83 protein-coding genes, 1 pseudogene and 1 riboswitch (1 of these 85 only partly in view) are annotated in these 101636 nt (G+C 31.2%); of the genes and pseudogenes, 61 read left to right on the forward strand and 23 right to left on the reverse strand.

All coding sequences use genetic code 11. The features are described 5' to 3' along the window. Positions 1-138, reverse strand: partial view of an Ig-like domain-containing protein gene (locus CLMAG_RS20550; protein WP_161487010.1) — the 5' portion only. Its footprint begins 1074 nt before the window's first position; the window shows 138 of its 1212 coding nt (coding positions 1-138); it begins with the start codon at positions 136-138; its stop codon lies off the left edge, out of view. A gap of 461 nt (positions 139-599) precedes the next feature. Between CLMAG_RS20550 and CLMAG_RS20555 the strand changes: the two genes are divergently transcribed. Further along, positions 600-1523: a DMT family transporter gene (locus CLMAG_RS20555; protein ID WP_066626843.1), complete on the forward strand. Its 924-nt coding sequence runs from the start codon at positions 600-602 to the stop codon at positions 1521-1523. Between the two features lie 272 nt (positions 1524-1795). Here the strand turns inward: CLMAG_RS20555 and CLMAG_RS20560 are convergent, their stop codons facing one another. Beyond that, complete coding sequence (locus CLMAG_RS20560) at positions 1796-2758, reverse strand: hypothetical protein (RefSeq protein ID WP_066626845.1); 963 nt, start codon at positions 2756-2758, stop codon at positions 1796-1798. Positions 2759-3255: 497 nt separating this feature from the next. Here CLMAG_RS20560 and CLMAG_RS20565 point away from each other — a divergent pair, with 497 nt between their 5' ends. The 6 genes from CLMAG_RS20565 (at position 3256) to CLMAG_RS20590 (ending at position 11731) form a co-directional block, all read left to right on the forward strand. Next, positions 3256-4230, forward strand: a complete 975-nt coding sequence (locus tag CLMAG_RS20565; RefSeq protein WP_066626848.1) for a sugar ABC transporter substrate-binding protein — start codon at positions 3256-3258, stop codon at positions 4228-4230. 113 nt (positions 4231-4343) lie between these two features. Further along, positions 4344-5813: a sugar ABC transporter ATP-binding protein gene (locus CLMAG_RS20570; RefSeq protein ID WP_066627061.1), complete on the forward strand. Its 1470-nt coding sequence runs from the start codon at positions 4344-4346 to the stop codon at positions 5811-5813. Position 5814: 1 nt separating this feature from the next. Further along, complete coding sequence (locus tag CLMAG_RS20575) at positions 5815-6816, forward strand: ABC transporter permease (protein WP_066626850.1); 1002 nt, start codon at positions 5815-5817, stop codon at positions 6814-6816. 29 nt (positions 6817-6845) lie between these two features. After that, positions 6846-7388, forward strand: coding sequence for a D-lyxose/D-mannose family sugar isomerase (locus tag CLMAG_RS20580; RefSeq protein WP_066626852.1), 543 nt, complete (start codon positions 6846-6848; stop codon positions 7386-7388). A 297-nt stretch (positions 7389-7685) separates the two neighbouring features. Next, positions 7686-9704: a methyl-accepting chemotaxis protein gene (locus tag CLMAG_RS20585; RefSeq protein ID WP_066626853.1), complete on the forward strand. Its 2019-nt coding sequence runs from the start codon at positions 7686-7688 to the stop codon at positions 9702-9704. Between the two features lie 275 nt (positions 9705-9979). Continuing rightward, positions 9980-11731: a methyl-accepting chemotaxis protein gene (locus CLMAG_RS20590; protein ID WP_066626854.1), complete on the forward strand. Its 1752-nt coding sequence runs from the start codon at positions 9980-9982 to the stop codon at positions 11729-11731. Between the two features lie 94 nt (positions 11732-11825). On the opposite strand, the gene CLMAG_RS20595 is transcribed toward CLMAG_RS20590, so the two are convergent. Beyond that, on the reverse strand, positions 11826-12809 hold the full coding sequence (locus CLMAG_RS20595) for a MarR family transcriptional regulator (RefSeq protein WP_066626856.1): 984 nt from the start codon (positions 12807-12809) through the stop codon (positions 11826-11828). 138 nt (positions 12810-12947) lie between these two features. On the opposite strand from CLMAG_RS20595, the gene CLMAG_RS20600 reads away from it, so the two are divergent. Beyond that, positions 12948-13511: a spore coat protein gene (locus CLMAG_RS20600; protein WP_066626858.1), complete on the forward strand. Its 564-nt coding sequence runs from the start codon at positions 12948-12950 to the stop codon at positions 13509-13511. A gap of 112 nt (positions 13512-13623) precedes the next feature. On the opposite strand, the gene CLMAG_RS20605 is transcribed toward CLMAG_RS20600, so the two are convergent. Both CLMAG_RS20605 and CLMAG_RS20610 read right to left on the reverse strand, forming a co-directional pair. Further along, positions 13624-15411: an ABC transporter ATP-binding protein gene (locus CLMAG_RS20605; RefSeq protein ID WP_066626860.1), complete on the reverse strand. Its 1788-nt coding sequence runs from the start codon at positions 15409-15411 to the stop codon at positions 13624-13626. Beyond that, the gene (locus CLMAG_RS20610; protein WP_066626862.1) at positions 15411-17153 is read right to left on the reverse strand and encodes an ABC transporter ATP-binding protein; all 1743 of its coding nucleotides are present in this window, start codon (positions 17151-17153) and stop codon (positions 15411-15413) included. Before CLMAG_RS20610 ends, CLMAG_RS20605 begins: the two co-directional genes overlap by 1 nt. Positions 17154-17410: 257 nt before the next feature. On the opposite strand from CLMAG_RS20610, the gene CLMAG_RS20615 reads away from it, so the two are divergent. The 8 genes and pseudogenes from CLMAG_RS20615 to CLMAG_RS20650 all read left to right on the forward strand — a co-directional run bounded on the left by CLMAG_RS20615 (position 17411) and on the right by CLMAG_RS20650 (position 26254). Next, positions 17411-17974 carry a TetR/AcrR family transcriptional regulator gene (locus CLMAG_RS20615; RefSeq protein WP_066626864.1) on the forward strand — a complete coding sequence of 188 codons (564 nt, stop codon included), beginning with the start codon at positions 17411-17413 and terminating at the stop codon, positions 17972-17974. A gap of 183 nt (positions 17975-18157) precedes the next feature. Continuing rightward, the gene (lon, locus tag CLMAG_RS20620; protein WP_066626866.1) at positions 18158-20542 is read left to right on the forward strand and encodes an endopeptidase La; all 2385 of its coding nucleotides are present in this window, start codon (positions 18158-18160) and stop codon (positions 20540-20542) included. Positions 20543-20743: 201 nt separating this feature from the next. Beyond that, positions 20744-21172 carry a flavodoxin gene (locus CLMAG_RS20625; RefSeq protein ID WP_066626867.1) on the forward strand — a complete coding sequence of 143 codons (429 nt, stop codon included), beginning with the start codon at positions 20744-20746 and terminating at the stop codon, positions 21170-21172. Positions 21173-21259: 87 nt separating this feature from the next. Next, positions 21260-21822, forward strand: a pseudogene (locus tag CLMAG_RS20630) (DUF3793 family protein). A 363-nt stretch (positions 21823-22185) separates the two neighbouring features. After that, entirely contained in the window at positions 22186-23718 is a 1533-nt protein-coding gene (locus CLMAG_RS20635) for a DUF4153 domain-containing protein (RefSeq protein WP_161487011.1), read from the forward strand. 108 nt (positions 23719-23826) lie between these two features. Continuing rightward, positions 23827-24405, forward strand: coding sequence for a hypothetical protein (locus CLMAG_RS20640; protein WP_066626868.1), 579 nt, complete (start codon positions 23827-23829; stop codon positions 24403-24405). Positions 24406-24457: 52 nt separating this feature from the next. Then, positions 24458-25189 carry an AAA family ATPase gene (locus tag CLMAG_RS20645; RefSeq protein WP_066626869.1) on the forward strand — a complete coding sequence of 244 codons (732 nt, stop codon included), beginning with the start codon at positions 24458-24460 and terminating at the stop codon, positions 25187-25189. Between the two features lie 60 nt (positions 25190-25249). Next, complete coding sequence (locus CLMAG_RS20650; RefSeq protein ID WP_066626870.1) at positions 25250-26254, forward strand: Gfo/Idh/MocA family protein; 1005 nt, start codon at positions 25250-25252, stop codon at positions 26252-26254. A gap of 151 nt (positions 26255-26405) precedes the next feature. Here the strand turns inward: CLMAG_RS20650 and CLMAG_RS20655 are convergent, their stop codons facing one another. Then, positions 26406-27200 carry an amidohydrolase family protein gene (locus CLMAG_RS20655; RefSeq protein ID WP_066626873.1) on the reverse strand — a complete coding sequence of 265 codons (795 nt, stop codon included), beginning with the start codon at positions 27198-27200 and terminating at the stop codon, positions 26406-26408. A 153-nt stretch (positions 27201-27353) separates the two neighbouring features. Here CLMAG_RS20655 and CLMAG_RS20660 point away from each other — a divergent pair, with 153 nt between their 5' ends. The 13 genes from CLMAG_RS20660 to CLMAG_RS20720 all read left to right on the forward strand — a co-directional run bounded on the left by CLMAG_RS20660 (position 27354) and on the right by CLMAG_RS20720 (position 43358). Continuing rightward, positions 27354-27701, forward strand: a complete 348-nt coding sequence (locus CLMAG_RS20660; RefSeq protein WP_066626875.1) for a winged helix-turn-helix transcriptional regulator — start codon at positions 27354-27356, stop codon at positions 27699-27701. Between the two features lie 35 nt (positions 27702-27736). After that, a complete protein-coding gene (locus CLMAG_RS20665; protein WP_066626880.1) occupies positions 27737-28318 on the forward strand; it encodes an NUDIX hydrolase in 582 nt (193 codons plus the stop codon). 119 nt (positions 28319-28437) lie between these two features. Further along, positions 28438-28929, forward strand: coding sequence for a GNAT family N-acetyltransferase (locus CLMAG_RS20670; protein WP_175562180.1), 492 nt, complete (start codon positions 28438-28440; stop codon positions 28927-28929). 43 nt (positions 28930-28972) lie between these two features. Then, a complete protein-coding gene (locus tag CLMAG_RS20675) occupies positions 28973-29737 on the forward strand; it encodes an epoxyqueuosine reductase (RefSeq protein ID WP_066626884.1) in 765 nt (254 codons plus the stop codon). Positions 29738-29958: 221 nt separating this feature from the next. Beyond that, on the forward strand, positions 29959-30789 hold the full coding sequence (locus tag CLMAG_RS20680) for a pyridoxamine kinase (RefSeq protein WP_066626888.1): 831 nt from the start codon (positions 29959-29961) through the stop codon (positions 30787-30789). A gap of 60 nt (positions 30790-30849) precedes the next feature. Continuing rightward, the gene (locus CLMAG_RS20685) at positions 30850-31503 is read left to right on the forward strand and encodes a TIGR04100 family radical SAM protein (protein WP_066626890.1); all 654 of its coding nucleotides are present in this window, start codon (positions 30850-30852) and stop codon (positions 31501-31503) included. A gap of 176 nt (positions 31504-31679) precedes the next feature. Further along, the gene (locus CLMAG_RS20690) at positions 31680-32015 is read left to right on the forward strand and encodes a YnfA family protein (RefSeq protein WP_066626891.1); all 336 of its coding nucleotides are present in this window, start codon (positions 31680-31682) and stop codon (positions 32013-32015) included. Between the two features lie 128 nt (positions 32016-32143). Further along, positions 32144-33073, forward strand: a complete 930-nt coding sequence (locus tag CLMAG_RS20695) for a response regulator (protein WP_161487012.1) — start codon at positions 32144-32146, stop codon at positions 33071-33073. A 231-nt stretch (positions 33074-33304) separates the two neighbouring features. Then, positions 33305-36067 carry an ABC transporter substrate binding protein gene (locus tag CLMAG_RS20700; protein ID WP_066626893.1) on the forward strand — a complete coding sequence of 921 codons (2763 nt, stop codon included), beginning with the start codon at positions 33305-33307 and terminating at the stop codon, positions 36065-36067. Between the two features lie 331 nt (positions 36068-36398). Further along, the gene (locus CLMAG_RS20705; protein ID WP_066626895.1) at positions 36399-36761 is read left to right on the forward strand and encodes a LytR/AlgR family response regulator transcription factor; all 363 of its coding nucleotides are present in this window, start codon (positions 36399-36401) and stop codon (positions 36759-36761) included. A gap of 4 nt (positions 36762-36765) precedes the next feature. After that, entirely contained in the window at positions 36766-37122 is a 357-nt protein-coding gene (locus CLMAG_RS20710; protein WP_066626899.1) for a hypothetical protein, read from the forward strand. A 359-nt stretch (positions 37123-37481) separates the two neighbouring features. Next, positions 37482-38843, forward strand: a complete 1362-nt coding sequence (locus tag CLMAG_RS20715) for a fibronectin type III domain-containing protein (RefSeq protein ID WP_066626901.1) — start codon at positions 37482-37484, stop codon at positions 38841-38843. An 84-nt stretch (positions 38844-38927) separates the two neighbouring features. Further along, positions 38928-43358 (forward strand): cell wall-binding repeat-containing protein, encoded by a 4431-nt coding sequence (locus CLMAG_RS20720; protein WP_066626903.1) that lies wholly within the window; start codon positions 38928-38930, stop codon positions 43356-43358. A gap of 176 nt (positions 43359-43534) precedes the next feature. Here the strand turns inward: CLMAG_RS20720 and CLMAG_RS20725 are convergent, their stop codons facing one another. The 3 genes from CLMAG_RS20725 to CLMAG_RS20735 all read right to left on the reverse strand — a co-directional run bounded on the left by CLMAG_RS20725 (position 43535) and on the right by CLMAG_RS20735 (position 46071). Then, complete coding sequence (locus tag CLMAG_RS20725) at positions 43535-44161, reverse strand: DUF47 domain-containing protein (RefSeq protein ID WP_066626904.1); 627 nt, start codon at positions 44159-44161, stop codon at positions 43535-43537. A 61-nt stretch (positions 44162-44222) separates the two neighbouring features. After that, on the reverse strand, positions 44223-45260 hold the full coding sequence (locus tag CLMAG_RS20730; RefSeq protein ID WP_066626905.1) for an inorganic phosphate transporter: 1038 nt from the start codon (positions 45258-45260) through the stop codon (positions 44223-44225). A gap of 229 nt (positions 45261-45489) precedes the next feature. Further along, the gene (locus tag CLMAG_RS20735; RefSeq protein WP_066626907.1) at positions 45490-46071 is read right to left on the reverse strand and encodes a DJ-1/PfpI family protein; all 582 of its coding nucleotides are present in this window, start codon (positions 46069-46071) and stop codon (positions 45490-45492) included. A gap of 315 nt (positions 46072-46386) precedes the next feature. Here CLMAG_RS20735 and CLMAG_RS20740 point away from each other — a divergent pair, with 315 nt between their 5' ends. From CLMAG_RS20740 to glpT, 7 genes are all read left to right on the forward strand, one after another. Then, complete coding sequence (locus CLMAG_RS20740; protein WP_066626909.1) at positions 46387-47280, forward strand: LysR family transcriptional regulator; 894 nt, start codon at positions 46387-46389, stop codon at positions 47278-47280. A 188-nt stretch (positions 47281-47468) separates the two neighbouring features. Continuing rightward, positions 47469-49139, forward strand: a complete 1671-nt coding sequence (locus CLMAG_RS20745) for a ribonuclease J (RefSeq protein WP_066626911.1) — start codon at positions 47469-47471, stop codon at positions 49137-49139. A 193-nt stretch (positions 49140-49332) separates the two neighbouring features. After that, complete coding sequence (locus CLMAG_RS20750; protein WP_066626912.1) at positions 49333-50127, forward strand: Cof-type HAD-IIB family hydrolase; 795 nt, start codon at positions 49333-49335, stop codon at positions 50125-50127. Positions 50128-50294: 167 nt separating this feature from the next. Further along, positions 50295-50999 carry a response regulator transcription factor gene (locus CLMAG_RS20755; protein WP_066626913.1) on the forward strand — a complete coding sequence of 235 codons (705 nt, stop codon included), beginning with the start codon at positions 50295-50297 and terminating at the stop codon, positions 50997-50999. Between the two features lie 51 nt (positions 51000-51050). Further along, a complete protein-coding gene (pnpS, locus tag CLMAG_RS20760) occupies positions 51051-52817 on the forward strand; it encodes a two-component system histidine kinase PnpS (protein ID WP_066626915.1) in 1767 nt (588 codons plus the stop codon). Positions 52818-53144: 327 nt separating this feature from the next. Continuing rightward, positions 53145-54488: a phosphoglycerate transporter protein PgtP gene (pgtP, locus tag CLMAG_RS20765; RefSeq protein ID WP_066626916.1), complete on the forward strand. Its 1344-nt coding sequence runs from the start codon at positions 53145-53147 to the stop codon at positions 54486-54488. Between the two features lie 60 nt (positions 54489-54548). Further along, the gene (gene glpT, locus CLMAG_RS20770) at positions 54549-55883 is read left to right on the forward strand and encodes a glycerol-3-phosphate transporter (RefSeq protein WP_066627068.1); all 1335 of its coding nucleotides are present in this window, start codon (positions 54549-54551) and stop codon (positions 55881-55883) included. Between the two features lie 153 nt (positions 55884-56036). On the opposite strand, the gene CLMAG_RS20775 is transcribed toward glpT, so the two are convergent. Then, positions 56037-56972 (reverse strand): DMT family transporter, encoded by a 936-nt coding sequence (locus CLMAG_RS20775; protein WP_139264184.1) that lies wholly within the window; start codon positions 56970-56972, stop codon positions 56037-56039. 279 nt (positions 56973-57251) lie between these two features. Between CLMAG_RS20775 and CLMAG_RS33925 the strand changes: the two genes are divergently transcribed. From CLMAG_RS33925 to CLMAG_RS20805, 7 genes are all read left to right on the forward strand, one after another. Then, positions 57252-57728, forward strand: coding sequence for an EamA family transporter (locus CLMAG_RS33925; RefSeq protein WP_242873094.1), 477 nt, complete (start codon positions 57252-57254; stop codon positions 57726-57728). Continuing rightward, the gene (locus CLMAG_RS33930; protein ID WP_242873095.1) at positions 57725-57967 is read left to right on the forward strand and encodes a hypothetical protein; all 243 of its coding nucleotides are present in this window, start codon (positions 57725-57727) and stop codon (positions 57965-57967) included. Before CLMAG_RS33925 ends, CLMAG_RS33930 begins: the two co-directional genes overlap by 4 nt. A 252-nt stretch (positions 57968-58219) precedes the next feature. After that, positions 58220-58486 carry a metal-sensing transcriptional repressor gene (locus tag CLMAG_RS20785; RefSeq protein WP_066626919.1) on the forward strand — a complete coding sequence of 89 codons (267 nt, stop codon included), beginning with the start codon at positions 58220-58222 and terminating at the stop codon, positions 58484-58486. 246 nt (positions 58487-58732) lie between these two features. Continuing rightward, positions 58733-59233, forward strand: coding sequence for a PadR family transcriptional regulator (locus tag CLMAG_RS20790; RefSeq protein ID WP_066626921.1), 501 nt, complete (start codon positions 58733-58735; stop codon positions 59231-59233). Positions 59234-59260: 27 nt separating this feature from the next. After that, entirely contained in the window at positions 59261-59821 is a 561-nt protein-coding gene (locus CLMAG_RS20795; protein WP_066626923.1) for a DUF2284 domain-containing protein, read from the forward strand. A gap of 197 nt (positions 59822-60018) precedes the next feature. After that, on the forward strand, positions 60019-61776 hold the full coding sequence (locus CLMAG_RS20800) for a helicase-related protein (RefSeq protein WP_066626924.1): 1758 nt from the start codon (positions 60019-60021) through the stop codon (positions 61774-61776). Positions 61777-61807: 31 nt separating this feature from the next. Beyond that, positions 61808-62842 (forward strand): threonine aldolase family protein, encoded by a 1035-nt coding sequence (locus tag CLMAG_RS20805; protein WP_066626925.1) that lies wholly within the window; start codon positions 61808-61810, stop codon positions 62840-62842. A 127-nt stretch (positions 62843-62969) separates the two neighbouring features. Here CLMAG_RS20805 and CLMAG_RS20810 read toward each other — a convergent pair whose 3' ends face one another. Both CLMAG_RS20810 and CLMAG_RS20815 read right to left on the reverse strand, forming a co-directional pair. Continuing rightward, positions 62970-63887 (reverse strand): DMT family transporter, encoded by a 918-nt coding sequence (locus CLMAG_RS20810; protein ID WP_066626926.1) that lies wholly within the window; start codon positions 63885-63887, stop codon positions 62970-62972. A 78-nt stretch (positions 63888-63965) separates the two neighbouring features. Continuing rightward, positions 63966-65198 carry an aminopeptidase gene (locus CLMAG_RS20815; protein ID WP_066626928.1) on the reverse strand — a complete coding sequence of 411 codons (1233 nt, stop codon included), beginning with the start codon at positions 65196-65198 and terminating at the stop codon, positions 63966-63968. Positions 65199-65552: 354 nt separating this feature from the next. Between CLMAG_RS20815 and CLMAG_RS20820 the strand changes: the two genes are divergently transcribed. Both CLMAG_RS20820 and CLMAG_RS20825 read left to right on the forward strand, forming a co-directional pair. Next, entirely contained in the window at positions 65553-66659 is a 1107-nt protein-coding gene (locus CLMAG_RS20820) for a DUF362 domain-containing protein (RefSeq protein WP_066626929.1), read from the forward strand. A gap of 77 nt (positions 66660-66736) precedes the next feature. Continuing rightward, positions 66737-67378 (forward strand): cyclase family protein, encoded by a 642-nt coding sequence (locus CLMAG_RS20825; RefSeq protein ID WP_066626930.1) that lies wholly within the window; start codon positions 66737-66739, stop codon positions 67376-67378. 64 nt (positions 67379-67442) lie between these two features. On the opposite strand, the gene CLMAG_RS20830 is transcribed toward CLMAG_RS20825, so the two are convergent. From CLMAG_RS20830 to CLMAG_RS20845, 4 genes are all read right to left on the reverse strand, one after another. Then, positions 67443-68549: a protease complex subunit PrcB family protein gene (locus CLMAG_RS20830; RefSeq protein WP_066626933.1), complete on the reverse strand. Its 1107-nt coding sequence runs from the start codon at positions 68547-68549 to the stop codon at positions 67443-67445. A 106-nt stretch (positions 68550-68655) separates the two neighbouring features. Continuing rightward, positions 68656-69684: a DUF4367 domain-containing protein gene (locus CLMAG_RS20835; RefSeq protein ID WP_066626934.1), complete on the reverse strand. Its 1029-nt coding sequence runs from the start codon at positions 69682-69684 to the stop codon at positions 68656-68658. Then, positions 69674-70189, reverse strand: a complete 516-nt coding sequence (locus CLMAG_RS20840) for a sigma-70 family RNA polymerase sigma factor (RefSeq protein WP_066626936.1) — start codon at positions 70187-70189, stop codon at positions 69674-69676. The genes CLMAG_RS20835 and CLMAG_RS20840 overlap by 11 nt, the downstream gene beginning before the upstream one ends. Positions 70190-70601: 412 nt before the next feature. Then, positions 70602-71600, reverse strand: a complete 999-nt coding sequence (locus CLMAG_RS20845; protein ID WP_082832028.1) for a PLL family lectin — start codon at positions 71598-71600, stop codon at positions 70602-70604. A 275-nt stretch (positions 71601-71875) separates the two neighbouring features. Here CLMAG_RS20845 and CLMAG_RS20850 point away from each other — a divergent pair, with 275 nt between their 5' ends. Both CLMAG_RS20850 and CLMAG_RS20855 read left to right on the forward strand, forming a co-directional pair. Next, positions 71876-72337, forward strand: a complete 462-nt coding sequence (locus CLMAG_RS20850; RefSeq protein WP_066626938.1) for a hypothetical protein — start codon at positions 71876-71878, stop codon at positions 72335-72337. A gap of 33 nt (positions 72338-72370) precedes the next feature. Beyond that, the gene (locus tag CLMAG_RS20855) at positions 72371-74230 is read left to right on the forward strand and encodes a sensor histidine kinase (RefSeq protein WP_066626940.1); all 1860 of its coding nucleotides are present in this window, start codon (positions 72371-72373) and stop codon (positions 74228-74230) included. 138 nt (positions 74231-74368) lie between these two features. Here the strand turns inward: CLMAG_RS20855 and CLMAG_RS20860 are convergent, their stop codons facing one another. The 3 genes from CLMAG_RS20860 to CLMAG_RS20870 all read right to left on the reverse strand — a co-directional run bounded on the left by CLMAG_RS20860 (position 74369) and on the right by CLMAG_RS20870 (position 76640). Next, entirely contained in the window at positions 74369-75205 is an 837-nt protein-coding gene (locus CLMAG_RS20860) for a hypothetical protein (protein WP_242873096.1), read from the reverse strand. A 116-nt stretch (positions 75206-75321) separates the two neighbouring features. After that, positions 75322-76074, reverse strand: coding sequence for a hypothetical protein (locus tag CLMAG_RS20865; protein WP_066626945.1), 753 nt, complete (start codon positions 76072-76074; stop codon positions 75322-75324). Between the two features lie 71 nt (positions 76075-76145). Then, positions 76146-76640 carry an SH3 domain-containing protein gene (locus CLMAG_RS20870; RefSeq protein ID WP_066626949.1) on the reverse strand — a complete coding sequence of 165 codons (495 nt, stop codon included), beginning with the start codon at positions 76638-76640 and terminating at the stop codon, positions 76146-76148. A 230-nt stretch (positions 76641-76870) separates the two neighbouring features. On the opposite strand from CLMAG_RS20870, the gene CLMAG_RS20875 reads away from it, so the two are divergent. After that, positions 76871-78265: a hypothetical protein gene (locus CLMAG_RS20875; RefSeq protein WP_066626955.1), complete on the forward strand. Its 1395-nt coding sequence runs from the start codon at positions 76871-76873 to the stop codon at positions 78263-78265. A gap of 275 nt (positions 78266-78540) precedes the next feature. Here the strand turns inward: CLMAG_RS20875 and CLMAG_RS20880 are convergent, their stop codons facing one another. After that, positions 78541-79863, reverse strand: coding sequence for a transglutaminase domain-containing protein (locus CLMAG_RS20880; RefSeq protein WP_066626957.1), 1323 nt, complete (start codon positions 79861-79863; stop codon positions 78541-78543). Positions 79864-80060: 197 nt separating this feature from the next. Between CLMAG_RS20880 and CLMAG_RS20885 the strand changes: the two genes are divergently transcribed. The 10 genes from CLMAG_RS20885 to CLMAG_RS20930 all read left to right on the forward strand — a co-directional run bounded on the left by CLMAG_RS20885 (position 80061) and on the right by CLMAG_RS20930 (position 93531). Beyond that, complete coding sequence (locus CLMAG_RS20885) at positions 80061-82535, forward strand: GxGYxYP domain-containing protein (RefSeq protein ID WP_066626963.1); 2475 nt, start codon at positions 80061-80063, stop codon at positions 82533-82535. Between the two features lie 91 nt (positions 82536-82626). After that, a riboswitch (TPP riboswitch) is annotated at positions 82627-82725 on the forward strand. Positions 82726-82806: 81 nt separating this feature from the next. Beyond that, the gene (gene thiW, locus CLMAG_RS20890; protein ID WP_066626967.1) at positions 82807-83298 is read left to right on the forward strand and encodes an energy coupling factor transporter S component ThiW; all 492 of its coding nucleotides are present in this window, start codon (positions 82807-82809) and stop codon (positions 83296-83298) included. Positions 83299-83372: 74 nt separating this feature from the next. Beyond that, positions 83373-84203 carry a hydroxyethylthiazole kinase gene (gene thiM, locus CLMAG_RS20895; RefSeq protein ID WP_066626970.1) on the forward strand — a complete coding sequence of 277 codons (831 nt, stop codon included), beginning with the start codon at positions 83373-83375 and terminating at the stop codon, positions 84201-84203. Positions 84204-84207: 4 nt separating this feature from the next. Continuing rightward, entirely contained in the window at positions 84208-84594 is a 387-nt protein-coding gene (locus CLMAG_RS20900) for a secondary thiamine-phosphate synthase enzyme YjbQ (RefSeq protein ID WP_066626972.1), read from the forward strand. A gap of 266 nt (positions 84595-84860) precedes the next feature. Next, positions 84861-85922 (forward strand): serine/threonine-protein kinase, encoded by a 1062-nt coding sequence (locus tag CLMAG_RS20905; RefSeq protein WP_066626975.1) that lies wholly within the window; start codon positions 84861-84863, stop codon positions 85920-85922. A gap of 62 nt (positions 85923-85984) precedes the next feature. Next, positions 85985-88969 (forward strand): ATP-binding protein, encoded by a 2985-nt coding sequence (locus CLMAG_RS20910; protein ID WP_153041000.1) that lies wholly within the window; start codon positions 85985-85987, stop codon positions 88967-88969. A gap of 294 nt (positions 88970-89263) precedes the next feature. Continuing rightward, positions 89264-89650 (forward strand): hypothetical protein, encoded by a 387-nt coding sequence (locus CLMAG_RS20915; protein WP_066626981.1) that lies wholly within the window; start codon positions 89264-89266, stop codon positions 89648-89650. Positions 89651-90275: 625 nt separating this feature from the next. Beyond that, positions 90276-91619 carry an efflux RND transporter periplasmic adaptor subunit gene (locus CLMAG_RS20920; RefSeq protein ID WP_066626984.1) on the forward strand — a complete coding sequence of 448 codons (1344 nt, stop codon included), beginning with the start codon at positions 90276-90278 and terminating at the stop codon, positions 91617-91619. Beyond that, positions 91616-92323, forward strand: coding sequence for an ABC transporter ATP-binding protein (locus tag CLMAG_RS20925; protein WP_066626985.1), 708 nt, complete (start codon positions 91616-91618; stop codon positions 92321-92323). Before CLMAG_RS20920 ends, CLMAG_RS20925 begins: the two co-directional genes overlap by 4 nt. Next, positions 92323-93531, forward strand: a complete 1209-nt coding sequence (locus CLMAG_RS20930) for an ABC transporter permease (RefSeq protein ID WP_066626987.1) — start codon at positions 92323-92325, stop codon at positions 93529-93531. Before CLMAG_RS20925 ends, CLMAG_RS20930 begins: the two co-directional genes overlap by 1 nt. Before the next feature lie 169 nt (positions 93532-93700). Here CLMAG_RS20930 and CLMAG_RS20935 read toward each other — a convergent pair whose 3' ends face one another. Continuing rightward, positions 93701-94702 (reverse strand): hypothetical protein, encoded by a 1002-nt coding sequence (locus tag CLMAG_RS20935; protein WP_066626990.1) that lies wholly within the window; start codon positions 94700-94702, stop codon positions 93701-93703. A gap of 195 nt (positions 94703-94897) precedes the next feature. Here CLMAG_RS20935 and CLMAG_RS20940 point away from each other — a divergent pair, with 195 nt between their 5' ends. Together CLMAG_RS20940 and CLMAG_RS20945 are read left to right on the forward strand one after the other, a co-directional pair. Next, positions 94898-96859, forward strand: a complete 1962-nt coding sequence (locus CLMAG_RS20940) for a WG repeat-containing protein (RefSeq protein ID WP_082832031.1) — start codon at positions 94898-94900, stop codon at positions 96857-96859. Positions 96860-97026: 167 nt separating this feature from the next. Continuing rightward, on the forward strand, positions 97027-97860 hold the full coding sequence (locus CLMAG_RS20945; RefSeq protein WP_066626993.1) for a deoxyribonuclease IV: 834 nt from the start codon (positions 97027-97029) through the stop codon (positions 97858-97860). 168 nt (positions 97861-98028) lie between these two features. On the opposite strand, the gene gdhA is transcribed toward CLMAG_RS20945, so the two are convergent. Together gdhA and CLMAG_RS20955 are read right to left on the reverse strand one after the other, a co-directional pair. Then, complete coding sequence (gene gdhA, locus CLMAG_RS20950; RefSeq protein ID WP_066626996.1) at positions 98029-99366, reverse strand: NADP-specific glutamate dehydrogenase; 1338 nt, start codon at positions 99364-99366, stop codon at positions 98029-98031. A gap of 218 nt (positions 99367-99584) precedes the next feature. After that, positions 99585-99743, reverse strand: a complete 159-nt coding sequence (locus CLMAG_RS20955) for a DUF1540 domain-containing protein (protein WP_066627000.1) — start codon at positions 99741-99743, stop codon at positions 99585-99587. Positions 99744-100027: 284 nt separating this feature from the next. Between CLMAG_RS20955 and CLMAG_RS20960 the strand changes: the two genes are divergently transcribed. Further along, on the forward strand, positions 100028-101636 hold a 1609-nt coding region (locus tag CLMAG_RS20960; protein ID WP_242873097.1), incomplete at its 3' end, for an ATP-dependent metallopeptidase FtsH/Yme1/Tma family protein.

The raw sequence follows: 101636 nt of genomic DNA on the forward strand, positions 1-101636 counted from the left end.
TAAATTAACTGAGTTATGAGATGTATTAATAGTTTCGTATGATATATCAGCATTATTATTAGAAGCGAAAACTAAGCTAAATGGACATAATAAGCTCCAAAACAAAACATTTAAAAATATTAATATTTTTTTATTCATAATCATTTGTACATCACCTTAATTATCTAAAATTCCATATTGTTACCGCGGCAAAAACTGGTACATAACTATTATAATACCACTTATTTTATTAATTTCAAGTTAATGGGATGTGTTTCTTTATAAAATTAATTTTAAGAAATCGAATTAGATGATTGTTTCATTGCTGATTAATATGTAATATGTTACTATATATAGAAGCTGTAGTTAAATATCCATTATGGAATTTGTATAGTGGATATTTTATATTTAACCTGACTAACTTGGCGTAAGTCTCCCACTTCTTCAAGTGGTAGTTCAACGCCAAGTAAGCCATGCATTCGCAGCTCTAAAATTCAGATTGGGTAAAAGAATCCCCATCTGAATTAAGATCTTGCTTCAATACATTTTCTAAAACTGATCTATTAATTTTATAGCTAAGTATTAGAAGGGAATAATATGATAAAGGAGTTAGTAAAAAGATGAAGAAATATCGAGTTTTTTTGTTGTTAATTATTTGTAATTTATTTTGGGCCGGAAATTATGTCTTTGGAAAGTATGTCGTGTCCGATATGACACCACTTTGGATTACTTTCTCCCGTTGGCTGATGGCATCTTTTTTATTGATTCCTATAGCATATTTTACTGAAAAGCCAAAATGGGATCCAATAAGAAAGCAATGGTTTTTATTATTTTTTATGGGTATATCCGGAATTGCCGGTTTCAACTTAGCTCTTTATTCAGCACTTCATTATACTTCGCCAACTAATGCATCATTGATTAGTGCATTAAACCCTGGATTGATAGTGTTAGTTTCTGTTTTCATGCTTCGAGAAAAAGTTTCGCTTATACAAGTATTAGGATTTATTTTTTCACTATTAGGAGTTTTCCTAGTCCTAACAAGAGGTCATTTAGACCAAATCTTTCAAACAGAGTACAATAGAGGGGATTTAATTATGATAATTTCTATTGTGGTATGGACAGTGTATTCAATATTAGGAAAAAGACTTAGAGATATACAACCAATCACAGCTACTGCAGTTTCAGCTTTATTTGGGACAATCATTATGGCTCCTTTTGCACTCTATGAAGGAATTAATATAGCTAATATTACCCCAATAGCTGTTACAGGAATTTTATACATGATAATTTTCCCATCAATAGGCTCCTTTATTCTTTGGAATATGGCAATCCAAGAGATTGGAGCCAGCAAGGCTGGTATATTTTTGAATTTTATTCCTATCTTTACTGCAATTATAAGTTGGATTCTCGGGGAAAAGGTTACAGCAGCACAAGTTTGTGGAGGAATTTTAGTATTTATAGGTGTATACTTAACAACTGGAATGCTGGAAGCAAGGTTATCAGAAAGGGCAAGAGCAAGAGAAATAAGGTTAGAAGAGAGATAGAAATCAAAGTTCTATCTCTAGTACCTATTATTAACTAATTTGACAATTAAGGAGCTATAATAATTTATCCGATGACTACCCGCTCTAATAGTCACATCTTCTTCAAAGTGTACGTTGCGAGCGGCTAGTCCCTGGATTCGTTCAACTAAGAATCAGGTGGAGTTTGAACCCCCATCTGATTCAAGTTTACACTTCATAAGAATTAATGAGAATCCGTTTCTTTATTATTGTAGCTATGACTGCTATAAACACAGTGAGATTACTGATATAGTTTAAATTGAACAACTAGAGCAACCAGAACAGCTAGCACAACTGGAACATGGAGAACTAACCTTAAGGGAGCCACTGTCAATATTAAAAACATAATCATCAAAAGAATAGCTGTCATCATTACTATTATTGAAAACAATTTTGTTATCGTAAAACTCTATACTTAAAGGAACAATATCCATTTTTTTTTCATCTAATAAGCTTTGCCTTAATTGGGGCTTATAAACTTTTATTTGTCCATTTTTATTAATTACTTTTATTTTATTTGTAGAGGTGGTTAATGATTCAATTTGACCGTCTATAGAAAACTTCACTGAATTGGAATCACCATGAATTCCAATGGGATTAACATCATAAGCCACTATATTACCTATTTTCGTCTCTATAGTTATTGGTTTATAAGGCTCAAAGGATTTAAGGCTGCCGTTAGGATAGAAAGATAAACCTATTCGAGCAGATACTTTACCAATAGGTGAAATTATATGAACGATATCCTTAGGCCAAAAGGTGATACTCTTTAAAGTCTTATCTTCATAGAAATGGACTCCAATAGTTTTTAGATTAAATTTTCCTATAGAAAGATTAAATTCAATATTTTCTGCTAAAGAGTACTCATCCTCTTCTGACCAATAACCGGTTATTTTGCCATTCAAATTGAATATACGTTTTATACTCTCATTTTCATAGAAGGTAATCAATTCTGCAGGCAAGGTACCTAGAGAAGTATTAACATAAGTCTTGTCCTGTAAAGCAATTCTCTTTAAATTGCCATTATCATAAAAAGAAAGAGAGCTGATAAGCTTACGTCTTTCACTGCTATCATCATACTGAGGTATAAAAATTCCATAGGGAGTCTGTAATTTATTTACACAGCTCAAGGTGCAATCCCTTATAGTATTATTTTTATAGTAATTTATAGAAGAGATTCCTTCTATAAAGCCATATTTTGTCTTTATTTTTTTCATATTAACGCCTCCTAAATTAATGTGATGCTTACGTGTCTAATATTTTTAGAACACTGTGTTAACTTCTTATTTGCACTGTCATGGCAGTGATGGTAAAACAATAGATAACAATTAAATCATAGATTTGATATATTTACTTAATAGATACATATAAAATAATAGTTTTAGATTCTTAGTTAATATATTAAATAAAATTATAAATCTATATTGATAAATTATCAATATTAATATAATTATTTTGACAATATGTCAATAAATTGCTTGATGAATTAATTGAATGTTTTGTTGTTTAAAATTATTAATAAAAAATATGAAAAAATTCATGTAAAAAAAGGATTTTTATAAAATATATAGAATAATATATTACGTAATGACATTTGTTGTTAAATTATACACTAATGTAAAAATTTAAAAAACGAATCAATTACCTTTAGGGATATTAACTATAGGTTTATTGATAAAAAGAAAAGGTTTTCAGAAATAAGGGGGAATTATTAATGAAAAAAGCAAAAAAACTGCTAGGTGTTGTAATGTCACTGTCACTAGTAGTTGGATTATTCATGGGATGTGGAGCTAGTTCTACACAAACTTCATCTCAAGAATCTTCTAAAAGTGATAAAAAACACAAATTTGGCTACACTTGTATGACAATGAATAATCCGTTTTTCCAAGTTCTTGAAAAATCAATAAGAACAGAGGTTGAAAAAAATGGTGATCAGTTAATCACTATGGATCCAGCTATGGATGTTTCAAAACAAATCGATCAAATAAACGATATGATTACACAAGGTGTTGATGCTGTATTCTTAAATCCTGTTGACTGGGAAGGAATAAGACCTGGTCTTGAAGCTTTGAAAAAAGCTAATATTCCAGTTATCAACTTTGATACAGAAGTTAAAGATATGGATTATGTAACAGCATATACTGGTTCTGATAATAAGAATGCTGGTAAAGTATGTGGTGAGGATCTTGTAAAAAGGTTTCCTAATGGCGGTAAAATAGTTATACTTGACTCTCCTACAATGAATTCTATTAATGATAGAATAGCTGGCTTTAAGGGTGCTATAGAAGGAAAAGGTTTCACTGTAGTTGCAGAACAAGATGCTAAAGGTGACCTACAGACTGCTATGAAGTTAACTGATGATATACTTCAAGCTCATTCTGACATAGTAGCAATAATGGGAGGAAATGATCCTACTGCTCTTGGTGCTCTTGCAGCATGTAAATCTGCTAAGCAAACAAAGGTTTTAATCTATGGTGTTGATGGTTCTCCAGATGCTAAGAAAGAAATTGCAAGTGGTGGACAATTTGTTGGAACAGGAGCACAATCTCCAAAACAAATTGGTGTTAAATCCGTAGAGCTTGGATACAAAATCCTTAAAAAAGAAAGTGTTGAAAAGAAAGTTCCAGTTGAGACTTTCCTAATTAATAAAGATAACGTTTCTAAATATGGAACAGATGGATGGCAATAATTTAATTTAAAATATTAATGTGAGCTTTATTCAGAATTGTACTGGATAAGGCTCATATTAATAAGATAAAAGATGGGAGAAGGTGAAGAACTTTGGACAATATTTTACTACAAATGAAAAATGTAAATAAGCAGTTTCCAGGAGTATATGTGCTTAAGGATGTTAATTTTGAACTTGAGAAAGGCGAGGTTCATGCACTGCTTGGTGAAAATGGTGCAGGAAAATCTACATTGATGAAAGTACTAGGTGGTATATATAGTATCGATAAAGGTGAAATCTATATTGATGGACAGAGAGTGGAGGTTAAATCTGTTAAGGATGCTCAAGACCTTGGAATTAGTATAATTCATCAGGAGCTTGTATTAGTTCCTTATATGACAGTAGCAGAAAATATTTATTTAGGTAGGGAATTGGTAGGTGCTTCTGGATTAGTTGATAAAAAAGCTATGATAAGAGAGGCACAGAAACTATTAGATTCCTTTGAATTGAAAATAAAGGCTAGCTCCCTTGTAGTTGGACTTACAGTTGCTCAGCAGCAAATGGTTGAAATAATTAAAGCTATATCCTTTAATGCTAAAATCCTTGTTATGGATGAACCAACGTCATCATTAACAGATAAGGAAGTTGAGTTTCTTTTTAGTACAATTGTAAGCTTAAAAAGAAAGGGAGTTGGAATTGTCTATATATCTCATAGAATGTCTGAGCTTTCTCAGATATCCGACAGAATAACCGTAATGCGGGATGGTGAATATATTGGAACGAAAGTTACCAAAAGTACGACTAAGGATGAACTGATTTCTATGATGGTTGGACGTGAACTTACTAATTATTACACAAGAACCTATAATGAGCCTGGGGAAACTATTCTGGAAGTAAAGAATTTAACAAGAGAAGGAATATTAAAGGATGTAAGTTTCAAAATAAAAAAGGGAGAGATCTTAGGGATGGCTGGCTTGATGGGCGCTGGACGATCCGAAGTTATGAGAGCTATTTTCGGTCTTGACCCAATTGATTCTGGAGAAATCTTTATTGAGGGCAAAAAGGTAGATATTAAAGATCCTAATGATGCTATGAGATATGGAATTGCTTTGGTGCCAGAAAACAGAAAAGAAGAAGGATTATTCCTTATTCAAAGTGTTAAATTTAATGCTACCTTAAAGGTTCTAGATAAATTTATGAAATTTATCAAAGTAGATAAAAAAGTAGAAAATGACATTGTTAATAAATATGTTAAAGAAATGTCTATTAAAACACCTTCCACAGAACAGTTAGTTGGAAATCTTAGTGGTGGAAATCAACAGAAGGTTGTTATTGCTAGATGGCTGGCAACTAATCCTAAGGTTTTAATTCTAGATGAACCTACAAGAGGTGTAGATGTTGCTGCTAAGGCAGAAATATATTTAATAATGAATGAACTAGTTAACTCAGGAGTATCAATTATTATGATATCCTCAGAATTGCCTGAGATAATTAATATGAGTGACAGAGTTTTAGTTATGTGTAATGGAAGCATTTCAGGAAACCTTGTTCGAGGAGAACTTACGCAGGAAAAAATCATGCATTATGCAACAGGAGGAATGTGATATGTCGCTACAAACAGAACAAAATACTAAATATATAAAAGAAAATAAGGAAGGAAACTTTTTTGTACAATTTTTAAGAGAAAATCTTGGAATTCTCATAGGATTCGTTGTTTTATGTATATTTTTATCATTAATATCGCCAGTGTTCCTTACACAAAAAAATATAATGAATGTACTTAGACAGGTTTCCACAAATCTATATTTAGCCTGTGCAATGACCATGGTAATTATCTTAGGCGGAATAGATCTTTCAGTAGGATCAATAATTGCGTTATCAGGGGTAGTAACTGGTGGATTAATTGCATTCCAAGGAACTTCTGTAATTGTTGCAGTAATTGCTGGTTTACTGGCAGGAGTAGCAGTAGGTGCCTTTAATGGAATAGCCATTGCAAAAACTACCATACCACCTTTTATAGTTACCTTAGCAACTATGAATATAGCTCGTGGTGCCGCTTATGTTTACACAGATGGAAAGCCAATACGTGTTATGTCTGATCAATTTAATTTTATTGGATCAGGTTATATAGCTAATTTCCTTCCTACTCCAGTTTTTTATTTAATTATTATATTAGCTATTTCAATGCTTATAATGAATAAAACAAAGTTAGGAAGACATATATATGCTGTAGGCGGAAATCGAGAAGCTGCTAGATTTTCTGGTATAAAAATATCCAAAGTACTTTTCTTCCCTTATGTTTTCAGTGGACTTATGGCAGCTATTGCAGGAATTGTACTAGCATCTCGTATGTTTTCTGGACAGCCAACTGCCGGTAACGGAGCAGAGATGGATGCTATTGCAGCAGTGGTACTTGGTGGTACAAGTATGAGCGGTGGATCTGGAAAAATGGGTGGAACTGTAATTGGAGGGTTAGTAATTGGAGTATTAAGTAACGGGCTTAACCTTATGAACGTTAACTCCTTCTGGCAGTTTATAGTAAAGGGTGTTGTAATTTTAATTGCTGTTTATGTAGATGCATTAAAAAAGAAAAAAGCAAAGTTCTAAGATAAAATATTTAATGCAGGAGGTACATTATGAAATTAGAAGAATATAAAAAACTGCAAAATATAGTTAGTAAATATTATGATAGAGCAAACATAGTAATTACAGAGGAAGAAAGAGCCAACATAGAAATTGCAGATTTTAGACTTAATGATATTTATAGAACAGGACTTCAATTAATAGTTTATGTGAACACAGAAAGAGTATGTTCTAAAGAGATGGTATTATTACCACATCAAACCTGTCCTGAACATAGACATCCAGCTGTGAATGGACAAGATGGAAAAGAAGAGACCTTTAGATGCAGATTTGGAAAAGTATTTTTATATGTTGAAGGAGAAACAACAAAAAATAGAAAAGCATTTCCACCATCCGGAGATGAAGAATACTACACTGTATTTCATGAAATAGAATTAAACCCTGGTGAGCAGTATACCATATATCCAAATACACTTCACTGGTTTACAGCAGGAGATGAGGGTGCTGTAGTTTCAGAGTTTTCAACAAAAAGTACAGACGAATGTGATATATTTACAGATAAAAGAATTAATCGTATTCCCCAAATAGAAAAGTAATAGTTAGAATATTATATATAATTAATAACGATAGATAATGAAATTGAGATTTAATCCAATTAACTGAGGTTAATAAAGGGACAATGCTTTGAAACATTACTAGCTTAGTATACTGATATTAAGCTAGTTTTATTTTTAACATTTATTTATAAAAAACATATTCCATTATCACAAAAACTCTGATAAAATTTAGTTACATTTTTATCAAAAAAATAAAAAATGATAGAAATTATTGCTGAATTTTAAAATTTATTTAATTTAATTTAAAATTACATATCTAAGGAAGGATGGGTATTTGTGAAACTAAAATCTAAGTTGCTAGTCTCGTTAATAGTTCTTATTATATTTCCACTTGTAATTGGTATAGGTATTACATACTATAATATTAGAAATAATATTAGTAGTATAGACGAAAAAAAAGCATATGACAATATTAATAATGTAAACAACTACATGAATTTTATAGTTAATAATCATACACAGGCTTACGGAGGATATACCCTTTGGAGCGATTTTTATGATGCAATAAATGAAAAGAATACTGAGTGGATTAGTGACAATGTTTTTAGTACTGTAAAAGAAGATACAAGCAGTGAAGCAGTTATAGTTATAAATAGCGATGGTAGTGTCTTATCAGAAATTAATTCCCCTTCTGAATGGAAAAGCATTAATTTTAAAAACTTTAGATTATTAAAAAAATTCACAAATAATGTTCCATGTGTTAGTGGACTTGAAATGACCTCAGATGGCTTGTATATTGTAAGTATAGCTAAAGTAGTAAAGAGTGATGATGTTAGTTTTAGCAATTATAATGGTTATGTTCTTTATTCAAGAAAGATCAAAAATTCTGCTAATGCTGATGACAAATTAAAGAAAGGCCTTATGGATCTAGGGAAAGATGTTACAGGAGTTGAAATTACCTTAAAGCTTGACAATGGCAGTGAAATATCTACTAGCAAGAATAACATGACTGTTAATTATAAATCCTCTGATTTTAAAGGTGATGAAATAAAATTATCAAAGAAAACTGAAGGAAATGTATTAGATATACAAACACAAAAGGTATTAACTGATGCATCAAATAAACCAATAGGAGTACTTTCAGTAGAAACTAAAAGCACTGCCGGTATTATTGCTTTAAATGAATTAGCGAAGAATTCAATAGTTTTAATACTAATATTAATATTTTCTGTAATAATAGTATCTCTTGTAATAATTTATACTGGTTTAAAACCATTAAATATTATGATAAATCAGTTTAATAGAATAGCAGAGGGGGATTTAACAGCAAATGACGAAGGAAATGTTTTGGAAGGATATTCTAAGAAAAAAGATGAAATAGGTGAATTTTCAAGAGCATTTCATATAATGAAGTCAAGTATTCGTAATATGATTTTGAATATTAATAAATCTGTAGCTATAGTTGCAGATACATCAAATGTTTTATCCGACATAGCTAAAAATACAAATAAAGTAGCAAATGAGACTACTATTACTATAGATAGTATGGCACAGGAAGTAAATAAACAATCAAATTATGCTACTTCAATCTTGGAAATGATGGAAAATACACAAGCTCATATTAATAAAGGAACCAATGAATTAGCTGTAGCAATTAAAAGCATCAGTAATGCTAGAAATATTGTAAATAATAGCAATCAATCTATGAAAGATGCTACTAATTATGTGCAAATAATGTCAGAAAGTCTCGATAAATCATCAGAATATATAACTAAGTTAAAAAATCATTCTAGCGAGATTGGAAGCATTGTCAATGCAATTAGAGGTATAACAGATCAAACAAATCTCTTGGCGTTGAACGCATCTATTGAGGCTGCTCGTGCAGGGGAATATGGTAAAGGTTTTGCTGTTGTTGCTGATGAAATTAAAAAATTATCTGAAGAATCAAGTAATGAAACGAAACGTATTGAGCAGCTAGTAGGCGATATTCAAAGTGAAACTAATTTAACTGTACAAACTATGGAGAATAATTTAAGTGCCTTTAATAAACAAGTTCAGCTCATAAAAAGCGGAGAAAGTGGATTATTTAATGCAGTTGAAAATATCAACAAAACTGAGGAAAATTCAAGACAGCTTGAAAATATTTTAAATGTTATTAAAAATCATATAGCGGATACTTTTGTAAATATTAAAAAAATTACTGATTCCATAAATGATTCTGCCAAGGATTCAGAACAGTTATCAGCTGCATCAGAGGAGCAGCTTTCCATAATTAATGAATTAGCAAAAAGTGCAGAGGATTTATCCGGGCTTGCAGAAAATTTAGAGGACGAGATAAATAAATTTAAAATTTAAAATTTAAAATTTATTCCAGGTGAGGCGATTATAAATCCATAATAGCTTTACCTGGAATTATTTTGTTAAATTTCTTCAAGCTCAGTTCCGTCCAATTTAACTCCAACTAGAATTCAGAATTTTAATTCTATATATTATGTTTATAAAAATACTATTAAGAATAAGTTATTAATTACGATAATTAATAGTATATTGTCTGATTAAGTAAAAAGTTAGACAGTGAACAATTGTGGAGTTCCACAAACTATTAAAAATACATTTTAAAGGAGTCACATATGATAAAATTATTTAAAAATTTAAAAATCTCAATTAAATTAGTTTCAATAGTTATTTTTCTAGCTATATTTATAGCTATTGTAGGATTTATAGGGATGAACGATATGAATAAAATAAACTCTAATGCAAAGATTCTTTATGACTATAATTTGAAATCTACCCAGGAAATAAATGCTTTAAGACAAAACTATTCAGACATTAGAGCAGCTATAATTAAGATGGCTTATAAGGAAAGAAAAGAACCTGGTGAAAATGAAGAAATTACAGTAGAAATGGATACTTTAACTAAAGAAAATAGAGAACTATTTGCAAAGGTAAAAGCTACTAATGAAATGATGAGAGTTTATAAAAGCAAAGAAGAAGTGGAAGAGGATAAGAAGATTTTAGATAAAATTGATAACGCATCTAAGGAGTATTTAGCTGCTGGGAAAAAAGTGGTTGAGTTTGGAGCATCAGGAGATTACCAATCTGCAATAAGTCAAATTTCTGGAGCCTCAAAGGCAAGAGCAGCCTTATTCGAAGGACTAGATGAGCTCACTGCTAGAGGTATTAAAGAAGCAGAGTCAATATACGTATCAAATAATACAACATATAATAATTCTAAATTTATGATATTGGCCATTACAATATTAGGATCTACTTGTGCACTTATATTGGGATTATTAGTTGCCCTATCAATTTCAAAGGAGTTAAAGAAAGTTGTTAGATTTGCTGGAGAATTAGGCAATGGAAATTTAACTAAGGATATAGATATTGATTCAAAGGATGAATTAGGGGATATTGCTATAGCATTAAACAGAGCAAAAGAAAATATGAAACTTCTTATATCGGAAATAATTAATGGTGCTAGTGATGTCAGTGCTATTAGTGAAGAACTATCAGCTACATCTGAAGAAGTTTCTTCAAAAATGGATATAGCAAATGACGCTACTAAACAAATTACTGAGGGGATTAAGGATTTAAGTGCCACAACTGAAGAAGTTAGTGCATCAACTGAAGAAATAGGAAACACAACCACTGACCTAACTAATAAAGCAAATAATAGTTTTAAATCTGCCATTGAAATTAAGAAAAGAGCTGCTGACATTAAAGCGAAAGCTATTAAAAATATAGAGCAAGGAAATACAGTATATGAAAAGACTCGCAGTAATATATTAAAAGCTATAGAAGATGGTAAAGTAGTTAAAGATGTTACTATTATGGCAGACTCTATTGGGTCTATAGCTGAACAAACAAACTTACTTGCACTAAATGCTGCTATTGAAGCTGCTAGAGCTGGTGAAATGGGAAAAGGCTTCGCAGTAGTAGCAGATGAGGTGAGAAGTCTTGCTGAACAAGCTTCTGAAGCAGTAGCAAATATTCAGAGTATGGTAAATAAGGTTGAGGAGGCATTTAGTAATTTATCCAACAGTGGTGAGGAGGTTTTAGAATACCTTGAAACAGGGGTAAAGCCAAGTTATCAATTACTTATGTCTACAGGTATTCAATATGAGCAAGATGCAGAGTTTGTAAATAATATGGCAAGTGACATAGCTGCTTCATCAAAGCAAATGAAAGAGGTTATAGATCAAGTAGCTAGTGCAATAGAAAACCTATCTGCAACTACTGTTCAGTCATCTAGTAGTTCTGAGAATATATTGAGTAGTATAAATGAAATAACCTATGCAATTACAGAGGTGGCAAAAGCATCTCAAACTCAAGCTAAAACTTCTCAGAAGCTAACAAATGTAACTAATAAATTTATTGTCTAAAAAATCATTTAAGAAGGTATCTAGATTTGAAATTTATACAAATCTAGATACCTTCTTCACTTTTTTAAACTATTATATTTTATAGATGTCCCACTTAGTACGTCCTCAAAATGATATTGTTTATCAAATCATTTTCAACAACATGGTTCATTTTTGAAATCAACGAGTTTATATATGTTAAATCATTACCAAGATTTTTTAAAGGGGTTATGATGTCAATATTTTGAAGATTGTTTTTAATATCATAGGATAATATGGCTTCTCCAATATCGCTTATAGTTATATGAATTGAGTTTTTCACAGATCCCTTTTGTTTGCAAATTAATTGCTTTTTATAGAGATTACTAACAATTAAATTTGCAGTTGACTTTGACCAAAAGCCTATTTTACTAAGTTCTGAAGAGGTTATGTTGGGAAAAGCCTTTATAATATTTAGTGCTCTTAATTGAGGGTATGTTAAGTTACAATCAATAAGTATATTTGAATGTTTAGCCTGAATTGTAAGTACAAAGATCCTGATTAGATTATAAATAAACACAAGCTTTTTCGTATAATCCTTTTCGTCCCGTGAAAAGTCACTAAAATCAAATTTAAGCTCTAGCTCATTTAATCTTTCTATGTATTCAAGTATGTACTTGTTATCTTCTGTTATAATGGCAAACTTAAAAGTATTAAGTAACAGTTCTAATTCTTTATAAGTAAACTTGTTTAACAATTTTAAGAGAGCTATATTTGAGTCTTTTTTTATCTTTGTTTCTAAAACTTTTTCTTCTCCCACTGGGGTTAACCTAAGAGTATGAGTTTTTTTATTTGAGGTTTCCTCTCTATATATTAATTTTTTTTGAAATAGTATCTTTATAATATCCGAAACTGTGGGTGGAGTCCAACAGCCAATTTTTGCAATTCTATCTTGAGATATACCGGGAAAACATCCAAGTATCCAAAGAACTCTGAGTTGAGGCAGTGTTATATTGTGCTTTTCAACTTCAGAATTGTACGTATATTCAATTTTTAAAAATAGATATCTTGATAGATTATAAAAAGAATGGAGCTGAAAAGCAATATCATTTCGTTTCATATTTTACCTCTTGTAATATAATTTTTAGTCGATAATATTATATCATATTTATAGAATAATAAAATATTTTAGGGGAAACATTAATTGTGGAGTAAACAAAATAGAAACAATAAAAGTTAACAAGTAGGAGGGAGTACTATGCAATTAGCTGCTCATGAAGTACATGATTTACATGAATTAACTATGAGTTGTGTAAACTCAATAACTAATATGGCTATGTTTATAAATGCAACTAAAGATCAAGAATTAAAGTCTATGATACAAGGGCATTTTCCAGCACACATTCAAGATTATAATATGAAAGTTGAGTTTTTAAGTAAGGTAAATGGCTCTACACAAAAATTGAATGTGCCACAGTTAAACAAAAGCTTGCAGGATTATACTAAGTCACCTACTAGTAATTTTCCAGCAATTACTCCAAGAACCGATGTACAGCAGATGAATGATAGAGAAATCGCAACTGCATATCTTTTGACTCTAAAGAGAGCAGGAAGGGAATATGCTTGGTCTGCTATGGAAGCAAGTAATCCAAATATAAGAGAATTTTTAAAGGATGCATTTACTATGAGTTGCAACCATGCCTATGATGTTTGGCAATACATGGTTAGAAAAGGATATTATCCACTAGAACCAGCACCTCAGAGCACAATAAATACTATATCCTCCATATATGGTGAAGTTGCTGAGCATGCTTTGGTTTAGTAGTTTATGTTTTTATATTATTGATATATAGATAAAAACCACAGAAAGTTGACTTATCCTCCGAATAAGTCAACTTTCTGTGGTAGTTAAAATTCCATCTAGAAACCTATAATTAAGCTCCTTCACTGAGAAACTTATACTGTGACATATATAGATTATAGTAAATTTCTCTTAAGTTCATGAGCTCTTTATGAGTTCCGATTTCAACTATTTTACCATGATTAACTACCATTATTTTATTACAATCTCTAATGGTTGAAAGTCTGTGAGCTATAACAAAGGAGGTTCTTCCTTGGAGCAACTTTTCAATACCCCTTTGAACCAGCTTTTCTGTTTGTGTGTCAATGTTTGAGGTGGCTTCATCAAGTATTAATATTCTTGGGTCTGCCAAGAGTGCTCTTGCAAAGGATATAAGCTGCCTCTGACCAACGGATAGTCTAGAACCTCTTTCCTTTACTTCTGTATCATAGCCATTTTCAAGGTTCATTATAAAATCATGGGCATTAACAGCTTTAGCAGCGGCAATAACCTCTTCATCTGAAGCATCAAGGTTACCGTATCTTATATTTTCCCTAATAGTAGTGGAGAAAAGGAAAGTATCCTGAAGCATTATTCCCATTTGACTTCGTAAAGATTCAAGCTCTACATTTTTAACATTCATTCCATCTATCAGAACCTCACCAGCTTCAGTATCATAGAAACGGCTTATAAGATTAACAATAGTAGTTTTTCCTGAACCAGTGGCACCAACTAAGGCTACAGTTTCGCCAGTATTAACTTTAAAGCTTACATTATCTAGAACCGCTGCACCATCTTCATAACCGAAGGTAACATTCCTAAATTCTACTTGTCCTTTAATTTCAGGCATTTTAGCTGCATTATTTGTATCTTCAATATCTGGTGTTACGTCCATTATCTCAAATATTCTTTCAGCAGCAGCAAAGTTCATTATAAGAGTATTGTAGAAATTACTTATTTCAAGAATTGGTCTCCAAAACATACCTATATACATGCTAAAGGCTATAATGGTACCCATACTTACACTATTAGTGCCTATCAATTTAGCACTATACCAATAAAGCACCACCATGCCCAATCCCCAAGCTGTATCCACTAGAGGCCAAAATAGGTCGTTAAGTCTTACTGCACTTAGGAATGCATCCATCATATCTTTAACTAGTCCAAAGAAAGTATTAGAAGTCTTGTCTTCTCTAGCAAAGGACTGAACTACCTTTATACCAGAAAAATCCTCATGGGTATAGGCATTGAAGGTGGAACGCTTTCTTCTAAAGTCTTGCCATCTTCTTCTTGAAAATATTTGAATGGAGAACATACTAATAGTAAGAAGAGGAAGTAATGCTATAGAAGCTATAGCTAATTTTGGATTTAAGTAAAACATCATAATTCCAACGCAAATAATAGTTAAAAGCTGAGGGATAAAGTTGGTTACACTATTATTAAATAAGTCCTGAAGGGAGTTTACATCTCCCATAACTCTAGCTAGTATTTTACCTACAGGTCTGTTATCAAAGAAAGAAAATGACAGTTTTTGAATATGAGTGTAAAGCTCATGTCTTATTTTTAAAAGTATATCATTGGTAACAGAAGCCATTTTTATTGTCCGTATTCTTGAGGCAATCATGGCAATAAAATTTAATATAAGCATAAATAAACCAATTATTAAAAGTCCTTTCAAATCATGATTTTTTACATTTTTATCTATGGCTACTTTTAGAAGATAGGGATTTATAAGGTTAACTATCATTACAAATATTAAAAGTAGTAATACTGAAAAAACCTTTAATTTATAGAATCGTAGGTACTTAAAGAGCCTTTTACTTACTTCTAAGTTAGACAGTTTCCTTAAATCTTCATCCTGTTTAACTGTATTTCTTGCCATTATACCACCTCCTTATTTGAAGTTAGAGCATCAAAATTTTTAAATTGTTCTCTGTATATTTCGTAGTACTTACCTTTACTTTCGAGAAGTTCTTCATGAGTTCCACTCTCCGCAACACGTCCATTTTCGATATAAACAATTTGATCAGCATTTTTAACTGCGGAAATTCTGTGGGCAATTATAAAGGTTGTAGCGTTTTTATGTCTGTCATTTAAATTTTTAAGGAGTTTATATTCAGTTTCCATATCCAGAGCAGAGGTAGCATCATCGAGAATAAGAATACTAGATTCCCTTATCAGTGCTCTAGCAATGGAAAGTCTTTGTTTTTGACCACCTGAAAGACCAATACCTCTTTCACCAATTACTGTATTATATTTACCATCCAATGCCTCAATAAATTCATCTGCACAAGATAATTTGCAGGCTTCCTTTATTTCCTCCAAAGAGGAAGCTTCTTTACCGAAATAGATATTTTCCTCTATGCTAGCTGAGAATAGAAAAGTATCCTGAGAAACTACAGCTATTTTACTTCTTAAATCTTTAAGATCTATGTCCTTAACATTATGGCCATCAACAAGGACCGATCCATCAGTTGCTTCATAGTAACGTCCAATAAGATTTATAATGGAAGATTTTCCAGAACCGGTAGTTCCCATCAGTGCAACTGTACTTCCAGCCTTTATTTTCATATTTATATTTTTTAATACATATTCATCCTTATATTTAAAGGATACATTCTTAAATTCGATATCTCCTTTTATTTCTGGAAGACTTATAGGAGTTTCATTATTTTTAATTTCAGGCTCAATATCCATGATATTCATTATTTTTTCAGCAGAAGCATTTGCCTGTGCTATTATATTGGTGAGCCAACCGAGCATTCTCATAGGCCAAACTAACATCCATATATATCCACTAAAGGCTACTAAAGTACCAATGGACATGGTGTCTCCCATTACAAATACTCCTCCTAGTACAACTAATAATAATATAGACACATTAGTCAAAAATTCAATAGGAGGAAAATATGTTGCCATAATTTTATTTTGCTCCATACTTAGATTATAGTTTTCCTGATTTAGTCTTAAGAATTTCATTATTTCATATTTTTCTCTTGCAAAGGCTTTCACCAATCTGACTCCAGATATATTCTCTTGAGCAGCTGTATTTAATATTACTCCTTGGTCGCTTAACTTACTATAGGATTCGCCTATTTTCTTCTCGAACTTAAGAGCAAGAATAGCTATAGGTGGCATAGCAACGAGACATATAAGGGTAAGTCGCCAGTCTAAAAACAACAGTATAAGGGAAGCAGTTATAAAATAAATCATATTTTCAATAAACAACCTTACTCCGAAGGATATAGATTTCCAAACATTATCAACATCTTCACCTATTCTTGACATAAGTTCACCTGTATTCATGTTGTCAAAATAACCAAAGGGCAGACTTTGAATATGATCAAATAAATCTTTTTTTATATCTATACTAATCTTTGCTGATAATACATCGAATAGATATTCTTTAGCATAACCAAGTATAGCTCTGCTAATAGTAATACCTATAAATCCCCATAGTATAGGCCACAGCAATTGTTGATTTCCTCCTATGAAAACTTTATCTGTTATTGCTTTCTGTAGATAGGGATTGAACATATCTAGTAGTATAGCTAGAGTCATTGCTATTGAAGGAATTATTACTAGGGCTTTATAGTTACAAACATATTTAAAAATTCTTTTCATAAATAGGGCCTCCTTTCTTAAAATAAATCATTTTTCACAATGAAAAAATCATGGATGTACCATGATTTTAGAATCATAATTTAATAAGAAAAATTATATATATAAGTTTGCTGATTTATTTCAATTTAAGAGTACAGGTTTTTATAATTATTGTCAATAAGTTTCATTTTGGTAACTTAAGCCTTAGAAATAGATAAAAAAATTGTTTGACAATAAATGAATGATCATTTATTATATAATTCAATAGAGGTGTGTAAATGAGAAAAAAAGATGATCAAAAACAAAAAAATATAAAAGAGGCAGTAATTAAGTTAACCTTAGAAGAAGGCTTTCATGGTACATCTATCTCTAAGATAGCTAAGGTAGCAGGAGTTTCTCCAGCTACAGTCTATGTTTATTATGAGAATAAAGAACTTATGTTTCAGGAAATTTATCTAGAATATTCTGAAGAAATCTTTGATAAGCTACTCAGTAAAGTTCGTAAAGATATGGATGGAAAAGAACTTATGGAGGTGCTTGCTCGAAGTTATTATAACTATATACAGGAGAACGAAGAGATATTTCGGTTTGTAGATCAGTTTTCTAGTTGTCCTGCTTTAGCAAATAGTTGTGGAGAAAAGAAAGGTATTAAATATTTAAATAGATTATTAGATGAACAGAAAAAGAATAAGATTATAAAAGATATTCATAACTACAACCTAAATGCCATGATCTTTTCACCAATAAAAGCTATAGCTATTAATCACTGTATAAGAGAAGAGGATAAATTAAAATTGCTTAAAGAAATAATAATTATCATACAGTCTGCATTGCTTTTATGATACATCAGAAAGAGAAACTTAAACTAGGTAAGGTTGCTTCACTATAGAGCGTTGGAGTGGGCAGTTATCGGATTAAAGCGAGATTAATTTTGTGCAAAAGTAAAACAGAAGAATCTCGCTATAACTTAAGGTATATTTAAACGAACATTCATTTAAATTATAGAGTAAAGAGAGGATATATTTATGATGAATATTGAAAATAAAAATAGAGAAGGAATGATAATTCCAGTTTCAGCAGTTGCTTTATTGCCTAATATGGAGTACACTCTTAAACTTAGCCATTTTACGGAAGAAGAAATGAGATATTTATCTAAAGAAGATGGTGTAAGTATTGCATTACCATTAAAGAAGAACTTTAATCAAAATGCATTAAAGGAAGAGGATTTCTACAGAATAGGACTTTTATTTGAAGTAAATCATATACAAAAAATAGACACAGGATATGAAATTAAGATAAAGATTATAGAAAGAGTTCAAGTTATAGAAATTACATTTGAAAATGGATTTATTCGTGGTGAATATGAAGTAGCTTCAGACATTATTGATTTATCTGAAGAAAGTATAGAAGAAATGCTTGAACATATAAAAACAATTTCCTATGAGATTAGTGAAAATTTCACAGGAGGAAAGAATTTTATTAAAACAATTGATGATATAAAGGACCTAAATAAATTAATGGGGTATCTTGCTCAATTTATGCCTCTTTCCAGTGATAAAAAGTATGAATTAATTAATATTCAATCACTAAAGGAAAGAAGCTTAAGATTTATGGACTATCTATTAAAACAAAGGGAAGTTCTTAAGTTTCAGTTTGAGGTAGCAGAAAAGATTTCAGAAAAAGCTAATAAAAATTATAGACAATCTGTATTAAGAGAGCAATTAAAGGCAATTCAAGAAGAGTTAAATGAAGGCAAGGAAAATAACTCAAAGAAAGAGAAAGACTATGCACAGAAGATTGAGGAAGCTCAGATGCCAGAAGAGGTTAAGAGTATTGCCTTAGAGGAATTAAATAAATTAGAAAATCAAAATCCTAATAGTTCTGATTATAATGTAATACGTAATTATCTGGATCTATTAGTACAACTTCCTTGGAAGACAGGAGAAACAAAGGATATTGATTTAGAACAAGCAAGAGCTATTTTAGAGGCCGAGCATTATGGCTTAGAAAAAGTGAAGGAGAGAATATTGCAGCACTTAGCTGTTATGAAACTTAAAAGGGATAAGAAAGGATCTATCTTACTGCTAGTTGGACCTCCAGGAACAGGTAAGACAAGTCTTGGAAAGAGTATAGCGGAAGCTCTTCATAGAAAATATGTTCGCTTGAGTTTAGGTGGTGTAAGGGACGAAGCAGAAATTAGAGGTCATCGTAAAACTTATGTAGGAGCTATGCCAGGTAGGATTATTCAAAGCATTAAGAAGGCTGGAGAAAAAAATCCAGTGATGATTCTGGATGAAGTAGATAAGCTTATGAGTGGTCATAATGGTGATCCCGCTAGTGCACTCTTAGAAGTTCTTGATCCAGAACAAAATGATACCTTTACAGATCATTATTTAAATGTTCCTTACGATTTATCAGAGGTATTCTTTATTGCTACAGCTAATTCTCTTCATAGTATACCTGGTCCACTTTTAGATAGAATGGAAGTTATCCAAATATCCAGTTATACAACTAATGAGAAATTCCATATTGCAAAGAACCATTTAGTACCTTCTGTTATAGAAGAGCATGGATTAGTAAGAGAACAGCTAGAGATTGAGGATGAAGCCTTAAAAAAAATAATCAGTGAATATACCTTAGAAGCTGGTGTCAGAGGATTGAAAAAACAATTAGCTGCAATTACAAGAGTAGCTACAGAGAAAATTGTATCTAATAAGGTAAACATACCTTTTAGAGTTACAGAGGATAAATTGACAGATTTACTAGGCAAACAAGTTTCAAGGCATGACAAAGCTCAAAAGGACAATCCACCAGGAGTTGTAACCGGACTAGCATGGACTTCCGTTGGAGGAGAAATACTGTTCATCGAGGCTGCAGATATGTTAGGAAATGGACAAGTGATTTTAACTGGTAAGCTGGGAGATGTAATGAAGGAATCCGCTAGAATTTCTCTAAGTCTATTGAAGTCAAGATTGCCAGTTAATAGCTTTAATTTTAAGGAAAGAGATATCCATATTCACGTACCTTCTGGTTCTGTTCCAAAGGACGGTCCTTCTGCAGGTATTGCTCTAACTACAGCACTTGCGTCGCTTGCAACAGGAATCAAAGTGGATTCAAAGATTGCAATGACTGGAGAAATAACTTTAAGAGGAGCTGTACTTGCAATTGGTGGCTTGAAGGAAAAATTATTAGCTGCGGAAAGAGCTGGGATAAAGAAAGTACTAATTCCAAAGGACAATGTAGTAGATTTAAAGGATGTACCTGAAGAAGTAAAAAGTCAGTTGGATATTATACCTGTTGAAACTATTGAGGAAGTTCTAAAGGAAACTTTAGGAATATCACTTCCTAGATTAGAACAGGTAGTAAGCTTAAAAGATAGTTCTGAAATACTTGAAGGTATTTTAGTATAATAGAAAAAGAGTCTGTATCTTAAGTTGATGCAGACTCTTTTTGTTGTTTCAACATAATTTATCACTATAAAATACTAAAAAAATATATATATTTATTTTTAAGAAATAAATTCTAATTAATGAAGATTTTTTATTGACAATAAGAAAAATATAATTTATACTATTGATATTGAGAATCATTATCAATTAAGGAGTGATAGTATGAAAAACATAGTTATAATTTATTGGAGCGGAACAGGTAATACAGAAGCAATGGCAAATGGAATTGCAGAAGGTGTTAAGTTAGAGAATGTACATATTAAATCACTTAATGTAGGTGATGCATCTGTTGAAGATATTATAAATGCAGATGTTGTAGCACTTGGTTGCCCATCTATGGGAGCAGAAGAATTAGAAGAATCAGAAATGGAACCTTTTGTAGATTCAATCTCACAGGCTATAAATAATAAAAATGTTGCTCTATTTGGATCCTATGGATGGGGTGATGGAGAATGGATGAGGAATTGGGAAGACAGAATGAAGAATTGTGGCGCGAAGCTTGTGCAAAATGGCTTGATAATTAATAATGAGCCTGATGATGAAGGATTGGAATTGTGCAGAAAATTAGGAGAAAAATTATCTAAAGCTTAATGTAACTAATTAAAAGTAATGGAGGATGAATTTATGAACATAAATCAATTAGATAACTTTGTAAATATTATAAATAATTACGATAACATGGAATACTTATTTTCTACCATAGCCCGTAGTGCAGGGCCTACTATAGCAAAGGAAAAGGCATCCTCCTTAATTACTTTTAGTAATAATAATAGGAATTTACAGAGCATCTGGGAACAATTTAAAAGCATAGTGGAGGAAAAGCTAGATGTTAACTATTTTGAATTAAAAAAGGATAAAACTAGCACTATAGTATTATTTTATAATGAAAAAAAATTAGATAGTATATTAAAGGAAGAAAAAATATTCAGTTTTTAAAAAGGTTTGGATACGAAAATGATATGAAATTAGAAGATGCATTAATTCTTTTAAGCAAGCGCTTTGAAAATTTATGTCCTCATGAAATAGGAATTTTCCTTGGATATCCTGTAGATGATGTAGCTTTTTTTATTGATTGTCCAAATGAGAAATGCAAAATGGTAGGATATTGGAAGGTCTATCATGATATTGAAGAAGCAAAAAACATATTCAAAAAGTATGATGATATAAAAAATAATATTATTAGTCTAATTATAAAAGGAATTAAGCCAACAGAAATATTAAAATACAAGTTAGTTTCTTAATGTATGATTTCACAGATGAACTAACCAGCAAAAAAGTCAGTATCTTATAGATGTGAGCCTTTTGTAAATGGATAACTTTAAAATTTATATAAGAAAGATAAAATTATAAAAATATAAGAGGAATCTAACAAATATAAATAGCAAAAAGAATAAAGGAAGGATGTGAAACTTTTAAAGTAACACATCCTTCCTTTATTCCTAAAATGATAGATATGGATAAGTTATGAATTACAATACATTTTTGTTGAAAAACAATAAAAATGTATTGTAAAATAAGAAAATTATTATATCATGTATAAAAGGAGAGGATGTTTAATATCAGATAAAAAGATACATAATTTTATAATAAGAAAGGGGTTTAGAATGGAAAGATATTTTATAAAAAAAGAAAAAATAAATCATATAGACAATAGTATAAGTGGATATGAGAAGGCTATAACCATGAGCAGTTCTCTAATCCTTGCATTATGTATAGATAGGTTTTTCATAGACAAATACTGGGGTATATCCGTACCTATTTTTACTTTAGTAGCTCTTGCTTTCTTCCTGTGGTCAGTAAAGAGTATAGGAAAAGAAGAAAGTAGTGTATTGAATTTTAAAGAAAACAATGTTCTCAAACTGACTATTTTAACATCTATGATCCTTATTGCAATTACCTTTGTATTGTTTTCAAATAGAGTGTTAGCTTTTTTTAACACAATTTTCATAATAGGTACCTTTACTGCCTATGCGATCATAAAGACCAATAGAGATGTTTTAGAAGATGCTTGTATTTTAAAAAAGGTAATAGAAAGATTAATACCAAGAGTTTTTGCAAATTTCCTCAAACCTTTTATGTTTTTGAATGAATTAATTAAGAAGATGAGTAAAATAGAAGTTAATTCGGAGGTAGGCAAAGTACTGAAAGGCATAGTATTAGCGCTGCCTATATTAGTAGTAATTTTAATACTTTTAAGTTCTGCAGACATGATTTTTAATTATTATTTAAGTATGGTGTTCACAATATTCGATAATTTTCAGTTGTTTGATTTAATTCCTCATTTAATAGTTATTACTTTATTTTTCCTTTATATCTTTGGATTCATATGGAGCTTTAAGTATGAAGGGATTTATGAAGTTTCAAAAACTAAACAACTATTTAACTTCGAAGCCTTAACAGTGATGCCTGTACTATTAATGCTTAATGTGGTTTATTTGATATTTACTGTAATTCAATTTTCTTATCTATATGGAGGAGGTAGTGCAGTACTTCCTTTAAGTTTCACTTATGCAGAATATGCTCGCAGGGGATTTTTTGAACTAGTTACAGTTACTGTGATTAATTTTACTATAATCTTATGTACTATAAAATTTATGAAAAGAGAAAATGTAAAACTAGAAAAGTATAATAATATTTTTTTAAGTCTTCTTATAATATTCAATTTCAATATGCTTTTTTCTGCTCACTATAAAATGTCACTTTATGAAAATACTTATGGGTATACTTATTTAAGAGTATTCGTCCATATTTTTATGCTTCTGCTTTTTATACTATTTACAATAGCTCTTTTAGGAATATGGGTAAAAAAGATACCTATAGCAAAGCTTTGTATAATATCTTCTATAGCAATGTATGTAGTGTTAAATTATATAAATGTGGATGTATTTATAGTAAAAAAGAATATAGAGTTGTATAATAGGACACAGAATTTAGATGCGAATTACTTAGGTCATCTATCCTATGATACTCTGCCCTATTTAATTCAATTTACTTTGAATGATAACTCAGAAATAGGTAAGGAATTAAAAAGAAAGCTTGAAGATAGAACAGAAACAGTTTTAGATAAACAATACAACTGGTATGAATTTAATTATTCCAGATATAAGGGCAAAAAGATACTAGAAAAACTAGAATAATTGATTTAAATCGAAGTCTAAATTCAGAAAAAGTGTTATAATGCGAGTATAATTTAGTATGATGCAATTTATACCATACTTAATTATATTAATGATCAGGAGGGAAAAATGGGTAATTTTTATTTGGCTAATGCTAGTTCTATTAATTTAAATTTTCTAATTTATATTGAAAATTTATATGAAAATTATAATTACTCTACTGAAACTAAGAATATATTTCCGTGGCTGCCCTTGAATAGAGAGGCTTTACTAAATGAAGGTGAACTAAGAATTAAGGCTAAAGGGTTATGGTCAACAATTTTTAATTCGAATGATTTATATGAAAATGATATAGATTACTGGATAAACAATAAGTTCTCTTTCAGCTATTTATTCAAAGCTGATTCAGTTGGAATTGAAGCATATGAAATAGTAAAAAAGTCCTTTGAATCATGGTACTGGGGAATTGGGTACAGGTTATGTACTGCTATATTTTCAGATCCTCTTGTAGAGGATTACCATGATAAATTAGTAGCAATGGCTAAAAATAAAAAATTGCTATTAAAGGACGTAAAGTTTTACTTACAGGTGATTTACGATATTCCTCCTAGGGAATGGCAATTAAAAAATGAAAATATGATTGTTATATCACCTCAAACTCAGCTGCCTACAGTAGAAGAACTATTTGGCATGTGTTCGGTTAGCTAATACTTATATAGTTAAAATCTAAATTATAAATATACTGCCGGAGGTGAAAAAAATGAATCCTATAAACTTTAATCAGTATTTGAGAAAGATTGAATTACGTAAGGAAAAGATAGATTCTTTTTCTAGATATCCATATTGCTTACCAGCGGTAAAAAATCTATCTACTCTGGAATTTCATCCTAAAGTAACATATATTGTAGGTGAAAATGGCACTGGTAAATCCACCATACTTGAAGCAATTGCAATTGCATATGGCTTTAATCCTGAAGGTGGGAGTAAGAACTTTAACTTTTCAACAAATAATACTCATTCAGAGTTATGGGAAAGATTAAAACTAGTTAAAGGAGTAAAAAAACCGGAGGATGGTTTTTTCTTGAGGGCAGAAAGTTTCTATAATGTAGCTACAAATATTGATGAAATAGATGCGGTACGGTCATACGGGGGAATTTCACTGCATTCACAATCTCATGGTGAATCCTTTTTATCTCTTATTATGAATAGATTTAAAGGAAATGGATTATACATATTAGACGAACCAGAAGCAGCCCTGTCACCTTATAGACAAATGACTTTGATTTCAAGGATTCATGATTTGGTTAAAAATAATTCTCAGTTTATTATAGCTACTCATTCTCCAATAGTGATGGCTTATCCAGATTCAATACTTTATGAGTTAACCGATGATTTTAAAGCAGTGAACTACCAAGATACTGAACATTATAAAATCATGAAATCTTTTGTTGGAAATCCTAAAAAAATTATGGATATACTTATAGCTGAGTAGTAGAATATTAAATAATAAATATTGATTGTAATTTTATATATAAAAGAGAGGAAAAATGTTATGAAGATAGGAACTATAGGAACAGGCATAATTGTAGAAGAATTTTTAAATGGAGTAAAGGAAGCGGAAAATGTTGAGTGTATAGCTGTGTATTCAAGGAAAGAAGATACAGCCCGAGCTTTAGCAGATAAGTATAATGTAAAAAAAATATATACAGATTGTAATGATTTATTTAAAGATGAAGATGTAAACTTTATTTACATAGCATCACCAAACAGTATGCATTATGAGTATGCTCTAAAAGCATTACAAAACGGAAAGAATGTTATTTGCGAAAAGCCATTTACATCAACTGTTGAAGAAGCAAAAGCATTAATTACTCTAGCGAAAGAAAAGAGTTTGTTTTTGTTTGAAGCAATCACAACAATACATTTACCAAACTATAATAAAATTAAAGAAAAAATTGAATTGCTAGGTAAATTAAAATTAGTTCAATGCAATTTTTCTCAATACTCAAGTAGATATGATAAATTTTTAGCAGGAGAAATAACAAATGTATTCAATCCAGAATTTTCAGGCGGCGCTCTTCAAGACATAAATATTTACAATTTACACTTTGTAACTGGATTATTTGGAAAAGGCGAGGTAGTAAATTACACTGCTAATATTGCTGAAAATGGCATTGATACATCAGGAATTGTTACTTTAAAATATGAGGATTTTGTATGTCAGTGTGCAGGGGCTAAGGATTCTAATAGTCCTAGTTTTGCTATTATTCAAGGAACAAAGGGATACATAAAATTAAATGGGAGTATAAATCAATGTTCATCCTTCGAGATTGAGGTTGGTGGCAGACTTGAAACTTATAACGAACAGCAATTTTCAAATAGGATGGTTTATGAGATAATAGATTTTAATGATATATACCATAGTGGTGATTTGAAAAAGTGTCATCAGCTGTTAGAACATTCTCTGAGGGTTGTAGAAACAGTAGTAACGGCAAGAAAAGAAGCGGGAATTGTATTTCCAGCGGATAAGAAACAGTTAAATTATTTTTTCAATTAATATATTTATCCGGTAGCTACCATATTTTAAGATTTCATCTAAGAACTCCATAAGTTCTTTTTCACTCTATTAAAATTTAAGTTAAGTAGTAAGGACACAGAAATTAGGGTTGACCTTACTATTTAATTTTATATTGCTATAATTCTAAATCCTATTGTCTTAGTAAATTCAATATGTTGCCTCCTAGTACTAGTTCAGATACTCTTTTATCTGGGCTGATCTTTTCAATCATTTTTCTAAATATTAGAGGGTTGCCATAAGGGGCATCTGAACTGAATAATGTACGTTCAGGTAATTCTTTAATTGCTATGGTAGGTGCTAAAATTGTATAGGTAGCTGATAAGTCTAAATAAATACTATGATTTTCTTTAGCAAGCTTTATTACATCAATCCAATGAATGCCGCCTATATGCCCTAATATCAATGGAACTTTAGGGTATTTCTTAGCTAATTGTACCAGTTCCTTAATATCCTTAAGATTCAAAGGATGGAAAGTATGAACCCATATTGGTAGGCAGCCTAAATCATCAGAAGTCTGAAAGACTACTTCTAAATATTTTACCTTTCCAGAGGCTGGTGAAAATTCTCCTAAACCGTAAAAGTTGTTTTTAATTACATGGTCATTTATCCAATCTGCTGTTTCATTATATGATAAAGATAATGGTACAAGGCCGAAACCTATAAATTTTGATGGGTTTTTATTTATGACTTCCTTTAACACTGCAGTATTACTTTTAATGTTTTTAATTCTTTCATCTAATGAATTATTACTAGCCAATACATTATTTAATACAGCTAGTTCTTTTTCTAATGATTTTAAATCGTCAGCTCTTTCAGGAGGGGGCGTTGTACAAAATAATATAGTCTTATCTACTCCTGCTTCCTCCATTAATAGTATTTGTTTTTCTGTTGGTAATATCACATGAGCATGGCTATCAATTATCATTTAAAACATCCTCTCTAAAAATTAATAAGTTTTTATATTCTATTTAGAAGAATATCATCAATAATAATTCATTTAAAGTACGCACAAATTTGAAATGGAGTGTAATAAATGATACTATCAAATTAGTATTTTATATTTTTAGGAGAATAAAAAATGGCAAAATCAAAAAGTTTAATAGTAGAATGTCCTATGGATGTAGCCATAAGTATATTAAGCGGTAAATGGAAAATATCAATTCTCTGGCATCTAACAAGAGGGATACTAAGATTTAATGAATTACAGAGAATGCTACAGGATATTACTCAAAAGACTCTAACACTCCAATTGAGGGAATTAGAAAGAGATGGTATAATTTATAGAAAAGTTTATGCAGAAGTCCCGCCAAAAGTTGAATATGGTCTTACCGAACTAGGAGAAAGCATGAAACCTATTCTAAATTCAATGTGTGAGTGGGGTAAGTTTTACCAGAAATCTAAGGATACAGAGGTTTTAGAGATATAATAATCTATGCCTTATATGATGAAAGGAGGGGCAATATGAATTGGACTGATTCAATAAAAACATATAATCCTTATAATGAACAAGAGGAAAAAGATAGAGAAATAATTCTAAAGTGTATAGATAAATTCCATAATATTTTAACTAGAGAGAATGAAATTGCTCATATAACAAGCTCAGCCTTTGTACTAAATAAAACAAAAGATAAGGTGTTAATGGTACACCATAATATATATAATTCATGGTCATGGACAGGTGGTCATGCAGATGGAGAAGAAGATTTACTGGCTGTGGCAATTAGAGAAGTGAGGGAAGAAACTGGCGTAAATAATATTCGACCTGTTAGTTCGGATATATTTTCCCTGGATATACTAACTGTATTAGGGCATGTAAAAAGAGGAAAATATGTTGCTCCACATTTACACTTGTCAGTTGCCTATTTAGTAGAAGCTGATGAAAGTGAACTGCTTATTATTAAGGAAGATGAAAATAGCGGTGTTAAATGGATTCCAATAGAGGAAGTAAATGCATATTCAAATGAACCACATATGCAGAAAGTATATAGTAAGTTAATATCTAAAATTAAAGAATTAAAGAGAAAATGCCAAGATAAGCTTTAGCTTTGAAAAATAGAAGGGAGGAGTTACGTTAAAACAAGTGATACTATAGTAGATTTGTAATATTATTATAGAGCTTTGTAAGTTTTACGTAACGGAAGACGATGACTATTAAAGAAGAGATGATAATTAGAGATGCAAAATTTGAGGATTTGCCTAGTATTGTAGATATTTATAATTCCACAATACCTGGACGAATGGTTACTGCTGATACGGAACCTGTAACCGTTGAAAGTAAAGAAAAGTGGTTTTATGACCACTGTCCAAATAAGAGACCAATGTGGATTATAGAAAAAGATAACAAAATTTGTGGTTGGCTAAGCTTTCAATCCTTTTATGGAAGACCGGCATATAATGCGACAGCAGAGCTTAGTATCTATATCTCAGATAATTATCGAAGAAAAGGACTTGGTCATATTTTTATGGAAAGGGCAATTGACATTTGTCCTAAACTAGGCATAAACACTCTTCTTGGCTTTATTTTCAGCCATAATGAACCAAGTCTAAAATTATTCCAAAAATATGGATTTGAAAGCTGGGGACAGCTACCTAGGGTTGCCGTACTGGATGGTATTGAGAGAGATTTAACTATTGTAGGTAAGAGAGTTTATTAATAATGATTTTATAATATTGTAGTATTTAAGGGGTGAGGTAAAAATGCGTAATAAAGTTGAGACCATGATAAAGGAATTTGTAAAACATTATGCTGAATCAAAAGGTTTTAAAACTAAATGGAAAGAACCTTTAATAGCTTATGCTGATGCTGAGGATAAAATGTTTTATGAACTAAAGGTGGTTGTAAGTTATTCCCATGCTTTACCAAAAGATTTTTTACAAGAGGCTAAGACAGTAATAACTTACTTCATTCCTTTTGATGATACAGTAATTAGAAGTAATATTGATGGGAGGGAATCTTCAAGAGTATGGGCAATAGCTTACATAGAAACGAATCAACTTATAGCCGATCTAAATACCTATATAAATGAAGAGCTTAAGAATATGGGGTTTAACGGAACTATTATTCCAGCAACACATAATTTTGATAAGAGAAAATTAATTAGCGACTGGTCCCATAGACATGTTGCATTTATAGCAGGGCTTGGAAGTTTTGGGTTAAATAATATGCTTATTACGGACAAAGGATGTTGTGGCAGAATTGGTAGTTTAGTAACAGATTTAAAGATAGAATCTTCAGAAAGAAAAAATAGAGAATACTGTTTATTTAGGCATAATGGTACTTGTAAAAAGTGTATAGATAGATGTGTAAATGATGCTTTAAAGGTGGACTGTTATGATAGACATAAGTGTTATGAAATCTGCCTGAATAATGATAAAGTTCATTTAGATATTGGGCTAACAGATGTTTGTGGAAAATGCTTAGTTGGTATACCATGCTCTACAATAAATCCTGTAAAAAAATAGCTTCAGCTATTGGATTAGTCTTTAAGCTTTTATAGTAAAACCTATAACTTATACTCTACCTCAAAAGGAATAGAGATAGTTAGATTTTTAGAATCAGTTACTAGAAACTTAGTAGCTGATTATTTTCTTTATCTGATGGTTGTGTAAAATTTGTATCCATACACTTTATTTTTTATATTAGTTAGAATATAATAGAAAGAATGAGAAAAGGCGGTGTTATAGTGAGCTTAAATAAACAGAAGAGGATTGCTGTTATAAATGATGTTACTGGCTTCGGACGATGCTCTGTAGCAGTGGCCTTACCTATTATATCAGCAATGAAAATACAATGTTGTCCATTACCTACTGCAATATTATCTGCCCACACAGGATTTTCAAGTTTCTTTTTTGATGATTATACTCCTCATATGAGAGATTATATCAATAATTGGAAAGAACTTAATTTGGAGTTTGATGGAATCTGTACTGGATTCTTAGGTTCAAAAGAACAAATTGATATTGTTGTAGAGTTTTTAGAAAACTTTAAAACAGAAAATACTACTGTTATGGTTGATCCAGTTATGGGTGATTATGGACAACTTTATTCTACATATACACAGGAAATGTGTGATGAAATGAAAAAATTAATTAAGTATGCAGATGTAATGACTCCAAATCTTACTGAAGCCTGCAGGCTTCTTGATATTCCTTATCCAGATAGAATATTAAATCCAGAGGAACTTGAAGAAATTGCTAAAGAACTTTGTAAAAAAGGTCCAAATAAAATTGTAATAACTGGGCTACAACATAATGGGAACATAGGAAACTTTGTATATGAAACAGGAAAACCCAATTCGATTATAGGTGTAAAGAAAATTGGTGAGGATCGTTCAGGCACTGGAGATGTATTTACTTCTATTGTAGCCTCCAATATAGTAAAAGGAGTAGATCTTGTCACTGCTGTAAAAAAGGCTGCAAATTTTATTAGTAAAGCTATTGATTATACTTCTAAAATAGGTACTCCAGTACATGAAGGTATTTGTTTTGAAGAATATTTGACAGAGCTTAAATAATTGTACATATATTGATTTACTATTGCTTTTAAATTAAAAAAGAAAAGAGGAAGATAAAATATGCTTATTTTATATACAGCTAAAAATGGTATTTATACCGATTTAAAAGACAGTTATACTAATGAAAAGGAATTAATTAACAAGAATATTTATGTTAACATAACTAATAGATGCCCTTGTGCCTGCACTTTTTGTTTAAGAAATACTAAGGAGTTAGATGAATCAAATAATTTATGGTTAGATACAGAACCTACTGTTCAGGAAATTACAGCAGAATTTGAAAAATATGATTTAAACAAGTTTAATGAAATTATATTCTGCGGATTTGGAGAACCCTTAGTTAGACTTGAGGATTTATTGGAAGTGGCAAAATATCTGAAAAATAGAAATAGTAATATTAAAATTCGTGTAAATACAAATGGATTAGCAGATTTAGTTCATGGAAAGGAAACTGCTCCATTATTAAAAGGGCTAATTGATACTGTGTCTATAAGTCTTAACGCATCGAATGCTGAAGAATATCTAAATCTAACTCGCAGTAAATTTGGTATTGAATCTTATGACGCTATGCTGAAATTTGCAGTAGCTTGTAAAGATTATGTTCCAAATGTAGTTCTTACAGTAGTAGATTGCATTGGAAAAGAAGAAATAGATACTTGTCAAGCTATATGTGACAGAATTGGAGTGACTTTAAGAGTTCGTCCTTTTGAATAAAAATAATCGGTTACTATGATTTAGTAGCCGATTATTTTTATGTAGTATTTTAACTAGCAACTTGGAATATATGTTATAATTTTCATGTCACTAAATTAAAGCTATATTCAGCAGCAGACTTAGATATATTTTAGTAAGTGAAAAAGCTAAAATTACATAAAGATAGGAGTACTATTATGGAGATTCTTAAATCAATATTTTATTTTGTATTGGCAGGAGTATTTGAGATTGGTGGAGGATATTTAGTATGGTTATGGATAAGAGATGGCAAAAGCATATGGTATGGTTTAGCTGGAGCTATAAGTTTGATTATCTATGGAATAGTTCCAACGCTGCAGCCACCAAGCGCTAGCTTTGGACGAGTATATGCAGCATATGGTGGAATATTTATTGTTCTTTCAATTCTGTGGGGATGGAAGATAGATAATATCATACCTGATAAGTTTGACCTAATTGGAGGAATTGTAGCGCTTATAGGAGTTTTAATAATTATGTATTACCCAAGAGGTTAAGTTAACTATAGATAGAGAAATTTAGTTGTTTAAGTTTTTCTATCTATAGTTGTTTATTTAGAATTTTTGATGATGCTAATTGTTTATAAGAATGTGATTTTTAAGGTAAGGACTACAGTGTTATGTGTATGTTTTTACCAGACATGGAAGAGGGTGTATCTATGTTAAGTGCTGTAATTGTAGATGATGAAATTCCTGTTCTTAATTTGCTGAAGATGTTTTTGCAAAAAACCGAACAGGTCAATATTTTAGGAGCTTATACCGAACCTAATGAGGCTCTTGAAAATATTATAAATATAAAACCAGACGTAGTATTTTTAGATATAGAAATGCCAGAGATGAACGGATTAGAGCTTGCAAGCCGTCTTATAGAGCAAAATGATGAATTAATGGTCGTATTTGTTACTGGTTACAATCAGTATGCTCTTGAAGCATTTCAGGTAAATGCACTGGGCTATATATTGAAGCCTGTGAATCCAAATACAATACAAAAGTGTATTTCAAGACTTATTAAGCTTAGAACTCCTAAAAATGAGGAAAAAACTGAGGAAACAGATAAAAAGATATACTGTTTTGGGGATTTTCAAGTATGTGGAAAGAATGGTGTGGTCAAATGGCCTACTCGAAAGGTAGAGGAAATGTTTGCGTACTTTATAGTTCATAGAGATTCCAATGTTGATGGTTATATACTGGGAGAGATTCTATGGCCAGAAGAAGAGCCAGATAAGATTAAGACAAATCTTCATACATCGCTTTATAGACTTAGGAAAACCATCAAGGAAAACGGCTTGCCTATAGAAATTTCCTCAAAAAAAGGTGGAAAAGGAGTTTATAGATGCAGCTTAGGTAAATTTTCCTGTGATCTAATAAAATTTGAAAATGCAGCTTTAAAAAACATCACTATAAATAGAAGTAATATTGATGAGTTTGAAGAAATTTGCTTGCTATATAGAGATGATTTATTTTCTGAAAAAAATTATGAATGGTGTGGAAATGAAAAAGAGTATTTGCAGAGATTTTATGCATATATGCTATTCAAAAAAATAGAGCTCTACTAATAAAATTTCATGAGGAATTTAAGTTAAAGTTGTTTAAAGAAATAGGAGTTCAACCACAGGAGGAAACAGAGAAACTTTTTATAAAGCTAGTTAACCAATTATAAAATAGAAAAGTACACTTAGAGGAGGTGAAGGAGTGAAAAAAAACTTTCAGAAACAGGTACCTTTAAAGAGAAAAATAAAAGAGATACTCACTTTTGGGGCAAAAACAGAAAATATAGAATAATAAATATGCTTCTTGCTATTATTCTATTTACGGTATATTCTCACAACAATATTATATATGCAGACAGTATCCAGGAAAAGCATGTACTTATTGTGAATCCTTTTACACAAGATTATCCTGGAAGTCAGTTATATATTAAGGGGATAAAAAGCACATTAGAAAAAAACTCGGAATTTAAATTTGATTACTCATATGAATACTTAGACCTTGCGAGGCACAGCCATGACGAGCGATATCTAGAGGACTTAGCAAAATATTTAAAGGCGAAGTACTTAAAATATAAGCCGGATTATATAATAACTGCTATCAGTGCTTATTCTCTATTTTCAAAGTATGGGAACGATGTATTTCCTAATATTCCTGTTATTATAGACCGGGATGATGATACTCATTTTATAAACCCTATGCCTCCCAATCACATTGAGATATCTCAGTTAACTGAAATTGATAAGAATATAGATATTATATTGAAAACAAAACCCTTAACAAAAAAGATTTATATGGTGCTAGGTGATTCAATAAACGAGCGAAACATTGCGAAACCAATTCTAGAGGCAGAAAATAAATTTTCTGATAAGGTAGAATTTGTTTTACTAAATAAACTTCCTTACGAGGATATGCTGAAGGTTATAAAAAATGCTGAAGACAATTCCGTAATTTTGTATTTTAGATGGTATTCCGATGTAAAAGGCAAAAGCTTCATTCCCACAGAAGTAATTCAAACGGTATGTCAGTATGCTAAAGTGCCAGTGTATGGAGTTTCCATGCAGTATCTTGGCAGCGGAGTTATTGGTGGTTATGTAGGTAATCAGGAGCTAGTAGGACAAACAGCTGGTAGTATAGTACTAAATATCCTAAAGGGAAACAAGCTTTCTGACAATCATATTTATGCCTCATCTAGAGTATATATTTTTGATTGGCGGCAGCTTAAACGGTGGAAAATAGATGAGAAAATACTGCCAACTGGCAGCATAATTCAATATAGAGAAAAAAATGTTTGGGAGTTATACAAGGCTTATATTATAGGAACTTTTGTTTTACTTATAGTACAAGCAGTACTTATCATTGTGCTTTTAATTAATAAAAGAAAGAGGAAAAGGGCTGAAACTGAATTGTTACAGGCCAATAACTCACTTAGAGAAATGACTGAAAAGCTAATCAATATTGATAAGATGAAGGATGAATTTCTTGTTACTACATCTCATGAGTTGCAAACTCCTCTCAACGGAATTATAAATATATCAGAAACCTTAGTAGAAGGAAAGTATGGTGATATAAACCAAAAGCAGGAAGAGGAACTTAATGTAATACTAGCTGTATCAAGAAGGCTTTCTTTACTAATAAGGGATATTATAGATTTTGAGAAAATAAAAAGAAACGAAATTGAACTTAATCTTACTGCAATCGATATTAGGTCAGCTTCAACAGTAGTGGTTGAAGTATTGAAACATCTAATTGACAGTAAAAATGTAGAGATTTTAGTAAGTATACCAGAAGATCTTTCACCGGTTTTTGCAGATGAAAATAGACTGCTGCAGGTTTTATTCAACCTTCTCGGCAATGGAGTGAAATTTACGGCCAAGGGAACTGTCACTCTATCTGCGGAGGAAAAAGGAGACTTTGTAAAAATTAGCATAGAGGATACAGGCATTGGAATTTCAAAAGAAAAGCAGGGAAAATTATTTTATGCTTTTTCACAGGCAGAAGAAGAAACTTCCATTCAGTATGGGGGAAGTGGATTAGGATTATACATCTCACGTCAATTATTAAAACGAATGAATGGTCAGATATTTTTAGAATGGTCAGAACCACAAAAGGGCACCTGTTTTTCCTTTGTGCTTCCTAAGACAAAAGTAGAACCAGCAAATAAAAAAAGAATACTGGAGTTAGAATCAGAAGAAGCGGCTGCTACTATAAAGGTTGAAAATAAATCTGTGAAAAATTGTAGTATTCTTGCAGTAGATGATAAAATTACTAATCTAAGAGCGTTGAAATCTATTTTCCACGATAGAGAATATGAAGTTTTAACTGCATCAAATGGTATGGAAGCTATTGAAATAGTAAATACAGAAAAAGATATAGATCTTGTTCTTATGGATGTGATGATGCCAGGAATATCTGGCTATGAAGCATGTAGAAAAATAAGAGAAAAATATTCATCATATGACTTGCCAGTGGTAATCTTAACAGTGAGGGACGCACCAGAGGATATAGCAGCAGGTTTTGATGCTGGAGCCAATGATTTTGTTACAAAGCCTTTTGTAGCAAAAGAGCTTAGGGCAAGAGTTTCTAATTTAATCCAGATGAAAAAATCAGTACAGAAGGCATTAAAAAATGAAATGGCTTTTTTACAGTCTCAGATTAAACCTCATTTTTTATATAATGCTATTAGTACAATAATGTCTTTTTGTTACACTGATGGAGCAAGAGCAGGGGAGTTGCTTGCATACCTAAGTCAATATTTACAAAAAAGCTTTAATATTGATAATACAGCCACCACTGTCAGTCTTGAAAATGAATTGGAATTGACAAAGGCCTATACAGAAATACAAAAGGCTAGGTTTGGAGAAAGGCTCACAGTGGAATACGATATAGATGATAGTCTTATGGAGCAAAGAATTCTACCCCTAATAATCCAGCCTCTAGTTGAGAATTCAATACAGCATGGTCTTATGAAAAGAAAAAATGGGGGAATTGTAAAAATAACCGTTAAAAAAGAAATAGGCGGAATTAGAATTTCTGTTGAGGATAACGGAATAGGAATTTAAAACATTGAAGCGGTATTTGAAAATAAGCCTTCAATAAAAAAAGCCAGAGGTGGAGTTGGCATTTCAAATATTAGAGGGCGGTTAATGAAGTATTATGGTGTAGAACTCTATTTGGATTCGAAGGTAAGTGAAGGTACACAAGTATGCTTTATCCTACCTGTGCAAGATGTAAACTGAAGAAGAGAGATAAATATAATAAGTAAAAAAACACTCTATGGTTGTATGATATTGGAACTATAGGGTGTTTTTATAATTTTAAGTGGAAAATGTGGGGGAATTTCAGAGATTTGTAAGAACTGTTTAATATAATAAATATTATGAGGTGATGAAAATGGCTGTTGGGGTTATTGTAGATGATAACGAGAAGGCACTTAATTATTCATTATCAATGATAAAAGACATGGGACAGTTTAAAGAAATTTATGGATTTTGTTACCCAGAGGAAGCTTATTCTTTTATAAAACAAAAGGGGTGTGATGTTTTATTTGTTGAGACGGAGATGAAAGGCATGAATTGTTTTGTTCTTATAAACAAGCTTAGGAAAATATATAATAATATTTTTTTCATCATAGTCATGGGAAGAGAAGAATATGCCTACGAGGCTTTGCAAAAGGATATTATGGATTATATTTTGAAACCTTTATCACCAAAGCGAATTAGAGAAACATTAAAAAGATTAAGAAAGTATTATTAAGTATATGGTAGTATTTGTTACTGGTTATAATCAGTATGCTCTTGAAGCATTTCAGATAAATGCACTGGATTATATACTGAAGCCTGTAAATCCAAATACAATACAAAAGTCTATTTCTAGACTTACTAAGTTTATAACTCCTAAAAATAAATTGGAATTAGATAATGGAGTAGGAGTTAAATGTATAGAAACTGTATTAAAGAAAAAACATTCGTCACTAAAAAAATCCTTAGGAGGGGTTGGTCTTTCAAATGTTAGCGTACGGTTACTTAAATATTATGGTATAGAACTTAATATTTACTCAAAGATAGACGAGGGTACAAGGGTGCAATTTATTATACCCATGGGATATACAATTTGAACAGAGGTAGTATTAATATGTGCTATATTTTGAGATAAGGAAATATATAAATGAAGATAAAATACATTCTGTAGTTGTTAAATTTAAAACTATAGAATGCCTTTTTTGTCTGCAAATTCAAAAATATAACAAAAATTTCAGAGGTTTGTAAGAAAGTTTTTGTATAATTAAATTTGCGACAGATAAGTTTATTAAATGAAATGGAGGTTATTGGAAGTGGTATGTATGAAGTGATTAGTTGAAATGGTGAATTATAACTTCTTTACAGTATATTATAAAAAAGGCAAGTTTTCTGTTTTAGATAACAGAAAGTAATAAATTAGTAAAGAAACAACAATAATTTTACAAGGAGGAAGAAAATGATTAGCAAATTTAAAACAAAGTTTTTATTGGCTTTTTTAGTTTTTGTCATTGGTTTTTTCTATGTGGATTGTGGTAAAGTTTATGCAGCATATAGCTGGAAGTCCCTAGGGACAGCTGGTTTTTCAGAGGGGCCGGCATACAATACATCTCTCTCTATATATAATGGAACGCCTTATATTTCCTATACAAACGATGGTATGTATGAAACTGTAATGAAATTTGATGGCAGTTCTTGGAGTCCTGTAGGAACAACTGGATTTTCAACTGATATGGAGTGCGCATCTTTTTGCGTAGATAATAATGGAATACCTTATATAGCTTATATAGACGAATCAGTATGGCCAGGTCCATTAACAGTAAAGAAATATGCCAATGGTTCTTGGGAAACAGTAGGAACACCCGAAGTTATAAATTATACAGTAAACTTTACATCGTTATATATAGATAATGGGATACCTTATGTTCCCTATACGCATAGAAATAGATTTGGTTCTGGTATAACAGTAAAAAAATTTATCTCTAATTCCTGGCAAGAAGTAGGAGAAATCTCCCATGGAAGCAATGGAGGATATGAGGCAGATCCTATATCTTTGTATGTAAATAATGGAATACCTTATATGGCTTATACAGATGTTGCAAATGGTCACAAAGCAACAGTAGCAAAGTACGATGGTAGTACTTTTCAACCTTTAGGAACAGCACTTTCACAAAGTAATGCATACTATACAGTTATACGTGTAGATAATGGAACACCTTATGTTGCTTTTATGGATGGTGAAAATAACTATAAACCAACAGTAAAACAATTGGTATATTCACTGGATTTAACCATAACTACAGCTACAGCAATATCAGATATAAATGTGGCAAACGGGACAAACCTGGGAACGGTAAACTTACCACAAACTGTAACCATAACTTTAAGTGACAACACAACCACAAGTGCAGCGGTTACCTGGGATAACAACAGTACACCGATATATAATGGCAATACAGCAGGAAATTATACCTTTATGGGAACAATAACACCACCAGTAGGAGTTGTTAACACAAACAATATAACAACTTCAGTTAAGGTTGTGGTAGAAGCTCCAACAGTAACTGTATCAGGAAGTCCTACTAATGCAACAGTAACAATTAAAAATGGACGAGCAACTATTAGATTTACACCACCAGCTAATGATGGTGGAAGTCCTATTACACAATATACAGTAACCGTAAGCCCTGGGAATTATACAGTAACAGGAAAGGCAAGTCCAATAATGGTAACAGGTTTAAGGTCAGGTATAAATTATACGTTTATATTAAAAGCTATAAATGCAGCAGGGGAAAGCGAAGGGGTATCTGTAAGTAACTAGTGTTTATAATTGATATAACCTCTTAGGTAAGAATACAATGCCTAATGTGGTAAAATGTTATTTTAAGGAAGTGAAAGTTTAAAAATGTTTGATAAGTACAAAAAAATATTAGCTAAAATAGCTCTTTTTGCAATGGTATTTGGCATTCTTCCACAAAATTGTGTGAAGGTATATGCAGCAACGAATGCTTTGCCAGCTCAGTCACAAGATGCCAGCGTCATTACATCAGGTTTAGCAAATCCAAGTGGTATAGCTATGGACAAAAGTGGAAATGTATATGTTTCTGAGAGTAATGGTCCGTCTATAGTCAAAATAAATCCAGCTAATGGAGATAAAACTACGGTATCAAACACAACCCATAGCGCAATATCTGTAGCAGTAGATAACAATAATACTGTTTATTTTACAGACAATATCGATGCAGGGGGAGGTACTATCTATAAGAAAATAACAGATGGTAGCATATCACCTGTAGCAACAAGTGATTTTAATATTACTGATGTAGCAGTAAATAGCAAAGGTGATATTTACTATACATCTTGGAATGGTGGATATGTAAAGAGAATAAATGCCTCCGATAATAGTGTTACAGAAATAAATTTAAATATTCAAGATCCAAATCCAGCAGGAATAGCAGTGGAGAGAAATGACAATATATACGTTGCAGAACAACCAAGTAAGAAAATCTATAAAATAGATGCTAATGATGACAGTCAAGTTACTGCTATTAATACTAATAACACTGACATTGGGAATCCTTGGGATGTAGTAGTGGATAGTGGTGATAATGTCTATGTTATAAATGATACTTTAGAAAATAATGGAGATGTATATAAAATATCTCCTGATGGCAATTGTACAGAAGTTGGAGCAGATTTTTCTGATTCTTCAAACATAGCTATAGATAGCAGTGGCAAAAATATCTATCTTATAGACACGGTTAATAATAGTATTATAGCACTGAAGGCACCAACTATTGCAACTCAATCAACAGCACAAACGGTAACAACAGGTCAGGAAGCAAACTTTAGTGTGATTGCCACAGGGTCAGCTATCAGCTACCAATGGCAAAAGGATGGCAATGATATTGAAGGGGCAAATTCATCAACTTTAAGTATACCAAACGCACAGGTAGCTAATGCAGGAAGCTATACGGTGGAGGTAAGCAATACGTTAGGGACAGTAACAAGTAGTGCAATAACCTTAACAGTAAATCCGTCAGTACCAAGTCAATCAGAAAACTACATATATCGTGAAACTATAGACAAGCAATCCCCAAATCTCAGAGGCATTGCTATAAGCGGTAATGATAAATATGTAGTTAGTTGTCCTAGTGCAAATGACGGAGACGGCAAGGTATATAAATATACTGCTGGTGGAAATGCCACAGCAATTATTACAGGGCTCAATTATCCAACGGATGTAGTTACTTCGAATTCTGCTATATATGTAGTAGACGGATATACTCAAAATCCAAAAGTTCTAAAGTATGATTCTAATGGACAAAATCCTGTTCAAATAGGAACTGCAGGAACTGGAGAAGGTCAATATAGCTTACCTTATAGTGTTGACTTAGATAATCAGGGAAATATATATGTTACAGATTTTAATCAAAAGAAGATATTAAAATTCAGAGTTAATGGAACCTTAGATAAAGAGATTCCATGTACGAATGCTCCTTATGGAATTGCAATAGATCGTACAAATGGATATGTATATGTAACAGAAGTAGATGGATATACAGTAAAAAAGTATAACTTAAATCTTGAACAGCAAACTGTAACTGGCGCAGAATGGACAGGCTTACATTATCCAGTGAGCTTAACTGTGGACAGTGTAGGAAATGTTTTTGTATTGGTAAATGATTTTTGGAATGAAAATACAGAACAAAATCCAGTTTCAAATTGTGTAAAGAAATTTGATTCTAATGGAAAGCTGCTAGCTACCTTTGGAGAAACAGGAACTAGCAACGGACAATTTAATGAAGATGGAGATATTGCAGTAGATGCACAGGGAAATGTGTATGTTACGGACGTTACAAGTAGAATACAAAGATTTTCTGTGGCATCAGGATCAGCAGCAACACCAGCCTATACAGCGGAAGCTGTTGCAGCAAATTCAACACCAATAGCTGGAGTAGATAACATAATTAGAATAACTGTTAAAGATTCAAGTGGAAACACAGATACCAACTTTACTGGTTTAAAAAATGTTACCATATCAGGATACACAGCAGCACCAAATTGTAGTTATGGAAGGATTATACAGTCTATGGCTTCTTTGAATGTACTTGGTAATGATTTTGCCACTAGTATTAATCTACTTGGAGAAATTACAACACCATCTACTACAAAGAATATATACTTTGAAAGAGGTGTGTCATTCGTAGACTTGGCATTGAACAATGCAGAAGCACAAAATATAGTATTCAGTGTAGAAGGAGTAAATACTCCAAATACTACTGCAATTACAATAACGCCAGTACCAGCGGCAGCAGCTTCAATCAAGTTAACTCAGGATATCACAGCACCTTCTTCAAATGGAGGACAGTTTGCGCAGCAGCCGAAAGTTGCTATCAGGGATCAATATTGGAACATATGTACAAACAATAGTACAGTTCAAATAACAGCATCTAAAAATGATAGTGGTGCATGGACATTAACAGGAGCAACAACAGTAGCAGCAATTGAAGGTATAGCAAACTTTGATGATCTTGGTGCAACTAATACATCAGCAGTTACTGGAGCGCAGTTACTATTTAATACTGCAGAACTTACACCGATAACAAGTAGTGTAGTAAATCTTCCAGCACCGGCATCTTCCAGTAATGGTGGTAGCTCTAGTAGTTCATCAGGAAGCAGCTCATCATCAAATACTATTACAGGTTCTGTATTAGAAGGAAGTACAGGAAATCAGGTTTCAAGTATAACAGCCAGCGTAACTACTGACAGCAGTGGTAATAAAACTATTTCAATGAAAGTTTCAGAGGCTGTATCATTAAAAGCACCAGATGGAACTACAAGTCCATTAGGGGATATTTCAAAAGTGTCTATTACAACAGCTGAAGGTGCTCCTATTACAATTGCAGCAGATGGAACTGTTAAAATTGAAAATCTAGCTAAGGGAACAGATAATAAATTTGAAGTAACCTATGATTTAGGAAATGGGCAAAAGATTGTTATTGGAAATATGGAAATTAAAGTTGGATCTAACGGAGAAGTAAGTTTAACTAATACATTAATTGACCCATATGGAATAATAACAGATGTAACAACAGGAAAAGTTATTGAAGGAGCAAATGTTACACTGTATTATGCAAACACAGATAGAAATAAAGCAGCAGGAAAGACACCAGATATAGTAGTAGCACTTCCAGCTATAAAAGGATTTAAACCAAATGATAATAAAAATCCACAGGTAAGTGACAACAAAGGAGCCTATGGATTCATGGTATTCCCTACTTCGGATTACTATATAGTAGCAACTAAAGATGGGTACCATAAGTATATAAGCCCTGTAATTTCAGTAGAACAGGAAATTGTGAAATGGGATATTAGAATGAACCCAGAAAATACTTCAAGTCAAGCAGTAGGAGTACAACGATTAGCTGGACAAACAAGAATAGATACTGCTTTAAGTGTTGCAAAGGCAACTTACTCAAGTAAAGTTTCTAATGTAGTACTTGTGGCTTCAGAAGACTATCCTGATGCTTTGTCAGGAAGTGTACTAGCATATAAATTAAATGCACCAATGCTTCTTATAGGAAGTACAGATGAAGAAAAGGAAAAAGTATTATCCTATATGAAATCTAATATGGACAGTACAGGTAGTGTTTATTTACTTGGAGGACAAGGTGTGTTAGGTAAAGATTTTGAGGATAAAGTTGTATCTGCCGGCTTTAATAATGTAACAAGAATAGGTGGAGTAGACAGATATGAGACTTCAGAAAAAATAGCAGAAAAGTTAAACGTAAATAAGGAAACTGCTGTAGTTGTTGTTTCAGGTGAAAACTATCCAGATGCACTATCAGTAAGCAGTATTGCAGCGGTGAATCAATACCCTATATTACTAGTTAGAAAAGATGGAGTTTCTGTTACAATAAAGAAGGAAATTTCAACTATAAATCCAACTAAGGTATTTATTATAGGATTGGAAGGCTCAGTAGGCTCAGCAGTTGAAAGTAGTATATCTCAGCTTATACCAATAGAAAAGTCAAATGTAACAAGAATAGGTGGCAAAGATCGTTTTGAAACTTCTCTTGAAGTAGGCAAGTATTTCAACCTAACAGGTAATGAAGCTTGTGTAGCGACAGGAAATAGTTTCCCAGATGCCCTTGTTGGAAGTATATACGCAGCAAAATATAATGCACCAATTATTCTGGTAAATGATAACTTATCAGACAATGAAATTTTATACTTAAAAAATAGTAAATTATCTGGAAGTACAATATTTGGTGGAGAAGGCGTAGTAAATAAGAACATTGAACAACAAATATCTCAGATACTTGGTAAGTAATTGAAATAAAAGAGCTGTTACATTAAGAAATTTACATACAATATATTGTAGTATTATTCTTAGTGCAACAGCCCTTTTTTATCGGAAATGGAAGCATAACTTCAATTGGGAAATTACTCTTTTTAACAACTAATGAAACGAATATCCCTAAGTAAAGATATAAAAATTAATAAATACTATACCAACCTGACAACAATCTTATGAAAAACATCTACCGTATCACCAAAACACTTCCCTGCATCCTTAATATGGAGATAAACCTCTCTTCTTTTTAAAGCCTCTAAAGTATCAGAATGATTGAACTGGATAACCATACCCTTTCTATAAAGCTGCTCCATAGAGATTTCTTTTTCTCTCATAGGGTGTACAAAGTCTTCAGCATTTAAAGGATTTTCTTTAAGCATAGACAAGGCTTCCGCAAGTTCACTGGTGCCTTTGTTTAGTGCTTCTATCATAGAGAGAATAATATTGTCGCATTCTACATTATAGTCAACCATAGATTCTACGGTTGACTTTGAATAATCCAATATCTTGTCTATAGATTTAGATATTGTATATATGTCCTGTCTGTCAAAAGGAGTTATAAAGGATTGTATAAGTTTTTTTTCCATGTCTATACGAAGGATATCCGCTTCTTCAGAAAGTTTTATTACATTACTATATTTATCATGATTATCATTATCAGATAGCCATTCTAATATTGCGTTGATACCTTCATTCGTTAAACGTGCTTGATCAACAAGCATTTCATAAAAATCATATTTAGGTGGGAATAGATTATCTATAAATTTTTTATTATGCATAAAATTTCCTCCTCACAAAAAAGTCAATCAATATTAGTTATTTAATGTGGAACCAAAACAACTAAATAACTAGATTTGCTAAAGCAAAAACTGCAGCAGATACCAAGGCTGATGCAGGGATAGTTATAAGCCAAGCTGCTAGTATTTCCTTTGCAATTCCCCAATTTACTAACTTATACTCATCGCCTGCGCCAACTCCCATAATGCTTCCGACCACAACGTGAGTTGTTGATACAGGAGCTCCCAGTGTGGTTGCAAGAATAAGGGAGCAACCAGAAGAAAGCTGAGAGTTAAGGCTGTGAAGAGATCTTATGGTAAATATTTCTCTGCCAAGGGTTTTCATTATTGACCATCCTCCAAACATAGTTCCAACAAACATAGTTAAACCTGAGATAATTCTTATCCATAATGGAGGTGTATTGAAGGAAACATGATTAACACAGGTAATTGCTAGAGTAATAATACCTACAACTTTTTGGGCATCATTAGCTCCGTGACTGTATGCTAAAAGCGATGACATAATCCATTGAAGTTTGTTGATTGTTTTATTTAACTCATATTTAGAATTTTTTAAGATTATTTTTGAAATTACCTGTAATAAATATGCTGCGGTAAAACCAGCAATTGGAGAGATAATTAAACCGATGATAATCTTCATGATTCCAACTAGGTGTGGAGCTTTAGTAAAAAGTTCATTCCATCCCCATAAAATATGATTTGCACCGCTGGATATCCAGACAGAGCCCACTAATCCACCGACTAGTGCATGAGTTGAACTTGATGGCAAACCAAAATGCCAGGTTATGAGATTCCAGGTTATAGCACCAATCATTGATGAAAGTAGGATTTTCAATATAAATGGACTTGGTGGAAGATTTACAATCTTTGATACCGTATTTGCAACAGCACTGCCGCCTATTATTGCTCCAAGCAAACCAAAAAACGAAGCAAGTATAATTGCCTGTGCAGGAGAGGCAGCACCACTGGTTATAAAAGTGGCTACAACTGAACTAGCGTCATTTAATCCATTGGTCAGTGTAAAAATTAAAGCAGTTAAGATAACTATAATTAGCAAAATATATAAATTGACAGTAACCATGTTAATCACCACTTTTCATAGAATAGAAATATTTATTAATATATAACTAAAAATAATTACCTTTACTATGGTTAAATCTCTAATTATAGCATTTAACTAAAATCTTATAATATTCTATGCTGTTTTAAAATTAAATATTGGTAATTCTTAAAAAATAAACTTAAATTTAAAAAAACTAAAGTACTATAAGGAAGTCTACATTATTCTAAGAAGCAGTCTTTCTTATATTTTAAAATCCCATTAAATGCTTAACGTTACTGCAGTTTTCTTTAGATGTAAGCAACTCTAAAAGTTTAAAGGCAACATCAAAAGCAGTTGCAGGGTTATAGGAGGTGATAATATTTTTATCTAAAACAATTGGTTTATCAGGAATAACCTTTGCCCCAAATTCTGATAATTGTTTTTGTCTTATACCGTTCAACTTATAAGTAGTAGCATTTCTTCCAGCCAGTATTCCACTTTTACCAATAGGAAGAGCTCCAACGCAGATTGAAGCTATTATTTTTCCTGATTTATCAAATTCTCTAATTAAGTCTAAAAAATCTTCACTGTAGGCGTCCTTATAAAAGCCTGCTTCTTCAAAGCCACCTGGTATTGCAAGGGCATCAAATTCATCAATATTTACATCGCTTACTTTCAGTTCAGGAATTACTGTAAAGTTCCAGGTACATTTAATCTTATTCCTTAATCCTACTGTTACTAAATCGGTAGTGCCATCACCTTCTAATCTGTTCCATCCTATAACGTCTGTAAAAACACTTGCTTCCACTGCTTCAAAGCCATTAGCAAGAAGTAATAATACTTTTTTCATAGTCAACCATCTCCTTTTAAGATATTCAGCCTCATACATTAACTTACTGCTGGTATTCATATGGATATAAATTCCCAACTATTAAGAATTTAAAGCTACTCGATAACTAACTGCCGCTAATCTCTCAGCTTTACAAGATGCGAGATCAGTGACAATAAGTTCCTATAGGAATAACAAACATAAGCCAAGCTTCAGACTTGATGCCTATAGTATAAACCTATATGTACTATCAGTAAAATTGAAATAAATGAATTAAATAATCGAAAAATGTGATATTGTAATATTACAGATTTAATAAAAAGAAGGATGAGAAGAATGGAGATTAGACATTTACAAACCTTTATTTCTATAGTTGAACTTGGAGGATTTACAAAAGCAGCAGATCACTTGGGATATGCCCAGTCTACAATAACAGCCCATATTCAAATTTTAGAAGATGAAATAGGTGATGCTTTATTTGATCGATTAGGTAAAAAAATTCTTTTGACTAATGTTGGTAAAGAATTAGTACCCTATGCTAGGCAAATGCTACAGCTATACAAAGAAATTAAAAACATAACTGCAGAACAGAAGGGGGTTTCTGGAGATATAATTATTGGGGCAGGTGAGTCATTATCCGTATACCGTTTGGGAAAAATTCTAAAGGAATATAAAAGAAGTTTTCCAAAGGTAAACATTATTCTTAGAAATTCTATTTGCAGTGATTTGAGGAGCAGGCTACATAGTGGAGAATTGGATATTATATTTACTATTGAACCTAAAATTAATGATAGGGATTTAATTGTTAGAAATTTAAAAGATGAATCCATGGTCATTATTAGTGAATCTGATGAATCATTAGAAGGTTTATCAACAAATTGTGAAAATCAGATTTCAAAAGAAAATATTATATTTAGTGAAAGAGGTTGCAGCTTTAGAATATCTTTTGAAAAGTATTTAAAAGAGAAAAAAATAAAATATTTAAATCCACTAGAATTTTCAAGTATAGAGGCTATTAAAAAGTGTGTAATAAATGGACTAGGGATTTCAGTATTACCTTATTATGCAGTTAAAAATGAAATAAATAATGGAAGTCTTAAAATGTTAGAGTTAAAGGAACCCTTTGATAAATATTTAACGCAACTTGTCTATCATAAAAATAAGAGAATATCCCTTGCTATGAGTAAGTTAATAGAAATTACACTAAAAAATTCCACTAGATGGGAATAAAGTAACTATGACCATTTATAATTGAGTTTGATAATATATAGTATATGATATATAATATATTATAGATTTACATAGTAGCAAAGAAAATTTATGAGAGAAGCTTAATAAAAATAAAGAAAATTAAATCATTATTTTTGTAGGAAATAAAATTGATGGTAAGGAAGATTCTTTACTAGACAGGAGATTAGATGATAAATAAAAATATAAGTAAAGTAAAAGTTATACCTCTAGGAGGACTAGGGGAAATAGGAAAAAATATCACAGCTATAGAGTATGATAATGAAATTATTGTTATAGATTGTGGCTTAGCCTTTCCAGATGCAGAAATGTATGGTGTAGATTTAGTTATACCTAATATAACATATCTGCTAAATAATAGAGAAAAGGTAAAAGGATTCTTTTTAACTCATGGACATGAAGACCATATAGGTGCGCTTCCATATGTTCTTAAGCAACTAAATGTAGCGGTTTATGGAACAAAATTGACTTTAAGTTTGGTAAAAAGTAAATTAGAAGAACATAAAATACTATCTGATTGTACACTGAGTGAGGTTAAGCAAGGAGAGGAGGTTAAAACCGAAAAATTTAGAGTTGAATTTATAAGAACCTGCCACAGTATTGCAGATGCCTGTGCATTGGCGATACATACCCCTGAAGGTGTTATAGTTCATACAGGAGATTTTAAAATAGATTATACACCTATAGATGGAAAAGTAATAAACCTTCATCGTTTTGCAAAGCTAGGAACTGAAAAGGTACTGTTATTAATGGCAGATAGTACTAATGCTGAACGTTCTGGCTATACAGTTTCAGAAAAGATTATAGGAGAAAACCTAACAAGGATTTTTGAAAGGTCAAAGGGTAGAGTAATTGTGGCTACCTTTGCATCAAATATCAATAGAATTCAACAAATTATTAATGCATCTTTGTCTTATGGAAGAAAAGTTGCTTTTAGTGGAAGAAGCATGGAAAAAATATCTGCAATAGCAATAGAGTTAGGATATATGCAGTTGCCGGAAGATCAACTTATAAGCGTAGAGGATATTAATAAATATCCATCAGAGAGAATAACTATTATAACTACAGGAAGTCAAGGAGAACCAATGTCTGCTCTTTCGAGAATTGCTTCTTCAAATCATAAAAATATTACAATTACAAAGGGAGATTTAGTAATTATATCAGCTTCGCCTATTCCGGGGAATAGAAAGCTAATATCCAGATTAATAGATGAACTATTTAGTAAGGGCGCAGAGGTAATCTATGATGCTAAAGAAGAAATTCATGTTTCAGGTCATGCTTGTCAGGAAGAACTGAAATTAATGCACACTTTGATTAAGCCTAAGTTTTTCATGCCTGTTCATGGCGAATATAGGCATCTAAAACAACATAAATTACTAGCTGAAAACCTTGGTATGGATGCTAAAAATATATTCATTTTAGAAACTGGCCAGGTGCTAGAATTAAGTAGAAATGCTGCCAGAAAATCGGGAGTAGTAACATCAGGTTCCATTATGGTAGATGGTATTGGAATTGGTGATGTAGGAAATGTAGTACTTCGAGATAGAAGACATCTGTCACAGGATGGCATATTGACAGTAGTTGTAACAATAGATAAAGCATCCTTTAGTATACTTTCGGGGCCGGATATTGTTACAAGAGGATTTATTTTTGTAAGAGAATCAGGAGATTTAATAAGTGAAGCAACAGAAGTAGTAAAAGCAGAGTTAGATAAATGTATGGAAAGAAAAATTACAGAATGGTTTGTAATAAAGTCTAACATCAAAAATTCATTAGGTCAGTTCTTATACAGTAAAACAAGAAGAAATCCTATTATTTTACCAATAATTATGGAAATATAACAATTTAATCGTATTAAATATGTTAAGGCTCAGAATGCTCCATAAATGTGAGATATCACTTATTTATGGAGTTATTTTTCTGTTTTAAGATAATAGTACTTGTTTATTTAATTGTAGAACCATACTTTGAGAAGAGACGAAATTTATGTTACTATTATTCTATAATTTTATTATACATTTGGAGGAATAATTAATGATCAAACTTATAGCAACAGATCTAGATGGTACCTTGATAAATGATCATGGAAAAATTAATGAAAAGATTTTCGACTTAATAGAATATTTAACTGAAAAGAAAATAATCTTTGCAGCAGCTAGTGGAAGGTTTTATTCTCAGCTTAGTGAAAATTTTGAAAAAGTTAACTCTGATATGCTTTTTATTGCACACAATGGTGCTTTGATAAAATATCATAAATCCGGCAAAGTTCTCTATTCGAACTGTATCCTAAAAGAAGATATAAAAACTGTAGTGAACTTTAAACGTGAGTTAGGTGAGGAACTATTTTTAGCATCAGATACTACAGCATACATTGCAAATCCTTCTGAGCATATGCTTGCTATATTTAATCATGTATCAGTACCGGCAGCAGTTGTAAAATCCTTTGAGGAAGTAAAATGTCCTATTTACAGAATGACCTACTATGTAAAAGATGGTGTAAAACCAGCAATACTAGAATATTTAAAAAGTAATTTAAATGATAATCTTGAATTTGTGGTATCAGGAAGTAATTGGATAGACATTACAAATAAGGGCGTAAGTAAAGGCAATGCTATAAAAATGCTCCAAGAGAAATTTAATATTAGTGAAAAAAATACAATGGTCTTTGGGGATTATTATAATGATCTAACTATGTTTAAAGCAGCACATTACAGCTATGCTATGGAAAATGCACCGGAGGATGTAAAGAAACATGCTAATTTTATAGCAGAAAGTAACAACAATAATGGAGTATACAACATAATAAATAATTATGCAGCTTCCCTATAGAATTTTAATGGAGAAATCTAACTTATGCTGAGGTATATGATACCGTACTTAAGTTAAAATTTTTCATGGATGTCAATGATGTAAATATCGATGTCTATATTTTTTTATTGTGTATAAAGTTGTATAATAACCTTAGTTATATAAAAATTGTTTTAAGGAGATCTTTAATGAAGAGGGGAAAAGTATTAATAGTAGATGATGAAATTAATATAACAGAACTTATTGCTGTAAATCTTGAAGAGGAGTTTGATGTAATAATCTGCTACAACGGGTTAGAGGCAGTAGATATTGCTAGTAAGGAAATTCCAGATATTATATTGCTAGACATTATGCTTCCAGGAATTGATGGATTTGAGGTTTGCAGAAAAATAAGAAATAATAAGAGTACTAGCGAAATACCTATAATAATGCTTACGGTAAAAAGAGAAGAGAAGGACAAAGTCCAAGGACTTAAGTTAGGTGCAGATGATTATATAACTAAGCCCTTTAGTATAAATGAACTACTGGCAAGGATAGATGCTGTCCTTAGAAGAGTAGCTAGTAAATCCCATATTGATGAAAATAGAAATAATGATATTATACAAATAGGGGATATAGAAATAGATAATAATAAATATGAGGTTAAGAAAAAAGGAATTATTATAGAGCTTACCCTAAGAGAATTTAAATTATTACAGACCTTGATTAAGCATAAAGGTCAATTGGTTTCAAGAGAAGTTCTATTAAAGGAAGTTTGGGGATATAATAATGCTGGTGATTCAAGAACTTTAGATGTACATATAAGAAAACTAAGGAAAAAATTAGAGGATAACGATAAATTTCCTCAGTATATAGAGACAGTAAGAGGTCTTGGCTACATGATCAAGGGGTAATTTTTACTTAATAGAAAGCAGATTCTACATTGAATTTAAGCAGGTGATGCCGTGAGAAGAAAATTATTTACAACTTATATTATTTTACTGATAATAGGCTCTTTAATTACTGGGGCTTTATGTTTAAGCTTTGTAAGAACTTTTTATATAAAAAATCTACAGGATAAACTTATTAGTAATGGCAAATTAATTTCTAATAACCTCTTAAATTTAGTAGATAAAAAGGACAAAGTTGATTATCTTCTTTTAGCTCAAAGGTTCTCTTCACAAGTAGATGCAGAAATAACATTCTTAGATGATAAGGGAAATGTATTAGCTGATTCTAAAAACAATAAATTGATATCTGAAAATCAGATGGATAAGCTTGAAGTACAGAACTGTTTACGTAATAAATTTGGTACAAGTGATAGATATGATAAGTTTAGTGGAGAGAAGATTTTATATGTGGCACTAAGTCCAGTAAAGGTATATGAAAATAGAGTTATTGTAAGACTTGGAGTATCCCTTAATGGCTTCGATAATCTTAATAAAGTATTCTTAAGTTGTACATTAATCTCAATACTTGTAGGTGTTCTTGTAGCTATGGTTGTTGGATGCTTTTTTTTAGATAACATAATGAATCCCATTCAGAAGTTAAATAATGTTGCAAAAAAGATATCTAGAGGAAATTTTAACCATAAAGTTAAAATTAGGACGAGAGATGAACTTCAAGAACTGGCAGATAGCTTTAATCATATGTCCTTTAGTATAAGTAATATGATATCACAGCTTGATTATAAAAATTCACAATTGAATTCAATTTTAAATAGTATAACTCATGGAATGGTGGCGATTGATTCTAATTGGAATATAATACTTTTAAATCCTGCAGTAAGGAGAATTCTAAATTTACATAAAGGTCTTGGTATGGGAGATAATTTAAGGACTATTATAGAAGAGCAGGAACTGTGTAATTTAATTAAAGAAACCTTTAATGATAACATCCATAAAGAAAGAGAAGTAAAATTAACTTGTAATAATGATAGAATATTTAAAGTATATACAAATCCGATTGACTATGATACTAAAGTACAAACGGATGAAAAGGGTATAATTGTGATCTTGCAGGATATTACAGAAGTGAAGCATCTTGAAAGGATGAGAAGTGAATTTGTTGCTAATGTTTCTCATGAATTGAAAACACCACTAACTACAATAATGGGTTTTGTAGAGACAATAAAGCGAAAAGCTGGTGAGGACGCTGAAAAAAGAAGGAGATTTTTAGATATTATAACTGAAGAAGTTGAAAGGTTGAAAAGACTTATTGAAGATATTCTTCTTTTATCACACTTGGAAAAGAGTTCCTCTTTAGACCAGTTAGAAGAAATAAATATATATAAGGAATTGGATACTATCCTTTATATGTTGACTCCCTCTGCAGGTAAAAAAGATATATGTATTGATTTATCTATAAAAAGAAACTTTACATTATATGTACGGAGCAGAAATTTGTTTAAGCAGATGATAATAAATCTTATAGATAATGCCATAAAATATACTCAGTCAGGTGGCAATGTTAGAGTTTTAGCATATATAAAAGAAGAAATTGTCTTTATTAGTATAAGAGATACTGGAATTGGTATACCAAAAGAGGATGCAGCAAGAGTATTTGAAAGGTTTTACAGGGTGGACAAATCTAGAAGTCGTAACCAGGGAGGAACAGGATTGGGTTTAGCTATTGTAAAACATATAGTATCCGAATTAGATGGCACCATATCCCTTAACAGTGAAATAAATAAGGGCAGTGAATTTATTATACAGTTACCGTATCGTAAGTAAAATTTGAATTAGATGCAATTTTATATCAAAAATAAGTTTAAGAAACTACTACTAGTGTGTTTATTAAAATATGCTTAGTAGTAGTTTTTGTTTGGATAAATAAAACATATATGCCTAAGAAAACGTTGACAAGGTTAAAAAAGGAGAATATAATGTTAATTAAGTTAATAATGTTAACAATGTTAAGTTTATTAAAAGTGTTAACTACAAATCGGTTTATTTAGAATATTAGTTTGTATTATGGATTAATTTAGTATATAGTAATTAATTGGGAATGTAATTCTATTAAATACATTCCTTAGAAAATCGATTTGGAGTTAAGAAACAATGATGAATTTTTTAAAACCAGCAGGGAGTAAACCTTATCTATCCGGTGAAAAAGTGGACAAGGTATACAAAAAGCTGCGATTTCAAGTACTTACAAGTATATTTATCGGATATGCAGCCTATTATCTTGTGAGAAAAAATTTTATACTAGCGGTGCCATATTTAATAAATGAAGGGTTAGATTCAGGAAAACTAGGTTTTGCAGCAGCAGTGTTACCTTTTAGTTATGGCATAAGTAAATTTCTTATGGGAGTTATCTCCGATAGAAGCAATCCAAGGATATTTTTACCTATTGGACTTATACTTTCAGGAATCACTAGCATTTTGTTAGGAACTACTTCTAATCTGACTTTGATTACGATTCTCATGTTTTTAAACGGATGGTTTCAGGGAATGGGATGGCCAGCCTGTGGAAGGGTAATGTCCCATTGGTTTTCTGATGGAGAACGTGGAATGAAAATGTCCATATGGAATGTATCTCATAACTTTGGTGGAGGAATAGTAGCATCTATAGCAAGTATAGGAATAATTCTTTTTGGAACTTGGAGGAGTTTATTTTACTTTCCGGCAATTATTTCTATTTTAATAGGTATAGGGTGTTTGATATTTTTAAGAGATACACCTCAATCCTGCGGATTACCGCCAATTGAAGAGTACAAAAATGATTATCCAGATATTCATGTAGATGATCCAGAAAGAGAGTTATATGCAAAGGAAATATTATTTAAGTATGTATTAAATAATAAGTACCTGTGGTATTTAGCTATAGCTAATATATTTGTATATATGGTTCGTTATGGAATCCTAGATTGGTCTAATGTATATCTTACAACAGTAAAAGGAGCACCGGAGTGGTTGGCACAGTGGTGTTATTCCCTATATGAATATGCTGGAATACCAGGAATACTAGTTTCAGGTTGGCTTAGTGACAAGTATTTTAAAGGCCGTAGAGGCCCAGTTTCAACAATTTGTATGACATTTGTAACGCTGGCTATATTAGTTTACTGGATGAATCCAGCTGATAACCATACGGTAGATGTAATAGCACTGCTGCTTATTGGTTGCTTAATATACGTTCCAGTTGTTCTTGTTGGAATCGCAGCCATAGACATAGTGCCAAAAAAGGCTGCGGGAACAGCTGCTGGATTTACAGGCTTGTTTGGATATTTGTTTGGAACGGCAGTGGCAGATTGGGCAATAGGGATAGCTCTTCAATACATTGGTTGGACTTTAGTCTTTATGATGCTTGTTGCGGCCTGTGTTTTTGGGACGGTGTTTCTTGCATTAACTTGGAATATTCATGATAGAGAAAGATTTCATGAAGAAGATGATGACATTGTATAACATTTTAACCTTTAAATACTCATTTAATGTATATTTAGAAAAGGAGGAGAAGTTAAAGTGATTGGAATTTTTAAACCGGCCTCATATATAGAGAGGCTGCCAAAAGAGAAAATTGACCCAGCTTATAAAAGATACAGATTACAGGTGTTTTTAAGTATCTATATAGGGTACATGATTTACTACTTTGTTAGAAGCAATTTCTCATTAGCAAAAGCTTACTTAGTACATGAAGGCTTTACTAAAACACAACTTGGACTTGTAGCTTCCGCTCTTGGATTAGCCTATGGTATAAGCAAATTTGTAATGGGTAATTTATCAGACAGATCAAATCCAAGATATTTCCTAGCTGCAGGATTAATACTTTCAGGAATTGTAAATTTATTTTTCCCAATAACAACAAGTGTTACTTTTATGTTTGTATTAATGTTTCTAAATGGATGGTTTCAAGGAATGGGGTGGCCTCCATGTGGAAGAACAATGACTCACTGGTTCTCTGACGGAGAACGTGGTGTTAAAATGTCTATATGGAATACTGCTCATAATGTTGGCGGCGGATTTATTGCTGTTATTGCATTAATAGGTGTTTCAATGTTTGGAAGTTGGAAGGGGTTATTCTATTTACCAGCGTTAATAGCAATCTGCGGTGGTATATTATATATCGTATTTGCTAAAGATACTCCTCAATCCGTTGGACTTCCTCCAATAGAGGAGTACAAAAATGACTATCCAGAGGTAAAAGTGGATGACAGAGAAAGAGAAATGACTGGTAAAGAAATACTATTTAAGTATGTATTAAATAATAAGTATTTATGGTATATTGCTATTGCAAACGTTTTTGTATATCTTGTTAGATATGGAGTTATAAATTGGGTTCCAACATATCTGCAAGAAGCAAAACATTTTAGCCATAAAGATACAGCTATTGCTTTTCAGATATATGAATATGCAGCAATTCCAGGAACTATAATAGTTGGATGGATAAGTGATAGATTCTTCAGTGGTCGTCGTGCTCCAATTGGCATAATATGTATGATTGGTGTTACCGTAGGAGTATTTGTTTATTGGAATAGCAGTAGTCTTATTGTTATAAACGTTACACTAGCAGCTATAGGTGCATTAATTTACGGTCCGGTTATGCTTATAGGTGTAAGTGCATTGGATATGGTACCTAAAAAAGCAGGCGGTACTGCTGCTGGTTTTACAGGACTATTTGGATATATGGGTGGACAGGTTGTAGCTGAAATAGTAATGGGTATGGTAGTTGATAAGTTTAGCTGGGATGGCGGATTTATGTTACTTTTAGCATCCTGTGTACTTTCTATAGTATTCTTGTCCTTTACTTGGAACGTTCATGATAGATCTAAATATAACATGAACGAAGACGTAACAGCATAAAATGAAGTGGAAACTTGAATCAGATGGGGTTTCATACCCCAGCTGATTCTTAGTTGAACGAATCCAGGGACATAGCCGATCTTTACTCTCACTTTGAAGAAAGTGGGAGTATTAGAGCGGGTAGTCATCGGATAAAAACAGCATCAAGTGTATCTACTCACTACACTTGATGCTGTTTTTAGCATTAACCTTTTCTTTAGATTTGAAAAGAGTCTTTATAAAATTCAATTTAGTTTCAGAGATTAGAATAGCAATAAAAATTGCCATGCAACCTAAAATCATATGTGATGTAAAAACTTCATTAAGGATTATTATAGATAAAATTGCTCCAAATACAGATTCTAAACACAATATAATTCCAACATGATTAGGATGAGCATATTTTTGTGCAATATTTTGAATTAAAAATGCTATCATGGTGCTAAATACTACAAGATAAAAAATACTAATAAAGCCGTCCTTGCTTATACCATTAAATTTAGGTTCAAACAATAAGGCTGATATTAAAGATAGAATTCCGGTAAATAGCATTTGAGTAACTGAAAGTATTATAGGATTAGATTTTCTGGAAAAGTGAGATATGGCTACTATATGGGCAGCAAAAAATACAGCACATATAAGTGTGAGCCAGTCGCCAAAATTCATACTTAATTTAAAACCATCTGTAAGGTTTAAAAATCCAATACCTGAAAGTGCTAATATTGTAGAGAAAATAGAGTATATATCTGGTCTTTTTTTCTCCACGGCCCAAACCAAAAACGGAATTATTACTACATAAGTCGCTGTGAGAAAGGCTTGCTTTCCTACTGTTGTATACTGCAGCCCTATAGTCTGTGTTGCAAAGCCGGTAAACAAAAATATTCCAACTATACATCCATATAAAATATCTTTTTTAGTAATTTTCTTTATAGTTTTAAAAAAAATCAATGCCATCAAAATAGATGCAATTAAAAATCTCACAGCCATCATATATAGAGGTGTTATGCTATTTAAAGCATCTTTAACTGCAACAAAGCCACCACCCCATATCATTGTTGTGAATAATAGGGCTATGTCTGCTAATAAGCTTTTTTTCGTTTTATATTTCATAATTATGTTATATAGGGTTACAAAGCATAAGTTTGTGACTCTATATAGTAATCCCCCCTTAATATTTATTAAATATTAACTGCAAAAAATAGTTATAATGACAATTATGTTTCATTAAATTATATCATTATAGGAGAAAGAAAGATAGTAAAAAACCGTAAAAGTTAAGGTGATATAGTAGCTTAGAGGTATATTAAGTTTCAATATAATGTGATATACTAAATAAAGTTTTTGGTGGTGGAAAAATAAGGACATAAAGGCAATTGTCTAACTTAAGGAGTGGATGTAGATGTATTCGTGGCTTTGGATGGTAATTATATTTGGAATTTTATTGGGTTTTGGGATATAACTAAAAAGAAAGCATTTAAACAAAATTCCGTAGTAAGTGTACTAGCTTTTTATTCTATATTTTGTTTTATTTTTGTATCCTTTGAATTCAGCAATGCTATTAATCTGAGTGGGGATAAAATTCTTATAATTTTTATTAAGACCTTCATTATATTTTTCAGTTGGGTATTAGGTTTTACTGCAATTAAGCAGCTGCCTATAAGTATTGTAACACCCTTTGATACTGTAAACCCTCTGTTTTCTATAATTTTAGGCATTATAATATTAGGAGAGAGTCTTGGATTATTGCAAGGTGTAGGTATTGTAATAATGTTAGTAGCCTATTATTTTATAGGTAAGGTAGGTTCAAAGGAAATAACAAAAGTATTTAAGAATAAATACTTACTTTTATTTTATGATATCCAGTGATTTGTGTTATAAGTGCAACTATCGATAAGATAGCTTTAAGATCAATTAACCCTGGGCAAATGCAGTTTTGGTTCTGCCTATTCATATCTATATTTAATATGGAAGCATTACTATATACGAAATGGAAATCAGAAGATAAAATTTCTATAAAGCTGGATTATAACATACCCCTTATGAGTTTACTTTTGACTATTTCAGATAGAATCTATTTTATTGCAGTAAATATTCCTTCAAGCTAAATATCGGTAATTATGCCTCTTAGAAAAATATCCATCTTTATTTCTGTAATTGTAGGTGGCATAATCTTTAAAGAGGAAAATCTTAGAGAAAAGTTTTGTTGTATTTGTTTATTGATTATAGGTATTGTATTGGTGTTTATCGGGAAATGAATAAGTTTTTTCAGCATTACGTTAAATTACTATTGAAATAAATCTATAGCTATTTTATAATCAAGATGCACCCACATAGGGAGGGGGCATAGGAGGTGTACTATGAACGAAGAAAAGAAAAAATCAATACAAGCTTTAAAAACTTCCAAAGGACAAATTGAAGGAATAATAAAGATGATTGAAGATGGAAGGTATTGTATTGACATATCTAATCAAATGGTTGCCGCTCAGTCATTGTTAAAAAAAGCCAACTTATTAATTTTAAAGCAGCATCTCAATCATTGTGTAAAAGATGCTTTTATAAATAACAGTGGAGATGAAAAAGTAGATGAGATAATGGATTTACTTTCAAAATTATTAAAAGACTAAATATAAACGTATTTCAAAGAGGTGTAAATATTTATACCTCTTTTTTGAGGTGCATTTGACAAAAACAAATTACATAAATTATTAAAGTCCAGCTAAGAAGATTAGTAAAAAAGGCTTTATGGAAAATTTATAAGTTCGTTCCATTAATTGACATATTGCGTTTTTTAAGTTAATATATATCTATAATCAATATATCAGTTCGATATATTGATTATAGATATATTATTTACATTTATGGAGGAAACTATGCTGGAATATGTTATCGAAGGTTTGCTTATGCAGAATGATATGAGTGGATACGATATGAAACAGAACATTGATAGCGTGAAATACTTTAATGCGAGCTATGGTAGCATTTATCCAACGTTAAAAAAAATGAAGACAGAAGGACTAATAACGTCAAAGGAAATAGTTGAGGGCGGAAAATATAAAAAAATGTATAGTATTAATGATGAAGGAAGAGAAAAATTCTTAGAATGGCTTCAAAAACCTATTGATATAATACGGTCAGATAATGAACACCTTGTTAAAATGTCTTTTTATAAATATCTGCCTAAAGAAAAGTTAAAGGATTTAATCCCTGAACTCATTATAAATGTAAGTGCAATGATTCGGAGATTAGAGGTTTTTAAGGCAAAACTTGAAAAAGATATGGATGAATTTCAGGTCTGGACAGTTATATTCGGAATTGACTATTATTGCTTTTTAAAAAGATGGTATCAGAGGTTTTTAGAAGAACTTAATTAAAAGTAAATTCATAATTGGGGGGATTTTATGTCATTCGATTTAAACGATTTAGTAAAAGATGCCTTGGAGTTAAATGCAAGCCATGCAGCTATAGCGGATACATCAAAAATTAAGTTTCATGAAGAATTTAGAAAAGCATGTGAGAAAAATGTCTGTCGCAAATATGATACAAACTGGATGGGACCACCTGCAATAGGCCCTATAGAAGAGTTGATGGAAAAAGCAAGAAAATACAAGCAGGGTCTTTTATTTCAAACTGTAATCCAATTAAACAGTCCTTTTGATTTAAAAGGTATGAATGCTGGCTATATTAAACATTGTGAAAACTTTAGTACAATTCTTAACCATATAAAAACAAAATATGGTTTTAAGGATATGCTTCCTTTAAATGCTGGCTGCTGCAGTGTATGTGATAAATGTGCATATCTAGACAAGCAGCCATGCCGCCATCCAGATAAAGCTTTTTCTTCCGTTGAAGCATATGGAATGGATGTTATGGCTCTAGAGAAAAATAGTGGAATTCCAATTTATAACGGAAAAAATACTGTATCCTATGTAGCACTTATTCTTTTCAACCTAAATGACTAGGACAAGGTACAAGAAATTTAAGGCTTGGTTCTGCTAAAAATAGAGTAGTAAGTATAAAGAAAAATTAATGCTTACTACTCTGTTTTTATTATTTTCAGGTAAATAAGTTGTTTTTATATAATTAAATGTGAATTTTTGCTAATAATATTAGAATAGTGATATAATAATTAAATAAATTCTATCTAGGAGGACGGTATATGAAAAGAGGCGCAGTAGAAAGAAATTTTAGAAAGATAAAGAATCAAATTTCACAAATAGAAGAAATCGTCAAGCACACTAAAACAAATGCACTGTGGGAGCATGAGGCTTCTATAAGAAAGAAAATAAGGCACTTAAAAGAATTTGAAGATGCAGGTCTTAGGGATTTTAAAGGTGTTTACGAAAGATACCTAGAGATATTAGAATACATATCAGAAAGGCTTGTAGATGACTATAATAGAAAAAATGACACTAATTTTAGTTTTAGAGAAATAGTAAAACATAATTACGATAGCTATTTAGGTTCAGGAATAATTAGTGTCCTTATAACTGAGCATATCCCTAAGCTCGTGTCTAGAGAGTTTGACAATGTATTTCCGGCAAATCCTAAGGATGAGTATGAGGATGCTAGAAGGAGTGTAAGAAAATTCTATTTGCATTTAGGGGAAACTAATACAGGAAAAACCTATAATGCAATTCAGCGATTAAAAGAATCTAAAAAAGGAATATATCTTTCTCCTTTAAGAATATTAGCTCTTGAGAACTATGAGAGATTAAATTCAGAAGGTGTTAAATGCAGCCTTATGACAGGAGAAGAAGAAATAATTGTAGAGGGAGCAGAGCATATATCCTGCACCATAGAAAAATTAGATATTAATGAAGAGTATGATATAGCAGTTATAGACGAAGTTCAGATGATAAAGGATGATCAGAGAGGAGCAGCATGGACTAGAGCACTACTGGGATTAAATTGTAAAGAAATACATGTTTGTGGAGCAATTAATAGTAAAAAGCTATTGATTAAGGTAATTGAGGATTGTCAGGATCAGTATGAATTTAAAGAGTATAAAAGAAGCATACCTCTTGAAATGCAGTATGATTCTTTTTCATATAAAAATATTCAAGATGGAGATGCACTTGTAGTATTTTCTAAAAAGAGGGTATTAGAACTAGTATATTATTATGCAGATTTAGGCATAAAGGCAAGCTTAATTTATGGAGATTTACCTCCTGAAGTAAGAAGAAAGCAGTATGAGCAATTTATAAGTAAAGAAACAAAAATATTGATAACTACAGATGCTATCGGCATGGGTGTGAATCTTCCTATAAGAAGAATAGTATTCATGGATGTAAAGAAGTTTGACGGCAGTGAAGTAAGGTATTTAAATTCTCAAGAGGTAAAACAGATTGCAGGAAGAGCGGGGAGAAAGGGAATATATGAAGTTGGGTATGTGGCATCCTATGGAGGCACTCAGGAATTTATAAGTGAAATGATAAATGCAACAGACCAGATTATTCAAGAGGCAGTAATAGGGCCTAGTGAGGCAATACTCAGAATAAAGAGCTTGCCTTTAAAGGAGAAGCTTGCACTTTGGAGTACTAGAGAAGAAAAGATGCACTTTTACAGAAAAATGGACATTTCAGAATACATTATAGTATTAGACAGCATAAAGCCTTATAAATTAGATGAAAAAACTCAATGGATGATACTAAAGATACCTTTTGACGTATCAAATCCTACCATGATGGATACTTTTTTAGCTTATGTAGATGAGCTTTTTATAGCTAAGAGAGATGTTATTTCAAAACCTGCATGTTTGGTAAAGGGACTCTATGAACTTGAGCTTTATTATCAGAAGATAAATCTCTACTACTCCTTTTCAAAGATATTTAATTTGGATTTTGATGTGAAGTGGGTATATGAGGAACGTATAGCAGTTAGCGAAGACATTAATAAAATTTTGGTAAGTATATAGGTTTTGAATGAAACATAAGGGGGAAACGTAAATGTATAGTTTTAAGAATGACTACAGTGAGGGTGCTCATCCAAGGATATTGAGTGCTTTAATGGAATCAAATTTGGAGCAAACAGAGGGATATGGAGAAGATCCTTATACACTAAAGGCTGTTAATTTGTTAAAAGAAAGAATAGGGCGCAGTGATATTGATATACATCTATTTATGGGAGGAACACAAACAAATCTTACTGCGATTTCTGCTTTTCTAAGACCTCATGAAGCAGCAATAGCGTCAAATACAGGGCATATATTAGTTCATGAGACAGGAGCCATAGAAGCTACAGGACATAAAGTCATTTCTATAGAGGTAAAGGATGGAAAACTGACTCCTGTACATATAAAATCTGTTTTAGAGGGACATACAGATGAACATATGGTAAAACCGAGGTTAGTTTATATTTCTAATCCTACAGAAATAGGTTCAATATATAGTAAGAGTGAGTTAGAGCAGTTGAGCAATTTCTGTAGAGAAAATAAGCTGTTTTTATATGTGGATGGTGCAAGACTAGGTTCTGCTCTATGTTCAGAGGAGAATGACATGGATTTTTCTGATTTAAGTACACTTGTGGATGCTTTCTACATAGGTGGAACCAAGAATGGGGCTTTAATGGGTGAAGCGCTTGTAATCTGCCGAGATTCCCTAAAAGAGGATTTTAGATTTCATATAAAGCAAAAAGGGGCGATGCTTGCTAAAGGAAGAATCCTTGGCATACAGTTTCTTGAACTTTTTAAGGATGATCTCTACTTTAATTTGGCAAGAAATGCTAATAACATGGCTGATATTTTGAAGAAGGGAATTAGTGAGGTTGGATATTCGTTTTTAACTCATTCACCTTCTAATCAGATTTTTCCTATTCTCCCAAATTGGTTAATTGAAAAGCTTCAGAAAAAATATTCTTTTTATCTTTGGGAAAAAGTAGATGAAGATAATTCAGCCATCCGACTTGTAACTTCTTGGGCTACTAAAGAGGAGATTGTTAAATCTTTTGTTGAAGATATGAAAGAAGCTGTAGCTTCTAATTAGAATGGATAAGTTGTGCTCAGGTGTATAAGTTGATTTTGAGGAAGAAACCCTGGAAGTTTTGCGATCATTGTATAAAAAGGCTCTGAAGCCTTAGGCTTCAGAGCCTTTTTAACTCTTAAAGTATATATTAATTACTAGTGAAAGTAATATCTTCTTCTTTATGAAGTGCTTTGATAAAACTTAACTTTGTTTCGGAAATAATTAGGGCAATAAATATAATAACGCAGCCTATAACCATATTTAGGGTAAAAACCTCTTTTAAAATTATTACAGATAAAATTGCTCCAAAAACTGATTCTAAACATAAGATTATTCCTACATGATTTGGATGAGTATATTTTTGTGCTACATTTTGAACGACAAAAGCAAAGGCTGTACTAAATACTATAAGATAAAAAATAGAGAAAAAAGCACCTTTATTGATTCCACCAAACCTAGGTTCAAAAATTAATGCACAAACTAATGATACTAGTCCAGCGAATAGCATTTGAATTACAGAAAGTATTATAGGATTTACTTTTTTTGCATAATGGGCAACTGATATTATGTGAGCTGCATACAAGAAAGCACATAATAGTGTAAGCCAGTCACCTAGGTTCATATTTAAAGAAAAACTATCACCGATATTTAAAAAGCCTATACCTACTAGAGCTAATAATGCTGAAAATAATGAGTATAAATCTGGCCTTTTCTTTTCAACTTTCCATGCAAAAAAAGGAACTATCACTACATATAAAGTAGTTAAAAAGGCTTGCTTTCCTGCGGTGGTATATTGTAATCCAATAGTTTGTGCAGTAAAAGCTGAAAATAAAAATATACCTACAATGGAACCGCATATAATATCCTTTCTAGTTATGTCTTTCATAGTTTTAAAGAAAATTAATGCAAGCATTATAGCAGCTCCAGTGAGTCTTAGAGCCATTATATAAAATGGAGTAATACTATCTAAAGCATCCTTTACTGCTACAAATCCGCCACCCCATACCAATGCTACTACGAACAATGATATGTCAGCAACTAAACTTCTTCTTCTACTTAATTTCATATGATCCCCCCATCTTTCTAAAATCTATAGGCAACTTATTCATTATACTATATTTAGTGAAGATTATGAGGAGCATTTTTAAAATGCCCAGTTACCATTTCTAAATATGCATATTACTTCACCATCTTTAGTTTCACCTGTAATGTTTAAATCAGCAGATCCTATCATAAAATCTACGTGAGTCAAAGAGTTGTTTGCACCGGCTTTCTCAAGTTCTTCGATGTTCATTTCAGTACCATCTTCAAGACATATTGGATAAGCTTCACCTAAAGCCAAATGGCAGGAAGCATTTTCATCAAATAAAGTGTTATAAAAAATAATATCTGAATTTGAAATTGGTGAATCATAAGGTACTAAAGCTACTTCACCTAGATAATGAGAGCCTTCATCTGTTTCTATTAACTTCTTTAAGGTCTCATAACCTTTTTCTGCTGAAAAGTCTACTATTCTGCCATCTTTAAAAATTAGAGTAAAATTATCAATTAGATTTCCACTATAGTTTAGTGGTTTTGTACTTTTTAATTTGCCGTTTACTCCTGTTTTTAATGGTAGAGTGAAAACTTCTTCTGTTGGCATATTTGCAACAAAGTAAGTTTTCTTTGAGTTATATTCTCCACCACCAGCCCAGAGATGCTTTTCCGGTAGTTCTATTGATAAATCCGTATCCCTTGAAAGATAATGAAGTTTCTTAAATTTCTTAGTATTTAAAAAATCTACTTTACTTTGAAGATTCTTTAGATGTTCATTCCAAGCTTCAACTGGATCATTTTTATCAACTCTTACAATTTTAAATATGTTTTGCCAAAGCTTTTCTATTGCTTCTTTCTCTGATAGTTCAGGAAAAACTTTTCTTGCCCATCCAGAGGTTGGTATAGATATTACAGACCAGGCCACTGTACTATTCATAATATACTCTCTATACTTTTTTAGTGCAGTAGATCTTGTTTTATTAAATTCTGATATTCTCTTAGGATCTACATCTTTTAAGAGCTCTGGATTTGATGCTGAAATTGAAATAAAGGCTGCTCCATTTTTAGCAAGTTCTTCATATCCATCTGCTTTCCATTTTGGAAACTCTTTAAAGGTGTCGTATGGTGCATTTATGAATTTTATAAGAGTTAACGCTTCATCAGTCCATTCAACATGAACATCCTTTGCACCAACAGCATAGGCCTCTCTTGCAATGAGTCTTACAAACTCAGCACATTCAATGGTTGAGTTTATAACGAGAGTTTGATTTTTTTGTATATTAACTCCAACCTTAACTGCAAGTTCAGCATATTTTTTTAGAGTATTATTGAAATTATCCATTTTATCACTCCTCTATTTTGATTACTATGTTTTGCCACGAATAGATATTATTATAATATTTATTTATATATTACTCAAGGGGTAGCTTATCACAGCGGTTTGTAAAAGTAGAAATTGTCGCTGTTAAACAGAAAATAAGTAAAGCTTTCAGTATCCTATAGGATACTATCTATCAACAAAGTGCATGCTTGTATATCATTAAACAACTTACTATACTATAAATAATGGTTAAATGAAATTCTCTATAATGTACATTTTTGGAAGAATAACATTGCAGAAATGGTATAAATATAGAGTAAGATGTAACTTGTAAAAAGTTTAATAAAGAAGTTTTAGAAAGCAGGTGTTTTTAACATGGAAAAATCAAAGGTGTACTTTACTAACATGCATGCAACAGGAAAAGAAAATTTGTTGCAGAAGCTCCACCGTCTCATAAAAACAGCAGGGATTGATCAAATTAATTTTGATAAAAAATATACAGCTATTAAAATCCATTTTGGTGAGCCAGGTAATTTAGCTTTTTTACGTCCTAACTATGCAAAAGTGACAGCAGATATCGTAAAAGAACTAGGAGGAAAACCTTTTCTTACAGATTGTAATACTTTATATGTAGGCAACAGAAAGGATGCTCTTGAACATCTAAATTCTGCTTATCTAAACGGATTTTCGCCTTTTTCTACTGGTTGTCATGTGATTATAGGTGATGGCTTAAAGGGTACAGATGATATCTTGATTCCTGTTGAAGGGGGCGAATATGTAAAAGAGGCGAAGATTGGTCGGGCAATTATGGATGCAGATGTATTTATTAGTTTAAGTCATTTCAAAGGCCATGAGGCAGCTGGTTTTGGAGGTGCACTAAAAAATATAGGTATGGGTTGCGGTTCACGTGCAGGTAAGATGGAGATGCATAGTAGCGGGAAACCTAGTGTTTCCGCAGAGGACTGTATTGGCTGTGGTATGTGTGCTAAAAACTGTGCTCACGGCGCAATTACTTTTACAGACCGTAAAGCTTCTATTAATCACAACATATGTGTTGGCTGTGGACGATGTATTGGTGTCTGTGCAGTAGATGCTGTTCAACCAGCTTCTGATGAATCAAATGATATTTTAAATAAAAAAATTGCGGAATATTCCTTAGCGGTATTGAATGGACGTCCAAATTTCCATATTAGTCTAGTTATTGATGTTTCACCTTATTGTGATTGCCATGCAGAGAATGATATAGCAATTGTCCCTGATGTAGGTATGTTTGCTTCCTTTGATCCAGTGGCGCTGGATATTGCCTGTGCAGATGCAGTAAATCGTCAACCTGCTATTGAAGGTAGTCTTCTGGAAAAAAATGGTTGTAAACATCATGATCATTTTACTGATGTTAGTCCAGAGACAAACTGGAGGGTATTAATTGATCATGCGGTAAAGTTGGGACTTGGAAGTAAGGAATATGAGTTGGTAACAATTTAGTGAATTTGTATCACCGACAAAAAGAAATTTTATGGGTATTTATTATACAATATGATTGGTGGAAAGAGGTGATAACAATGAAAGTTACTGATTTAACCCATATCATTTATTCAGATATGCCAGTTTTTCCAGGAACAGAAGGGCCAATATTTCAAAAAGCAAATACATTAGAGAAAGATGGATTTCAAGAAGCGAAAATAACTATGTATTCACATACAGGTACACATATAGATGCTCCTGCACATATGTTAAGTGATGGGCTATATTTAGATAATCTAGATATAGATCATTTTATTGGAAAAGCTACTATTTTAGACTTTTCAAATGAAAACATAGAGATAATAGATGTAAATGTTTTAAAATCCTATGAAGAAAAAATAAAAAGCGTTGAATTTATTATAATAAAAACAGGATGGAGTAAATATTGGGGACACAAAACGTATTATAAAGATTTTCCATGCTTAGATGAACAAGCAACAAAATGGTTGTCGGAGTTTAATCTAAAGGGAATAGGTATTGATGCAATTTCAATTGATCATATAGAATCAACTACATTTGTAGTACATAAAATACTAATGCAAAAGGAAATTATAATTATTGAAAATCTAACAAATTTAGACTCTATCAGCAACGAGTACTTCACTTTGTGTGTAATGCCTCTAAAAAACAAAGATGCAGATGGTTCACCAGTACGAGCTATTTCTATAGAAAGTATATAGAAAACTTAAAGCAGCTATAGAAAAGAGATATCTTTAGTGATATATCCTTATAGCTGCTTTAAGTCTATTTTATAGGAACACTATCTGTTATTTGGAAGTTCATTCTATAGCCTTTAAAAGAAGAATTTGTACCATTTAAATTCTTTATTACAAATAAATAGTATTTTTTACCAAGCTTATACGGTTTATAAGGAATAACTTGTACACACTTTTTATCTTCAGATAAAGATAGTGCTGTAGGAATTATAGTTCCGTCACCATCTACTACGTATATTTTTGAACTATTTACATTTTCCTTTTTAATTTCTTGTTTAAAAGTTAATGTCCATTTTTTATCCTGTGAAACATCCGAATAAGACTCTAATTCTTTAAAATTTTTATCTGTAAAAAGATTCTTATCCACAGGTAGATTTATTTGACTTAGAGGAAAGGCTGATTTTTCATTATACTTTTCAGGGGTTCCTAGCACATATTGCAGGCTTAAAGTACTGTCTAGTTTCAAGTTGTTTATCTTATGCTTCCATTCATCAGTATTGCTGGCATAAAAAAGTTGGTATTTCCCAAAAGTATCTTGAATTTCTATAAATACGAAATTATTTTTTGAGTTATTCTCAGTGTATATATTTTTTAAAATACCTGAGGTCCAAGAGGCACCTACTATATCAGAATCAGAGCCGTTGCTGCCTAAATAATTATAAACCTCTCCAGAAGAGTTTTTTACACTTATTCTAAAGGCCGGTAATTGAGCTTTGATTATAGCATAAGGATATGTTACCATTTGTGGTAATATAGCATCATTATCAGGAATTGTTTCTTCTAATAATATATTTGCTCGTCCTTCCACATCCTCTACAGAATTGACTTTAATTTCATAACCACCAGTAGGTTTTTCACCTGCCATAACAGCTACATATAAATCACTTGAATTTTTATCAATATAATAAAGGAAACCCTTATTGTCTTTATAAAGATCTATTTCTTTAGTTAAAGCTTTTGGAGCGTTATCATAAGAAATAGTGTCAAACTTTTGTTTATTATAGACAAAGGATTCTGATTGTTGCATAGCATAAGCCGTGGCTTTAGGTAAAGTTTGAGCTCTTACTGAAATAGGCATATACATTACTCCTACTGCTAAAGTAATACATATTGATGTTACAACTTTTTTTAGCATTTATAAATACCCTCCTTAAAATACTGTTTTCATTAACTTAGACGTATAAAACTTGTATTACGCTTCAAAATTTAGCTTAAAATTGTTTTAAAAACATTAGTAGGTATTAATTAATAGATTTAGCAATATTTATTAAGGAGTTTTCTGGTAAATTGCCACATAAAGAATATTCTATGTTATTCATCATCCAGGTGATTTTTGTAGTTACAATATTGGATTGATCATCTTTTGTTGAAGTAACATAAGCTTTGTTATCTTTAATATATATAATTTTGTCTCCCTGTAATTTAGATAAATTTTTGTTTTGCAATATTTCAAAATAAGTAGTGTTAGAATTATAATTTAATTTTACACATTTTAGTTTATCATCTGGAATAGATATAGCAGTAAGGTTAAAGCCTTCTGGAATACTGGTAGGAAGTAAAATATCACTTCCAAAATATTTTTCAGCACTTGCCATATTTAAGGACTCTGGTAGAGAAACTGATGCAGTAGGGACCTCAGAACTTAAATACATATCTTTATTTTGCTCATTATTCATTTTATTTTGTAAGATATTATCAGAAGATTTGGTAGTATTATTCGTATTTTGAGAAACAACATCTACATTACTATTTGTTGCACTAATGTTCGAGTCTTCATTTTGAGGTATTGAAATGTTCTGACTATTATCTGCTCTACTTAGTGAACTATCATTTAAAGCTTCAATAGCTGTATTTGCATCTTTAGTTACTACACTAGTATCCGAATTTTTACTGTGTACTGCAGAATTTTCATTTCCTGTGTTAGGCTCATTGTTTAAAGCTACAGATTTAGAGCTATCTAAATTTTGGGTTTCTGAAATTTTTGTAGGATCTTTAGAATCATTGTTATAAACAGAATTTTTGTATTCATGATTTATTGAATTATTTGCAGAGTTATTGGCAATAGTTGGCTTATGTAAAAAATAATTATATATTCCAAAAGTAGAGATTAAAAGAGCAGCAGAAACAGTTGAAGCAATTAAGGGACTCATTTTTAAAACTCTTTTATCAGTACACTTTTCTAAAGTTTTTCTTTTTAAATCCTCAGTAACATAAATATCTTTAAGAAATGTGTTTGATGTCTCTCTAAAATCTTTCATGTTATCTTTCATATTCAATCTTCCCACCTATATTAGATTTTAATATTGTTCTAGCACGAAAAAGCCGGTTCCGTACAGTTCCTTCCGGTATTTTTAACATTTTACTTATATCTACTGTTGATAATTCCTCATAATAATAAAGAATCAGTGGCTCTTTATATTTACTGGGTAAATTCATAACTTCTTTTAACAAATTTTCATTTTGAATTCTATTAATCACCTTATTATCTATATTTTCATAACTGTGTAATAATGAATCATTATTAATATCTTTAAACATAAGAACCTTTTTGAACCAAGAAATCCTTAATATATCTCTACATGTATTCATGGTAATACTTATAATCCAGGTTTTTTCACTGCTATTTTTCTTGAACTTATCAAAATTTTTATAAACCTTTATAAATACTTCCTGAAAAGCATCTTCTGCTAAATGCTTGTCCTTCAAATATAGGTAAGCAACTCTTAGCACATCATTTCCGTAACTATCCATTAAGCGTTTTATTTCTTCTTCCATGTTTTAATAATATCCTTTTTAAAAGATATTTTCCCCTCCATAAAGCAATTCTTAGGCTAAGTATTGCTTAATTATCACTGACACATTGTAATATAAAACTAGAAGAAAGTATCTAGATGTATATTATTTTGTGTTTTTTCAAGTTAAGCTACCAGCCGTGAGATAAATATTCATATATAATAAAGTATAACACTTATTATTAGATTAGACGTATAAAACATTAACTTCGCTTCATAAAATTTAAAAATATCGGGGAATTTTAAACATATAAAGATATGAAAAGTAAATAGCCTTATTTTTAAGGTCTAGGAGTATTTACCCTAGACCTTAGTGATATTAATGTTCTAATAAAATTGAAACTTGAATTAGGTATGAGTTTTTCATTAATTACATATATTCTTGTAAACTTTTATTAATCTCTCCAAATATGCCACATTGAATTGTTTCTTCCTCTAGCAAATACGTCAGTTCTATTTCTATTCCAAGATACTGCAGCTGGGCCAGAGGTTAAATTTCCTCCAAGATTTCTCCAGTTGCTCCAACGAGAGCCGTTCCAGGACATAGTAATCAACCGATTATTCGCACCTCTGGCAAATACCTCTAATCTATTAGCAGCTCTAGAAGAAACTCCAGGTTCAGAGGTCAACCTTCCACCAAGGTCTTCCCACCTGCTCCAACGAGAACCATTCCACCATAAATGATATAGACGGTTGCCTTCACCACGAGCAAATACATCAATTCTGTTATTTCCCCAAGAAACAGCGTCAGGATCAGAAGTTAACCTTCCGCCAAGGTTTTCCCATTCACTCCAACGAGAACCATTCCACCATTTATGATAAAGGGCATTATCGGTACCGCGTACAAATGTATCAAGTCTATTAGGGGCCCATGAAGAAACAGCAGGAGCAGAAGTTAGGACTCCACCAAGGCTTTCCCAATTACTCCAACGAGAACCATTCCAAAATATGTGCCACATAGCGTTATCTGTACCTCTTGCAAATACATCAATTCTGTTATTTCCCCAGGAAACAGCAGCAGGAGCAGAGGTTAAAACACCGCCAAGACTTTCCCAGTCGCTCCAGCGAGAACCATTCCACCACTTATGATAAAGAGCATTGTCAGTACCACGTACAAATGTATCAAGTCTGTTAGGTGCCCATGAGGAAACAGCAGGAGCAGAAGTTAAAACTCCACCAAGATTTTCCCAACGACTCCATCTGTTAACAAGAGGAGATACTGGCAGTTGTTGGATTCTAGCGCCATCAAAGAGACCGTCTTCATAATCTAAGTCAAAATTTTCGAAACTATTGTAATCCTCAAAGCTATCAAAGCCCCTCATTTGATCCTCTAAAACTGGACAAATAGTTTGTGGCATGGAATAAGGACAATAAAAATATGGATTATTGTACATTGGAAACCTCCTTGTATTTTTGCTGCGACTAAAAAGTCTCATCAATTATATTTTATTAATAAAGCTAATAAAATGTTCCAAAATAAAAAAGATAAAAGGTAAAAACATGGTTTAGCCTAATAAATTAGGATTAATCTAGCAAAAAAGAAGGTAATTTACACTGAATGTAGAATAATAAAATTATGTAGATTTAAAGCATATTTTTATTATATGCTTTATTTATAATTGATTATTTTATAAAAATATAAAAAATATGGAAGAAGGGTTATAAAAATATGTTGAAACTTCACTGGCTAGAAATCATATTAAGATGTATTCCAGAAATGTTATTAGTGATTTGGGGAATATACGAATTAGCTAAAAAGTCAATTAATATAAAAGTTTATATACTTTCCAGTATAATAATGGGGATAGCAACTTTTTTCGTAAGAATGCTACCTATATATTTTGGGTTACATACATTTATTATGGTTATTTTGATTATATGTGTAATGGCTATTATTGATATACCAATAATAAATGCAATATGTGGTGGTTTTCTTATGACTTCAATACTTTACTTAAGTGAGTATTTTAATATTGCAATATTAAATTCATTTAATATTAATATAAGTATTGAATTCTTAAATCCTATTATAAAGTGTATCTTTGGTATTCCATCATTAATTATTACATATTTATTCATTATAACAATTCGTTATTTTGTGAAGGTAAAAATAGAAAATATCAGTTATTGAAAGACTTGCAGTTAACTCCAGGGAGGTTTATTTATGAGATATGTTACAAATGATAGTGAAAAAGATATATTCGTTATTTTATCTATTATGAAAATTTCTATAATAATGTTTATTATAATTATATATGCCAGTGGGCAAAACTATAGGGAAATGTTAAAAACACAAAATTTTGGTCAAATTAGTTTAGGGTCATGGGCATTACTCTTTTGCTTTTTAACATTAATCTTCGCCACTTGGATTATAATTAATTTAAAATTAAAGGTATCAGTAAATTTTAAGAGTTCATGGTTAATTGAAAATACTTTTTTTATACTAATTATCTCTTTGCCCATATACTTATTTAATGCATACGATGATGAATATAAGTATTTATTTTTATTATTAATAATATCTTCGGTTATTAAATATGGATTACGATATGGAATTTTAACCTCACTTTTTTCTTCTATTTTTGTTCTTGGAGCAGATCTATTATATGCACCAATGGTAAATGGTATTAATGTCCATTTTGAAAAAGATTTAATAATGGTGGGAATTTTTATTTTTGTTGCATGGGTACTTGGGTTTTATGTAGAACTAGAGAATGAAAGTAAAAAGAAAAAGGATAATCAACTTCAATTATTAAATACTGAATTGGAGGAAAAGAGGACAGAGAGACATATTATTGAGGAAACATTATTGAAAAATAAAGTATGTTTTGATATATTGTTTGAAAACTCACAAAATGCCATTCTTGTTCATTCTCATGGTAAAATTATGTATGGAAATAGGAGTGCAGCTAGATTACTGGGATATGAAGATTCTCTAGAATTAAATGATGAGTCAATTTATAAACATTGTTTGCAAAAGGATATAATGACCACAAGTGAAAAGTATTTAAATATAATTAATAAAAGACTTTCTAAGGTTGTATATGAAGCAAGTATACTCAATTGTAAGGGAGAGACAATTCAAGTACGCGACACATCTTCTTTTTTCATGTATGATGGTAGGGCTTCTGTGCTGACTTTTTTACTTGATATAACATCAGAAAAACAAATAGAAACATTAAAGCATGATGTAGAAAAAAATTTAAGACTATTAAATGAATCTAGAGAATTTAATACGCTTATAACAGAATTTTTCACCAATATATCCCATGAGTTTAAAACGCCAGTTAATGTAATTTCTGTTGCTATTCAAACAATGGGTGTGCTTTTGGAAAATTTAAACGTTGGTAATATAGAAAAATGTAAATCATATTTAAAAATAATGAAGCAAAATTGTTACAGAATGACCAGATTGATAAACAACCTTATGGATATCACTAAAGTGGATTCTGGATTTATTAAAATTAATAAAAGTAACGATAATATTGTAAGTGCTATTGAAGATATTACTCAATCCGTAGCATCTTATATAAAGAGCAAGAATATAGAACTCATATTTGATACAAATGTTGAAGAAAAGATTATGGCTTTTGACCATGATAAGATAGAACGAGTAATATTAAATTTACTCTCCAATGCATTTAAGTATACAAATTCAAATGGACATATATATGTAAATGTAGAGGACAGGAGAGAAAGTGTTATTATTTCAGTAAAAGATGATGGGCAAGGTATTCCTAAAAATATGCTTAAAGTTATATTTGAACGCTTAGGACAAGCAAATCGTTCTCTTTCAAGACAATGCGAAGGAACTGGAATAGGATTATATCTTGTTAAATCTTTTATTGAAATACATGGCGGTAAGATAAGTGTTGTCAGTGAAGAAGGAAAAGGCAGTGAATTTAAAATAGAATTACCTGCTGAATTGGTTAGTGATGAAAATTATAAAGACAGGACCCTTTATGAAACAGATGTAGAGAGAATAAACATAGAATTCTCTGATGTATATTCAATATCAATTTAATACAATACATTAAGGATAATTTAGAAGCAGAGATTTTTTGTTTTACAACCAATCTCTGCAAACCATCGAACTTTTTCTGAAGATTTAAAATATAGTTTTCAATTTTTTAACACTTATTATTAGCGTTTTTGTATGAAATTAAAACATAAAGTATATTGGAAAGTAAGGGTGGGGAAACCTCCACCTTTCTATGCATTTATTTACATCTATTTTTATTGGCGTCCATTTATTATTTACATCTTTAGTAAACTGATGAATCTCAATATCAGTGCCGTTTGTAAGTTGAAAGAATTGAAATTTATAGTCATGACCATCCTTACCAACTACATAAATATTCTTAATATACCCATTTTGTTCGGTTGGATATCTTTTTTTCAGAAGCTTACACCAATCTCCATAGACTGTATCAACATAAAGCTCAGCATTATGTTTCCATCCGTGATAAGCAGCACATAGAAAATCTTCACCTCTTAAGTCTATTTTAGAAATTTTATATTTTCCATTTTCATTTTTTATATCAATAAATCCGTAGTAATATGCGAAGCTTGTATTTCCATTAAAGGAAGGTTCTATTGCTTCTATTTCAATAAAATACTCATAAGTTCCCTTTGGAGCATTTTCATCAGTTATATTGTTAAGTTTTATTAGGTTAATGTGTCCTATATCTTTGAAGGAATTAAGATAAGAATTGTAATCTAGCCTATTTTGATATACAGAAGTTAAAAAATTATATGCTATGGGGTAGGACATTTGGGCAAATCCAATGGTACCGCAGCCTCCTTGTGAAATATTTGCAGCCTCTCTTAATATACTAAAATAATTTATTATTGTGTCTTCAGGAGACTTAAATAGCCAATCAGGTAAAACAATTTTATTGTAGTCTTCATTTGAATACTTATCAAAAAACTCATAATCAAAATTTCTATTATTTAATGCTGATAAAGGTGAAGGTCTGAAATATAGTTCATTATTCAATTTAGAAACACTCCATATTAATATTGTTTAATGATATTATATTCTATTTTTAAAATTACTCTACAACTTTGAAAGAGGAACCTTTCAATTGATAGAAAGGTTCCTCTATTATTATTTTATTTATTTATTACAATAGGATATACACTTTCTGCTTTAAGAGAATTTAAAACTTCATTTGCAGAATAATAATCGTTTTTACCTCTTGGAGAACCATCCGAATATTCTATATTATTATAAAATGGATCATATATTTCAAAATAAGTATTGTTATCTACTACCTTGTAACCCTTTATAATAACGGTGTAAGTATTACCATCAACAACATGAAAACGTCCAAGCTTTGATTCAGAACTGTTATTATAATTTATATATTGAGGATTTAAGTTGACTATAAGTATATTCCCATTTTTAAGTTGTGTTTTCAATGAATCCTCACTTATATCATCACAGGAACTATAGTTTATATTTGCACTTTTTAAATATGATGTAATAGTGCTGATATTCCAAGCTGTGCCGCTGTTTTCATATGCATCTCGTATATCCGCCACTGATTTATCAGAAGAAGGGGTTGTCCACTTTATAGCCATAGCCACAGCAGCAGGACCTGAGTTTATACTTGAATATTTTCCTGTATTGTCTTGATTAATATACCAGTCATAGCTTTTTTCGTTATTCACATATTCTGTTTCAGTTTTACCAAGACCTAAAGAAGCGGATTTTGACTTAATAGTAAAAGGCATAGTGGATGTATACTTTATTTTTATACCATCATCACTTTCTATATTGTCTCCAATAATTAATTTGTAGTTTCCTTCATAATCATATCCAGTATCCCACGGAAGAATAGTTACTGAGGAACCATCTATCAATATTTTTGTAGAAACAAAATTTCCTTTAGTATCTACAACTTTAAATTCATTTCGATTACTTTCTGTATCTTTTATTTTTTATTAAATTTGATTTTCCATTGTTTAAGTTTGTCCACATCCGTTTTTGCATCCAAGTTTTTATACTCAGGTAATTTAATAGTGCTGTCTGTTGTTGTGCTTGAGTTAGAACTGGAACTTATATTACTTGTAGTCGTATTAGTATTAGTATTAGTATTAGTATTGGTATTAGTATTAGTATTGGTATTATTAGTAGAGGTAGCCGCATCCAATTTTATATATTGCTTAGCTACATATCCATAAGAGGAACCAAATTTTATTTTGTACCAGCCATTTATAGTTTCTAATACTTCTACACTATCATCTAGTTGTAAAGTACCTATAATTTTTGAAGTTGTATTAGATTCACTTCTTACGTTTAACCCTTGTTTAGATAACACAGTACCATGTAATATGTTAGCAGCTCTAGTTACATATGTAGTAGAAATTACAGAACCAACAGTTAGTGAAATTGATAGTATAATTGATATTATTTTTTTGTTTTTCATTGAAGTCATCTCCTCCTATCTGGAAAAGTAAATATATTTTGTATTAATTTTCTATACTTATATATTAACACATATATAAAGATAATGTTAAGAGAAGAATGATAAATCAGTAATTAATTTGTCATTAATTTAGTACAAATTTGAAAATTAGATTGTTCAATTAGGCCGTATCACTTTATACATATGCCATGCATAATATATTAGTGAAGTAATTTTTAAGAGGGAAAGAAATGAGTATAGTATTAACACCCCTTCACTACATCTATTTAATCTTTATACTTATAATTATAGCTGCTATGATTAAAAAAAGGGATATATCCTTGATTTGTATAATTGGTATATTGCTACTTGGATTGGTTGGTACAGGTTCTTTATACCATTCTACTATGGGAGTATTTAACAGCTTTGTTTATGCTACTAAAGAGCTTATGCCTACTATATTCATTATATCGGTTATTGTAGCTATGAGTCATGTTTTAATAGAATCTGGTATAAATGAAGAAATAGTATATCCTTTTAAAGGAATAATAAAAAATTACTGGATTGCTTATTGGGTTATCGGTATAGTGATGATGTTACTTTCTTGGTTCTTCTGGCCATCACCAGCAGTAGCACTAGTGGGATTATTATTTTTACCTATAGCAAAAAAAGCAGGTCTTCCAGTAATAGGAGTAGCAATATCTATGAATCTATTTGGACATGGCATAGCTTTGTCAAGTGACTATGTAATTCAGGCAGCCCCTAAGCTTACGGCGGATGCAGCAGGTATACCAGTGTCTAGTGTGGTCAGTGCAAGTATTCCTTTGGTAATTACTATGGGACTCGTAACCACTATTACAGCATTTTACTTACTTAGAAAAGATATTAAATCAGGGAAAATATCTACAGAGTATACTATAGGAGATGAAACTGACGAGCAGAAGCCTAGTTTAGTTTCTCTTTCAAAGAATTTAAAGAGGGTTTTAGCATTAATAACTTTAGTTTTATTTATTGTAGATATATTTGTAATGTATACTGCTAAGCTGCAGGGCGGAGATGCTACTGCACTGATAGGTGGAACAGCAATATTTATTTTGAGCCTAATATCTATAATAACTTATAAAAATGAGGCTTTGGAAAAAATAACAGATAACCTTGTTAAAGGTTTACAATTTGGATTTAAAATATTTGGTATAGTTATACCTATAGCTGCATTTTTCTATTTAGGTGATTCAGCCTTTACTGAAATATATGGTAAGATATTGCCAGCTAATTCTAATGGTATAGTTAATGACTTAGGTGTGTGTCTAGCTAATTTAGTTCCTCTTAATGCTGCAGTTGCATCTACAACCCTTACTGTAGTTGGTGCAATCACGGGTCTAGATGGATCAGGGTTTTCAGGAATATCTTTAGCAGGTTCTGTAGCAAAACTATTTTCTACAGCTATAGGCGGAGGCGTAGCTACTCTTACTGCACTAGGACAAATAGCAGCTATATGGGTTGGAGGAGGAACTATAATACCATGGGCTGTAATACCTGTAGCTGCTATATGCGGAGTAGATCCTTTTGAGCTAGCTAAAAAGAATATAAAGCCAGTTATTATAGGGTTAATTGTTACTACAATAGTTGCTATGTTTCTTATATAGTTAAGAAGAATATTTATAATAAAATATTTTTTAGAAAGAATGAAGTCTAAACTTGAATCAGATGGGGTTTCAAACCCCACCTGATTCTTAGTTGAACGAATCCAGGGGCGTAACCGCTTGCAACGTACACTTTGGAGAAGATGGGAGTATTAGATCGGGTAGTCATCGGATAAATTTATATTAATAATTATAGATAACAAAAGCAGAAAATAAGCTTACACTCCTTAGTGTAAGTTTATTTTCTGCTCTGAAATCCTACAAGATATTTCAATTTTTTAATTTAATTTTTCTATCTTTGTTTCAAGGTGAGTAGTTACTCCGCTTCCTTCAAGATAATTATAATAAATATTGCCGTCCTTATTTTCACCAGCGGCATCATAGCCTGAGATGAAGTGAGTGGATCCATTTAAATTTGAGAAATGGCTATAATCTATAGTTTGTTTTCCGTTGTAGTAGTATATATTAGTTGGTTCTACTACTATCCATCCATATTCAGGCAAGTAGTACTCTGCCCAGGCATGTCTATAATCATTTCCTGTTGCTGTATTATTATAAAAGTTTTTGCTGTCAACCCAATAACCAGTAGCTACTCTAGCAGGAACTCCAGAAGCTCTTAAAAGTGCAACAAATAATTCAGAATAGTCTTCACATACTCCTCTTGAGGTCTGAAGAGCATTTAAGGCTCCTTTATTTTTATTGCTTTCATCATAAATCATATAGCTATTTACAAATTCATAGGCTTTCTTTGATTTATAATATGGATTAGTTATTCCTATGAATAATTCCTTTGATTTGTCTATAATAGCTGAATTGTTACTTTCTATCTTATCAGTAGCAGTAGTATATTTGCTATATTCACTAAAATTACCATAATCTCCAGAGGTTTTAGATAAATCTTTTGTATATTTTATGCCACTAACTTGTATAGTTCTAGTGACCTGATACTGTAACTTTTCTCCAGGCTTTAAACTAGAGGAAGCAGTTAATTTTTGATTTACTGAATTTGTAGAGGTAACTTGAGCATTTTCTCCAGTAACTTTTAAGTCTAATTCTTTCTGATAAGGTGAATTGCTTAAAGTTCCAAGATTGTAAGCTATATCTAATTTTGTATCCTTATCAGCAGTAAAAGTTAAAATATCTGTAACCTTATAAGTATGTGTATCAACTAAAGAATAGCTAGAAGCATCAATAGCTTGTACATCATTTTTGGTTGTAAATTTCATAGTCCTAGGTTTTTTTAGGGCAGATCCATTTAGAGCCTTTATGTTGTCTACATAAATAGTATAAGTCTTTCCTGGATCATAAGTGCTTGAAGGTTTTATAGATATATTATTGCCACTAGAACTTAAATCTAATTTTAGTGAGTCGCCATTTTCATCAACAACTCTTATATTTTCACTATTTACTGTGTTTTTATCAATGTCCTTTGAAAACTTAATGTTCCAAACTTTATCTGTACTTATATTTTGTTTGGCAGTAAAAACAGTGTAGTTACTATCAGCAAAAACAGTACTAGTATAGAGCAGCATTATTAATGAAATAAGGATGAACTGTACTTTGAATTTTAATAATCTTTTAATGCTACATTTTACAAACATAATTTCACTCCTTTTGATTCAAGTTTAAATTTCTATAGATTATATTATAACATACTAGAGATATGGTTTTATGAAGAAATTTTTTGCAAAAAAATGGAGTCTTCTATCAATTAATAACTTGTATATAAATGATTTTAGAACCTAATAATATGTTTAGAAAATTTAATACTTACTTTATACGAAGGAAGTGATTATAAGTGCATAAAAAATTAAAAAGGCCTGCATCTATTTTGTTAATACTGCTAATAGTTGTTCTTTTGTCTTCTGCAGCAAGCAAAAGTATTATAACTATGGCCGCTGATGCGAATAATGTAAATCTTGTTTTAGATTCCTTAAATTATAGCGATGTTCTTCCAAAGAACTTTCGTAAGACCTCCGATTTAACAATTATAAAAGACAATAAGGACTTAAATTTAAAGGGGTTAGATAAATTAAATATTTCTGGGAGTCAACAATTTTCTGAGAAGAATCTTCCTCTTTTAATAAAGGCTATAGGAACCTACTTACCTATAACAGTAGTGGACTTAAGACAGGAATCCCATGGATTCATTAACGGACTTGCAGTTAGTTGGGCTGACTCAAAAAACAATGCAAATGTAGGTTTAACTAGAGATCAGGTTTTATTAGATGAAGCTAATAAATTAAAAAGTATTAAATTAAACGAACCTATAACTTTTTACAATCACCCTAAAGAAACTATAGTTCCAACAAAGGTTCAAGATGAAAAGGAGCTTACGACATCTAAAGCACTATCTTATAACCGAATAACTGTTAGGGACGGTGGAATACCTTTAGATGATATGGTTGATTACTTTGTAGAATCTATAAAAACTCAGTCTTCAAATTCTTGGTTACATTTTCATTGCAAACAAGGTATAGGAAGAACAAGCACCTTTATGATTATGTATGATATGATGAAAAATTATAAAGAGATTAGTGAGGATGATATTATAAAAAGACAATTAGCATTAGCAAATTATAAAGAAGATACTATAAAATCTTTTTATAATAACGAAAGAATGAGCTTCTTAAAAAGTTTTTATAATTACTGCAAAGTAAATGGAGATACCTTTAACGTAAAGTGGAGTCAATGGAAAAAAAATTATACTGATAACAGCTCAGCAACTTTAAGTACGGCTTATAAATTAAATACTGCTTGCGATTCCGACTACATAAAGAACCCAGTAGTCCCTACATCACTATATGTTATATCGCAAGATTCAATGACCCCAAGTGAAAGAACAATGGTAGCTAGCCTTCAGGGGCTAGTTAATGGCCATTGTTCTTCTCAAATATATACACTTAATTCTTCTCAGCCTGATTATAAAACATGGTTAGAGGATTTAAAAAACAATTATAAGATTCCTTATAAAATAGTATCAAATCCCTGGCAACTGCTAAATATTTATAAGGACTATATAGAGGGATATATACTTTATAGCAATAAGGTACCAAAAGATCCTTCAATAAATAATGCCTGTTCTCTTGCTTCATTAAACAAGACCATAGTTATCGATGAAGCTCTAGAATCTAAAGTAAGAAGCAGCGGTATAACAAAAATAATAGGAGACTGCAGAAACACAGATGAAAGTTGGGCTTATAATAATTTGTGGAACAAGGGACTAAATCATTCAACAGTAATTGAGCTTTCTCCAGATAAAGCTGCGCCATTAAGAGATTATGCTATAATGACTAAGTCTTTAGTATTTTATGAAGATAGTATAGACAAAACTAATCTAAGAAACAAGATATTTTCTTCTATGGAAGATAAATCTATTTGTTTAGGATGGGGACCAGATGAATTTATTAATGTAAGTATAGCTTCAAAATATGGTGTAAGTGTAGTTGCTGCAGATTGGTCTTATAATTTAACTACTTTAAGTGCTTTCCCATCACTACCTATCGGCAAAAAAGCTTCATTAACAATTCCTAAAGAGGAACATTGTCATTATGTTACCTTCATAATGTCTGATGGCGATAATCAGCAATGGAATCTTGGAAGTAACTATAGTTCCAAGAAATGGTTTGGTTATGCTAATAGAGGCAAACTTAATTTAGGTTGGTCTATGAGCCCGTCTTTATATTATTTATCACCTACTGTTTTTAATTTATATTATAAAAATATAAGTAATGAAAATTGTAATAATAACTTTATTGTAGCACCATCTGGAAATGGGTATGTATATCCAAGTAAATTTGATAGAGATAAACTAGATACATATACTAGCACATTAAATGATTATATGAATAAGGTAGATGAAAAGTATGTAGCAATAATAGATGACACTGCTTTCAATAATATTGAACTTTGGAACAAGTTTACTGAAAAGCCTAACATTGAAGGATTGTTTTATCTAGATTACCATAGACATGATAAGTTTCAAGGAGAAATTCTATGGTCTAATAATAAGCCTATAGTATCATGTAGAGATTTACTTTGGGATAACCTTGAAAATGAAGAAGAGTTAGTAAAAAAAATTAATGATAGGATTAGCTCAGGTCAAACAAATGTATGCAAACCTGATGCATTCACTTTTGTTTATGTTCATGTTTGGAGCAAAGGTGTTAGCAACGTTGAAGAAGTAGTAAAGAAGCTAAATCAAAATCCTGAAATAAAAATAGTCACGCCTGAAGTATTTATGGAATTAATAAAGAAAAATGTTGAACATTAGACTAAGAGTCACAAATTGGAATAAGCTAGCTTTACAAAAATAAATTTGAAGAGTATACTTTAATATATACAATTAAATAGATTATTAAAATTTAGTTTTGTGGGGGAACCATTTGGTTGAGAAGGTTAAACCTGACCCTTTGAACCTGATTCAGTTAACACTGACGTAGGGAAGCAAATAGATTTATATATATTTTAGATAATATAAGTGCTTGCCTAAGGGTAAACACTTTTTGTTTTTTTATAATATACTTTTATAAGGAGGGATTTTTTTGAAAACAAGAAAAATTACATATGCAGCTATGTTAGTTGCAATTGGAACACTGGGAGGAAATCTATTATATTTTCCTATAGGTGCGTCTAAGTGTACACCAGTTCAGCATATTATTAATGTCTTAGCAGCAGTTACATTAGGTCCAGGATATGCGGTATTAACAGCTTTCTGCATATCGCTTATAAGAAATATTACAGGTACAGGAACCTTACTAGCCTTTCCAGGCAGCATGATAGGGGCACTATTAGCAGCGGTGTTGTATAAAAAGACAAAACAAAAATTTTTAGCAGTTATAGGTGAAATTGTTGGTACAGGCATTATAGGGGCTCTTTTAGCATTCCCAATAGCTAAATTCATATTAGGTAAAAAAGTAGCAGCACTCTTCTTTGTAGTTCCTTTTTCCATCAATACAGTTTGTGGAAGTATAATTGCCTATATTATATTAAGAGGACTAGAAACTGCAAAGAATAATGTGGCAAAAGTAGTTTAGCTCTATAAAAATAATAATCTAAGAATAAGTGAGAATTAATCAGATAACAAAAGAATGTATAGAAGGGACGATATATGGAAGAAAATATCTATAATAATACCTATAGTCTATTGAAACTAATTAGAGAAAAAAAACCATTAGTGCATCATATAACAAACTATGTAACTATAAATGATTGTGCGAATATAGTACTAGCAATTGGAGCATCCCCAATAATGGCAGATGCTGTAGAAGAAGTAGAAGAAATTGTTTCTTTAGCATCTGCTTTGGTTATAAATATGGGGACTCTAAGCAAAGAGCATGTGGAAGCTATGCTTGTTGCTGGTAAAAAAGCAAATGAACTTGGTATTCCTGTTATATTGGATCCTGTGGGAGTAGGAGCTACTGCTTTTAGAAAGAAAGGTGCTGAGAAGATTATAAAAGAAGTAAAGTTAGCAGTTATTCGCGGGAATATGTCAGAAATAAAATCTATAAGCGGTATTAGTGTAAAGTCTAAAGGGATAGATGCTTCAGAAAGGGATATTATTCAAAATGATAATTTAGAATATGGAAAAGATATTTCTGAAGAATTAGCTTTGAAATTAAATTGTGTTATAGCAATAACTGGTGTAGTTGATATAATATCTGGAGAAGGAAAGACAGTTTTTATAGATAAGGGACATAAAATGCTTTCCACAGTAACCGGGACAGGATGTATGTGTACATCACTTATTGGTGCATATTGTGCTGTTTCTAGAAGTTACTTTGAAGCTGCTATAGCAGGAATTTTAACTATGGATTTAGCAGGGGAAAAAGCCTATAAAAATCTTAAAACTATTGATGAGGGAAGTGGGAGCTTTAAAATGAAGCTTATGGACTCTATATTTAATTTTAATCACTTACTTAAAAATATTATTTTGAGGTGATATTATGAATCATATAGTGAAAACTAGAAAAGCCCAAGAATTTATAGATATTACAGATATTGTACAAGGAGAGGTAACAAACAGTAAAGTTAAGGATGGAATTGCAGTAGTCTTTATTCCTCATACTACAGCAGGCATAACAATAAATGAAAATGCTGATCCTGATGTTGTAAGGGATATTTTATACGGATTAAATAAAGCATTTCCTGAAGAAAATGAATACTTACATATGGAAGGAAACTCCCATGCACATATTAAATCCTCGCTAATGGGTTCTTCCTGCAATGTAATTGTAGAAAATGGAAAGCTGAAGCTTGGAACTTGGCAGAGCATTTATTTTTGTGAATTTGATGGACCAAGAAATAGAACATTTTATGTAAAAATAGTTTAAAGTATATCTTAGTAAAAGATTAAAATTATATTATGAAGATTTAATGCGTTGGTAGAGAAAATAAATTCTCATTAACGCATTTTGTTCTTTTGTGGTGTTTTGAATTTTAAAATGATTGGATTAATGGGTGTATATTGCAATTAAGGAAGGATTTTTTAATATTGTGTCGAATAATTTATTAGGATTTATTTGGTTTAGTTAAGTTTTATAGTATAAGAGTATTCAAATATTTTATAGAACTACTATAACGAAAGGAATTATAAATGATGTATAACAAATTAAAAGACTATAAAATAATATGTCAATTATATATTGGAAGCAGATCCTGTATTTACAGGGCTAAAAGAATTTCAGATGGATATCCTGTTGTTGTAAAAGTGAAGAATAAAGAATATCCAACTAAGGAGGAATTGGAAGGGTTACAAAGGGAGTTCGAAATAGGAACTAAAATTAATAGCAATAATGTTATTAGATATCTTGATATAATAAAGTACAGTAACGGGTTAGCAATAATTGAAGAATATTTTTGTGGAGAATCTATAAATAAATTAAACAAGGCATTTACCTTAAAAGAATTCTTAATAGTTTCTATCAAAATTTGTGAGGCTTTAGAAAAAATTCATGCTGAAAATATTGTCTATAGAGCTATAAATCCATCAAATATTTTATACGATGAAAGAACTGGACAGATAAAAATTATTGATTTTAGTAGTGCCCAATATTTATGTAATGAAAAATGTATAGTGGAAGACAATAATATTTTAGAAAGCTCTTTACAGTATATTTCTCCAGAACAAACGGGAAGAATGAATAGAACTATAAATTGTAGAAGTGATTTTTATTCTTTAGGAATAACTTTTTATGAAATATTAACTGGAAGGTTACCTTTTGAATTTAAGGATACTATGGAGCTTATTTACAGTCATGTGGCAAAAGAGCCAGAAAGTATTATCAAAATTAATTTTGCTATACCCCAAACAGTCTCCGATATTGTAGAAAAATTAATTGCAAAAAATCCTGACGATCGTTATAAGTCTGCGTCAGGGTTGAAGAAGGACTTAGAGAGATGTTTTATGCAAATGAAAAGTAATTCAAATACAAGTTTCAGACTAGGTAAGTATGATTTTTCTAGAGAATTTTGTATACCAAAAAAATTATATGGTCGTGAAAAAGAAATTGGAAGACTAATAGAGGCTTTTGATAGAGTTGCAGAAAGTACAGCGGAACTGTTTTTAATATCAGGGCCTCCAGGAATAGGAAAATCCGCTTTGGTTCAGGAAATTTGTAATTCTGTACAACATATGCAGGTACTCTTTGTTCTCACATAAACAATATAGAGCTAGGAGATGAGTTGGAAGAATATGTAGAATTTTCATATAAATTAAAAAAGATGAGCGACAAACTTGTAGAGAATCCAAATATGAAGCAATATAAGGCGTTAGTAACGGATATAAATAACATTTTCGTAAGACATTGGAGAGAACACATAAGAGAAACATTTGAACCTTGTGTTGAAGGATATTGGTCTGGAGTGGAAAATGGTGACTTTGAATATGCAGGTTATTGTGCATCTATGTATGGTAAGAATTTATTTTACTCTGGTCAGATTCTTGAGATAGTAAGAAAAGAAATAGATATTAATATAAAAAGATTAGAGAAAATGCAACTTGGTTTAAGTAATATCTGGATAAATATTTTCGGTCAAGTTGTTCAGAATTTGAAAGGAAAATATGAAAATACTTTAGAATTTAAGGGTGGTTATTTTTATGAAGATAAGATGTTGCCCATTATCCAAGATATCGGGGATATACATGGAATGCAGTTTTTCTATTTAACTAAAATGATGTTGAATTATTACTTCAAAAATTACTCTGAAGCTATTGAATGTGGAAAGAAAATAGAAAAAAATATAAATGAATCTGTGGGTATCATAGATATTGCTATTTTCTATTTTTATGATTCTCTTGTGAAACTGGCTGTTTATTCAATTAGTTCAGAGGAAGAGCAAGATCAAATTTTAGCAAGAGTTAATAAAAATCAAGAAAAAATGTATACTTGGTCAAAATTTGCCCCAATGAATTTTTTACATAAGTTTTACTTGGTTAAGGCAGAATTATGTAGAGTTACTAGAAAATTTGATAACGCAGTAGAATACTATGATAAGTCAATTAAGCTGGCAAAAGAAAATGAGTATTTAAATGATGAAGCTTTGGCTTATGAATTAGCTGGAAAACTTTATTTAGATGAGGACAGATTGGAAATAGCAAAACTATATTTTCGAGAAGCACGCTATAAATATCAGCTTTGGGGAGCAACTGCAAAAGTAAAGGAATTGGAAGGAGAGTATCCAAATCTGCTTTCAGAGAATAGGGAATGTATGGATACTATTAATAATATAGATTTATTTTCAATAATAAAGGCTTCACAAGCAATTTCTGGTGAAATTAATATTGAGGTAGTACTTAATAGTCTTATGAATGTAATGATAGAAAATATGGGAGCGCAGAGAGGATTCCTATTGTTAGAGCGAGAAGGAAAATTAGTTATTGAAGCTCATGTAGATGCAGAGAGCAATAAAAAAGCGATGTTAACTCATCAATCCCTTGATGAATGTGAGGAGATCCCAAGAACAGTTATTCGATTTACAGGAAGAACAGGGGAAGATGTTGTATTTCCTAACAAGGTAGATAAATCTTTATTTAATAAGGATACGTACATTATTAATAAAAAACCAAAGTCATTCCTCTCAACAGCAATTAAACTAAAAAATGAGATAAAAGGGGTTATATACCTAGAAAATAATTTGGTTGAAGGTGTATTTAAGTCTGACAGAATAAAAGTTATAGAGATTCTGTCAACTCAGGCAGCTATTTCCCTAGAAAATGCAATGCTTTATAATACTTTGGAACAAAATATGAAAGAGCAGCTTCGTAATAGTGAAAATAAATTAAATGTTACAGCTACCAGTGCAGGATTAGGGCTTTGGGAATGGAAAATAAGTAGTGGTGAAAATATTATAAACGAGCAATGGGCGGCTATGCTAGGGTATACAATAGATGAATTAGAACCTACCAGTTTTGATACTTGGTTTAAACTTACACATCCTGAAGATTTTAAAAAGGCAAATGGAATGATCAACCGATGCTTTTCAAAAGAATTAGACTTTTATGAATGTGAAATAAGGATGAAGCATAAAAATGGAGATTGGGTGTGGATATTGTCTAGAGGTAGGGTAATTGAATGGGATGAAAATAATAAGCCGATTCGAATGGCTGGAATACATATGAATATAACTGAAAGAAAAAAGGTTGAAAATGAACTGAAAATGGCAAAGAAAGCAGTGGAGGAAGTAAAATGTCTAAAAAGTCAGTTTCTTACGAACAGACCTCAAGAAGTTACAACTTCTAATGATGGACTTAGGAAAATAAGTGATCTGACAATTATAACTGATAGAACAAAGGAGCTTGAAAGAACAAATTTTATCCTAGAAGAGGTAAATGCAATCCTTGAAAAGGAAATAGAAAAGTACAGTAAGACTGAGACAGAACTTATAAAGGCAAAGGTAGAAGCTGATAGAGCAAATATAGCTAAGAGTAATTTTATTGCAAATATAAGCCATGAATTAAGAACTCCAATTACTGTCATTTTAAGTGGGATACAATTAATCGAAGTTAATATTAAAAACAATACAGTTGTAAATCAACATAATTCTTTAAATCATATTAAGACAATTAAGCAAAATTGTTATCGTTTGCTAAGACTGACCAACAACATTATTGATGCAACAAAAATTGATGCAGGCTTTAGAAATCTAGATTTAAGAAATTTAGACATTATCAACTTGATTGAGAATATAACTATTTCAGTAGTGGATTATGCTAAACAAAAAGAAATAACAGTACTATTTGATACAGATGAAGAAGAACGAATTATAGCTGTAGATCCTGATAAGATTGAAAGAATATTGCTCAACTTACTCTCAAATGCTATAAAGTTTACACCAAAGAAGGGGTATATACTTGTAAATGTTTTAAATGAAAGCTCAAAAATTATAATTACCGTGGAAGATACAGGAATTGGAATACCTCAAGAAAAAAAAGAAGTTATTTTTGAAAAGTTTCAGCAACTTGATAATACGTTTACCAGAAAGAATGAAGGAAGTGGTATAGGACTTTCGATTGTAAAAGCATTTGTTGAATTGCATGATGGAAAAATTTCAGTATCTAGCCAGTTAGGCAAAGGGAGTAAGTTTACTATTGAATTGACCGTAAAGAAATTAGATGAAGATCAATCCCAAAAGCAACAGATTCAACTTGAAAATTCTATTGGTTGTGTTGATGTACTTAATATAGAATTTTCGGATATTTATTTTTAGTTAAGTAATAGCTATATCAAAAAGTTAGATTTATGAAGGTTCATTCATAGGATCTTTGAAAAAATTTATAGAAAATTTAAAAGCCTCCTAAAGTAAATACAGTTAAAAAATACTGCTGAAAATCTACTTATGGAGGCATTCTTATTCTATAGAGAATTAGTAACTATAAAGTTGAGCCAGGTAGCTATTTAAAATAATTAAGTAGAAAGTTAAATTAATTTAAAAATAAATTAACATATAAAGCATTGAAATTTTAAATTTTTATGGTAAAATTATGAATATGAGCTTTTGAAAATGTTTACAAAAATAAATATCAGATATATTAAAAATAGTAAATATTATAAGGATTATGATTCTATATATGGAAACGAAAAGAAAATAAAAACTAAGTTAAAAGGGGAAAATAATAAAATGAATGCAAAAATTATATCAAGTAATGGTTATAAAATAGTGGAGGATAAATTAGTATTAAACTTTAAGGATACAATAAACAATTTTAAGATTATAAGCAAAGGTGTAATAAAAACAATTATAAACAACGATACAGATAATATCATAATACTAAAAAATACTGAAGAGTTTGAAGTTAAAGATTTACTGATTTCTAAAGTAGAGTTTATAAAAGATAAAGAAAATTGCATTTTTGCTAAAGTGAAGTATTGTGGCGTTGTAGAAGGGTAGAAAATGCTAGGTAATTATTTTAGCTATATGGTATAAATGAGGTTATCTCATAATAAGACAACCCCTTTTGCACTATATAGCCTATAGGTCATCTATTAATAAATTTTAGTTCGTAAAAAAGAATATTTCAAATTACTAGCTTTTATCTTATACAATATTTATGTATTATATTATGCATAAATATTGTATAAATTTTTTGGTGGAAATATGCTTATAAGCTCAATAGCCATGAAAACTCTTATAACTTTTCATCCATGCAAAGAGCTTATTAAATAATAACAATATAAAAGGTACAGGAACTAACCTTCCATTTTATAAAAGCTTCTATATAGTCTTCCGTCTATTATGTAAAGGACTATTCTCAAATAATAGAAAAATTTTATACCAGATATACTCTCTTATATACATACTTTGTGTTTTAATATTAAAAAAGCTTCTTTTACTTTATAAAACTTTTATAAAGTATTTATGTTTTGTTTAGATATTGAAAATATAATTATAGATATAGAAAAATATTGGAACATATGTTGAAATTGTGAAATAGTTAAAAACATGTATAAATTTATAGCTATATTATAAGAGATTCAAATTATGATTAAAGAGAATAACGATAAGGAGAGAAAAAATGAAACTAAAACTTAAGGTCAACAAAAAAATAATAATTTTGGGTATTTTAATCTTAGTAATTTTGGGCGCAGTAACATATTCACATGCTAGAGCACAAAAGGCAAAGATAAAAGCAGTTACTACAGTAAAGGTAAGTAAAAAGAATTTAATCCAAACAGCTTCAGATAAGGGGAATGTTGAAGCTAATTATAGAAATGATATTACATTAAATCCTGCCCAGAAGGTTAAAAAAGTTCTGGTAAGTGAAGGTCAGCAAGTTAAAAAGGGAGACATATTGATAAAATTGGATACACTGGAATATGATAGTCAACTGGAGAAGCAGAAAATAAATTTGGATAATGCTCAATCTACTTTGAAACAGTTTTTAAATTCTGGGGTAGCAAATGATAAAAGTAATGCACAAAATACAGTTTCTCAATCGCAGATAACCTTAGAAAATGCCCAAAGAAGCTATGAGGATGCAAATAATAAATTTAAGCAAAGCGAGACACTATTTAAGGGTGGATACATATCACAAAATGATTACGATGCTGCTAAAAAAGCTTTAGATGATGCTAGTAATGCAGTAAAAGCAGCTGAAAATTCACTAGAAAATTCTCGAAGTGCTTTAAATAATGTGAATGAAAGCAGTGAGGATAAAATAGCTAATCAAAGAAATCAAGTGGCACTTATACAAGCGGACATAGATAACTTAAATAAGAAAATTGAAGAGTGTAATGTAAAGGCAGATACTGATGGAAAAGTTATAAAAATGGATGCAAAAGAAGATCAGTATCCAAAAACAGGAGATATGATAATAGTAGATGATACTTCTAAGTATAAAGTTTCAGTTAATATAAGTCAGTATGATTCTGGAAAGGTAAAAGTTGGACAGAAGGCTAATATAAAATTAAAAGGTTCCACTAAGAAATACACCGGTGTAGTTACTGATATCGGTCAGTTTGCTGAGATGAAAAATAGTAGTACAAGCAGTAATAGTTCAAGTCAGGAATCTAAGGTAAACATTAAGATAACTATAGACAACCCTGATGAGGGTATAAAAGCTGGTTTTGAAGCAGATGCAGAAATAGTGCTGGATGAGAAAAAATCAGTTCTTGCTATAGGGTTCGATGCAATAAAGGATGAGAAGGCTGCAGGTAAAAAATATGTTTATGTAGTAAATAAGGATAATAAGGTATCAAAAAAGTATATAAAAACAGGACTTGATGCAGAGTATGATGTAGAAGTTACTGATGGACTAAAGGAAGGAGATAAATGTATTATTAATCCACCACAAAATTTAAAAGAAGGAGACATAGTTACTGAATTCTCTGCAGGTGATACAGGAGGTAGCAAGAAATGATAATAAAGCTTGAAAATCTTATTAAAGTTTATGATACAGGAGCTATTAAATTAGAGGCTCTTAAAGGAATAAATCTATCTATTGAAGAAAAAGAATATGTAGCTATAATGGGAGCTTCAGGTTCAGGGAAGTCTACTCTTATGAATGTATTAGGCTGTTTAGATAAGCTAACCTCAGGAAAGTATTATTTAGATGATATAGATATATCTACTCTGGATGATAACGAAATTGCAAGTATAAGGAATAAAAAGATAGGTTTTGTTTTTCAGGCCTTTAATCTATTGCCTAAGCTTACGGCTTTAGGAAACGTGGAATTGCCTATGATGTATGCTGGAGTCTCTAGAAGTGAAAGAGAAAAAAAGGCAAAGTGGGCATTGGAGAGAGTTGGTCTTATAGATAGAATTAATCATAAGCCAAATGAATTATCTGGAGGACAAAAGCAAAGGGTAGCTATAGCAAGAGCTTTGGTCAATGAGCCTGCTATAATTCTTGCGGATGAACCTACTGGAAATTTAGATAGTACAGTAAGTGAAGAAATAATGGGTATTTTTCAACAGCTGAATCAGGAGGGAGTAACAATTGTTATGGTTACTCATGAACCAGACATAGCAGCTCACGCTAAAAGATCTATAGTCTTTAAGGATGGCAACATAATTTCCGATAGTATTATTAAAGATAGGGTAATAGTTGGAGGGATGAACTAGTGAATGTAGGAGAAAGCTTTGAATCTGCACTTCAAAGTGTAAAGGCAAATAAACTTAGATCATTCCTTACCATGCTAGGGATAATAATAGGAATATCTTCAGTAATAACTATAGTTTCTATTGGTGATGGAGCTAAAAATTTTATAACATCTCAATTTGAAAGTATGGGTACTAATGTAATAAATGTAAATTTATCTTCTTCACAAAATCAAGAAATAGAAAGTAAGGATTATTTTACATTAGGAGACATAGATCTTATAAAGTCTAAAATACCTGAAGCAAATTATGTATCCGCAATAGTCGGTGGTTATGGTACAACAAAGGTTGAAAACAAATTTAGAAATGCTGAAATTGATGCAGTTAATGAGGACTCTAACAAAATATTTAATTTAACTATGATAAAAGGAAGATTCGTAAATGAGCATGATGTAGAAGCAGGTAAAAGTGTTGCTGTAATAGATGCAGGGACTGCCCAAAAATTTTTTAGAGACACTGATGTAGTTGGAGAAAAGATAAAGTTAAGTATAGAGGATAAAAGCTTAGATGTAACTATAATTGGTGTATTTAAGGATCCAAATGAAGATATTGCAATTTTTGGAGGAAGTGAAACCGGGACAGTTATTATACCAATAACTGCAGCTGATAGAATATTAAGAGAAACAAATATATCTAGGTTATCTATTTCTCTATTAGACATGAATAATGCTAAAGAAATAGGCAGTAAGGTAGTAAGACTTATGGAAAACAAACATAGAAATGGCCAAAAATATACAGCACAAGAAGGCTTTAAAGGACTAGAAAGCATAAATAAGGTACTTACCATTCTTACAACTATTTTTGGGTGCATTGCAGGTATATCATTATTAGTTGGAGGCATAGGGGTTATGAATATAATGCTGGTCTCTGTAACTGAAAGAACTAGAGAAATAGGAATAAGAAAAGCTATAGGAGCCAAAACAAGAGATATAAAGTTACAATTCCTGATGGAATCAGTAATACTTTGTTTAATAGGGGGAACTATAGGAACTATTTCAGGTATATCTATAGGGAAGATTGCAGGTTCTTTTATTCACGTAGCTATGCCAATATCTTTAAAGGTAATATTTATAGCCTTTGCATTTTCTTCAGCAGTAGGCATTTTCTTTGGGTTATATCCTGCCAGCAAGGCTGCAAAACTTGATCCTATAGAAGCATTAAGATATGAATAGAGAATTGAAACTTGAATAAATAATGAAGAGCATCTACAATAAGAAAATTTGTAGATGCTTTCAAACATTGATATTGTTTGATTAAGAGAATATAAGCTTAATGTAAACATATATATTATATGATAGTTCTCATATGTTTGTAGGAATACAAGAAACAGATTAAGTGAAATTATCTATCTTTATCCATATAATCAATTGGCATTGTATTCATCATCTGTGGGTAAAGTGCACCTGGATACATTGATAGATAATGCATTCCCATTGGCTTCATCATAGGACATGGATTCTTCATAATGTGGCAAGGGTATTTTATCTTTTTGCAAGGATATTTCATTTTTTTACATGGATATTTCATCATTGGACAAGGACTCTTTAGCATTAGACATGGCATCATAGGTTTTATCATTGGCTGCTGAATCATCATTGGTTGTTGTACTGGTTGCATCATTGGTTGTATATTTAATTGCATTTTCGTTGGTTCCATTTTTGGTTCTATTTTTAACTCTAACTTGATTGGCTCAACCACTATTGATTCCATTTTTGGTTCTATATTTAGTTCCATATTACCTGGCTCCATCTTAGGATGAATCTTAGGTTGAATATTTAGTTCAATACTTTGAGATTCTATTTTAGGTTGAATATCCAATTCCATTTTTGTTGGTTGCATTTTTGGTTGAATATTTAGCTCCATGTTTTGTGGTTCCATTTTAGGATGGATATTAAATCCCATATCCTGTGGTTCCATTTTTGGTTGAATACTTAGTTCCATGTTTTGTGGTTCCATCTTAGGATGTATATTTAATTCCATATCTTCTGATTCCAATATAGGTTGAATACCCAATTCCATATTTGTTGGTTCCATCTTTGGCTGAATGTTTAACCCCATATTTTGCGGTTCTATTATAGGTTGAATATTTAATTTCATATCCATTGGTGCCTTTTTCACCTGTTGTATAGGTTGTGGAACTGGTTTAGGTTGAGGAATAGGTTTAGGTTGAGGAATAGGTTTTTTAGGTGCTTGATATTGTGCAGGTGCTTGGTATTGAATAGGCTTCATTGGTGGTTTTAATCCTCTTTCTGTTTCTAGGTCATCCATCCTATACATCATCATGGGGCACATTAGGGGATATTGAAAAGGTATGAAATCCGGCATGTCATAATTATTATTCATAATGATCCTCCTATTAAATATCGCATCAATTCATTTTATGCAAGTTCTTCTATTTTGTTCATGATTACTATAAAAATAATAAAGGAGAAATAAGTAAATTAGTTTTAATCACCATAAATTCTTAATTAAATTGTATACACATAATAACTTCAAGTCATATATTATCAATAAGAGCAAGAATGAGGGAAGTTTTTTATGTATAATAAAATTGATTTAATTAGATTTGTTGAAAATTATCTACCTCCTGAGGCTGAGTTTTTAATATCCGAGAAAACTTATAAAAAACCAGCGGTGCTTATGAAGGATGTAGATGGGGATGGAATACTGGAGATTATTGCTGCTTATAAGTTGAGAGAGGAAAGTTATACTATTATAATGAAATATTATGATGGTATATGGTATATAGTAAATAAAATTAAAATAAAAGATCAATCAGAGAGAGAAATAGAAAGTATAATGTTGCATGTGGCACCAGTTAAGACAGCTAATGGAGTAAAGTCGGGATATATAGATAATAAAGGCATCTTTGCAATTAAACCTAAATTTGATTCCGCATATGATTTTAGTGAAAATGGAATTGCAGTTGTAGAAGAAAAGAATCTTTACGGAATAATAGACCAATTTGGCAAATATGTTTTACAGCCGAAGTATGACAGTATCAATGAGTTTTCAGAAGGAAGAGCGGCAGTTGTTAATGATAACATATTTAAAGTAATTGATGAAAAAGGAAAAGAACTAACAACAAGACCTTATAATTTTATCGGAAGCTTTAAAGAGGGTAGGGCTGTAATGTCAGTTACGGATAAAGATGGAAAGACTTTATATGGTTATTTAGATAGAGGAGGAAAGGAGACATCAATACCTAAATTTGAATATGCAGGAGATTATAATAATGGAAGAGCAGTTGTTAAGCTGAGCGATAATCAATATGCATTAATAGACCTTAATGGGCAAATATTACAAACTTACAAATACGCATTTGTAGGAGATGTTGGAGATGGCCTTTTAGCCTTTAAGGAAAGTGATAATGGCAAATTCGGTTATATAGATATAAATGGTAACATAATTATACAACCTAAATATACTGCTGCACAACCTTTTAATGGACGAAGAGCCATTGTTAATGTGTTAGAAAACTATAGTAATGGCTACGGACTTATAGATGAAAAAGGAAACTATATAATAGAGCCTATATATAATGATATAAATCTATTAGGTGATAAGAGAATTGCAGTTGGCAGAGCTATTGATAAAGATAAACCTTATTTTGGATCAAAATTTGCAATTTCAGATATTAATGGTAGACTTCTTACAGATTTTGTATATAACAGTGTTTCAAATTATAAGGACGGGTTTGCCTCAGCCTTTAATGATGAAAATACATTCTTTATTGACAAAAATGGTGAGATAGCTAAAAATCTACCGATGTTAAGTGGTAGTGGCACATTAAAATTTGAAGGAGATCTAATTAAAGCAGATGTAGATCGTAGGGTATCTTATTTTGATAAGACAGGAAAAGTTATATGGAGCCAAAATACAGTGATACCTTTAAATAGAGAATACAGCGTTAAAGAGGAAAAATATAAACCAAACAATGATTATTTAGTATACTACCCTCAAGTTAAGGGCATGAAAAATATAGAAGTACAAAATAGTGTGAACAATAAACTTAGAGAACTATCGCAGGTTAAACCCATTGATGTCAATGCACAACTTGATTATAATTATTTCGGGGATTTTTCTATAGAATTCTTTAAAAAGAAACTACTAGTTATGGAACTTTGGGGTTATAATTATCCTTTTGGTGCAGCCCATGGTATGCCAACAAGAAGCTACGCTCATGTGGATTTAGAAAGTGGAAGAGTATATGAACTTAAGGATTTATTTAAGGAGAACAGCAATTATGTAAAAGTACTCAGTGATATTATTGAAAATCAAATTAAAAGTAATGAAGAGTATTCCTATGTATGGCTTGATAGCTATAAGGGAATAAAAGAAGATCAACCTTTCTATCTAACAGAGAATGCTTTATATATCTATTTTTACCCATATGATATTGCGCCTTATGCAGCGGGATTTCCTACCTTTAAGATAGAATTTAAAGACATAATTAGTATTATTGATGTTAACGGAGAACTTTGGTCATCATTTAATTAGTCTACCATTATTGTATTTTTGAACAGATGGTGTAAAAGAAACTAAAGGCAGTAAGGAGTAAAAATTCTTACTGCTTTTTAATACAACATTAATTTACTTGATGAAGCATTAGTGTTAGAATTAATCCTAAAGTAAATAATATGATGTTCTATTTGGAGGAAATAGTTATGTTAAATATAGGTTGTCATTTATCAGCGTCAAAAGGATACAAAGCCATGGGAAAAGAGGCACTTAATATAGGAGCAAACACATTTCAATTTTTTACTCGTAATCCTAGAGGTAGCAAAGCAAAGGAAATTGATCCTAAAGATGTAGATGCATTGTTAGAGATAATAAAAGAAAATAAATTTGCAAAAATACTAGCACATGCGCCATATACGCTAAATGCTTGCTCTGCTGATGAAAGTACAAGAGAATTCGCAGTAGAAATAATGGCAGATGATTTGAAACGAATGGAATACTTGCCAAACAATCTTTATAATTTTCATCCAGGAAGTCATGTAAAACAGGGTGTAGAGGTTGGCATACAACTTATTACAAATATGCTTAATATCGTAATAAAACCAGAGCAAACTACTACTATCCTGCTTGAGACAATGTCTGGAAAAGGTACAGAGGTAGGTCGAAGTTTTGAAGAATTAAAACAAATTCTTGATGGTATTACTCTGTCTGATAAAATGGGTATTTGTCTTGATACTTGCCATGTTTATGATGCTGGATATGATATAGTCAATGATTTGGATGGAGTATTAGATGAATTTGATAAAATTATTGGTCTTGATAAGCTATATGCAATTCACCTAAATGACAGCAAGAATCCATTTTCAAGTCATAAAGATCGTCATGAAAAAATAGGTGAAGGTTCTATTGGGAAAGATGCTATGGTTAGAATTATTAATCATCCTAAACTCCGTCATTTACCATTTTTTTTAGAAACTCCGAATGAATTGCCAGGGTATGAGCAAGAAATTAAGATGTTAAGGGAAGCATTTAATGAATGAAAGTTGGGATCAGATTTGCGAAATATAGATCTTTCAATAAATGGTAGGAAAAAAGTATTGTAATTAAAGGGTAATTACAATAAAAAATCTGTATATATGTGTTTTCAAAATAAATAATTACATAAGAGTAACCTCCCTATATTTTTAGGAGGTTACCCTTTTAGAAGTTCAGGAAGTTACTCCCTGTGCATACATTGCATCTGCAACCTTTAGAAATCCAGCAATATTTGCACCTACAACTAAGTTATTTTCATGATCATATTCTATTGCAGCTGCACTAGCTGACTTGTATATATTAATCATTATATCTTTGAGTTTAGAATCTACTTCTTCAAAGGTCCAGGAGTATCTCATGCTATTCTGTGCCATTTCAAGAGCTGATGTAGCAACACCACCAGCATTAGCTGCTTTAGCAGGTCCAAAAATAATCTTGTTTTTAAGAAATATATCAATTGCCTTAGGGGTGGATGGCATGTTGGCACCTTCTCCAACAGCATAGCATCCATTAGAAACAAGGGTTTTAGCAGAATTTTCATCAAGTTCATTCTGTGTAGCACAGGGAAGAGCAATGTCACATTTAATTGTCCAAATGCCAGAGGAATTTTTAGTGTATTTTGTATTTGGATGATATTTTATATATTCACTAATTCTTTTCCTGTCGACTTCTTTAATTCTTTTAATAGTTTCTAATTTAATACCATCAGGATCATAAATGTATCCCTCTGAATCACTTAACGCCACAACTTTACCGCCTAATTGGTGTACCTTTTCAGTGGCATATATAGCAACATTACCTGAGCCTGATACAATTACAGTAGCTCCATTGAATGATTTTCCTTTAGTCTTTAGAGCTTCAGCCATAAAATAGCATAATCCATAACCGGTGGCTTCGGTTCTTACTAGGCTTCCACCCCAAGTAAGTCCTTTGCCAGTCAAAACTCCTGTAAAGTCATTTCTCAGTCGTTTGTATTGTCCATACATATAACCAATTTCTCTTGCACCTGTTCCAATATCACCAGCAGGAATATCTGTATTTTCTCCAATATGCCTCTGTAACTCTGTCATAAAACTTTGGCAGAAACGCATAACCTCACCATCTGATTTACCTTTTGGATCAAAGTCACTACCACCTTTGCCTCCTCCAATTGGAAGACCAGTTAAAGAATTTTTAAATATCTGTTCAAATCCAAGAAATTTAAGTATGCTAGCGTTTACAGAAGGATGTAGTCGTATACCTCCTTTATATGGTCCAATTGCACTGTTAAACTGAATTCTATAACCTCTATTAACTTGGATTTTTCCACAATCATCAACCCATGACACTCTAAAAAAAACCTGCCTTTCAGGTTCAACAATTCTATCAAAGATTCCAGCTTCTAACCATTGTGGATTTCTTTCCGCTACCGGCTCTATAGATTCTAGTACTTCTTTGACCGCTTGATGAAATTCAGGTTCATTTGGGTTTCTTTTTATTACCTGATTCATTACACTTTCAAGTATTTTCATGAAAATACCTCCTATCTTCTTGCATCTTATTTATTAATAATAGAAAGAAAATTAGAAGAACATGAAGAAGGGTTATTATTTCTAGGGATCAAAGCAAAATTTTAAATTCATTAATAATTTTATAAAATGAATTTGTTTTTATATATAAGCTAATAAGCTAAAAAACTATTATAAATTTACCCCACAAGGAGTAAAAATAACTCCCTGTGGGGCCCAAATTATTTTCTCTCAAAACTTCCGCAATCTGTACATTCAACTGTATCTGCACTTTGCTCATGTTTTACTACTTGGATTTTACTTAAAGTACAGTAATCTTTATCCGTACTGTGAAACTTACATTCGGATACTACACAACCTATGCTTGAATTAAGATCCATATTTATATCCTCCCCAGGTTTTTTTTATTTTGATTGAGCTTAAATAGTACGCAATTATTTTATACTTATTAAAAATTTTTATACATAGAAGTAAAACCAAATTAGATTGGAGAATAGCATCGGTAAGCATATAATATCTATATATATAAACAAAAAAATAAATTTTGCGGATTGACTTTCTTTAAAATATTTATTAATATTTAATAAATAAATAACTATATTTTTAATAATTCATTAAAAATATATTGATTACATTTTTAAATTGTTTTATAGAGGGGGATGCTATGATGAAATATAAAGATATAAAGCAGTATGGTATTATCTTAATGATCCTTACTCCACTAATGTTTTGTGTGTTTTTTCTTGCTCAAAATTCTAGGCCAAGTTATGACGATAATTTAAGACAGTTACAAAGTTCTATGGCATATAATTATGCAGATGCAGATATAGGAATAAACTCTTTTAAAGAACTTGTAGAAAAAGGAAAAGTACAATCAGTTTATTATAATGAAAGAGACCTTATTCTAATTGCTAGAGATAAAAGCGGAAATAGTTTTACTTTTCAAAATCCTAAAAACCCTCAATTCAGACAATATTTAATGGAACACAAAATAGTAATTAATGAAAGTTCTAATATCTATACCAAAATGATAAGTTTTATAATGATTAGTATATTAGTACTATTAATTGTTAAAATAGTTAGATCCTCTTCTAGTAAAAGACCAGCTTCAGCTGAGGTAAGAGGAGATTATGCAGAATTTGAGGAATCGAAGAATGTAAATATAAGATTTAGTGATGTGGCTGGTAGTGAAGAGGCAAAGGAAAATATGGAAGATATAATTGAGTTTTTGAAGGATCCGGATAAATTCCAAAATTTTGGTGCCAAGATACCTAAGGGAGTAATTCTTTATGGTCCTCCAGGAACAGGAAAAACTCTTTTAGCGAAAGCTTTAGCAGGAGAAACCGGTTCTCAATTCATACCAACTAGTGGTTCGTATTTCGTGGAAAAATATGTAGGAGTAGGAGCTTCAAGAGTTAGGAAGTTATTTGATAAGGCAAGAAAAAAATCTCCATCAATAATATTTATAGATGAAATAGATGCAATAGGTGGAAAAAGAGGAGATGGGGTAGGTACAAGTGAAGATGCAAAAACCTTAAACCAATTGCTTGTAGAAATGGATGGCTTTAAGGATAAGGAAAATATTATAGTAGTTGCTGCTACTAATAGACTCGATATGTTAGATGATGCGTTACTTCGTTCTGGAAGATTTGACAGGCATGTAATGGTTGGGCTGCCAGATTTAAATGCAAGATATGAAATATTGAAGGTTCACGCAAAAAATAAACCTGTATCACCAGAGGTTGATCTATTTCAAGTGGCTAGACAAACAGTTTATATGACCGGAGCGGATTTATCAAATGTAATGAATGAGGCAACCATATATGCTATTAAGGAAAAGTGTACAAAAATAGCCTTAAGCCATATAGACAAAGCTATTAATAAAATGATAGCAGGAGATGAAAAAAGAGATAGATCCAATATATCAGCCTTAGAAAAGAAGATAACAGCTTATCATGAAGCCGGACATGCATTAATAGCTAAATTGGTAAATAAAGAAAGTGTACCTAAAGTATCTATAATCCCTACAACAAAAGGGGCAGCTGGATATACTGTAATCAATCCTCACGAAAAAATGTTTCAAACAAAAAAAGAAATTATGAATAAAATCAGTGAATTGTTAGCTGGTAGAGCTTCTGAAGAAATAATCTTTGGTAAAGAAAATATAACCGGTGGTGCTGCAAATGATTTACAAAGGGCAACTAAAATGGCTGTAACTCTAATTGCTAAGTACGGTATGAGTGAAAAGTTAGGACTTGTCTGTTTTGATGATA

Source organism: Clostridium magnum DSM 2767, assembly GCF_001623875.1.
GTDB classification, from domain to species: Bacteria; Bacillota; Clostridia; order Clostridiales; family Clostridiaceae; genus Clostridium_AM; species Clostridium_AM magnum.

Coding starts and splice junctions, on each gene's coding strand:
- CLMAG_RS20755 (WP_066626913.1), top strand. CDS start 50,295: ATGAAGAGGGGAAAAGTATTAATAGTAGATGATGAAATTAATATAACA.
- CLMAG_RS20640 (WP_066626868.1), top strand. CDS start 23,827: ATGGGTAATTTTTATTTGGCTAATGCTAGTTCTATTAATTTAAATTTT.
- CLMAG_RS20730 (WP_066626905.1), bottom strand. CDS start 45,260: ATGGTTACTGTCAATTTATATATTTTGCTAATTATAGTTATCTTAACT.
- lon (WP_066626866.1), top strand. CDS start 18,158: ATGATGAATATTGAAAATAAAAATAGAGAAGGAATGATAATTCCAGTT.
- CLMAG_RS20635 (WP_161487011.1), top strand. CDS start 22,186: ATGGAAAGATATTTTATAAAAAAAGAAAAAATAAATCATATAGACAAT.
- CLMAG_RS20830 (WP_066626933.1), bottom strand. CDS start 68,549: ATGCTAAAAAAAGTTGTAACATCAATATGTATTACTTTAGCAGTAGGA.
- CLMAG_RS20875 (WP_066626955.1), top strand. CDS start 76,871: ATGAGTATAGTATTAACACCCCTTCACTACATCTATTTAATCTTTATA.
- CLMAG_RS20750 (WP_066626912.1), top strand. CDS start 49,333: ATGATCAAACTTATAGCAACAGATCTAGATGGTACCTTGATAAATGAT.
- CLMAG_RS20735 (WP_066626907.1), bottom strand. CDS start 46,071: ATGAAAAAAGTATTATTACTTCTTGCTAATGGCTTTGAAGCAGTGGAA.
- CLMAG_RS20915 (WP_066626981.1), top strand. CDS start 89,264: ATGTTTACAAAAATAAATATCAGATATATTAAAAATAGTAAATATTAT.
- CLMAG_RS20745 (WP_066626911.1), top strand. CDS start 47,469: ATGATAAATAAAAATATAAGTAAAGTAAAAGTTATACCTCTAGGAGGA.
- CLMAG_RS20720 (WP_066626903.1), top strand. CDS start 38,928: ATGTTTGATAAGTACAAAAAAATATTAGCTAAAATAGCTCTTTTTGCA.
- CLMAG_RS20790 (WP_066626921.1), top strand. CDS start 58,733: ATGCTGGAATATGTTATCGAAGGTTTGCTTATGCAGAATGATATGAGT.
- CLMAG_RS20605 (WP_066626860.1), bottom strand. CDS start 15,411: ATGGCAAGAAATACAGTTAAACAGGATGAAGATTTAAGGAAACTGTCT.
- CLMAG_RS20880 (WP_066626957.1), bottom strand. CDS start 79,863: ATGTTTGTAAAATGTAGCATTAAAAGATTATTAAAATTCAAAGTACAG.
- CLMAG_RS20835 (WP_066626934.1), bottom strand. CDS start 69,684: ATGAAAGATAACATGAAAGATTTTAGAGAGACATCAAACACATTTCTT.
- CLMAG_RS20740 (WP_066626909.1), top strand. CDS start 46,387: ATGGAGATTAGACATTTACAAACCTTTATTTCTATAGTTGAACTTGGA.
- CLMAG_RS20610 (WP_066626862.1), bottom strand. CDS start 17,153: ATGAAAAGAATTTTTAAATATGTTTGTAACTATAAAGCCCTAGTAATA.
- pgtP (WP_066626916.1), top strand. CDS start 53,145: ATGATGAATTTTTTAAAACCAGCAGGGAGTAAACCTTATCTATCCGGT.
- CLMAG_RS20570 (WP_066627061.1), top strand. CDS start 4,344: ATGAAAAATGTAAATAAGCAGTTTCCAGGAGTATATGTGCTTAAGGAT.
- CLMAG_RS20625 (WP_066626867.1), top strand. CDS start 20,744: ATGAAAAACATAGTTATAATTTATTGGAGCGGAACAGGTAATACAGAA.
- CLMAG_RS20920 (WP_066626984.1), top strand. CDS start 90,276: ATGAAACTAAAACTTAAGGTCAACAAAAAAATAATAATTTTGGGTATT.
- CLMAG_RS20910 (WP_153041000.1), top strand. CDS start 85,985: ATGAGCGACAAACTTGTAGAGAATCCAAATATGAAGCAATATAAGGCG.
- CLMAG_RS20615 (WP_066626864.1), top strand. CDS start 17,411: ATGAGAAAAAAAGATGATCAAAAACAAAAAAATATAAAAGAGGCAGTA.
- CLMAG_RS20940 (WP_082832031.1), top strand. CDS start 94,898: ATGTATAATAAAATTGATTTAATTAGATTTGTTGAAAATTATCTACCT.
- CLMAG_RS20580 (WP_066626852.1), top strand. CDS start 6,846: ATGAAATTAGAAGAATATAAAAAACTGCAAAATATAGTTAGTAAATAT.
- CLMAG_RS20555 (WP_066626843.1), top strand. CDS start 600: ATGAAGAAATATCGAGTTTTTTTGTTGTTAATTATTTGTAATTTATTT.
- CLMAG_RS20785 (WP_066626919.1), top strand. CDS start 58,220: ATGAACGAAGAAAAGAAAAAATCAATACAAGCTTTAAAAACTTCCAAA.
- gdhA (WP_066626996.1), bottom strand. CDS start 99,366: ATGAAAATACTTGAAAGTGTAATGAATCAGGTAATAAAAAGAAACCCA.
- CLMAG_RS20685 (WP_066626890.1), top strand. CDS start 30,850: ATGCTTATTTTATATACAGCTAAAAATGGTATTTATACCGATTTAAAA.
- CLMAG_RS20675 (WP_066626884.1), top strand. CDS start 28,973: ATGCGTAATAAAGTTGAGACCATGATAAAGGAATTTGTAAAACATTAT.
- CLMAG_RS20710 (WP_066626899.1), top strand. CDS start 36,766: ATGGTAGTATTTGTTACTGGTTATAATCAGTATGCTCTTGAAGCATTT.
- CLMAG_RS20695 (WP_161487012.1), top strand. CDS start 32,144: ATGTTTTTACCAGACATGGAAGAGGGTGTATCTATGTTAAGTGCTGTA.
- CLMAG_RS20820 (WP_066626929.1), top strand. CDS start 65,553: ATGGAAAAATCAAAGGTGTACTTTACTAACATGCATGCAACAGGAAAA.
- CLMAG_RS20560 (WP_066626845.1), bottom strand. CDS start 2,758: ATGAAAAAAATAAAGACAAAATATGGCTTTATAGAAGGAATCTCTTCT.
- CLMAG_RS20590 (WP_066626854.1), top strand. CDS start 9,980: ATGATAAAATTATTTAAAAATTTAAAAATCTCAATTAAATTAGTTTCA.
- CLMAG_RS20665 (WP_066626880.1), top strand. CDS start 27,737: ATGAATTGGACTGATTCAATAAAAACATATAATCCTTATAATGAACAA.
- CLMAG_RS20900 (WP_066626972.1), top strand. CDS start 84,208: ATGAATCATATAGTGAAAACTAGAAAAGCCCAAGAATTTATAGATATT.
- CLMAG_RS20595 (WP_066626856.1), bottom strand. CDS start 12,809: ATGAAACGAAATGATATTGCTTTTCAGCTCCATTCTTTTTATAATCTA.
- CLMAG_RS20715 (WP_066626901.1), top strand. CDS start 37,482: ATGATTAGCAAATTTAAAACAAAGTTTTTATTGGCTTTTTTAGTTTTT.
- CLMAG_RS20810 (WP_066626926.1), bottom strand. CDS start 63,887: ATGAAATTAAGTAGAAGAAGAAGTTTAGTTGCTGACATATCATTGTTC.
- CLMAG_RS20925 (WP_066626985.1), top strand. CDS start 91,616: ATGATAATAAAGCTTGAAAATCTTATTAAAGTTTATGATACAGGAGCT.
- CLMAG_RS20700 (WP_066626893.1), top strand. CDS start 33,305: ATGCTTCTTGCTATTATTCTATTTACGGTATATTCTCACAACAATATT.
- CLMAG_RS20905 (WP_066626975.1), top strand. CDS start 84,861: ATGTATAACAAATTAAAAGACTATAAAATAATATGTCAATTATATATT.
- CLMAG_RS20840 (WP_066626936.1), bottom strand. CDS start 70,189: ATGGAAGAAGAAATAAAACGCTTAATGGATAGTTACGGAAATGATGTG.
- CLMAG_RS20870 (WP_066626949.1), bottom strand. CDS start 76,640: ATGAAAAACAAAAAAATAATATCAATTATACTATCAATTTCACTAACT.
- CLMAG_RS20575 (WP_066626850.1), top strand. CDS start 5,815: ATGTCGCTACAAACAGAACAAAATACTAAATATATAAAAGAAAATAAG.
- CLMAG_RS20645 (WP_066626869.1), top strand. CDS start 24,458: ATGAATCCTATAAACTTTAATCAGTATTTGAGAAAGATTGAATTACGT.
- CLMAG_RS20600 (WP_066626858.1), top strand. CDS start 12,948: ATGCAATTAGCTGCTCATGAAGTACATGATTTACATGAATTAACTATG.
- CLMAG_RS20945 (WP_066626993.1), top strand. CDS start 97,027: ATGTTAAATATAGGTTGTCATTTATCAGCGTCAAAAGGATACAAAGCC.
- CLMAG_RS20650 (WP_066626870.1), top strand. CDS start 25,250: ATGAAGATAGGAACTATAGGAACAGGCATAATTGTAGAAGAATTTTTA.
- CLMAG_RS20705 (WP_066626895.1), top strand. CDS start 36,399: ATGGCTGTTGGGGTTATTGTAGATGATAACGAGAAGGCACTTAATTAT.
- CLMAG_RS20670 (WP_175562180.1), top strand. CDS start 28,438: ATGATAATTAGAGATGCAAAATTTGAGGATTTGCCTAGTATTGTAGAT.
- CLMAG_RS20855 (WP_066626940.1), top strand. CDS start 72,371: ATGAGATATGTTACAAATGATAGTGAAAAAGATATATTCGTTATTTTA.
- CLMAG_RS20725 (WP_066626904.1), bottom strand. CDS start 44,161: ATGCATAATAAAAAATTTATAGATAATCTATTCCCACCTAAATATGAT.
- CLMAG_RS20825 (WP_066626930.1), top strand. CDS start 66,737: ATGAAAGTTACTGATTTAACCCATATCATTTATTCAGATATGCCAGTT.
- thiM (WP_066626970.1), top strand. CDS start 83,373: ATGGAAGAAAATATCTATAATAATACCTATAGTCTATTGAAACTAATT.
- CLMAG_RS20815 (WP_066626928.1), bottom strand. CDS start 65,198: ATGGATAATTTCAATAATACTCTAAAAAAATATGCTGAACTTGCAGTT.
- CLMAG_RS20850 (WP_066626938.1), top strand. CDS start 71,876: ATGTTGAAACTTCACTGGCTAGAAATCATATTAAGATGTATTCCAGAA.
- CLMAG_RS20805 (WP_066626925.1), top strand. CDS start 61,808: ATGTATAGTTTTAAGAATGACTACAGTGAGGGTGCTCATCCAAGGATA.
- CLMAG_RS20565 (WP_066626848.1), top strand. CDS start 3,256: ATGAAAAAAGCAAAAAAACTGCTAGGTGTTGTAATGTCACTGTCACTA.
- CLMAG_RS20845 (WP_082832028.1), bottom strand. CDS start 71,600: ATGTACAATAATCCATATTTTTATTGTCCTTATTCCATGCCACAAACT.
- CLMAG_RS20775 (WP_139264184.1), bottom strand. CDS start 56,972: ATGAAATATAAAACGAAAAAAAGCTTATTAGCAGACATAGCCCTATTA.
- CLMAG_RS20800 (WP_066626924.1), top strand. CDS start 60,019: ATGAAAAGAGGCGCAGTAGAAAGAAATTTTAGAAAGATAAAGAATCAA.
- CLMAG_RS20955 (WP_066627000.1), bottom strand. CDS start 99,743: ATGGATCTTAATTCAAGCATAGGTTGTGTAGTATCCGAATGTAAGTTT.
- CLMAG_RS20935 (WP_066626990.1), bottom strand. CDS start 94,702: ATGAATAATAATTATGACATGCCGGATTTCATACCTTTTCAATATCCC.
- CLMAG_RS20655 (WP_066626873.1), bottom strand. CDS start 27,200: ATGATAATTGATAGCCATGCTCATGTGATATTACCAACAGAAAAACAA.
- CLMAG_RS20660 (WP_066626875.1), top strand. CDS start 27,354: ATGGCAAAATCAAAAAGTTTAATAGTAGAATGTCCTATGGATGTAGCC.
- CLMAG_RS20795 (WP_066626923.1), top strand. CDS start 59,261: ATGTCATTCGATTTAAACGATTTAGTAAAAGATGCCTTGGAGTTAAAT.
- CLMAG_RS20690 (WP_066626891.1), top strand. CDS start 31,680: ATGGAGATTCTTAAATCAATATTTTATTTTGTATTGGCAGGAGTATTT.